Here is a 115,343-nt window from a genome sequence, read left to right as displayed (position 1 = left end):
TGGGCGACTTCGCCGAAACTATCGCGCACATCCTGCCACCACCGACCGAGCGCTCCGACGTTGGCCTCGCCGAGTGGATGGAAGAGCGCATTGGCCCGTTGCGCGGCGCCGATCCGGGCCGCATCCGAGAGGCGCTGTTCGGCTACTGGAATGAGCTCGACTGGCGCGAGCGCTTCCTGCTGGTCAAGCTGATTGGCGGCGGTTTCCGTGTGGGCGTCTCGCGCCTGCTCGTCACGCGCGCGCTCGCTGCGATTGCAGCAGTGGACAGCAAACTCATTGCCCAGCGCCTGATGGGCTGGACCGATGGGCGCGTGAAGCCTACGGCGACGGGTTTTCTGCAACTGATCGCCGAGCAGTCGGCCGAAGAACACAAGCTGCGCGGTGGCCAGCCGTACCCGTTCTTCCTGTCGCACCAGCTGGCGGCCGAACCTGCGACGCTGGGCGAGCCGGCTGACTGGATCGTCGAATGGAAGTACGACGGCATCCGCGCCCAACTCGTGCGACGCGACGGGCAGAGTTTCCTGTGGTCGCGCGGCGAAGACCTGATTACCGAGCGGTTCCCTGAACTGGCGGCAGCGCGCCTGCCGGACGGCATGGTGCTCGATGGCGAAGTGCTGATCTGGCAGCCCGATGCGGCGATGCCGTCGCCGTTCGCCGACCTGCAAAAGCGCATCGGCCGCAAGACTTTGTCCGCCAAACTGCTGGCCGAACTGCCTGCGGTGCTGTGCTGCTATGACCTGCTCGAACTGGACGGTGTTGACCTGCGCGGCTTGCCACAGCATGAGCGGCGCGCGCTGCTCGAAGTCGAAGTGGCCAAGCTCGACCAGCGCCAGTTGCGTCTGTCGCCGGTGGTCGAGGCGGACAGCTGGGAAGCGCTGGCCGAGCTGCGCGCCGGTTCGCGTGCGCGCAGCGTCGAGGGCATGATGCTCAAGGCGCGCACGGCGCAGTATGGCGTCGGGCGTACGAAGGATGTTGGCACCTGGTGGAAGTGGAAAATCGATCCGTATGCTATCGACGCGGTACTGCTGTACGCGCAGCCGGGCAGCGGGCGGCGCGCGTCGCTGTACACCGACTACACGTTCGCCGTCTGGGACGGGGAGGGCGAGGAGCGCAAGCTGGTGCCGTTCGCGAAAGCGTATTCAGGCCTGACCGATGCCGAGATCGGGCAGGTCGACAATGTCATCCGGCGCACGACGATCGAAAAGTTCGGGCCGGTACGGTCGGTGAAGCCGACGATGGTGTTCGAGATCGGCTTCGAGGGCATCGCGCTCTCGCCCCGTCACAAGGCCGGCATCGCGGTGCGCTTTCCCCGCATCCTGCGCCGCCGCACCGACAAACCGGTTGAAGAAGCCGATACACTCGACACGCTCAAGGGTTTGCTGGAGGCGGCAAGGGCATGAGTCGCAACGAGGTGAAGGATCGGGTCGACGCCTGGTTTGCCGGGCGTGGCTGGACGGTATTCCCGTTCCAGCGCAATGTCTGGAAAGCGGCGCTCAAGGGCGAATCGGGCCTGCTGCATGCGAATACCGGCGCCGGCAAGACCTTTGCTGTCTGGTTCGCAGCGCTGCAGCGCGCGGGCCTCGCGTCCGGCCGCAACAAGGCCGGCTTGCGGGTTCTGTGGATCACGCCGATGCGGGCGCTGGCGGCCGATACACAACGCGCGCTCGAAGATTCCGCGGCCGAGCTGATGCCCGAGTGGCGCATCGGCGCGCGCACCGGCGACACGAAAGCCAGCGAGCGGGCGCGCCAGACGCGCAGCATGCCGGCGACCCTGGTGACGACGCCCGAAAGCCTGACGCTCATGATCAGCAATGCGGCGGCGCTCGAACAGTTCCGCAATCTCGACATGATCATCGTCGACGAATGGCACGAGCTGATGGGCAGCAAGCGCGGCGTGCAGGTGCAACTGGCGCTGGCGAGGCTGCGGCGCTGGCGGCCCGAGCTCCTGGTCTGGGGCGTCTCGGCGACGATGGGCAATCTCGATCTGGCACGCCAGGTGCTGCTTGGCGCGGACGCGGGCGTGCTGGTCGAGGGCGACACGCGCAAGAAGATCGTTGTCGATTCCCTGATTCCCGAGAACGTGTCGCGCTTTCCGTGGGGTGGCCATCTGGGCCTGCAGATGCTGCAGCCCGTGATCGACGAGATCGAAAAACACGAGGCGACGCTGGTGTTTACCAACACCCGCTCGCAGTCCGAGATCTGGTACCAGAACATCCTCGAGGCGCGACCCGACTGGGCCGGCGTGATCGCGCTGCACCACGGCTCGCTCGATCGCGAGGTGCGCGAGTGGGTCGAGCTTGGCCTGAAAAGCGGCATCCTCAAGGCCGTCATCTGCACCGCGAGCCTGGATCTGGGCGTGGACTTTTTGCCAGTCGAGCGCGTGCTGCAGATCGGCAGCGCCAAGGGCGTGGCGCGCCTCTTGCAACGTGCGGGGCGCAGCGGCCACGCGCCGGGGCGTGTGTCGCGTGTGACGCTGGTGCCGACCAACAGTCTCGAATTGCTTGAGGCTGCAGGCGCACGCAAGGCGGTGGCGGCGCGCCGCATCGAAGGGCGCTACGTGCCCAACAAGCCGTTCGACGTGCTGGTCCAGCACATCGTGACGGTGGCGCTGGGCGGGGGCTTTCGCTCCGAAGAACTGTACGACGAAGTGCGCCAGGCCTGGTCGTACCGGCACCTGACGCAGGAAGAGTGGCAGTGGGCGCTCGACTTTGTCGCGCGCGGTGGCCAGAGCCTGACCGTGTATCCCGAATACCGGCGCGTGCTGCCTGACGAAGAGGGCGTCTATCGCGTGCCCGATGCCGCCATCGGCCGCCGGCACCGCATGAGCATCGGCACCATCATGTCCGATGCGACGATCCAGGTGAAGTACATGTCGGGCGGGCGCATCGGCAGCGTCGAAGAGTCATTCATCTCGCGCCTGAAACCGGGCGACCGTTTCCTGTTCGGCGGGCGCATCCTCGAATTCGTGCGCGTGCACGAATTGACAGCGTTCGTGCGGCGCGCCACCGGCACGCGCGGGGCCATCGCGCGCTGGCAGGGTGCCAAGATGCCGATGTCGAACGAGCTGGCGCACGCCGCGCTGGAAGAACTCCGGCTGGCTGATGCGGGCGTGTTCGACGGCCCCGAGATGCGCGCGCTGGCGCCGCTGATCGAGATCCAGCAGCGCTGGTCGGCGCTGCCCACCAGCGAAACGCTGGTGCTCGAATCGATGAAGAGCCGCGAAGGGTATCACCTGTTCGTGTACCCGTTCGCGGGGCGCTCGGTGCACATGGGGCTGGCCTCGCTGATGGCGTTTCGCGTCGGGCGCGTGCAGCCGATCACGTTCTCGATTGCGATCAACGACTATGGCTTCGAGCTGATGTCGCCCGAGCCGGTGGACTGGGCAGGCATGTTAGACGCGTCCACCGGGGCGGGTGTGACGCTGTTCGATACCGAGCGCCTGCTCGAAGACGTCATCGACAGCCTGAATGCCACGCAGTTGTCGCAGCAGCGCTTTCGCGAAGTCGCGCGCATCGCGGGGCTCGTGTTCCAGGGCTATCCGGGCCAGCCGAAATCGAACCGGCAACTGCAGGCGTCGTCGTCGCTGTTCTTCGAGGTGTTTCGCAAGCACGATGCTGGCAATCTGCTACTGACGCAGGCCGAGCGCGAAGTGATGGAGCAGGAACTGGAACTGACGCGCCTGCGCGACACGCTGCTCGAGCTGCACGCGCGCCGCGTGGCCTACCGCGAGGTCAAGCGCGCCACGCCCTTCGGCTTCGCGCTGATGGTCGAGCGCTTCCGCGAAAAGGTCAGCACCGAGAAACTGAGCGACCGCGTCGCGCGCATGGTGCGCGAACTCGAAAAGGCGGCCGCATGACCCATGCAGCTATCCAGGTGGCGGGCGAGACGCTGCTGCTGTTGCCCGAGAAGGCCGTGTACTGGCCTGCCCGGCGCATGCTGATCGTGGCCGACATCCACTTTGGCAAAGCGGCGGCGTTTCGTTCGCTCGGCGTGCCGGTGCCGCGCGGGACGACCTCGGAAAACCTGGCAGGCCTGGACGCCCTGGTCGCGCAGCACGACGCGCGCCACGTCGCGTTCCTCGGTGACTTCCTGCATGCGCGGGCGGCCCATGCCAGTTCGACCCAGCTGGCGATGCTGGCCTGGCGCGGGCGCCACCCGGACCTGGCCTTGACGCTCGTGCGCGGCAATCACGACCTGCACGCGGGTGATCCGTCCGATGCGTTGGGCATCGAGCTGGTCGACGAGCCGCATGCGATCGGCCCGTTTGCGTTCTGCCACCATCCCGGTGTGGATGCGGCGGGTTACGGTCTGGCCGGGCACGTGCATCCGGTGTACGTGCTGGCCACGCGCTTCGATGCGCTGCGCCTGCCGTGCTTTGTCGTTGGCACGCAGGGCCTGCTCCTGCCGTCATTCGGCGCATTTACGGGCGGTCACGCGGTCAAACCGGGGCCGGGCGACCGCATCTACGTGACCTCGGGCGACATGGTGCACGGCGTCGGCTAGTGGCTTCGTACGTCAGCGTACCGACCCGGCGCTGCGGTCGCGATAAGGTCGGACACGACTCAGCCGATGCCAGGAGAATGCCAATGAATCTACGCCTCATGATGTGTACCATCGCCGCCGCCATGGCGCCCGCCACGGTGCTGCTGACCGCCAGCGGCACTGCCGTGGCCCAGCCTGCGCCGCAAAGCCGTACTGCCACGCCGGCAATCAATGGTTTCAATGTCGAAGAAGTCGCGCGGCTCGACCAGGGCGTCCGCCTGCAGTTCGATCTGTACGGCACGCCGGGCGGGAACGCCACGCTGAACCTCGATGGTGCGAACCGTGCGCTGCATCTGACCGAAGTCGAGCCCGGCCAGTACACGGGTTCGTATGTGATCGGCACGCGCGACCGCCTGAAGGCCGACAGCCGCGTGACCGCTGAGCTGCGCATGGGGAACGAGGTGGCCACGAGCGTACTGCGTGAGTCGCTCGTGCGCAGCGACGTGGCGCAGCCCGCAGACGACACGCGCCAACTGGCGACCAAGGATGCGCGCATCGTCGCGGCAGCGCCCGGCGCGGCGCCACCACCGGCACCGCGTACGACCGAGCGTCCGCGCGTGGCCCGTTACTGCACCAGCTGCGGCATTATTGAGAAAGTGGAAACCGTGCAGGGCGCCTTGCCCAATCCACGGCCATTGGCCAGCGACGCGACGGAGCGCCAGTACTTCCGCGTGACGGTGCGCATGAATACGACCGACACCACGCAAGTGCTGGAGTTCGCCAACAATCCGGGCTACCGGACGGGTGACCGCGTGCGCGTCAGCGACGGCGTGCTGACACTCGACAAACAAGAGTAAGCAGGACAGTAGGTACCAATGACAACGCCCGCCATCTCTGGCGGGCGTTGGTCGTACTGCGAACCGGGTTCAGGCCGTGGCCAGCACCTGATCGTCGCCTGACTGATCCAGCTCGGCCTTTTGCTTGGCGCTGGCCTTGATGCGTGCACGCGACGGCGGCAGGCGGCGCAGCGTCTTGAGCGATTCGGCATCCTTGATGCCGATCGTGCGCTGGTCGACCGTGATCATGCCGATCTCGTTGAAGGCCGACAGCGTGCGGCTGACGGTTTCCAGCGTGAGACCGAGGTAGCTGCCGATCTCGTGGCGGGTCATGCGCAGGTTGAACAGCTTGCTGGAATAGCCCATTGCAGCAAAGCGGTCGGCCAGCGAGACGAGAAAACGTGCCACCCGCGCCTCGGCCGACAGGGCGCCGAGCATGCCGATCATCGTTTGTTCACGCACCAGCTCACGGCTCATCACGCCGTACATCATGTTCTCGAGCTCGTTGTGCACGCGCCCCAGCGCCGTCAGTTTCTTGAACGGCAGCAGGATCAGGTCGCAGTCGGACAGGGCCACCGCTTCGGACGCATAGTGGCGCGTGTGGATGCCGTCGACGCCGAGCATGTCGCCCTTCATCGGGAAGCTCAGCACCTGCTCGTTGCCGAATTCGTCGATCAGCACGGTCTTGAGAAAGCCCGAGTTGACGATGTACAGGGTGTCGAAGGCTTGCCCGATCGTGTGGACGCGCTGGCCGGTCTTGAACTGGACGTGCTGGAACAACAATTCTTCGGAGCTTACCGAGACACTGGCCTGGATGCGCAGCAGGTCGCAGACTTCCTTGAGATTGGACCAGAGTCGTCCCTGGCGCTGGCGACCGGCCTCCATCGGGGAATGCAGGGTCGGCTGGTTGGCGTTGCGTGGTTCTGACGGTGGCTGAGACTGCATGCTCTTCTCCGGTAAGAAACTCAGGGTTTGAGGCGACCCCGGCGGCAGAGCCGATGGTGACGCACATCTGCCATGCCATTGATTGCTAGCGGCTGACGCCGTGACTTGGATCGCGAGCAAGTCGAAACGGTGAATTCAGTATGCCAACACGAGCCCGGCAAGACTATCAGCGTTGCCTGAATATGTAGGTAGGACAGATGGTAGGTTTGTAGGAATATTCCTACCAGGCAGAGGTGTTGCCCGAATGGCGGAGAGGGTAAACAGGAAGTTCAGAACCTTGTTCCAGGACAAACGTGTCCATTGGTGCAGTTGTTGCGCAACATCGCATGATGGGCATGGCAGGGGGCCTGCATATCCCGTGCTCATGCTTTCATGGGCGAGAGCAGGCGGCGCGCGACAGCATACTGCACCATCTCCGAGAGTGAACTCATCCCCATTTTCTGCATGATGCGGGTTTTGTGGGTGCTGACGGTCTTGACCGAGAGGTGCAGACCATTGGCGATTTCTGTAATCGATTTCCCACCCACGAGATGGGAAAATACTTCAAATTCGCGGTCAGATAACTGCTTGTGGAGCAATTGCTCGCTGGGGGCCATTATGTTGAGGGCCAATTGCTCTGCCACTTCGGTACTGATATAGGGGCGCCCCGAGGCGACCTTGCGGATCGCGCCCACCAACTGCGTGCCTGCGCTCTCCTTGGTGAGGTAGCCTTGGGCGCCAGCCCGGATCGCGCGCACGGCGTACTGCTCTTCTTCGTGCATCGTCAGTATGAGGATAGCCAGTTTGGGCGCCTCGCTGCGCACCTGGCGGATCAGGTCGACACCACTGCGCCCGGGCATCGACAAGTCGAGCAGCAACAGATCGAAGCCGCCCTGGCGCACCAGGGCCAGCACCTCGAACCCGTTGGTTGCTTCGCCGACAATGTCAACTTCTTCGGCGCCTTCCAGGATACGTTTGAGACCTTCGCGCATGATCGTGTGATCATCGGCGATGACAATTCTGACCATTTCGATTCCTCACACATTAAGAGTTTTCCTACCCCGAAAACCGTTGTTCAATTAAACACGGTTTATCGGGGCAAGTCCTGCTATCAACACTGCGGGTTGCCCTGGTGTTCTTTTGTGCGAAGTACAGACCGGTCGCGTCTGGTTCAGACGGCGGGCTCGGCGATCAAGCGGTGTACGAGCACCGGCTTGGCGGTGTGCGACAGCACCTTGTTCGTGACGCTGCCCAGCAACAGCTGGTTCCAGCCGCTGCGACCGTGCGAACCCATGAAAATCAGGTCACAGCCTTGCTCGTCGGCGACCTCGACGATCTTGAGCGCCGCCGTATCGGAAAACGCCGTCAGGCAACGGTGCGCCAGATTGGCGCTGGCGCAAGAGCGCATGATCTTGCCCATGTACTCTTCGCCCATCCGGCGCATCTGGGCCGCGTAGTCTTCTTCGCTGGGGTAAGAGGGCGGGATGATTTCGACGTACACCGGGTACTGGTATTCGGGCGCGACGAACAGGGCCAGCACTTCGGCGCCCAACTGCTGGGCAAACTTGACGCCGGCGCAGGCGGTGTGCTGCGAGACGGCCGACCCGTCAGTTGTGATCAGAATTTTTCGGTACATGATGATTCTCCTCAGGGCCTCTCCATTCTGCCGACTGTATGCCGAATGGCCAGTGTTGAAAACGCAAAGTGTTGAGTTTGCTCAAACGTCGGGTAACCGTCCGGATGCGACACTTTCTCACGGAAAACAACAGCGCGATCACAAAATACAACACCTAGCATATAAAAACGATCAGGAATTGCACGTTTTAATTGTCGCGGAACTAAGTTTTCATGCCCATTTTGTTGCATTGCCTTCTCTTAGATTTACCTACGGCAACCACGCTGATACACTCGCAGGCAACACTAGTCCCATCGATGGACCCGGAGATGACCGGCACGATGGACGCAACACCCCCAGTATTGCAGAGCTGATTGCGAATTTATATTATGGAGAAGCAGGGATTATGACCAACGCCGCTGACGATTTCGACGCACTATTCGAGGAAGTGGCGGCGCAGCGCACCAGCGCTTCGCCAAGTCCTGCTACTTCCCCTGCAGCGCCTGCCCCCGCAGCCGCTGCCAGCAACGACGAGGACGATCTCGACTCGCTGTTCGACCAGGTGTCGGCCACCGCCGTGTCTGCAGCACCCGCCGCTGCACCAGCTGCCGCGCCTGCCGCGCCCGCTGTAGCGGCAAACACCGCCCCGGCCCCGGCCGCCGGCGAAGAGGGCAACGAAAACGGCGGCATGTTCGAGCGCCTCGGCGGCATCGTGCGCCTGCTGCACGACTCGCTGCGCGAACTGGGCTACGACAAGGCGCTCAATGAAGCCTCGTCGCAGATCGTCGATGCCCAGGACCGTCTCGAATACGTCGCCACGCTGACCGAACAGGCTGCCAACAAGGTCCTGAACACGCTGGACGAAGGCATGCCGGCCCAGGACGTGCTGTCGAAGCAATCGAAAGACATGGAACTGCGCTGGGGCGAACTGTTCGAAGGCAAGCTGAGCCTGGACCAATTCAAGGCCCTGGCCGGCGATTCGCGCCAGTTCGCTACCAGCGTGACGGCGGCCACCGAAGCCGAGAAAGCACGCTTGCTCGAAATCATGATGGCCCAGGACTTCCAGGACATCACCGGCCAGCTGATCAAGAAAGTGGTCAAGATCACGCAGGCCGTCGAGGGCGAGCTGGCCCAGCTGCTGCGCGATAATGCACCACCGGACATCAAGGAAAAGCTGGCGCAGAAGCAGGCAGTACCAGAGCCGCTGATGCAAGGCCCGTCAGTGCCGCAAGCGGCGCTGAACCAGGACAACGTTGACGATCTTCTTGCCGATCTGGGATTCTAATGGACGATATGCTGAAGGATTTCGTCGTCGAGGCGATGGATCTGGCGGTCAACGTCGAAGAGCACCTGCTGCGCCTCGAACGCGATCCCGACAACAAGGAAACCCTGAACGCGGTGTTCCGGTCGTTCCACACGATCAAGGGCGGCGCCGGCTTCATGGGCCTGCCTGCGCTCGTCGCAGCCTGCCACCTGACCGAAAACCTGTTCGATGCGCTGCGCACCGGCGCCGCGCCGGTCACGCCGATCGCGATCGAAGCAGCGCTGCAGGCATCGGGCTTCGTGGCCGACCAGCTGGGTGACCTGAACAACGGCACGCCGCCGGAAGGCCTGGCGCAGATGCCGGCCGACCTCGAACGCATCCTGATGGATGCGATCGAAGGTAAGGGCAACGCGGCGCCGGCGCCAGTTGCCGCGCCGGTGGTGCAAGCGCCAGTCGCGGCCGCGCCGGTTGCGGCAGCCGCCGCACCGGTCGTCGGCGACGATGGCCTGGACTGGGTTGGCATGTACAACACCCTGGTCCCGGCCGCCAGCGCCATCGACGGCGCACCAGCCGTTGCTGCGGCTGCCGTCAGCACCTCGACGCCAGCGCCAGCCGCTGCGCAAGCTGCACCCGCAGCCGCCACCCCGTCTACGGCAGTCGCCACCACGGCGGCCCCTGCACCCGGCGGTAAAGGCTGGGACGGCACCGAACGCCGCAACGATGCCAAGCCGGTCGCCAACGCACCGGCCAAGGACGAAAGTATCCGCATCGACGCGGTCAAGCTCGACGCGCTGCTCGAAGTGGCGGGCGAGTCGGTCCAGGCCGCGAACCAGGCTGCCGTGCTGCTCGAACGCCTGCAGCAGTTCAAGTTCGAAGGCCAGGCTGCGACGCTGATCGCCACGCTGGCCGAAACGCTGGAACGCGCATCGCGCTATTCGGCCGAACTGCAGCGCGCCACGCTGGCAACCCGCATGCAGCCGGTGGGCCGCCTGTTCCAGAAATTCCCGCGCCTCGTGCGCGAGCTGGCGAAAGACCTGGGCAAGGACGTCGAACTGACCATCGAAGGCGCCGAGACCGAAGTCGACCGCGTCGTCGTGGACAGCCTGTACGATCCGCTCGTGCACATGCTGCGTAACGCACTGGACCACGGTGTCGAGTCGCCTGCCGACCGCGTCGCCAATGGCAAGCCGGCCAAGGCCTTCATCCTGCTGAAAGCCTGGCAGGAAGCCAACAGCGTCATGATCGTGCTGCAGGATGACGGCAAGGGTATGGACCCGACCCGCCTGCGCAAGATCGCCATGGACAAGGGCCTGATCGGCGAAAACGGCGCGCAGAGCGACGAAGATGCCTACCAGCTGGTGTTCCTGCCGGGCTTCTCGACCAAGGAAGTCGCTTCCTCGGTCTCGGGCCGCGGCGTGGGCATGGACGTGGTCAAGACGGCGGTGGAGAAGAACCGCGGCGCCATCCGCATCGAATCGCAGATGGGCAAGGGCACGCGCTTTGCAATTCGCCTGCCGATCGAACTGTCGATCGTGCCGACGATGCTGGTGTCGACGTCGGGCGCGCAACTGGCGCTGCCGATGGCCGTCGTCGAGCGCGTCGTCGAGCTGCCGGACGAATTCGCCTGTGTCGGCGGCGCTCCGGTGCTGAAAGATCAGGGCCGTCCGCTGCCGGTGCGCTCGCTGGCGCTGGCGCTGGGCTACGAGGCCGGTTCCGAAAAGGTCGGCATCGTCATCAACGCACCACAACCGTACATCCTGGCGATGGAAGCGGTCGATGGCACGGCCGACCTGGTGATCAAGCCGATGACCGCGCTGTCGGTCGAAGGCATCACCGGTACGGCGCGCTCGGCCGAGGGTGAGCTGGTGCTGGTTGTGGGCCTGTCGTTCCTGATGGACGGCTGCCGCAGCAGTGTGCGTCTGGCAGCATAAGGCCGCATTAAGCAGTAGCAGCGTCGCTCGTCGACAAAAGCGCAGGGAAAAGCCCGGGTCACTGATCCGGGCTTTTTTTATTTGTGCATGGCAAACCCCTTGCAAACTTAATTTGCCGCATGTTATGGTCCTTGGCATAAACATGCGCTGCCCCGGCATGGTGCACCACAGCACAACTATGGCATAATCGAAAACCCGGCTGCCGGGTACCTGTCCCGGCGACCGCGCGCACCCCCTGTGCGCCCTCACACCGCATCAATGGACCGACCATGCAAAAAACGCTCTACGACAAACTCTGGGATTCCCATGTCGTGCGTGCCGACGCCGATGGCACCACCGTCCTGTATATCGACCGGCACCTGGTACACGAAGTGACCAGCCCGCAAGCCTTCGATGGTTTGCGCGACGCGGGCCGCGGACTATGGCGCACATCGAGCACGCTGGCCGTGGCCGACCACAACGTGCCGACCACCGACCGCGCGCAAGGGATCGCCGATCCCACCTCGCGCCTGCAGGTTGAAACGCTCGACGCCAATGCCAAGGCATTCGGTCTCACGTACTTCAATATGAACGACCTGCGTCAGGGCATCGTGCACGTGATCGGGCCGGAGCAGGGCGCCACGCTGCCCGGCATGACGGTCGTCTGCGGCGACTCGCACACGTCGACCCATGGCGCCTTCGGTTGCCTGGCGCATGGCATCGGCACCTCGGAAGTCGAGCACGTGCTGGCCACCCAAACGCTGCTGGCCAAGAAATCCAGAGCGATGCTGGTCAAGGTCGAGGGCGACCTGCGCCCCGGCGTGACCGCCAAGGACATCGTGCTGGCCGTGATCGGCCGCATCGGCACGGCCGGCGGTACCGGCTACGCCATTGAGTTCGGTGGCTCCACGATCCGCGCGCTGTCGATGGAAGGCCGCATGACGGTCTGTAATATGGCGATCGAAGCGGGCGCGCGCGCCGGCATGGTGGCGGTTGACGACACCACGATCGCCTACGTCAAGGACCGGCCGCTCTCGCCCACGGCCGACCAGTGGGAGCAGGCCGTGGCCTACTGGCGCACGCTGCACAGCGACGACGGCGCCGCATTCGACACGGTCGTCGAACTCGATGCGCACGACATCCAGCCGCAGGTCACCTGGGGCACCTCGCCCGAGATGGTGATTGCGATCGACGGCCGCGTGCCGGACCCGCTCGACGAACACGATCCGGTGCGACGCGGCGCCATCGAAAAGGCGCTGGTCTATATGGACCTGATGGCCGGCACACCGATCGACGAAGTGGCGATCGACAAGGTGTTCATCGGCTCGTGCACCAACTCGCGCATCGAAGACCTGCGCGCCGCCGCCGATGTCGTGCGCGGCCGCCAGCGCGCGCCCAACGTCAAGCTGGCGATGGTCGTGCCGGGTTCGGGCCTGGTCAAGGAACAGGCCGAGCGCGAAGGCCTCGACCAGATCTTTCTGGCCGCCGGCTTCGAATGGCGCGAGCCGGGCTGCTCGATGTGCCTGGCGATGAACGCCGACCGCCTGGAACCGGGCGAGCGCTGCGCGTCGACGTCGAACCGCAACTTCGAAGGCCGCCAGGGCCAGGGTGGCCGCACACACCTGGTATCGTCGGCCATGGCCGCCGCCGCAGGGATTGCGGGGCACTTTGTCGACGTACGCGCGCTCTGATGCGTTAAGGCGTATTGCGACCAATTCCACGACCATTTTCTCGTTCAGGACATCATGAAAAAAGCTCTCGCACTCTCCCTCGTCGCCATCCTGCTGGCCGGCTGCAACACCGTTTCGGGCATCGGCCGCGATGTCTCGAAAGTCGGCCAGGTCGTGACCGGCGCCGGCGGTAAATAAGGCCGACAAGATGGATAAGTTCACCGTACACGAAGGCCTGGTGGCGCCGCTCGACCGTGCCAACGTCGATACCGACGCCATCATCCCGAAGCAGTTCCTCAAATCGATCCGGCGTACCGGCTTCGGCCCGAACCTGTTCGACGAATGGCGCTATCTGGATCATGGCGAACCGGGGCAGGACAACAGCGCTCGGCCGCTCAATCCCGACTTCGTGCTGAACCAGCCGCAGTTTGCGGGCGCCTCGATCCTCCTGACGCGCAAGAACTTCGGCTGTGGCTCGTCGCGCGAGCACGCGCCGTGGGCGCTGCAGCAATTCGGTTTTCGCGCCGTCGTTGCGCCCAGCTTTGCCGACATCTTCTTCAACAACTGTTTCAAGATCGGCCTCTTGCCCATCGCTTTGACCGAAGACGAAGTCGAGGCACTGTTCCAGGCGGTCGGGCGCCAGCCGGGCTTCCAGCTGACGATCGACCTCGAACAGCAGCGTATCGGCACGCATGACGGCAGTCTGTCGTTCGGCTTTGCCATCGACGACTTCCGCAAGTACTGCCTGCTCAATGGCCTGGACGACATCGGCCTGACGCTGCGCCATGCGGAGGACATCCGCGCCTTCGAACAACGCCATCTCGCGGCCCAGCCGTGGCTGGCCAACGCGATCTGATCGCGGGCCAGGACAAGAAACCAAGACAAGAAACCAAGACGAGAAAGACGAGCATGAAGATTGCGATCCTGCCGGGTGACGGCATCGGCCCGGAGATCACCGCCCAGGCGGTCAAGGTACTCAACGCGCTCGGTGAGCGCTTCGAGATGGACACCGCAGCAGTGGGCGGCGCCGGCTACGCCGCGCACGGCCACCCGCTGCCGGACGGCACGCTCAAGCTGGCCAAGGATGCCGACGCGGTGCTGTTCGGCGCCGTGGGCGATTATAAATACGATGGGCTCGAGCGCGCGCTGCGCCCCGAGCAGGCGATTCTTGGCCTGCGCCGCGAACTGGGCCTGTTCGCCAACCTGCGCCCGGCCATCCTGTACCCTGAACTGGCCGGCGCCTCGACGCTCAAGCCCGAGGTGGTGTCGGGCCTGGATATCCTGATCATCCGCGAACTGACGGGCGATATCTACTTCGGCAAGCCGCGTGGCGTGCGCGAATGCCCGGACGGCCCGTTCAAGGGCCAGCGCGAAGGCTTCGACACGATGCGCTACGCCGAAGGCGAAATCCGCCGCATCGCCCACGTGGCGTTCCAGGCCGCGCTGAAACGCGACAAGCGCGTGACCAGCGTCGACAAGGCCAACGTGCTCGAAACGGGCCAGTTCTGGCGCGATATCGTCACCGACGTGCACAAGGAATACGCCGGCGTCGAACTGGACCACATGTACGTCGACAACGCCGCCATGCAACTGGTGCGGGCGCCGAAAAAATTCGATGTGCTCGTGACCGGCAACATGTTCGGCGATATCCTGTCGGACGCCGCGGCGATGCTGACCGGCTCGATCGGCATGCTGCCATCGGCCTCGCTCGATGCGAACAACAAGGGCCTTTACGAGCCGTCGCATGGTTCGGCGCCGGACATCGCGGGGCAGGGCGTGGCCAATCCGCTGGCGACGATCCTGTCGGCTGCGATGATGCTGCGCTTTACCTTTGGCCTCACCGAGCAGGCCGACCGCATCGACAACGCCGTCAAGCGCGTGCTGGCACAGGGTCTGCGTACACCGGATATTCACGAAGCAGGGTCCACCCGCGTGGGCACCGAAGAGATGGGCAACGCGGTCGTCGCGGCGCTCGGATAACACTGTAATCACACTGAAAGAAGACGATGAAATTAGTTGGTCTGGTAGGTTGGCGCGGCATGGTTGGCTCGGTCCTGATGCAGCGCATGCAGGAAGAGGGCGATTTCGACCACATCGAGCCGGTGTTCTTCACGACGTCGAATCCGGGCGGCGCCGCGCCGGCGATGGCGAAGAATGAACCCACCCTGAAGAGCGCGAGCGACATCGCCGAGCTCTCCAAATGCGAGATCATCATTTCCTGCCAGGGCGGCGACTACACGAGCGAGGTGTTCCCGCAACTGCGCGCGGCCGGCTGGAACGGCTACTGGATCGACGCCGCATCCACGCTGCGCATGAACGACGACGCGGTCATCGTGCTCGACCCGGTCAACCGCGCCGTGATCGACGCGGCGCTGGCGCGCGGCGTCAAGAACTACATCGGCGGCAACTGCACCGTCTCGTGCATGCTGATCGGCCTGGGTGGCCTGTTCGAAGCCGGCCTGGTCGAGTGGATGACGTCGATGACCTACCAGGCGGCATCGGGCGGCGGCGCGCAGCACATGCGCGAACTGCTGACGCAGTTTGGCACGATTAACAGCGCGATCAAGCCGCTGCTGGACAACCCGGCATCGGCCATCCTGGAAATCGACCGCACCGTGCTGGCCACCCAGCATGGTTTGTCGGCCGACGAAACGAAGCAGTTCGGCGTGCCGCTGGCCGGCAACCTGATCCCGTGGATCGACAAGGACCTGGGCAACGGCCAGTCGAAAGAAGAGTGGAAGGCCGGCGCCGAGACCAACAAGATCCTCGGTCGCGGCGCAGGCTTCGACACTAAACCGATTCCCGTCGATGGCCTGTGCGTGCGTATCGGCGCGATGCGCTGCCACTCGCAGGCACTGACGATCAAGCTGACCCGCGACGTGCCGCTGGACGAAATCAGCGACATCATCGCTTCGCACAATGGGTGGACGAAGGTCGTGCCGAACAACCGCGAAGCATCGATGCGCGACCTGTCGCCGGCCGCCGTGACGGGCGGGCTGACCATCCCGGTCGGGCGACTGCGCAAGATGTCGATGGGTGACGATTACCTGTCGGCGTTCACGGTCGGCGACCAGTTGCTGTGGGGCGCGGCCGAGCCGCTGCGCCGCATGCTGCGCATCGTGCTGGAGCGTTAAACGCCTTGCACACCGGGCTGGCTGCCTCGCGGCCAGCCCGTTATTTCCAATCCGTCATCGCCGGTTGCATTCATTGCAACTACCATGTCTGGTGGTTATCGAACCCCGTAAAGGCATGTCTCACAGGCCACAAAACACCCCGTTCCCCCTGCTGTAAACGTGCGCATCGCTTGCGTGCCCTAGAGCATGATGTTATGTTGAGACTCCGGGAAACCGTCTTTCCCTCGGCCAACTAACTCGCTGCTCACTATGCATTTTTCGGAACAATCTCAGCTCATGGCACCTGCGTTGAAAACCCTCACTGCGGCGATTGCCAGCGCAGTGTTCGTCACTTCCGCCGCCAGCGCGGCCGGGCTTGGAAAATTGACCGTGTTGTCGGCACTTGGCCAGCCACTGCGCGCCGAGATCGAACTGACGACCAGCGCCGGCGAAGATCCGGCCAGCATGGCCGTCAAGCTGGCCACGCCCGAGGCGTTCCGCAGCGCGAATATCGACTTCAATCCGGCACTGCTGTCGCTGCGTTTCGCCGTCGAGCAGCGCGGTGGCCGCCAGATCATCCGCGTCAATTCCAGCCAGCCGCTGAACGAACCGTTTGTCGACATGCTGCTCGAGCTGAAATGGAATAACGGGCGCCTGGTGCGCGAGTACACGTTCCTGCTCGATCCGGCCGAACTGCGCACGACGCAGCCGGCGCAGGTGGCCGGCAGCCCGGCGCCGCGCGCCGCGTCGCAGCCTGCGGCCGCAGCGCCTGCTGCTGCTGCTGCTGCTGCTGCACCAGCTGATACAGCCGAACGCGCACGAATTGCTGCCGCACGCGAAGGCGCCCAGCGCCAGGCCGCGCAGCGCGACGCGGCAGCTGCCGAAAGCACCTACCGTGTGCGTCGCGGCGACACGCTCAGTGGCATCGCCACCCGCGTGAAGCCAGCCGAGATTTCGCTCGACATGATGCTCGTGGCGCTGTACCGCGCCAACCCCGAGGCCTTCATCGGTAACAACATGAACCGCCTGAAGTCGGGCCAGATCCTGAGCGTGCCCGATAGCGATGCGCTGCGTGGTGGCGCCAGTCAGGGCGAAGCGCGCGGCGTGGTCGTCGCGCACGCAGCGGACTTTGACGCCTACCGCAACAAGCTCGCCGGCCAGGTTGCTGCCAGTACTCCCGGCAGCGCGCCGCAGGGCGGCCAGAGCGCAACCGGGCGCGTGACGGCGCGTGTCGAAGAACAGCCGACCGCCGCCAACGAAGCGCAGGACAAGCTGCGCCTGTCGAAGGCCACCGCAGGCGCCGCCGGCACGCCGCAGACCGGCACCGCCAGCGTCGAGGACACGCTGGCCAAGCAGCGCGAACTCGAACAGGCCGAGGCACGCGTCAAGGAGCTCGAAAAGAACGTCGGCGAACTCGAGAACCTGATGACGGTGCCAAGCCGCGCGGGCGCGGAAGCCGAGCAGGCTGCAGCGGCCCCCGTCGTGGCGACGCCGGCCAAGCCGGTCACGCATCCACGCCTGAAAAAACCGGTGCCGGCGCCGGAACCAGAAAAAGGCGTGGTCGATACGCTGCTGGACAATATGCTCTACATCGCCGCAGCGCTGCTGGTGCTGCTCTTGATCCTGTTCGGCATCGCGCAGCGTCGCAAACGCAATGCGAAGCCGGTGGTGCCGGTGCCGACCGAACCGTCGGTGCTGGGTGGGCAGGGCGCCAGCGCCCAGTCGCTGTTTGCCGAGAGCGGCGGCCAGAGCGTCGATACCAACAACAGCGTCTTCAATTCGAGCTTCGCGCCATCGGCCAGCCAGCTCGATACGAATGAAGTCGATCCAGTCGCCGAAGCCGACGTGTACATCGCTTACGGCCGCGACGCGCAGGCCGAGGAAATCCTGAAGGAAGCGCTGCGCACGCACCCGGACCGTCATCCCGTGCGTCTGAAGCTGCTCGAGATCTACGCCACGCGCAAGGACGCCCGCGCGTTCGAGGTGCAGGCGCGCGAGCTGCATATGCTCACGCAGGGGCAGGGCGACGAATGGGCGCACGCTGCGGCGCTGGGCCTGGGGATCGATCCGCAAAATCCGCTGTACGCAAACGCCGCGCCGGCACCGGCGCAAACGCCGTCGGCGCAGGAACGCAGCCAGCAGGCGATCCTGTCGCAGCAATACCAGGATGCGCTGCGTGCTGACGAGCCTTCCGCCATGTCGGGTACCAATGCGGGCGTCGTCGCTGGCGCAGCCGCTGCCGGTGCTGTCGACGCTGCGTCGGCGTTCTCGCTGTCGAAGGACGATGCTGATCACACCGCAACGCCGCATGCCGAACCGGTGCCAGCGCCACGCACTGACGACAACACGCTCGACTTCGACCTGGGTGGACTGGCTTTCGAGCCGGTTACGCACGACGAGACCCCGACGCCGGCGGCCACGCCCCGGCCCGACCCGGACGCGACTGCCGTGCCGGACCTCGACTTCGACATGCTGCCGCCGGCAGCGGCGGCCACGCCCGCATCGACACTGTCGACTGACGTCAACGACCTCGAATTCGACATGGACTTCGATGCGCCGCCTGCCGGGCAAGCCGCCGCTGCTACCCCGGCCACCCCGGCCGATCTGCGCGACGATTTCTCGCTCGACCTGACGCCGCAGCCGCAAGTGCAGGCCACGCCGGTCGACATGGCCGGTCTGGCCAAGGACTTCGACGGCTTGCCGTCGCTGCCGGCCAGCCCGGCGCAGCCGGCGGCTGCCGCGGCAGCGCCGAGCGATCCGCTGTTCGATCTGGATTCGATGGATTTCGGCGCACCGGTCACGCCAGCGACACCGGCACCGGTGAATGATCCGCTGCCTGCCGTGCGCGGTTCTTCGAATGCGAATGTGTCCGAAGATCCGCTGTTCGACCTGGACGCGATGGACTTCGGCCTGCCGGCCGAGCCGCGTGCTTCCGGCGGCGCGGAGCCGAAAGATTTTGCGGCGCGCCAGGACGATCCGTTCGACATGTTCGACCTGCCGGACACTCCGGCGCCCGTGCCGGCGCCCGAAGAATTGTCGGCGCGGCCGGTCAGCGATGAACCAACGCTGCAGCGCAACTCGCTCGACACGCTCGACTTCGACCTGGATCTGCCAGCGTCGGCCACGGCCGATGCGCCGCCGCCAGCGGCGTTCGATACCGATCCGGTCGATGATACGGCTGCAGCTCCGACACCGCTGTCGCCCGAGCACATGGAAATGGAAACCAAGCTCGATCTGGCCGTGGCCTACCAGGAAATCGGCGACAAGGAAGGTGCGCGCGAACTGCTCGATGAAGTCATCAAGGGCGGCAGCACCGAGCAGGTTGGCCGTGCCAGCGCGATGCGAGAGCTGCTGGCGTGACGCGGATTGTTCTGGGTGTCCAGTACATCGGCACCGGTTGGAACGGCTACCAAAAACAGCCGGAGCGCAATACGGTTCAGGACCGTCTTGAAATGGCGCTCGAGAAGTTCGCCTGCACGCCGCTGGCCACCACCTGTGCCGGTCGCACCGACACCGGCGTGCACGCGATCGAGCAGGTGGTCCATTTCGATACGGATCTGGTGCGCCCCACGCAAGCCTGGGTGCGCGGTGTGAATACCTTCCTGCCCGATTCCATTGTCGTGCGCTGGGCCAAAGAGGTGCCGCTGGGCGAGGACGGGCTGGAATTCCATGCGCGCTTTTCGGCCCGCTCGCGCACCTACCACTACGTGCTGTACAACCATCCGACGCCATCGGCGCTGCTGTCGAACCGCGCCGGCTGGATGTTCCGGCCGCTCGATGTCGAGCGCATGATCGATGCGGCGCGCCACCTGATCGGCACGCACGACTTCTCGGCGTTTCGCGCGTCGAGCTGCCAGGCCAAGACCCCGGTCAAGGACATGCACGAAGTGCGCATCGAGCGCCATGGCGACATCATCGTCTTCACGCTGCGCGCCAGCGCCTTCCTGCATCACATGGTGCGCAATATCGTTGGCTCGCTCGTGTATGTCGGGCTGGGGCGGCAAGAGCCGGACTGGATGCATGAGGTGCTCGAGAGCCGCTCGCGCGACGTGGCTGCGCCGACCTTCATGCCCGACGGCCTGTATTTCGCCAGGATCGAGTACGATCCGATGTGGAAGCTGCCGCAGGAAGCGGTCGCGCCGCTCCCCTGGTTGTAAGGATTTTCATGCACCGTACCCGTATCAAAATCTGCGGCATCACCCGCGAAGAAGACCTGAGCGCCGCTGTTGCCGTGGGCGCCGATGCGTTGGGCTTCGTGTTCTATCCGAAGAGCCCACGCTACGTGACGCCAGAGCGCGCCGGCGCCCTGTGCGCCGGCCTGCCGCCGTTTGTCAGCGGCGTCGCGCTGTTCGTCAATCCGACGCTGGCCGAGGTGCAGGAAGTCGCTGCTGCAATGCCGCTCGCGCTGATCCAGTTCCATGGCGATGAGACGGTGGAGCAGTGCGCAGCGATTGCAGCGGCCGTCCAGCGCCCGTTCATGCGCGCGTTTCGGGTCAAGCCTGACACGATCCCTGGCACGCTGCTAGAATGTGAGCTTGCATACCGCACCGCCAGTCCATGGTTTTCAAGCCTTCTGCTTGACACCTACGTGGATGCTTATGGCGGCGCAGGAAAGGTCTTCGATTGGTCTCTCATCCCAAAAGAGCTCGCGCCTCGGGTCGTTTTGAGTGGTGGCTTGAACGTACACAACACCACTGACGGTGTCGTACGCGTTCGGCCTTTTGCCGTCGACATCAGCAGTGGTGTCGAAGCCGCAAAGGGTATCAAGGACGCCCGCAAGATGGCCGCGTTTGTCGCAGCCGTGCGGGCAGCCGATGCCACTATTCATAGCGAGACATACCATGCAGAACACCCCATTCAAGGCAGCGCCTAACGCCGCCCCGCTGTTCAAGACCCCTGATTACGCCCTGCCGAACGCGCAGGGGCACTTTGGCCCCTACGGCGGCTCGTTCGTCGCCGAGACGCTGACGCACGCGCTGGCCGAGCTGAGCGAAGCCTATGCGAAGTACGCGCAAGACCAGGAATTCCTTGAAGAGTACCGCTACGAGCTGGCCCACTTCGTCGGCCGGCCGTCGCCCGTGTACCACGCGCGGCGCTGGTCTGAAATGGCCGGCGGCGCGCAGGTCTACCTCAAGCGCGAAGACCTGAACCACACCGGCGCGCACAAGATCAACAACGTGATCGGCCAGGCGCTGCTGGCGCGCCGCATGGGCAAGCCGCGCATCATCGCCGAAACCGGCGCCGGCCAGCACGGCGTGGCCACGGCCACCATCTGCGCGCGCTTCGGCCTCGAATGCGTGATCTACATGGGCAGCGAAGACGTCAAGCGCCAGGCCCAGAACGTGTACCGCATGAAGCTCCTGGGCGCGACCGTGGTGCCGGTGGAATCGGGTTCGAAGACGCTCAAGGATGCGCTCAACGAAGCGATGCGCGACTGGGTCACGAACATCGAAAACACCTTCTACATCATCGGCACCGTGGCCGGCCCGCACCCGTATCCGATGATGGTGCGCGATTTCCAGGCGGTGATCGGCGAAGAGTGCCGCGTGCAGATGCCTGCGATGACGGGGCGCCAGCCCGACTACGTCGTCGCCTGCATCGGCGGCGGCTCGAACGCGATGGGCATCTTCTATCCGTATATCGGCGAGCCGGGCGTCAAGCTGGTGGGCGTCGAGGCGGCGGGGGAGGGCCTGGATTCGGGCAAGCACTCGGCCTCGCTGACCTCCGGCCTGCCGGGCGTGCTGCACGGTAACCGCACCTATCTGCTGCAGGATGAGAACGGGCAGATCATCGAGACGCATTCGGTGTCGGCGGGCCTGGATTATCCGGGTGTCGGGCCAGAGCACGCGTGGCTGAAGGACACGCTGCGCGCCGAGTACGTGTCGATCACGGACGACGAAGCGCTGCAGGCCTTCCACGATTGCTGCCGTATCGAAGGCATCATCCCGGCGCTCGAATCGTCGCACGCGATCGCGTACGCAGTGAAGCTGGCGGCAACGCTGCCAAAGGACCAGATCATCCTGGTCAATCTGTCGGGCCGCGGCGACAAGGACATGCACACGGTGGCGCAGCGGATGGGGCTTGATTTCGGCTGATGCCGGCGTCAACCATTCCATCGTGCCCCGGTCAGCCGGGGCATTCGCCTTTTCCGATTACCAGAGGAACCCAGCATGTCCCGTATCGAACAGACTTTTACCGCGCTCAAAGCGCACAACAAGACCGCGCTCGTCACCTTCATCACCGCGGGTGACCCGGGCCCCGAACTGACCGTCCCGCTGATGCACGCACTGGTGGAGGGCGGCGCCAACGTCCTCGAACTGGGCGTGCCATTCTCGGACCCGATGGCCGAAGGCCCGGTCATTCAGCGCGCCTGCGAGCGCGCCCTGAAATTCAACGTCGGCCTGAAAGACGTGTTCGGCTTCGTGCGCGAATTCCGCAAGAACGACCCTGACACGCCGGTGGTCCTGATGGGTTACGCCAACCCGATCGAACGCATCGGCCAGACCGAATTCATTCGCTGCGCAAAAGAAGCGGGCGCTGACGGCGCCATCGTTGTCGACTACCCGCCCGAAGAATGCGCCGCGTTCGCGACCGAGATGCGCGACAACGGCCTGGACCTGATCTTCCTGCTCGCGCCGACGTCGACCACGGAGCGCGTCAAGCAAGTGGCCCAGTACGGTGGCGGCTTCAGCTATTACGTCTCGCTGAAAGGCGTGACGGGCGCCGGCACCATCGACACCGCCGACGTCGCCCGCCGCGTGGCCGCGATCCGCGAACACGTCAAACTGCCGATCGGCGTGGGCTTCGGCATCCGCGACGGCGCAACGGCTAGAGCCGTCGCCGAAGTGGCCGACGCCGTCGTGATCGGCAGCCGCATCATCCAGGAAATCGAAAACAGCCCGCCAGACCAGGCCGTCGACGCCGTCCGCGCCTTCACCGCCACCATCCGCACCGCCCTCGACGCGCGCTAATCTGCCGGCGTCATGTCAATTAGGGTCAGAGTCGAATTATTGAGCAATTTCTCCGGAAAATGTTGTCACTTAATTCGACTCTGACCCTCATTACGATTGCCTGTGGATTATTGCAATCCAATTAGGGTCAGAGTCGAATTGTTTGACAACTTTTGGCGATTGCCCAATGAATCCTTGGATATCCGGTCAGCGATGCTTATCGCCGATGGGTTTTTCCCCGTCGCATTGGCACATCCATCCTGCCAGTTGAGAAAGCATAAAGCTTTTTCATTTTCCTTCAGTAAATTGATCTCTTCGTAGGTCAACCTGAAGGAGCGTTCGATGAAAAAGCGTGTCAAGCATATTGCAGTGGCTCAATGTGGAAAAATGCTGGCGGCAATTTATTTCGTGATTTCGCTGCCCATCCTGGCGGTTGTTCTCCTCGCCTTCCTGACGGGCTTGGATATGCCGTCCATAGGTGTTGGCATGGTCTTTATGGTGACCGTTGCATATATCGTCATCATGTACCTGTCCGGAATGCTCAGCGCATGGATATACAACGTTGTCGCCGCCCGCCTCGGCGGTATCGAATACACCGTCAACGAAATCGCGTCGCCAGCAAAATAATTGCCCAATATTGCCGCGTAAATAAATTAGGGTCAGAGTCGAATTGTTTGACAACTCTGAGGAATTGCCCAATAAATCTACTCTGACCCTAATTGTTGAGAAATTGATTATCTAGCTGATCCATGTGACTCTGTCCCCGATATTGCAAAGAGGATCTGTTGCGGCATGAATTCAGCCGAGGATCGGTGCTATTTATTGGGAAATTATCGAAAGTTGTCAAACAATTCGACTCTGACCCTCATTGTTTGATGGTGATCGGCATGGGTCCAGCTGCGGGGTGATCGGAGATGTCTTGTTGGCAATATTGGTGGCTTGCTACGATTCGACAAGCTGCCTCCGAGCGGCTACACTACGCCCCACTGTAAGATTTGCCGCAAAGGAGAGAATATGAGTTGGTTGGAAAAACTGCTGCCCCCTCGGATCCAGCGCTCCGATGCCGCTAACCGCAAGACCATGCCCGAGGGCCTCTGGGTCAAGTGCCCGTCGTGCGAGTCGGTGCTGTACCGGGCGGATATCGAGTCCAACCTGCACGTGTGCCCGAAGTGCTCGCATCACATGCGCATCCGTGCCCGCGCGCGTCTGGATTCGCTGCTCGATGAAGGCGGTCGCTACGACATTGGCCAGGAGACCTTGCCAGTCGATACCTTGAAGTTCAAGGACAGCAAGAAGTATCCGGACCGCCTCAAGGCAGCGATGGAAGCCACCGGCGAGACCGATGCGCTGATCGTCCAGGGTGGCTCGATCATGAGCTTGCCGGTCGTTGTGGCCTGCTTCGAATTCGAATTCATGGGTGGCTCGATGGGCTCGGTGGTCGGTGAGCGTTTCGTGCGCGGCGCGCAGATTGCGCTCGAGCAGAAGGTGCCATTCATTTGCATTACCGCCACCGGCGGCGCGCGCATGCAAGAGGGTTTGCTGTCGCTGATGCAGATGGCCAAGACCACCGCGATGCTGACCAAGCTGTCCGAGAAGAAGCTGCCGTTCATCAGCGTGCTGACCGACCCGACGATGGGTGGTGTCTCGGCCTCGTTCGCCTTCATGGGCGACGTCGTCATCGCCGAGCCGAAGGCCCTGATCGGCTTTGCCGGCCCGCGCGTCATCGAGAACACGGTGCGTGAGAAATTGCCAGAAGGCTTCCAGCGCGCCGAGTTCCTGGTCCAGAAGGGCGCTGTCGACATGATCGTCGACCGCCGCAAGATGCGCGAAGAAATTGCGCGCCTGCTGGCCCTGCTGCAAAACCAGGCGACCGAAGTGTTGGCCTGATCGATCCAAAGGCTACCGCGAGGGCAACCCGCGAACATGATCGCCAGGGGCGACCGGCGCGGGCATGCCATACGGCGGCCCCCGCGGTCGCCTTTCACATTTCCTGCACCGCCTGCCCACTCCCTCTTTTCTGAGCACCATGTCCCCACTTCCGACTACCTTGCCCGACTGGCTGGCGCTGCTCGAATCGCGTCATGCCGAAACCCATATCGACATGGGCCTGGACCGCGTTCGCGCCGTCAAGGAACGCCTGCAACTCGCGTTCTCGTGTCCCGTGATCATGGTGGCTGGCACCAACGGCAAGGGCTCGACCTGCGCGATGCTCGAGTCGGTCCTGCTGCAGTCCGGCTACCGCGTTGGTCTCTACATCAAGCCGCACTTTCTTGACTTCAACGAGCGTGCCCGCATCAATGGCGAGATGGCATCCGATGATGTGTTGATCGCCGCCTTCAACGCCGTCGAAGCCGCGCGCGGGGATACTGACCTCACGTACTTCGAATTCACGACGCTGGCCATTGCGCACCTGCTGTCGACGAGCGAGATCGATGTCGCCATCCTCGAAGTCGGCCTGGGCGGGCGACTCGATGCCGTCAACGTGATCGATGCCGACGTGTCGATCGTCACCAGCATCGACATCGACCACACGGCCTATCTGGGCGACACACGCGAAAAAATTGGCTTCGAAAAAGCCGGCATCTTCCGCGCTGGCAAAACCGCCATCTGCAGCGACCCGGTGCCGCCCCAGTCGCTGATCGACCATGCCACCAGCATCCGCGCCGACCTGTGGCTGCTCGGGCGCGATTTCAACTACCAGGGCGACCAGCAGCAGTGGAGCTTTGCCGGCCGCACTGGCCGCCGCAACTCGCTGGCCTATCCGGCCCTGCGCGGCGCCAACCAGTTGCTCAATGCGTCGGCAGCGCTGGCTGCGCTCGAGGCGCTGCGCATGACCTTGCCGTGCGGCGCCCAGGAAACCCGCGCCGGCCTCGCAATGGTCGAGCTGCCGGGGCGCTTCCAGGTGCTGGCCGGCCGCCCGACCCAGGTGCTGGACGTGGCCCACAATCCACACGCCGCCGCGACGCTCGCGCAAAACCTCGGCAATATGGGCTTTCACCGCTTTACGTACGCGGTGTTTGGCATCATGGACGACAAGGACATCGACGCCGTGATTGCGCCGATGGCCTCGGTAATCGATCACTGGTGCGTCACGCGTCTCGATTCGCCGCGCTCGGCCGACCCTGCGGCGCTGGCTGACAAGATTGCTGAATTGAAGCCAGCGGGCGCGAAAGCCGGCGATTTTTCGGTGACTGTCTTCGATTCGCCTGCCGACGCTTATGCGAATGCACTGAGCCGGGTTGAGGAGAATGATAGAATTGTGGTCTTTGGTTCGTTCTACACGGTTGCCGGCGTGATGGCGGCCCGTAAATCCTCACTACACTGATACCTCAATCGCATGGGCTTGTTCTCGTTCGGCAGTAAAAACAAGCAAGAAACTGTTCGCGACAGCGGCCACTTCGTTAAGGACGACGAGGCCGCCTACACCGAGCGCGCACGCTCCAAGCGTGCCAGCTCGGCCGGTGAGGGCGGTCGCCGCTCAAGCCGTGGCGATCCGATCCTGCCCGAGAAAAAACGCGCGCGCCGCCGCCTGGTCGGCGCCATTGCGCTGGTTCTGGCGGCTGTCGTGGCCCTGCCGATGCTGCTCGATTCCGAGCCCAAGCCGCTGGCCACCGACATCGCCATCCACATCCCCGACAAGGACAAGGCTGCGCCGCTGCCGGTGCCGTCCGAGCAGGTCGCGCCAACGGCGAGCGTCGACAGCGACGAAGAGATCATCGAGCCGGTCCCGGCGCCGCCTGCCGGTACGCGCACGCCACCGGTCGCCGTGGCCGCAGCGCCAACCGCCAGCGAGGTGCCACCGATGCGCATGCTCGAGCCAGCCAAGCCAGTCGAGACAGCCAAGCCAGTCGAGACAGCCAAGCCAGTCGAGACCGTGAAGCCGAAGCCTGAAGCCAAGCCGAAGGCAGAACCTGAAGCCAAGCCGGTGACGAAGCCTGAACCCGTCAAGGCCGAGCGCAAGCAAGAGCCCGAGAAAAAGACTGAGCCCGAGAAAAAGCCGGTCAAGGTCGCCGAGAAAGCCGCCGAGTCGCATCCGAAAGCCGAGCACGTCGCCAAGCCTGCCCGTCCGGACGACGCTGCCCGCGCCATCGCGATCCTCGAAGACAAGCCGGCCGACAAGCCCGATCCGAAAACGGTCAAGGCCGAAGGCCCGGCGCCGCGCTTCGTGGTGCAGGTCGCCGCGCTGGCCAGCCAGGAAAAAGTCACCGAGTTGCAAAGCCGCCTGCGCGCTGCCGGCGTTGCCTCGTTCACCCAGAAGTCTGGCGAACTGATCCGCGTGCGGGTCGGCCCGTTCAGCAAGGAAGAAGCAGAGAAAGTGCGCGCCAAACTGAGCGGCATCGGTCTGTCCGGCTCGATGGTGCCACTCTGATCCTCGCTGCCGCGTGACGATTTTCGATTACCTGGTGCTGTTCGTGCTGATCGCCTCCGTCGTGATCAGCACGCTGCGCGGCCTGGTAAAGGAAATCCTGTCGCTGGTGGGCTGGGTCGTCGCCTTCGTGGTGGCCAATGTCTACGGCGCCCAGCTCGCGCCCTTGCTGCCCGAGGTCATTCCGGGCGGGTCCGCGCGCCTGATGGCGGCCTTCATCGTGCTGTTCCTGGGCGTACGAATCCTGATGGGCCTGCTGTCGATGGCAATTGGCGCCGTGGTTGCCGCCACCGGCCTGTCGCTGGCGGACCGGGGCCTGGGCGGCCTGTTCGGCCTGGCGCGGGGCATTGTGATCGTGCTGGCTGGCGTCATATTGTGCGGGATGACGGCAATCCCGCAGCAGGCATTCTGGCGCGATGCGCTGTTGTCACCCATTGCCGAGACCGGCGCGCGCACCGTCAAACCATTCTTGCCCGCTGCCTTCGCGGAGCATATTAATTACTGAATCCGTATTACCAGACCAGTAGTCGCTGTATTCGCAGTTTTCTGTCATTTTGCACCCAAGCTTTTAGGAGCACCTCATGTGTGGCATCGTCGGCGTCGTTTCGCAGTCTCCCGTCAACCAGCTTCTGTACGATGCATTGCTGCTGCTGCAGCACCGCGGCCAGGACGCTGCGGGCATTGCGACCAATCACAGCAGCATGTTCTCGATGTTCAAGGCCAACGGCCTGGTACGTGACGTTTTCCGTACCCGGAACATGCGTTCGCTGCAGGGCAACACCGGAATCGGCCACTGCCGTTACCCGACCGCAGGTTCGTCGAGCGAAGAAGAAGCGCAACCGTTCTACGTCAACGCGCCGTTCGGCATCACCCTCGCGCACAACGGCAACCTGACCAACCAGGCCCAGCTCAGGGATGAGCTGTTCCGCAACGACCGCCGCCACATCAACACCGATTCCGATTCCGAGGTGCTGCTCAACGTGCTGGCCCACGAAATCCAGGAAGCGGCCGATGGCTTCTCGCTCGACGCCGACGCGATCTTCAAGGCGGTCGCTGTCGTGCACCGCCGCGTGCGTGGCGCCTACGCCGTCGTTGCACAGATCGCCGGCCACGGCATGCTGGCCTTCCGCGATCCGTTCGGCATCCGTCCACTGTGCCTGGGCGTGAACGAAACCGAAAACGGCAACGAATACCTGGTGGCCAGCGAGTCGGTTGCCCTCGAGGGCCTGGGCTTCCGGTTCGTGCGCGACATTGCGCCGGGCGAAGCGGTCTTCATCACCAACGACGGCAAGCTGTCCGAGCGCCAGTGCGCCGAAAATCCATCGCTCAATCCGTGCGCGTTCGAATTCGTCTACCTGGCCCGTCCAGACTCGGTGATCGACGGCGCCTCGGTCTACGCCACGCGCCTGCGCATGGGTGAATACCTGGCCGACAAGGTGCTCAGTGAGATCCCGGTCGAAGACATCGACGTCGTCATGCCGATTCCCGATTCGTCGCGTCCGGCCGCCATCCAGCTGGCGTTGAAACTCGGCGTGGAATACCGCGAAGGCTTCATCAAGAACCGCTACATCGGCCGTACCTTCATCATGCCGGGCCAGGGCATGCGCAAGAAGTCGGTACGCCAGAAGCTCAACGCGATCATTTCTGAATTCAAGGACAAGAACGTGCTGCTGGTCGACGACTCGATCGTGCGCGGCACGACCAGCCGTGAGATCGTGCAGATGGCCCGTGAAGCCGGCGCGCGCAAGGTGTACTTCGCCTCGGCCGCGCCACCGGTGCTGTACCCGAACGTGTACGGCATCGACATGCCGACCCGCGACGAGCTGATCGCCTACGGCCGCACGACCGAAGAAGTCTGCCGCGAGATCACGGCCGACCGCGTGATTTATCAGGACATCGATGCCCTCAAGCGTTCGATTTCGGACGTCAATCCGGCACTGAAGAACTTCGAGGCATCGTGCTTCGATGGTATCTACGTGACGGGCGACGTGACCCCGGAATACCTTGATCGCCAGGAAACCGCGCGTCACAATCCTGCCGCCAAGGATGAAGACCAGGTCCGTACCCAACTGAATCTGAACCCTGCCGTTCCAGCCGAGTAAGCATGAGCGAGAAAAAGACCTACGGCTTTACCACGACGATCCTGCACAACGACCGGCACAAGCCGATCGAGCACGGTTCGCTGCACAAGCCGATCCACACGTCGGTCGCGTTCGGCTACACGGATGCGCGTCAGCTGGCGTCCGTGTTCCAGGGCAAGGAGCCGGGCTTCCGTTATGGTCGCCAGGGCAATCCAACGGTCAGCGCGCTCGAGGACAAGGTCAGCAAGATGGAAGATGGCGTCGCCACGCTGTGCTTCGGCACCGGCATGGCGGCCATCGGCGCGCTGTTCCAGGCGCTGCTGAAGGCGGGCGACGCCATCATCTCGTCGAGCTTCCTGTTCGGTAACACCAACAGCCTGTGGCAGACGGTGGCGGGGCAGGGCGTCGATGTCGCCTTTGTCGATGCGACCGACGTGGCGCAGGTCGAAGCAGCCTTGAGCCCGAACACGCGCATGGTGTTTGTCGAGACGATCGCCAATCCGCGCACGCAAGTGGCGGACCTGGCCCGCATCGGCGAGCTGTGCCGTGAGCGGGGCATCCTGTACGTGGTCGACAACACGATGACCTCGCCATGGCTGTTCCGCCCGAAAAGCGTGGGCGCCGGGCTGGTGGTCAATTCGCTGACCAAGTCGATTGGCGGCCACGGCATTGCGCTGGGCGGCGCGCTGACCGATACCGGCCTGTTCGACTGGAGCGCGTATCCGAACATCGCACCGAACTTTCGCAAGCAGCCGGCGCAGGCCCAGGGCATGGCGCAGCTGCGCGCGAAAGCGCTGCGCGACTTTGGCGCGTCGCTCGGGCCGGAAGCGGCACATCACATTGCCGTCGGCGCTGAAACACTGGCGCTGCGCATGACGCGTACCTGCGCCAATGCACTGGCGCTGGCGACGATGCTGGAGGCTGACGAGCGCGTCGCGAAGGTTCACTATCCGGGCCTGGCGTCGCATCCGCAGCACGGTATCGTCACGTCGCTGTTCCGCGCTGGGGGTTCGCTGCTCAGCTTCGAGCTGCACGAGTCCATCGATCCGTTCGATTACCTCAATCGCCTGCAACTGGCGATTCCCGCCTCGAATCTGGGCGACAACCGCACGCTGGTCATTCCGGTGGCGCACACGATTTTCTTCGAGATGGGCGCCGAGCGCCGCGCCAGCATGGGCATTGCCGAGTCGCTGATCCGTGTGTCGGTGGGCATCGAGGATACCGACGACCTGGTCGAGGACTTCCGTCAGGCGCTGGACGTGTAGGCACGGCCCACCGCGCGGCGTATCGCGCGGCGTATCGCGCGGCGTTACCGCGTGGCGTTACCGCGCGGCGTTACCGCGCCGCGTAAAGCCATGCAAAGAAGGCCGGCGCGATGCCGGCCTTGTCATTTTTACGGTTGAGTCGCGCTGTCAAAGGGGGCTATGATGCCTCATCGTCAGCTTGTCATTTTCTTCGGATGCCCATGAAACGTTTTCTGCTCTGCCTTTCTCTGACTATTGCCAGCACCGCCTATGCGGGCGAGCTGGAAGACGCCAATGCGCTGTTCGAAAAGAAGGATTACGCGGGCGCGCTCAAGCTGTATACCAAGCTCGCCAACGCCGGCAATGCGCAAGCACAGCAGCAACTGGGCCAGATGTACTGGTATGGCGAGGCGGGCACCGTCGACGAGGCGGCGGCCAGGGCATTGTTCGAAAAGTCGGCCGCCAAAGGCAACAAGGTCGCGGCCGAATCGCTGGTCGTCATGCAGCAGCGCGTGACCAAACGCGCCGAGATCGATTACTGGATCAAGGGTTATGATGGCGCCGAGCTGCAGTCGGGTGAATACCGCTGCCCGTCGCCGCGCATTCCGGCGGTGTCGAAAGTGAATGACGAGATCGATCGCGTCAACAAGCTGGTAACAGGCTGGCAGGATTGCTACAACAAGATGGTGACGAACCTGAACGCGCAGTCGCCATTGACGAAGAAGATCCCGGCCGATATCGCCAAGCTGATGAACAAGCAGGAAGCGGACGCGTCGGCAGCCTACCTGGAGCAGGTGCGGCAGAACATCGCGGAAGGCGCGAAGGTCAGTTCAAAGATGATCCTGGCAGATTTTGCGGCGTGGCGCAGTGCTACCGAAGCGTTCATAAACCAGCATAATGCGGTGGTGAAGAAGGCGTCGAATTAAGGGGTAGGCAGGACAGGGCGGGGTAAAACAGGCGCCGGCAGGAAAGCCGGCGCCATTACATCAGTTCCAGCTACGCATCAGGCCGACAGCCAGGCCTTCGAGTGCAAACTCTTCGTCCGGCGACACGGCAATGATGTTGAAATCGGGGTTCTCTGGCAGCAGCTCGACCAGGTCGCCCGTCTTGCGATAACGCTTGACCGTGACTTCGTCGCCCAGACGCGCGACGACGATCTGGCCGTTCTTGGCGCTGTCAATTTTCTTGACCGCCAAAAAGTCGCCATCCATGATGCCAGCGTCGCGCATCGACCAGCCTTTGACCTTCAGCAGAAAATCGGGCCGCGCCGCGAACATGGCTGCGTCGACGTTGTAGGTGGCTTCGACGTGTTCCTGCGCCAGGATCGGATTGCCCGCCGCGACGCGCCCGACCAGCGGCAGCGACATGAACGACGGCGGCGGCATCGGGATGGCCTCGACGCTTGCGCCGATCAGGCGAATGCCGCGCGACGTGCCCGGCGAAATTTCGATGGCGCCCTTGCGCGCCAGTGCTTGCAGATGTTCTTCAGCCGCATTGGCCGAGCGGAAACCCAATTCGGAAGCGATTTCAGCCCGGGTCGGAGGGAAACCGGTGTTCTCGATCGCTTCCTTGATCAGGTTCAGGATCTGTTCTTGCCGTGCAGTGAGCTTTAGCATAAATGTGTTACAGCAACCGGTTATGTGTGTAACCTGTATTTTTGTACAGTATTCTGCGGCGCGCAAGGGGAAACGCAAAAAATATCGCGAAAATCGCGATTCAGCATGCAATAAGGCGTCAAAACACTGGAATTGTCGAGTCAGATCTGCCGTAACTAAGACAGATCGCGCCTGCGATGCCGCATTGGGGCTTTCCAAGTCAACGACATCCAGGTTATAATTGCCGGCTTTCCCTTCCCACACTCGTCTTGACGCCGAGGTGGGCATTTGTTAAACGTCCTCAAGGAGTAATGCATGCGTCATTATGAAATCGTGTTTATCGTCCATCCGGACCAGAGCGAACAAGTCCCGGCGATGATCGAGCGTTACAAGACCACGGTGACCAGCCGCGGCGGTAACATCCATCGCGTTGAAGACTGGGGCCGCCGCCAGATGGCATACCAGATCCAGAAGCTGCCAAAAGCACACTACATCTGCCTGAACATCGAATGCGACAACGAGACCCTGGTCGAGCTGGAAACTGCATTCAAGTTCAATGATGCGGTTCTGCGTCACCTGACCGTCAAGCTGAAAAAAGCTGAAACCGCACCGTCGCCGATGATGAAATCGGTACAGCGCGAAGACGCAGCCAAGAGCCACCGTGCCGAAGCCGCTGCGCCAGCAGCCGCTCCAGCCGCTGCGCCAGCGCCTGCTGCTGCTTAAGTTTTCCCCAGTTATTCGTAGTAACCAGTAATACCGGGTGCACAGCGCAAATCACCTCCAGCTCATGGCGACCATCGCCGAGCGCGACGTACTGCGTTACACCCCGGCCGGTGTGCCAATCGTTTCAGCCGTCCTGATGCACGAATCGCAGCAGGAAGAGGCCGGAGTCGAGAGGTCGGTCGCGTTCGAAGTCCCTGCGTTCGCCGCGGGTGAGATTTCGGGCAGGTTTGCCAGCGCCGAATTGGGCGCCAGCTACAGGTTCAACGGATTTCTTGCACGGAAAAATCGCAACAGCAAAGCCCTGGTGTTTCACATCATTGATTTCAGTGCCGCTTAACCCGGCAATTTAGATACAGGAGCCTCAAATGGCATTCGGTAAAAAGTTCGACAAAAACAAAGCGAAACTCAAAGAGAAGCGCAAACAGCAAAACCCGCTGTTCAAGCGCAAGAAATTCTGCCGTTTCACCGCCGCTGGCGTTGAGCAGGTGGACTACAAGGACGTCGACACCCTGAAGGACTTCGTCCAGGAAAACGGCAAGATCATGCCAGCACGTCTGACCGGCACCAAGGCGCACTACCAGCGTCAGGTCGACACCGCGATCAAGCGCGCACGCTACCTTGCGCTGCTGCCGTACACCGACCTGCACCACGGTTAATCGTCGGTCACGACAGTCAGACATCTGGAGATCACTATGCAAATCATTCTGTTGGAAAAAGTAGTCAACGTCGGCAACCTGGGCGACGTCGTCAAGGTCAAGGACGGTTACGCACGTAACTTCCTGATCCCACAAAAGATGGCCCGCCGCGCTACCGCCGGCGCAGTCGCCGAGTTCGAAGCCAAGCGCGCTGAACTGGAAAAAGCAGCAGCTGAAAAGCTGTCGGCTGCCCAGGCTGAAGGCGACAAGCTGAGCGGCATGACCGTCACCATCGGCCAGAAAGCCGGCGTTGATGGCCGTCTGTTCGGTTCGGTCACCAACTTCGACATCGCCGAAGCGCTGACCAAGCAAGGTTTCGCTGTCGAGAAGTCGCAAGTGCGCCTGCCGACCGGCCCGCTGAAAACCACCGGCGAATTCCCGGTTGCAGTCGCTCTGCACACCGACGTCGTGTCGGAAATCACCGTCGCCGTTGTGGGCGAAGCTGCCTAAGCACACGCCGTACATGTGCTGAGCACGCAGTTCTGAAAAAGCCGGGTTCGCCCGGCTTTTTTGCTTTTTGGCTTTCCATTATCGCCAGTCGCAGGACCGGAAAAGGTATAATCCCGCCCATGAATGCAGCACCTCCAGATCCGCAACTCGACGCCCTGCGCATCCCCCCGCACTCCATCGAAGCCGAGCAATCCGTCATTGGCGGCCTGCTGCGCGATAACGCCGCGTGGGACCGTATCGCCGACTTCATGAACGCGGAAGACTTCTACCGCTACGACCACCGCATCATCTTCGAACAGATGGTCCGACTGATCAACGGCGGCAAGCCAGCCGACGTGATCACCGTCTACGAGGCCTGTAACCAGCTCGGCAAGGCCGATGACGTGGGCGGCCTGCAATACCTGAACGCGATGGCGCAGAACACGCCGTCCGCTGCGAATATCCGGCGCTACGCCGAGATCGTGCGCGACCGCGGCATCCTGCGCAAGCTGATAACGGTGGCCGATGAAATCTCGGGCAATGCGTTCAACCCGCAGGGCAAGGAAGTCAAGCAGATGCTCGACGAAGCCGAGTCCAAGATCTTTGCCATCGCCGAATCCGGCTCGCGCGGCCAGCAGGGCTGGAATCCGATCCAGCCGCTGCTCACACAGGTCGTCGAGCGCATCGACGAGCTCTACAGCCGCGAAAACCAGGGTGAAATCACCGGCGTGCCGACCGGCTTCATCGACCTCGACCGCATGACGTCGGGCCTGCAGCCGGGCGACCTCGTCATCGTTGCCGGCCGTCCGTCGATGGGCAAGACCGCGTTCTCGGTCAATATCGGCGAGAACGTCGCAATTGAAGCTGGCTTGCCGGTCGCGATCTTCTCGATGGAGATGGGCGGCACCCAGCTGGCGATGCGTATGCTGGGCTCGGTCGGCCAGCTCGACCAGCACCGCCTGCGTACGGGCCGCCTGAACGACGAGGATTGGCCGCGCCTGACGCACGCCATCCAGAAGATGAATGACGCCCAGTTGTACATCGACGAAACCCCGGCGCTGAACCCGATCGAGATGCGCGCACGCGCGCGGCGCCTGGCGCGCCAGTGCGGCAAGCTCGGCCTGATCATTGTCGACTACCTGCAGCTGATGCAGGGTAGCCAGCCGGGTGACAATCGTACCGCTGAAATCTCGGAAATTTCACGTTCGCTCAAGGGCCTGGCCAAAGAGCTGCAGTGCCCGGTGGTGGCGCTGTCGCAGCTGAACCGCTCGCTGGAGCAACGCCCGAACAAGCGCCCCGTGATGTCCGACTTGCGCGAATCCGGCGCAATCGAGCAGGATGCCGACGTCATCATCTTCCTGTACCGCGACGAGGTCTATAACCCCGATTCGCCCGACAAGGGCACGGCCGAGATCATCATCGGCAAGCAGCGTAACGGTCCGATCGGCGCCATTCGCCTGACCTGGATCGGCCAGTACACCAAGTTCGGCAACTACAGCGGCAACCTGTCTGTGTACCAAGGTGACTAAATAACCATTTGTAGTAACACCGAGGCGGCCATTGATGTTTTAATGGCCGCCTTTACGCGTGGCCGCATTCCCGGCGCGACCGCGTAATCCCAGAGAGTCAATACGGAGAATCTATGTTTGGACGTTTCATGCCCACCGAGGGCAAGTTTTTCGATCTTTTCAATCAGCACGCCGCCCTGTGCGTGACGGGAGCGCAGGAAATGGTCAGCCTGATGACCAACTTCGACGACCTCGAAACCCGTACCCATGCGATCGAGACGATCGAAAAGCAGGCTGACAAGATCACCTATGCCACGGTCGACCTGCTGCACAAGAGCTTCATCACGCCGATCGATCGCGACGACATCCACAAGCTGATCACGCGCATGGATGACATCCTGGACATGATGGAAGACGCAGCCCAGACGATTTCGCTGTACGACCTGCAAGCCGTGACGCCGGAAGCCAAACGTCTGGCCGAGCTGTGCCTGGCCTGCTGCCTGAAGGTGCAGGAAGCCGTCTCGCTGCTGCACAATATGGACAACGCCGCCAAGATCGTCGCACTGTGCGAAGAGATCGACCGCCTGGAATCGGACGCCGACCACGTGATGCGCGCCGCGATGTCCAAGCTGTTCCGCGACGAGCCGGACGTGCGCAACCTGATCAAGATGAAGGCCATCTACGAGATCCTCGAGACCGTCACCGATCGCTGCGAAGACGTGGCCAACATCATCGAAGGCATCATCGTCGAAAACGCGTAAGCGTCGCAGACCTGCATAACCATGGATAATCTCAACATCAGCATCTACGTGCTGGGGATGCTCGTGCTCCTGGCACTGGTATTCGACTTCATGAACGGTTTTCACGATTCGGCAAACTCGATTGCCACCGTGGTCTCGACCGGGGTCCTGAAACCCCAGCACGCCGTCGCAATGGCAGCATTCTTCAACTTCATCGCGATCTTCGTGGTCAACATGAAGGTCGCCCAAACCATCGGCAAGGGCACGATCGACCCGCACGTGGTCGACCATTACGTGATCTTCGGCGCACTGGTCGGGGCGATCTCATGGAACGTCATCACCTGGTATTACGGCATTCCCTCGTCGTCGTCGCACGCACTGATCGGCGGCCTGGTGGGCGCGGCCGTTGCCAAGGCAGGCACCGGCTCGCTGATCTCGGGTGGCCTGATCAAGACCGTGGCCTTCATCGTCGTCGCACCGCTGCTGGGCTTCGTGCTGGGCTCGATCATCATGCTGATGGTGGCCTGGATCTTCGTGAAGTCCACGCCCAGAAAAGTCGATAACCTGTTCCGTAAACTGCAGCTGGTGTCGGCCGCGGCCTATTCGCTGGGCCACGGCGGCAACGACGCGCAAAAGACGATGGGCATCATCTGGATGCTCCTGATCGCCGCCGGTTACACGAGCGCGACGGCCGAGTATCCCCCGGCCTGGGTGATCATTTCGTGCTACGCGGCGATCGCGTTCGGCACGCTGTTCGGCGGCTGGCGCATCGTCAAGACCATGGGCCAGAAGATCACCAAGCTCAAGCCGGTCGGCGGTTTCTGCGCCGAAACCGGCGGCGCGGTCACGCTGCTGCTCTCGAGCGCGTTCGGCATTCCGGTCTCGACGACGCACACGATCACCGGCGCCATCGTCGGCGTGGGCGCCGCGCGCAAGACCTCGGCCGTGCGCTGGGGCGTGGCGGGCAATATTGTGTGGGCATGGATCTTCACGATCCCGGCGTCGGCCCTCATGGCGGCGGCGGCCTGGTGGATCGGCACCAAAATCATGTGATTGTGGCTTGATCACCAAGAACACGGCGCTTTCGGCGCCGTTTTCTTTTGGTCGATGCCGTGTATCAGTACTGCGTCAGTGCTGTGTCATCGCGCCCGTGCCGACGCCGGAATTTTTCATGTTCTCGCGCTCGACCTCGCTGACCGTACCGGCATTGTTGGCCGTCTGGCCTTTCTTGCGGGGCAGGTAGGTGCCGATCGGGGTGGTGCGTTCTTCGCGCACGCTTGCGGTGGTCGTGCCATCAGGCGCAGGACTGGTGCAGGCGGCCAGCAGCAGGGCGGCAGCGCATGATGAGAGGAGTGATGACAGCGGGAGGGTCATGGAGGCAGGCTCGGAAAAATGGCTGTTCCGTATTGACAGCCGCACCCCATTCTACGCCCGCAACGGCGCGCGCCATCCTGACAGAATTGACAGGTGAGCGCCGGCGTAAAGTCCGCTAGCCGAGATCGACTTCCAGGCCTTCGTAGGCCAGCAGCACCTGCAGCGTGCCCAGGTGCCCGGCGTGGCGCGCCATCACTTCGGCAAAGACGGCCTCGAGTTCGTCGTCGGCGCGGGTCGGTTCGTGGTGCGTGCAGTACAGCGTGCGCGCGCCAACGCGCAGCGCCATCGTGATGGCGCCGTCGAAGGTGCCGTGGCCCCAGCCCCGCTTGGAGGGGTATTCGTCGCGCGTGTACGAGCAATCGACGATCAGCGCGTCCACGCCCGCCATCACGGCATCCATGCGGCGTTCGGCATCGCGCACCTGTAGTTCTGCTGCCTCGTACAGCGAGTGTCCGGCCGGATGCGGGTTGTACCAGGGCTCGTGGTCCCCCGTGAAGAACAGCGACTTGCCGTTGCAGTCGATGCGGTAGCCGAGATTGGTCACCGGGTGGTTTGTGACCACGTTCGCTACCTGCGCATCGCCGAGCGCGAGCGGCTCGCCGATGGTGAGCGTGCAGTACTCGATGGTGGCGCTCATGTCTGTTTCGCCGACCGGAAAATAGCTGTTTTGCAGCTGCACGCCCATCACGTGCTCGATGCCGCGGCCCGTGACCGGATCGTGGGCACCATGCAGGCGTACGCGGCTGCCCTTGACGAACAGTGGGGTGAAGAAGGGCAGGCCGTGGATGTGATCCCAGTGGCTGTGCGTGATGAAGATATTCGCGTGCACGGGCGGGCGGGCCAGCAGGTGCTGGGCCAGCGGGAACAGGCCGGTGCCGCCATCGAGCACGATCAGCGTGTCGTCATCGGTGCGCACCTCGATACAGGTCGTGTTGCCGCCGTAGCGCGCCGTGCGCGGCCCCGGGGACGGAATTGACCCGCGGACTCCCCAAAAACGAAATTTCATGATGCGGTTCCTGCCAGTGATCTCGGGAAAATTCTATATAGCTTCGATCATAGCGGGTTTGTCATCATTGGAGCCGTGGTGCCCCGAAAATGCTGCGCCAAAAAAAACGCCCGCCGGTGAGGGCGGGCGTTCGGGACTGCGCCTGCACGAGGCAGGCGGCAAAGCGATTACAGCACGTCGCTGGCGTGATCGGCCAGACGCGAGCGTTCGCCGCGTGCCAGCGTGACATGGCCACCGTGGTTCCAGCCCTTGAAGCGGTCGACCACATAGGTCAGGCCGCTCGAGCCTTCGGTCAGGTACGGCGTGTCGATCTGCGCGATATTGCCCAGGCACAGGATCTTGGTGCCAGGACCGGCGCGCGTGACCAGCGTCTTCATCTGCTTGGGCGTCAGGTTTTGCGCTTCGTCGATGATGAGGAACTTGTTGACGAACGTACGGCCGCGCATGAAGTTGAGCGACTTGATCTTGATGCGCGAGCGGATCAGGTCTTGCGTTGCCGCGCGACCCCAATCACCGGCATCGCCGTCGGACTTCATCAGCACTTCGAGGTTGTCGTCGAATGCACCCATCCATGGCGACATTTTCTCTTCCTCGGTGCCAGGCAGGAAACCGATGTCTTCACCGACCGGCACCGTCACGCGGGTGACGATGATCTCGTTGTAAAGCTTGGTTTCGAGCACTTGCGCCAGGCCGGCGGCCAGGGCCAGCAGGGTCTTGCCGGTACCGGCCTGGCCCAGCAGCGTGACGAAGTCGCACTCCGGATTCATCAACAGGTTCAGTGCGAAGTTCTGCTCGCGGTTGCGCGCCGTGATGCCCCACACATTGTTCTTGTTGTGGCTATAGTCGCGCAGGGTTTGCAGCACGGCGGTCTTGCCGTCGATCTGCTTGACCTGGGCGTACAGCGGCGACTGGCCATCCTTCGGCTCCATGTAGACGAACTGGTTCGCCAGCAGGGTCGGAATCAAGGGACCGGTGACGCGGTAGTAGGTCGCCGAGTTGCCGTTCTTGTTTTCCTGCCACGATTCGACGTCCTTGCCGTGCGTGTCCCAGAAATTGTCCGGCAGCTGGACGATGCCCGAGTACAGCAGGTCGCTGTCTTCCAGCACGTGGTCGTTGAAGTAATCTTCGGCCGGCAAACCGATGGCACGCGCCTTGATGCGCATATTGATGTCTTTCGACACCAGTACGATCGCACGGCCCGCCTGCTGCTGCTCGAGTGCGCGCACGACGCCCAGGATCTGGTTGTCGGCTTTGCCTTCCGGCAGGCCTTCCGGCAGCGGCGCACTGGTCAGGCGGGTCTGGAACAGCAGGCGACCCTTGGCATCCTTGTTGCCCAGCTTGGACAGCGGAATGCCGGACTCGATCGCGTCGTCGTCGACGTTGGCGATCAAGGCGTCGAGCGTGCGCGAGACCTGGCGTGCATTGCGCGCCACTTCGGACATGCCCTTCTTGTGGTTGTCGAGTTCCTCGAGCGTCATCATCGGCAGATAGACGTCGTGTTCCTCGAACCGGAACAGCGAGCTAGGGTCATGCATCAGCACATTGGTGTCGAGCACGAACACCTTGGTCAGGCCCGAACGGTCGGCCTTGCGGCTGGTGGACGACTTGACTGGCGCTTCCACTGGCTTCTGCTTGGTGGAATGGAGTTGCTCGGCATCCTGCTCGCGCAGCTTGGCCGAGATCGGGGCAACGTTCGGTGCCTGAGGTGCAGCTTGGGGTGCGGCTTTTGGTGCAGCTTCAGGCGCAGCCTGCGGCTTCGCTTCCGCAACCGGGGCAGCACGCACGGGCGCTTGCGCGGCGGCGAGGGTGTCTTCGGCTTTACGGCGTGCACGCGACTTCGGCGTTGGCACCGCTTGACCGCTGATCAGGTCATCGACTTCAGGATCTGGCTTGGCCGAGATCGAACGCACCGGCGAACGACCGGGTTCGGCCTTGGGGTAATCTTTGACCAGCAGCATGGTTGCTGGCTCATTCGGTATTTTTGGCAGTGGCATCAGGTTCTCAATCTAAAAAAAGTCTGGAAGACCGTGCGCGCGCGGGCCACATGGCGCTGGCGCACGAGATGACGCGACTAAACAGGGATAAGGGGAATTGCGGTTGAACTGTTGCAGCACGGCCGGGCCGGGAAATGCGCCGGCCCGGCGGGCAACCGGGTGGGGATAGTGCAGATGCAGGACAGGTTGAATTACAGGTCGACTCAAAATAAGTGGCAGCGATCCAGCAGGTTGAACAAACTGGAGCCATCCGTTGTCAGGGCTGGCTCTTCAGAAATTCCAGCACTTCAGTCACATGGTCACTGACCTTCACGCCACGCCATTCTTTCACCAATCGGCCTTGAGCGTCAATCACAAACGTACTGCGCTCGACCCCGCGTACTTTCTTGCCATACATGTTCTTCATCTTCATGACGTCGAACTGCGTGCACACGGCTTCATCGGCGTCCGAGATCAGCTCGAACGGCAGGCCGAGCTTGGATTTGAAGTTCTCGTGCGAGCGCAGCGAATCGCGGGACAAGCCGTAGATGTCGGCGCCCAGTGCCTGGAATTCGGGATAGGCTTCGCGAAAGGCGATGCTCTCGGTGGTGCAGCCAGGGGTGTTGTCCTTGGGATAAAAGTACAGCACCGTGTACTTGGCGGGCCGGCCGAGCAGTTCGAACGGTTTCTCGCCCGTCATCGGGGCGGTGAAGGGGGCAAAGGTTGCAAGTTGGCTCTCGGCCACGGGTTTCTCCTGACGGTCGCAGCGCAGCTGCAGGTGACCCTCCCGGCGCGCCATGGCGGGGAGCGGCACCCCATGATAATCCGTCGGTGCTGTCCGCCGCTAGTACTCTTGTGGGCAGAATCGCAATATTTACCCCGATTGAAACGATTCCCGGCCTGTTGACCCGGTGTTGTATCGATTCAGGCGGTGCGTTCGAGGATCAGAGCCAGCGTGACCTTGCGGCCTTCGCCCATCAGCACGTTGTAGGTGCGGCAGGCGGCGCCGTTGTCCATGCTTTCCACACCGATGTGCCGGCTCGACAGGCTGGTCACCAGGCGCGGGTGCACGAAGCGCTGACGCGGGCCGGTGCCGAGGATGACGACGTCCGGCGCATCCTGCGCCAGTTCATCGAAATGGGCAGCGGTGAGCTGGTCGAAATCGGTCACGTTCCAGGGGCGCGGCGGGACCTCCGGCAGCAGCGTCAGGCTGTAGTCGTAACGCTGGGCATTGATCTCGACGCCACTGGCATCGACGCCGGTGACGGTCTGGTATTGCTGGGTATTGTCGGAATGGAGCTTCATGGCGATAGGCGAAGTGGACGCTGGTAGCGGTGACTGTGCGGATGCCCATTGTAACCGGATCGGCAAGGTTGCCTAAACCGTGCGCTTTGGGCAGAATGGTATTTTTGCGCACTGCAACAGTGCAGGCGTTTTTCCAGGGGATACTGTGCGACCGATTGCCAAATCGAACAAGCTCGACGACGTCTGCTACGAGATCCGCGGACCGGCCCTGGAGCAGGCGCGCCAGATGGAAGAAGACGGCCAGAAGATCATCAAGCTCAATATCGGCAACCTCGCCGTGTTCGGCTTCGATGCGCCGGACGAAATCGTCAGCGACATGATCCGCAACATGCATGGCGCGGCTGGCTATACGGACAGCAAAGGCATGTTCGCGCCGCGCAAGGCGGTCATGCACTACACGCAAGAGAAAAACATCACCGGCGTGACGATCGACGACATCTACCTGGGCAACGGGGCGTCGGAACTGATCGTTATGTCGATGCAGGGTTTGCTCAACAACGGCGACGAGGTGCTGGTGCCGGCGCCCGACTATCCGCTGTGGACCGCTGCCGTCAGCCTGGCCGGCGGCGCGCCGCGCCACTATATTTGCGACGAAGGCGCCGGCTGGATGCCCGACATCGCCGACATGCGCAGCAAGATTACGCCGAACACGCGCGCCATCGTCGTCATCAACCCGAACAACCCGACCGGCGCGTTGTATCCGCGCGAAGTGCTGCTCGAGATCATTGAACTGGCACGCCAGCACCAGCTGATCATCTACGCCGACGAAATCTACGACAAGACGCTGTACGACATGGCCGAACACGTCTCGATGGCGTCGCTGGCCGACGACGTGCTGTTCGTGACCCTGAACGGCCTGTCGAAGAACTACCGCTCGTGCGGCTACCGCGCCGGCTGGATGGTGGTGTCGGGCGAGAAGCGCCATGCCAAGGGCTATATCGATGGCCTGAACATGCTGGCCTCGATGCGCCTGTGCGCCAATGCGCCGGGCCAGTTCGCGATCCAGACCGCGCTGGGCGGCCACCAGAGCATCAACGACCTGGTGGGCCCGGGCGGGCGCCTGCTCCGGCAGCGCGATCTCGCCTACAAACTGCTTACCGATATACCGGGCGTGTCCTGCGTGAAGCCAAAAGCTGCGCTCTACATGTTCCCGCGCCTCGATCCGAAGATGTACCCGATCACGGACGACCAGCAGTTCATTTGTGAACTGCTGACCGAGGAAAAAGTGCTGCTGGTGCAAGGCACCGGCTTCAACTGGATTGCCCCGGACCATTTCCGGCTGGTGTTCCTGCCTAATTCCGACGACCTGACCGACGCTTGCGGACGCATTGCGCGCTTCCTCGACGGTTACCGACGGCGCCACGCCTGATCCAGCGCGTCGCGCCCAGACCTCACGAGAAACAGATTTTATGAAACCGATTCAAGTTGGCCTGCTGGGCATCGGCACCGTTGGTGCCGGCACCTTTAATGTACTTAAGCGTAACCAGGAAGACATCCGCCGCCGTGCCGGCCGCCGCATCGAGGTGACGATGGTTGCCGCGCGCAATACCGAGCGCGCACGCACGGTCACCGGCGAGGGCGTGGAGATTGTCAGCGATCCGTTCGCCGTCGTGAACCATCCCGATATCGACATCGTCGTCGAGCTGATCGGCGGCTACGAGCTGTCGCGCGAACTGGTGCTGCAAGCCATTGCCAACGGCAAGCATGTGGTCACCGCCAACAAGGCGCTGGTGGCGCTGCACGGCAACGAGATTTTCGCCGCCGCACAAGAGAAGGGCGTGATCGTCGCGTTCGAAGCGGCCGTGGCCGGTGGCATCCCGATCATCAAGGCACTGCGCGAAGGCCTGACCGCCAACCGCATCGAATCGGTGGCCGGCATCATCAACGGCACCACCAACTTCATCCTGTCCGAGATGCGCGACAAGGGCCTGGACTTCGCCACCGTGCTGGCCCAGGCGCAGGCGCTGGGTTACGCCGAGGCCGACCCGACCTTCGACATCGAAGGCGTGGACGCCGCGCACAAGCTGACCATCATGTCGGCGATTGCCTTCGGCATCCCGGTCCAGTTCGACAAGGCCTACGTGGAAGGCATCAGCCAGTTACAGGCAGTGGACATCCGCTACGCCGAACAGCTGGGCTACCGCATCAAGCTGCTGGGCATCACCCGCCGCACGACGACTGCGGCCGGCGAAGGCATCGAGCTGCGCGTGCACCCGACCCTGATCCCGGCCGCGCGCCTGATCGCCAATGTCGAGGGCGCGATGAACGCCGTGCTGGTGCACGCCGATGCCCTCGGCGTCACGCTGTACTACGGCAAGGGCGCGGGCGCGGAGCCGACCGCATCGGCCGTGATCGCCGACCTGGTCGACGTGACGCGCCTGGCCACCGTCGACCCGTCCGGCCGCGTGCCGCACCTGGCGTTCCAGCCGAACCAGATGAGCGACGTGGCGATCATGCCGATGGCCGACATCACGACCAGCTACTACCTGCGCGTGCACGTGCAGGATCAGCTGGGCGTGATGGCCGACCTGACCCGCATTCTGGCCGACGGCAACATCTCGATTGACGCCGTGCTGCAGAAAGAGCCGGGCAACCAGACCGATATCGACATCATCATGCTCACGCACCAGACGCAGGAGAAGAGCATCGATGCGGCGATTGCCAGGATCGAGGCAATGCCGGCCGTGATTGGCAAGGTGACGCGGATTCGCCTGGAGTCGCTGGGTTAAGGCAGGGGGCAGGGTGACAGGGTGGCTGTGCGGCCACCCGTGCCATGCAGACCGGGTAGCGCTGCGCGATTCTTCGAGGTTGTTTCGTATCGCCGGTCACGACCTTCGGTATCAGATGCGAATACGCAAGCATGAATATGAGAAACATGCTTTGTTCGGTCGTGCTTGCCGTTGTACATTACGGCATCCTAGTCACCCGAGCCCTCCAGCATGCGCCAACCGAGCCAATTCTCCCTGCTGACCCAGCGCCGTTTCGCCCCATTTTTCTGGACCCAGTTCCTGGGCGCGTTCAACGACAACCTGTTCAAGACAGCACTTCTGGTCGTGATGACCTATGACGCGCTGAACTGGACCACGCTCGACCCGTCGCTCATCAACAACCTGATTCCCGGCCTGTTCATCCTGCCGTACGTGCTGTTCTCGGCCACGGCCGGCCAGCTCGCCGACAAGTTCGACAAGGCCAAACTCGCGCGCATCGTCAAGATCGCCGAGATCGCGATCATGCTGGTGGCCGGTATCGGCTGGATGACGCACAATCTGTGGCTGCTGATCGCGGCCGTCATCGGCATGGGCATGCACTCGACGCTGTTCGGTCCCGTCAAGTACGCCTACCTGCCGCAAAACCTGAAGCCCGATGAACTGGTCGGCGGCAATGGCGTCGTCGAGATGGGGACGTTCGTCGGCATCCTGCTGGGCGAAGTGGCCGGCGCGGTGCTGGTTGGCCGGCCGAGCGGCATCATGCTGGTGGCTGGCGCCACGGTGCTGTTTGCCGTGCTGGGCCTGCTGGCCAGCTGGCGCATCCCGCCATCGCCGGCCCCGGTGCCCGAGCTGCGCATCAGCCGCAACATCATTGCCGAATCGTGGCGCAATCTGGCGTTTTCACGCAAAAACCGCACCGTGTTCCTGTCGATGCTCGGCAACTCGTGGTTCTGGTTCTACGGCGCGCTGCTGCTGGCCCAGTTCCCCGTGTTTTCCAAGGATTACCTGCGCGGTGACCACAGCGTGTTCGTGCTGCTGTTGACCGTGTTCTCGCTCGGCATCGGCGCCGGCTCGCTGCTGTGCGAACGCCTGTCGGGCCACAAGGTCGAGATCGGCTTGGTGCCATTCGGCTCGATCGGCCTGTCGGTCTTCGGCATCGACCTGTATTTCGCCAGCTCGGGCTTCACGGTAGGCACGGCAATCGTCGACTGGCTGGCGCTGCTGGGTCAGCCAGGCGCCTTGCGCATCCTGTTCGACCTGGTGATGATCGGCGTGTTCGGGGGCCTGTTCATCGTGCCGCTGTTTGCGCTGATCCAGACGCGCTGCGATCAGAAGCACGTCTCGCGCACGATCGCCGGCATGAACATCCTCAACGCGATCTTCATGGTGGCCTCGGCCGGCGTGGCGATCCTGCTGCTGGGGCAGGGCTTCTCGATTCCGGAACTGTTCCTGACCACGGCGCTGCTCAATGCGGTGGTGGCAATCTACATCTTCTCGCTGGTGCCGGAATTCCTGATGCGCTTTTTGGCCTGGATCCTGATCCACACCGTGTACCGCGTGCGCATGATCGACACCTCGCACATCCCGGCCGATGGCCCGGCGGTACTGGTCTGCAATCACGTGAGCTACGTCGACGCGATCGTCATCAACGCGGCCAGCCCGCGCCCGATCCGCTTCGTGATGGATCATCGCATCTTCAAGACGCCGTTCCTGCGCTGGATTTTCCGTGCGGTCAATGCGATCCCGATCGCGCCGGCCAAGGAAGACCCGTGGACGATGGAAAAAGCCTTCGTCGACATCGCCCATGCACTGCATGATGGTGAGCTCGTCTGCATCTTCCCGGAAGGGCGCCTGACCAAGACGGGCGAGATGAGCGAGTTCAGGAACGGCATCACCAAGATCGTCGAGCGCAACAAGGTGCCGGTGATCCCAATGGCGCTGCGTGGCCTGTGGGGTAGCTGGTTCACCCGCGACCAGGGCAATCTGTTCGGCCGGCGCGTCGCACGCGGCATGCGCTCGCAGCTGTCGCTGGCGGTGGGCATGCCAGTGGCGCCGGAGCTGGCGACACCGGAATATCTGCAGCAGCAGGTGATGACGTTGCGCGGGGAATGGAAGTAAGCGGAAGTAAGCACACACCTGTACCGCCCCGACAGGTGTGGCAAAAGCGCAAGATTTTTTTTGTGGCTCTGATATAATTATTGACTAGTCGGGGCGTAGCGCAGCCTGGTAGCGTACGTGCATGGGGTGCACGGGGTCGGAGGTTCGAATCCTCTCGCCCCGACCAATCGAATCAAGAAAAGGCCAATCTTCGGATTGGCCTTTTTTCTGCCCAGCCTCCGCATCCACGCTGCGGCCAGCCCACCTTCAAGGCGTCTTCGCGACGCTGTCGCCGAGCCAATGATGATCGATGTCGTGCAAACCCCACTCGGCAGCGCTCTCGCATCCAACAATCGCATCGCGTGCCCCCGGCGCCCCCAGGTCAATCAACTCCGGCCGGATATAAGCCCGTGCCCGCGTCGAGAAAAACACCTTGATCTTCGGCAGCAGCAGCGATTTGCCGCAGGGTTGTTCGGCAACGACGCCGAGGCGGCCCGACTGCAGGCGCACCAGCGTGCCCACGGGATAGATACCGAGGCACTTGACGAAGGCGGCGAACACGGCTTCGTCGAACTGGCCGGCGCGGGCCCATTCGGCCATGCGGCGCAGCGACTCGGCCGGGCACCAGCCGGCCTTGTAGGGCCGGTTCGAGGTGATGGCGTCGTACACATCGCACACTGCGCCCATGCGCGCATACAGTCCCAGAGCGTCACCGGACAGCCGGTGCGGATAGCCCCGTCCGTCGGGTCGTTCATGGTGGTGCAGGCACACTTCCAGCGCCACCGGGCCGACGTCGGGTGAGGCCAGCAGCATTGCGTGGCCCTTTTCCGGGTGGCCGCGTACGACGAAAAATTCGTCCTCGGTCAGGCTGCCCGGTTTGTTGAGCACTTCCGCCGGGACCGCCATCTTGCCGACGTCATGCAACAGACCGGCCAGGCCCAGTTCGCGCGTGAGATGGTCGTCCAGGCCCAGCTGGCGCGCCAGTGCGATCATCAGCGCGCAGACGGCCACCGAATGCATATACGTGTAGTTGTCGGCCGTCTTCAGGCGTGCCAGACCGATCAGCGCGCCGGGATTGCGCAGTACCGAGTTGGCGATGGATTCGACCAGCGGCATGGCGTGGCGCATCTCGACCGCGCAGCCCATGCGCGCCTCGTTGAACATGTCGCACAGTGCACGCTTGGATGCATTGAGCAGCACGGCGGCGCGGCCGAGTTCGTCTTCCATGGTGGAATGCGCAGGGGTACGGAAGCGAAACGTCGGACCCGCTGCCGGGGGCGGGGCGGCTGGCGCCGTGGCGCTATCCTCCGGTGCGGACGCCACATCGAGGCCACGTTCGGTGTCGATCCAGGCATCGGCGGCGCGACTGGCCGCGATGCGCTCGAGCTGCGCTGCCGATTCGATCAGAAACGACGATTGCCAGAACGGCGTATCGATCCACGAGCAGCACAGTTGTTCCACATACATCCCTAACCGCAACTGCTTGATGGCGACTTTCTTCAAGCCGTGACGCGCGACCGGCGCGGCCTGTCGACCGCTCCCGATCATGGCATGGCCAGTTGCAGCGCAGGGGTGCGCTTGGCGCCCAGATGATGGCGGGGCGCCGGCGCTGGCGTTGCGGTGAGTGCTGCGGTGCTGGCCAGCTTGAACACGGCCAGCGCCTGTACCACCTTGCGCGTCTGTTCCTGCAGCGCAGCGGCGGCCGCCGCCGATTGCTCCACCAGTGCGGCGTTCTGCTGGGTCACGCCGTCCATTTGCGTGACGGCGTCGTTGACCTGGCCGATGCCGGCAACCTGCTCGCGCGAGGCGGAGGCGATTTCGTTCATCAGGCCGCTGACCTTGCGCACGGCTGCCTGCACCTGCTGGGTAGTCTCGCCAGCGCGCGCAGCCAGCGTGGCGCCGGCCTCGACCTGCGCGATGGAGGCCGCGATCAGCCGCTTGATTTCCTGTGCCGAAGTGTTGCTGCGCTGGGCCAGGTTGCGCACTTCGCTGGCGACGACGGCAAATCCGCGCCCCTGCTCGCCGGCACGGGCGGCCTCGACGGCCGCGTTCAGGGCCAGGATATTGGTCTGGAACGCGATGCCTTCGATGATGCCGATGATGTCGCCGATCTTGCGCGATGCCTCCGAGATCTGGTTCATGGTTGCGATCACTTCGCTGACGATCTGGCCACCGCTCACGGCGGTGCCGTCGGCTGCCTCGGCCATGGTGCTTGCCTGGCCGACGCTGGCGCTGTTCTGCTGGACGGTCGAGGCCAGCTCTTCCATGCTGGAGGCGGTCTCTTCAAGTGCCGAGGCCTGGGATTCGGTACGCCCCGACAGATCCATATTGCCGGTGGCGATCTCCGCGGTCGCCACGCTGATCTGCTGGAAATTGCTGCGCACGTCGCCCACGATGGACTGCAGGTTGACGCGCACCTGGCGCATGGCGCGCACCAGCTGGCCCATTTCGTCCTGCCGGTCGCTGCTGAAATCCGAGGTCAGGTCGCCACCTGCCATGACCTGGCAAGCCTGGCGCGCAGCTTCCATCGGACGCAGCAAGGTCGCGTGCAGCGCGTACCAGAAGTACAGCAGCGATGTAATGGCAGCGCCGGTCAGCACTGTCAGCGTGGTTTCGAGATTGGCAAACCGGGTCGCGCCGTCGAACAGGTGGAAACCCAGCAGAAGCAGCAGTATCGCGCACTGGCCCGCCAGATTCAGCGCGATGCGGCGCCGCAGCGACATCCTGGTCAGGGCGGCGAGCCGGCCGCGCAGTCCTGTGGCGCGCACTACGCCCTGTTCCAAGCGGATATTGCCGGCGGTCCCGGCTTTCATGTTGCGATAGAGTTCTGCCGCTGCTGTGATCTGGGCGCGCGTGGGCTTGGTGCGCACCGACATGTAGCCGACCGCCTTGCCGTTTTCCATGACCGGTGTCGCATTCGCCATGACCCAATAGGCGTCGCCATTCTTGCAGCGGTTCTTGACCATGCCCGTCCACGACCGTCCCGAGCGGATGGTGGCCCAGAAGTCGGCAAATGCCTCCACCGGCATGTCGGGATGGCGCAGGATATTTTGCGGGGCGCCGATCAGCTCCTCCTCGGTGTAGCCGCTGATGGCGATGAAGTACGGGTTGGCGTACGTGATATTGCCCTGCAAATCGGTGGTCGACACGATGGTGTCCGTGTCGCTCAGTTCGATTTCAACGTTGGTAACTGGAAAATTATTGCGCATGAATGGCTCCTGCTTGACATGAGGCGGGCGTGGTGCGCCACCGATTTGATTCACTCCAGCAACAATTTTAAGTCATAAAAATCGAATGTCGCAAATAAAACGAATAAATTGAATTATTTTTTAGGTTGTGTTGCGATTTTTCACGTTCGGTGTCGCGGCGAGCCGCAGGTGGTGCACCATGCAAGGACGCATGACGACAGCAACGCGTTAGTTGCAATCCAGACATTGTTTTGTTGTGTTCTCGCCAGCCAGGTCCAGCATGAGAAAAATGGTCATTCCACCCCTCGGGCCCGTCAAGCGGCGTCGGTATGTCGAATTCGCCATGCTGGCAGCAGCGCTGATCTTCATCGGCGCCAGCCTTGCTTACCTGCATCTGACCGAGGTCGCGCGCATCGAAAGCAGTGAGCGGGCCCGGCTGCTGTCGCTCACGAAGCTGTTGGCCAGCAATATCAAGACCGATCTCGAGGCCACCAATGTGGCGCTGAAAGGTGTCGTCCGCGATTACCTGAGCGAGCCGGATGGGATCGTTGCCGATGCTGCGCTCTCCCGTCGCCTTGCCGCGCTGGTCGGTGCCATGCCCGGACTGCGCGCGATGATGGTGTTCGACCGCGACGGGCAGGTGCGCGCTGCCAGCCACCAGGATCTGTACGGGCGCGATTTTTCGCGGCGCGACTACTTGGCCGCAGTGCGGCGCGCGCCCAGCAGCCGCACGCTGTACGTGGCCGAGCCGTTCCGCTCGATCCGCGGCGACCAGGTGGTGACGGTTGCGCGCATGGTGCCGGACGCCACCGGCCGGTTTGCGGGCCTGGTGCTCGCCACCCTCGACCCCGAATATTTCACCGGCCAGTTTCGCACCGCGATGTATGCGCCCGACGTCTGGGCGCTGGTGATCCATGGCGGCGGGCGGCAATTACTGAACTATCCGCCGAAGGGCAACATCGACGGCATCAACCTGGCGCGGCCGGGCACATTCTTCCAGCGCCACCGCAGCAGCGGTGCGGTTGCGGGGATACTCGAAGGCAAGGTCTACACTACAGGCGAGCAGCGGGTCATGGCGATGGTCACGATCGCGCCAGCGGCGCTGGCGATGGACTTTCCGCTCGTGATCGGCCTGAGTCGCGACGTGACTACGGTCGCTGCGCCGCTACGGCGCCAGGGACTGACGCTGGCCGTGCTGTTTGCCCTGCTGGCAACCGGCGCCTTCGCTGCGCTGGCCGTCTTGCAGCGCAAGGGGGCGCAATGGGCACGCCAGGATACCGAGCAGGCGCGGGCACGCGTTGCCATGCAGGGCGTGTATGACAGCGAAGCGCGTTTTCGCACGCTGATCGAAGACGCGCCGCTGGCCATTGCCATCCTGCGCCACGGCCGCTTCATCTATTCCAATCCGCGCTACCGGGCCTTGCATGGCTATGCTGCAACGGACGATCTGACCGGACTGCGCTGGCGCGCGATGATTGCTGCGCAGTCGCTGGACGACTTGGCGCGGCAAGAGGCCCTGATCGAGGCCGACACCCCGACCGAGCAGCATTTCGAGGCGATTGGCCTGGGCAAGTGGGGCTGCAACGTGCCGGTCTACAAGACCACCGCCCAGGTGAAGCTGGCGGATGGACCGGCAACGCTGGTCTTCGCGCAGGATATTTCGGCGCAAAAAAGCGCCGAGGCCGAAATGCTGCTGGCCCGCGATGCAGCCGAGGCGGCCAGCCGCAGCAAGGCCGAGTTCCTGGCCAATATGAGCCACGAAATCCGCTCGCCGCTCAATGCCGTGCTGGGCTTCGCCTATCTGCTCGAGCAGCGTGCGATCGATGCCGATGCACGCAGCATGGTGCGTAATATCCGCGTGTCCGGCCAGTCCCTCCTGGCCATCGTCAATGACATCCTCGACGTGTCGAAAATCGAGGCCGGGCACATGCTGATCGAGACCGCGCCGTTCTGCCTGGCCGAGCTGCTGGACAAGGTCGCCACCAGCATGCGCATCGGCGCTGCTGACAAGGATCTGCAACTGATCGTTGACACGCCGCCTGACGGTGTCGGCATTCTGCTGGGGGACGCGTTGCGGCTGGAGCAGGTGCTGCTCAACCTGACCGGCAACGCCGTCAAGTTCACACCAAACGGTGAGGTCGCGCTGCGCTGCACCTTGCTGCGGCGCGACGGCGATGCGCTGGTGCTCGAGTTCAGCGTGCACGACACCGGCATCGGCATCGACCCTGCCGCCCAGGAGGCGATTTTTTCACCGTTCACCCAGGCCGACAGCTCCACCACGCGGCGCTTTGGCGGCACCGGCCTGGGGCTGACCATCTGCCGCCAGCTGGTCGCACTGATGGGCGGCGCGCTGGTCGTCGACAGCGCGCCCGGACGCGGCAGCGTGTTCAGCTTCAGCCTGCCGCTGCAGGCATCCACCGAGCTCGACGCCACGCCCGTCTGCACGACCGATGCGCTCCAGGAGCAGGTCCTGCGCGACATGTGCGTGCTGGTTGTCGACGACAGCGACATCAACCGCGAGGTGGTCCAGCGCATCCTGCGCGACCAGGGCGCCGAGACCGTCGGCGTTGGCGATGGCCGGCAAGCGCTGGACTGGCTGCTGGCGCATCCGGAGCAGGCCGACGTCGTGCTGATGGACGTGCAGATGCCTGTCATGGACGGCATCGAGGCCACCCGGCAGCTGCGCTGCATGCCGCAGTTCGACGACCTGCCCGTGATCGCGCTCACTGCCGGGGCATTCAAGGAACAGCAAGAGGCTGCGCTGGCAGCCGGCATGTGCCATGTGCTGAGCAAGCCATTCGATGCACAGGCGATGCTCGCGTTGATTGCGCGCTTGTGCCATGGCCAAGGCATCACGCCCGGCCAGTCGCCCCCGCAGAACGACGCCGAAGCGCTCGACGTGGCTGCCGGGCTTGCGCTATGGCTGGACGGTGCGGCTTACCGCCAGTATCTGGCCCAGTTTCTCGACCTGCATGGCGACAGCGTGGCGGACATGCGGGCCAGTCTGGCCGCCGGCCGGCCCGCCGAAGCGGCGGCATTGGCGCACAAACTGGCCGGTGTGGCCGCCAGCCTGGCCCTGCCTGCCACGCACGCCGCCGCCCATCAGGCCGAGAGCATGCTGTACGCCGCGATGCGCGACCCGGGTGCTGACGCTGCCGCAGTCGATCTGGCGCCACTGACCGCGGTGCTGGCACAGGCGCGGCGCGCCATCCACCAATACCTCGGACCGGCGCCGGCTGTGGCGACCCCACCCGTGGCAGCGCCACCGGAAGTGCTGCACGCGTATCTGGCCGGTCTGCTGGACGCACTCGAGGCCGATGCACTGGAAGAGGCCGAGGCCTGCCTGGCGGCGCTGGCGCCCATGCTGCCTGCGGCGGTGCTCGATCGTGTCTGGCATCCGCTGCGACGCTTCGATTTCCGCGCCGCCGAGGGCGCTGCGCGTTCGTTGGTGGCAACCGTGCCGGTGGCAGCAGCGCACTGAGCCACCTTGCTGCGGCTGCGGCTACGGCTGTGCTTCAGCGGCCCGGCTGCGTCCAGCGGCGCACGAGGTCGCCAAGCTGCTGCGCCGTGAACGGCTTGCTCAGATAATCGTCCATGCCGGCCGCCAGGCAGCGTTCGCGGTCGCCGTCGATGGCGCTGGCGGTCAATGCCACCACTGCCAGGCGCGGCGCGCCGCTGGCGTCTTCACGCTGGCGCAGCTGGCGGCAGGCCTCGTAGCCGTCGAGCACCGGCATCATGCAATCCATCAGCACCAGGTCATAGGTGCTGGTCGCCAGCGCTGCCAGCGCGACTTCGCCATTGACGGCCTCGTCGACCCGGCAGCCAAGCTTTTCGAGCAGGATCCGCAGCAGCTCGCGGTTGATTTCGGTGTCCTCGACGACGAGCACGCGCGGCGACCCCACGGCAGCGCGCAGGCCGGATGCGGTGACGGCGTCGGGCACCGGCGTCGTCGCCAGGCTGCACGGCACGAGCAGGCGGAAACAGGCGCCGGGCCCGGTACGGGGAACCAGGTCGATACTGCCGCCCATCAGGTCCGCCAGCCGCCGGCAGATGGCCAGGCCCAGGCCGGTGCCGCCGTAGACGCGGCTGATGGTGTTGTCGGCCTGGCTGAATGGCTGGAACAGGCGCGCCTGCGCAGCCGGCTCGATGCCGATGCCATGATCGGTGACCTGGTACAGCAGCACCCAGCCGCCGGCTGCTTCCGGATCGCGCCGCGCCAGCACGGTCAGTTCGATCGGGCCGCCACCGGCCGGTGTGAACTTGATGGCGTTGCTGAGCAGATTGCCCAGCACCTGGCCGATGCGGTCGGCGTCGGCCATGACGGCCGGCGGCAGCACGCCCGGTCGCAGCACGATCGCCAGGCGTTTGCGCTCTGCGCTCATGCGGTACGAATCGACCCGCTGCGTCGCATGGCGCAGCGGGTCGAACGCCTGCGGCACCATCTCCAGGTTGCCGGACTCGACCTTTGAAAAGTCGAGGATGTCGTTGATGGTACGCAGCAGTTCGAGCACGCTCTGGTGGACGGTGCGCGCATACCGGTCCAGTGGGGCCGCCAGGCCGGCGCCCAGCAGCAACTCGGACATGCCGACGATCCCGTTCATCGGCGTGCGGATCTCGTGGCTCATCATTGCCAGGAACCGCGACTTGGCCTGATTGGCGGCCTCGGCCTGGGCCTTCAGCGCCAGCGCCTCGATGGCATCGCGCTCGCGCTGGCGCACGATGCGCAGGACCGTGGCAAACGCGAGGGCCACGCCGATCATGCCGGTCAACGCAATCGCGCCCAGAGGGCGCAGATTGCGCCACCAATGGCTCGTCAACAGCGCTTCGGGCACGGACGCTTCGATGATCAACGGGTAGTTGCGAACCGGCCGCTGCGCCACCATGCGCGGCGCAGCAGGGCTCGAGCCGGTATCGTGCAACTGGCCCAGCATGGCATCACGCTGCGGCCACGACGCCAGCACGATCCGGTCGCTCGACAACAGCGAGATCGCCGCTTCCTGGCCCGGGCTGACAGAATGGAAGAAGTCGTTGAACGATGCGCATGAAATGCCGACCACCGCCACACCGGCAAAGCGGCCATCCGGGGTCTCGCGGCGGCGGCTCAGGTAAAACGTCCAGGCGCCGTTGACCTTGTTGCGCACCGGCCGGCTGACGTGATGGGCGGTGCTGCGGTGCGCGCGGTGGTAAGCGAAGTAATCGCGTTCGGACAGGTTGATGACGGGGGCTGGCCAGGCGCGGGTGGAATTGAGCATCGCACCATCCGCGCCGATGATGCTGGCAACCGCGGCCTGGGGAAGGCCACTGATCTTGTCGGTCATGGTGCGAAAGAGGGCTTCGCCGGCCATGGCCGGATCGTCGTTCTTGGCCGGCAGCGCGGCGATGATGCTGTCGAGCGCGAGGCTGGACGAGGCCATCGATTGCGCCGTACTTTCGGCCAGTACCAGTGTCAGGTTGTCGAGATCGCCGGCCCAGTCGTCGAACTCGCGAGCGCGCAACACCCATGCCGAGCTGACCAGCCCGAGCGTGAGCAGCAGCACGAGGGCCGCGCAGATCATGGCGCTGGTGCTGCGCGTGTCCAGTTGCTGCAAGCGATGCCACCATGGCACGCCGTTCATCGATGTGTCCGCGATCACCCATGCCCCCGTCGATTTTGGTAGGCACGAGAAGTATAGGTTAAAACCTTTAAATCCCTTAATTTAATTTAATAAATTGTATTTAACGAATTTGTTGATTGGGCATAGCGTCTCCGCTACGCGAGCCTCAGGCTGCGGGAGCGTTGCGCGAGATTGGCGCGCAGGTAACCGCGCAGCTCGTCGTAGTTGATCGGTTTGGGGAAAAACACCACGCCCGCCGGTACGCCACCACGCGCTGCCAGCTCGTCAGCAGGCAGCCCGGACAGGATGGCAATACTGACGTCTGCCAGCTCCGGGTCGGTCATGACGGTGCGGACCACTTCGAAGCCATCGATGCCATCCATCACGATGTCCGCCAGCAGGATGTCCGGCGGACGGCGGGCAATCTCCAGCAGCGCCTGGTAGCCGTTTTCACAGAAGATGAACTCTGCCGGCAGATCCCAGCCGCCAAACTGGCGCTGGTACAGGGCGCGCTGGATGGCGTTGTCCTCGATCACGAGAATGGTCGCGCGCCCGCCGCCTTCGCGCGGTGTGCTGCCTGCCAGCTTATGCTTGTAGTCAAGGATAGATTTAAGCGGAATCCGGCGGTGCCCGCCCTGGGTTTTCCAGGCCTCCAGCACACCCGTTTCGGCCAGTTGCTGCACCAGCGATACCGATACGCCGAGCATGTGGGCGGCAACCTGCGTGGTACACACCTCGTCGGACATCACTGCACTTTTCTTCGTTGCCACCAGAACCACTCCCCGCCAATCTCGCCATCAATGAGAATTCATTGAATTCGTTTTAATTGCTCGTATTGTATCGTACGCCTGCATCACAGATCAGCACGCTATTGCGTCGGCCGGCTGGCAGCACTTGTAGAAAAACGTCGTTGCGCACAGCGCGCCATCGGGAAGATGCGCGAAATCCGGTATCACCCCTGCACGTTGCCATCCCGACCGTTCATACAGGCGCTCGGCGACCGCGTCTGCGGTGTCCAGAACGAGCACACTGCGTCCCTGGGCACGTGCTGCTCCCTCGACCGCTTCCATCAGGCACCGGCCCAGGCCTGCACCACGCGCCCGGCGCAGCACCAGCAGCTTGGCCACGTCAGCCCGATGTTGCTGGTTGTCCGGCATCGCCGTGATCAACTGGACGGTGCCGAGAATGCCGGCGCTGTCTTCGGCCACGATGAGCGTTCGTTCTGCGCGTCCCACACCGGCGGCGACGTCGTGCCAGAACTGCAGCGCCGTCGTGCGCGCGAGCGGCAGCATGAAGCTGACCGACGCGCCGCCTTCGACGCAATCGATCAGCACGTCGGCCAGTTGCTCGCTGCAGGCAAGCGCCTCGTGCTGCGAGAGCGTGCGTAGCGTGATGGCGTGGGGCATGAAGGTTCTCCTGGAGATTGTTATGACGTGCCGGCCAGGTCCGGCAGTGGTTCAGTCGACTGTCGTCGCTCCCGGAGCCTGCCCGGCAACCAGTGTACGTGACCCGGCATGGGGGCGCCCGTCAATCGGGATATTGATGAAGAACGTCGTCCCGCGGTCGTGGCTGCTGTCCACGCCAATACTGCCGCCATGGCTTTCGGCCACTGCGCGCACATAGGGCAGGCCGATGCCCCAGCCTTGCGGGTCGCCGCGCTGGGCCAGCTCGGCCCGGCGATACATCTGGAAAATGCATTCCTGCTCATGCGGCGGAATCGGCGGGCCGTCGTTGTGCACCGACACCAGCAGGCGTTCGTGGAGCTGGTCCACCTTGACGCTGATCGGCGTGGCAGGCGCCCCGTATTTCACCGCGTTGGACACCAGATTCTCGATCGCCCGCCTGAACACCTGGCGATCCCACCAGCCATTGACCGGGTGTGCATTGAGCTCGAAACGGGGCCCGTGCGCGGTGCGTGCGTCGGCCAGCACCTCGGCCACGAGTTCGTCCATCGGAAAGCTCGTGATCGTCAGCGGAATGGTCTCGCCACTGTGAAACGCCATCGTATCGAGCAACTCGTCGACCATGCTGCTCATGCGCCGCGTATTGGCCAGCGCCTTGCCGGCCACCTTTTTAATCTGGTCCAGGTCGTTGCTGCGCAGGATGAGTTCAAGCGCAGTGACCGTGGCGCCCAGCGGGCCGCGCATATCGTGCGTCAGCGCTGCAGCGAAGCGTTCCCGGAAACCGCTGTGCACCAGCGAGAACGCTTCCACGGCCTCTTGAATGCCGGAATCGATCGATGAATGGATCGTGTGGATTTCGCTGTGATCGAGCACGACCTGTTCGCGGTGCAGCACATCGAAGATGGCCCAACGGAAGATCTGATACTCCTCCATCAGCGCAGTGTGATCGTACGACGTGATGCGCGCGCGTTCGCCGCCATGCTCGGCAGCAACCGTGGTGCCGTCGACGGCGGACGTGCGCGGGTAGTCCGGGCTGATGCTCTGGACGATGTTGTCGTAGAACACTGGCAGCGTATCGATCAGGATCGGATGCTGCACATTGCGCGCCTGCGCAACGCGTTCACGCACGCGTGCTTCCCATGTCGCGAAAACGGCCCCGCGCAGGCCCAGCATCCGCTGTGCATTGGCCGACAGGTGGTCGGAGCCGGCTTGCTGGTCGGTGGCGAAACTCACTGGAGGCTGCCCTTTCGATGATGAATGTCGTATTGACGAGCGGCTATTTTACGCCGGGCCACGGGCGCATGCCGTCCGATTGTGATCAGGTAGGCAGGCGCCCCGGGTCCGGCGCCAGTTCGTCGAGCAACGCCAGCAGACAGGGAATGTCCACCGGCTTGACCAGGTGCCGCGCAAAGCCGGCGGCCTGCGACGCGGCCACGTCCTGTGGCTGCCCGTAGCCGCTGAGCGCCAGCATGACTGCCCCGGCTGCGCGTGGCGTGGCGCGCAGCCGCTGCGCGAGCTGGTAGCCGTCCATGTCGGGCAGGCCGATGTCGAGCAGGCAGACATCGAACGATTCGGCGTCGGCGCGCAGCAGGGCGCCATGCGGCGACGCCTCGACCTGTACCTTGTGACCCATGGCTGAGAGCACCATGCCCAGCGATTCGGCCGCGTCGCGGTTGTCGTCGACGATCATGATGCGCAGCGCCGTGTGCGCGGCCAGCGCGTGCTCTTCTTGCGTCGTGGTGGCAGGATCGGCCGCATTGGCGTCCAGCGGCAGCGTGACGGCAAAGCAGCTGCCCCGGCCAGGCCCGTCGCTGTATGCCTCGACCTTGCCGCCGTGCAGCGTCACCATGCTGCGCACCAGGGCCAGGCCAAGGCCGAGCCCGCCCTGTGTCCGGTCCGGCGTGCGCCTGGCTTGCGTGAACAGCTCGAAGATGGCGGGCAGCAGGCCGGCATCGATGCCGATCCCGTTGTCCCTGACCGACAAGGTCACGCTGGCCGCATCGGCGGCGGCTTCGGCAAACACCGTGATCTCGCCGCCGTCCGGCGTGTACTTGGCCGCGTTGCCCAGCAGGTTGGTCATGACCTGCACCAGTCGCTTGCGATCGCCCGTGACGGTGACGTTGGCCGCGCCCAGGCGCGTTGCGAGGGTGTGGCCCTTTTTTTCGATGAGCGGACGCGCCTGTTCGATAGCGCTGTAGATCACGGTCCTGAGATCGACCGGCAGGCGCTCGAGTTCGACCAGGCCGCGCGTGACGCGCGAGACGTCGAGCAGATCGTCCACCAGCTCGACCATGTGCCGCACCTGGCGGCCGATGACGTCGGCCGCATGCGCGGTGCGCTTCGGGTCGACGCCCGGGAGCTTGAGCATCTGGGCAGCGGTGCTGATTGGCGCCAGCGGATTGCGCAGTTCATGCGCCAGCATCGCCAGGAATTCGTCCTTGCGGACATTGGCCGCCTTGAGTTCTTCGGCGGCCAGCCGCTGGTCGTGCATGTCGGTGACCGTGCCCATCCAGCGGATGATGGCGCCGGTCTCGTCGTGCACCGGCAGGGCGCGGTTGAGCACCCAGCGATACTCGCCGCTGTGGTGGCGCAGCCGGTGCTCGATCTCGAACAGGACGCCGCTGGCCAGGCTGGCCGTCCACTGGGTGCGTAGCGCCGGCAAGTCGTCGGCGTGGATGGTCCGGGTCCAGCCGCTGCCGGCCAGCGCCTGACTCGACATCCCTGTGAATTCGCACCAGCGCCGGTTCGCGTAATCGTTGGTGCCATCGGGCAGGCCTGACCACACCATCTGCGGCATCGCCTCGGTCATCGTGCGGAACTTGCCTTCGCTCTCGCGCAACGCCCGCTGGACCTGCACCTGCGCCGTCAGGTCCATCGACGCCGCCACGGCGCCGGTGATGTTGCCGGCGTCGTCGCGGATGGGGGCGGCCCGGGTGAGCAGCGTGTGCCGCTCGTGCGGCCGGCCGAACGGTTCGATCTCGACGAAGTCGGCGTCGACCTGCTCGCCACGCAGCGCGCGCACCAGCGACCAGTCGCGGGCCTGGACCGGCTGGCCGTGACGCTGCGAACCGTCGGCCCACCAGCCGCGCCAGTCAGCGTAGCCTTCGGTGCTGGTGGTCATCGGATGCTCGCCCCACAGCACGTGCATCATCGGGTTTGCCGACGAGAGCGCACCCTGGGCGTCGGCATAGACGATCCCCACCGGCGCCGAACTGAGCAGCGCGTCGAGCCGGCGCCGGTCGGCCTCGGCCTGGGCGAGGGCGGCGCGCGCAGCCGCTTCGCTTGCCTGCAGCGCGCGTTCGGCGTTCTTCTGGTTGCTGATATCGGTAAACAGCAGCGCCACGCGGCGCCTGGTCGGGTGCGCGATGCGGCTGGCGTACACCGTGAACCAGCGGCCCATCGCCTCCGAGCCTTCTTCGAAGCGGCGCGCCACGCCGCTGCGGGCGATGCCGTCATAGGTGTCGATCCAGCTCTGCTCGATGCCGGGCACCAGCGCGCGCGCGGTTCTGCCGATGCTGTCGGCCAGGCCCGTGTGACGGGCAAAGGCGGGGTTGGCTTCGACGAACAGGTAGTCGACCGCCTTGCCGTGGGCATCGTCGATCATCTCGATCATGCCGAAGCCTTCGTCCATGGTGTCGAACAGTGCATGGTGGGTTTGCTCGAGGCGCTGGCGCAGCAGATGGCTGTGCGTGACGTCGTTAACGATGGCGAGCACGCCGCGCACGCCGCCTTCGTCCTCGATCGGGCTGTAGCCGTAAGTCCACCAGATGTCTTCGCGCCGGCCGTGGCGCGTGAGCGGGATCAGCCGGTCATCGTGCCAGGCGGCGGGGCCGCCGGCCATGATGCACTCGATCTCGGGTCCGATCAGGTCCCAGGCTTCCGCCCAGCAATCCCGGCCGGGCTGGCCCAGCGCGGAGGGATGGCGTTCCGGACCGAGGGTCTGGCGGTAGCTGTCGTTGTAAAACTGGATCAGTTCGTCGCCCCACCAGATGAACATCGGGTGATTGCTCGACAATACGACCCGGACCATGGTCTTGAGCGCCATGGGCCAGGTGTCCGGCAGCCCCAACGGGGTGGCTTGCCAGTCGTGGGCGCGCATGAGGGCGCCCATTTCGCCGCCGCCGGCCAAAAAACTGAAAGGTGAATGCAAGGGGTTCGATGGTGGGATGGTCGAACGTTCAAGATACGGGCTGGCTGCGCAATCCGCAATCCCAATGGCGTGCGGCAATCATGTGTTGCGTTGAAGGCGCAGCAGCAACCAGGCCGCCACTGTCGTGAAGGTCGCGATCAGTCCGCACACGATCCAGAAGCCGTGGCCGTTGTCGGCCAGCGGGACGCCCCCCACGTTCATGCCGAGCAGGCCCGCAATCAGGTTGATCGGCAGCGCCATGACCGTCACGATCGTGAGCAGGTACAGGCTGCGCGCATTGTCTTCGTTCACGCGTGCGGCGATTTCTTCCTGCAGCAGCTTGATGCGTTCCTGCAGCGCGGCCAGGTCGCTCAGCACCACGGTGAATTCTTCGGTGGCCTGGCGCAGGTCCTGGCGGTCTTCGCCATGCACCCAGACCGGCGGGCGCTGCAACAGCCGGAACAGCGCGGCCGGCTCCGGCGCCAGCAGGCGCTGCAGCCGCACCAGCACACGGCGCAAGGCACCCAGTTCTTCGCGCTGGCGTGTCAGGCGTCCTGCCAGCAGGCGGTCTTCGATGGTGTCGACGCGCGCCACCGCATCGCGCACGATGTTCACCAGCACGTCGGCCTGGTCGCGCAGCAGGTGCACCAGCAACTCGCTCGACGAGCGCAGCGGCGCGCCCTGCAAGACATCCTGGCGCAGGCGCTCGATCGACGCCAGTGGTTTGCGGCGTGCACTGATGACGGCGTGCGGCGTGACGTGGGCCCACAGGGTCGAGATTTCGGCGCTGTCGAGCGAAAAGCCGTGCAGCACGTCGTTGATGACGGCGATCAGAGCATCATCGGCGATTTCGATGCGGGTCGAGCGCGAGCCCTGGTGCAGCGTCGCGTAGAACTCGTCGGCCAGGCCGGCGTGCTGGCGCAGCCAGCGTTCGCTGGCCGTGTTCGACAGGTTGAAGTGCAGCCAGATGAACTGGTTCGGCTGCGGCGCTGCCATCCAGCGCACGGCGTCGGCCACGCCGATGGGCACCGCAGTTGGCACCGCAGTTGGCACCGCAGTGGGCGCGGCGCCAGTCCCGGGGTCGATCAGGAAACCCCACACCAGGCCCGAATTGTCGGAGCCGTAATTGAAGCTGGATGCCGCCATTTCCCGTCCAGGTTGAATCAACGATGGGCAATTGTAGGGCCATCCACGCGCACCATGTGCAGGATCAGGTGCGATGTCGGCACACTAGTGCGATGTCATCAAGCTGAAATGTAGGGCCGCTAAGATCGGTGCTGTGTCTCTCTGTCTGTCTCTCTCTCGCGTGATCCCCGACGGATTTCGCGTTATTCCGTCGGCGGCAATGCCGACGGATTTTTTGTGCTCGCGCCCCACGAAAGAAATCAGATGCAAACATCACAGATCGATCGCCGCTATGTCGGCCTGCCGTACATGCAGTCGAATCCGTACGCGGACGCTACCCACGTCGTGCGCCAGGGTATGCAGATCCAGGCCAGCCTTGGCACCCTCAGCGCCGTTGAATTCCTCAAGCAGCATGGCGTGCATGGCGCCGTGATCCACCGTGTGCTGATGGGTGAACTCGTGCGCATGGACGACCAGGTCCTGATCGAGGATCCACGCATGTAATTGCCCGTGGCCGGCACAGGACCGCCGGCGCAGTCTCAGGCGGGTTCGGTCAGCTCGCGCAGGATCGCGCACTGGCCCGCCGTCTGAACCGAGTCGCAGCGCGCACGCACGCTCGACAGGGCAGTGCGCAATTGCTGCAGTTCAGCGATCTGGCGATCGATTTCGGACAACTGATGGTCGACCAGCGCATTGACGCCGCTGCATGAGCGCTCCGGCTGGTCCTGGTAGCCCAGCAACGTGGCGATTTCCGCCAGCGACATCCCCAATGCCCGGCAACGCCGGATGAAATGCAGCCGCTCGGCGTGGCTCGCATCGTAGACCCGGTAGTTCGCCTGCGAACGCACGGGTGGCGGCAACAGACCCTTCAATTCATAGAACCGCACCGTTTCGGCCTGACAACCCGTCAGCTTCGCCAGTTCTCCAATTCGCATCGACATCCACCTTGACCTTGTAGTAACTACAGGGATTCTAATGCATCCATTGTCTTTGGAGGTGCGTATGTCGTCATGCTGTTCCGGATCGTGCAGTTCCGCCACGCCGCCGCCCGACGGGCGCTACCGCAAAGTGCTGTGGGCGGCCCTTGTCATCAACTTCGCCATGTTCGGCGTCGAGATCGTCAGCAGCCTGGCCGCCGGTTCGGTGTCGCTACTGGCCGACTCGGTCGATTTTCTGGGCGACGCCGCCAACTACGGCGTCTCGCTGTTCGTGCTGGGCCTGGCGGTCGTGTGGCGCTCGCGGGCGGCCTATGCCAAGGGCCTCGTGATGGGCGCCTTCGGGCTGCTCGTGCTGGCGCGGGCGGTGTGGCTTGGCACGGGTGACCACGTGCCACAGGCCCAGACCATGGGCGTGGTTAGCGTGCTGGCGTTTGCCGCCAATGGCGCGGTAGCGGCGTTGCTGTATGCATTCAGGAACGGCGACGCAAACATGCGCTCTGTATGGCTGTGCACGCGCAACGACATGATCGGCAATGTGGCGGTAATGCTCGCCGCGCTGGGTGTGTTCGGCACTGGTGCCGGCTGGCCCGATATCGTGGTGGCGTCGATCATGGCGCTGCTCGGCCTGCACGCGGCGCGCGACATCATCCGGCAGGCGCGGGGCGAGTTGCAGCAAGGGGCGCTCGCCCGTATGCCGGCCCGTTAGGGAAGTGCTTCCTTAGCGCTGGTCGCCATGCCCGGCGATCAGCATGGCCGCGTGGTACAGGTCGGGCGCGATGCGGGTGGGCAGCCGGCGCGGGCCCAGGCGCCACTCGGTTTCGTTGCCGTTGTCGATCAGCAGCGTGCGGCAACCGGCGCGGTTGCCGGCTTCGACGTCGTGCAGGATGTCGCCGATCATCCACGATGCGCGCAGGTCGATGTCGTGCTCGTGCGCGGCGCGCAGCAACATGCCGGGTGACGGCTTGCGGCAGGTGCAGGCATGGGCATAGTTGCTGACCGTGCCCAGCGGGTGGTGCGGGCAATAGTAAAAACCGTCGAGCGTGAGCTGCTCGCGAAACAGCAGGTCGCGCAGGCGGTCGGACATCGGTGTCATTGCGTCTTCGCCGAAGCAGCCGTGCGCGATGCCGAACTGGTTGGCGACGACAAACAAGCGGTAGTCGAGGCCAGAGAGCAGCCGCAGCGCGGGCCCGGCGCCGCTGACCAGACGGATGCGACGCGGCTCGGCAGCAAAGGGCATGTCGTCGACCAGCGTTCCGTCGTTGTCCAGGAAAATGGCTTTCATGCGGGCGCCTTTCACGGTGCGGTCATGGTCACGCGACTGGCATCGCCGTTACCTGCGCGGGGCCGCGCCGGCGCTGCAGACTGGCCAGGTGGGTCGCCAGCGCCTCGGCATCGCGCGGCGGAAGGGCGACGGCGGTAGCCTGCCCGCGCGCCACATCGCGCCCGTCGTCCATCGTGATGCCCGTGTCTGCCATGCGCCACGGCATACTGACCAGCACGTCGGCCGCTGCAAGCCAGTCGCGCGAACTGTGCAGCGACGCAGCGACCAAAAAACGCACATGCGCTGTCATGGCCAGTGCGCGCACCAGTTCGCGCAGTCGCGCCAGTTCTGCGCCGGCATCTGCATCTCCCATGGCATCAGCATCAGCCTCAGCCTCAGCCTCAGCCTCAGCATCAGCGCCCACGGCAACCAGCAGCACCGCATCGACACCATGCCGCTGTCGCAGCCTGGCAACGCCCAGGATCACGGTGGCGATGCCAATGCCTGGCGCGAGGCGACCGGCGTGCAGGTGGCTGGCAAGTATCACGAAGCAGGCCGGACCGATATTCAGCCGACGCCGCGCCAGGATACGCTCCGGTAGGTGTGCGCCGAAAGGCGGCACGGCAGCAGGGCAGGGTGCATCGTGCAGCGCTGGCATGGCAAGTCTCCGCTGATTGGGCGCCACTGCGCATGGGTGGCGATGGCGAGCGGTTCGACTGTCATGGGTGTGCACTGGTTCCGGCGGGGGCGGGCAGCTTGGCGCTGGATCAAGCGCCCTCGCATGCAAACCGGGGCGCCAATGGCGCCCCGGAACGTGTCACTACGGAAAACTCACGCAATTATTTGCGTGAAAAGCCCGTGTCGTCGTCCATCTTGCTGTCGCCGGCGAGCTTGTTGGCGCCGCCCGGGCTGCGCGGATAGCCGCCTGCCGCATCGTTCGATTCGTGTACCGGGTTCGGTTCGGCGTTCATGCTGCCGCCCGTCTGGTAACCCTCGCCCTCGGTGCGCGGGCCGCTGTTGCCGCCGCTGCGCGGCAGGCCACCGGCCAGATCGTTGGATTGGTGGAAGCGGTCGGCGGGCACTTCACGCGGGTTCTCGCCCGTCTGCGAGCCTTGGCGATCAGTGCTTTCCTGGATCTTGCTGGAGCTTGCATCCTGGGTATCGGCGCGATTTTCGCCGTTGGCATTGTCCACGCTCTGGCGGTTGCCATAGATGTCGCCGTGCTGCACGCCCGGCACGCCGGCTTCCGTGCCGCGTGCATTACGATCTTCGGTGCCGGTGCCGGGGACGATGCCGGTATCCACGCCGGTGCCAATCGTCGTGCCGCCGGCATGCGCTGGCTGGACCGACGCAGGCGCATTCGGGTTACCGGCAGTGCGTGTATCACCCTGGCGGTTGCCCACAGGCTCGTTCAACTGACCCCACTCAGCGGAATGCGCTTCCATTGCGCGCTGGTGGCTGTCGGTCGTGCCCTGCTGGGCACCGGTCGTGGCGAGCTGGCCTTGCGCTGCGCCCGGACGATCCGGTTGCGCCATACCGGTGCCGGACGGTGCGCGTTGTTCGGTGGCGCCATCGCGCGTTGCGCCCTTGGCGTCCGGGTTCCATTTTTCGTTGGCACCGTTGTTGGTCTGGTTATTCACTTCGCTACGCTGGTTCGCATCCATGTCGGTCTCCTGTGCATTGGTGAACTGGCAGGTCGATGCCTGCCGCATGGATTCATCATGCGCGCACCCGGCGACGCACAGAATAGGATGACGTAGGGGGTGTGTGTAGGACTGTTCCTGAGCCGAAGAATGAATGGCGGAACTTTAATTTCTTGAATGCACTAATTCTCGCGCGTTGTCCTACAAAGTCATCTGGACTACTCCTATAGCAGCATCCAAAAGGCGTGCCTACTATGGATTTGGGCTCATCGTCGCCGCCGTTCGGCGTCGGCAGGCCTCAAGCCTGCCGCAGGACGCGGCGGTTTCCAATCGTGTATATGGGAGAAACCTCATCATGGCCTCAAGCAACCAGGGTAACAAGCAATCGGGCACGCCGGGCAATAGTCAAAGTGCCGGCGGCACGCGTAATCGCGGCTTCGCATCGATGGATCCTGCACGCCAGCGTGAAATCGCCAGCCAGGGCGGCAAGGCTGCTCATGCGAAGGGAACGGCGCACGAGTTCACGTCCGACGAAGCCCGCCGCGCAGGCAGCCTGAGCCACGGGAACCGGCAGTCCGCGAGCGCCGCCGACATGGTGAGCAGCGCGGTCAAGAGCGGTAACCGCCAGAGCGCAGGAAGCGGCAGCCGCAGCGGTGGCGCCAAGGAGTAGGCGGTCTGCCGCCGGCAGCGTGCCGGCACGGCCATTCACGGGGAGCGGTATGCTCCCCGTTTTGCTGTCCGCTGGTGCAAACTGCCCAAAAGGGCGGGGGGATGCGGTAGAATCGCAGCGCCTTTTTCAACCTTCCCCCAAGGATCAACGTCGTGAAACCAGCGGTCATTCGTCAAGTCAAGAGCCTGTCCATGTCCTGCGACCGGGTTGGTAACCTGTTGCTGACCAAGTTCTCCACCATCGGTGCGAGCGATGTCGCCGTCCACATCCCGGCCAATGTCGTGTTCTGGCTGCTCAAGCACCTGCCGGTCAATCAGGATCCGCAGCTCAAGGCGCCGGCGGCCGGTCCAGTCATCGGCGAGGCCGACTGGCAGAACCCGAATACGCCACGCGTCCAGTACGTCAATTGCAAAGAGTTGCCAGGCATGATCCGCATGACCTTCGCCCTCGAGACCAAGCCGGACCTGACGGTCGTGCTCGATCGCGGCAATGTCGAGCTGATGCGTCAGATCATGGCGATGTACACCAAGGACCTGATCGACCTCGACGCGCAGTAAATACCGTTTCTGCTTGCCTCTCGCCGGGCTGGCGCCCGGCGCTTTGTCACCCTGCGCCGCCTTCCACGGCGGGCCATGAAAGGATCACCATGTCCATCAAGATCAGCACGATGTTCGACGCCGGATCGATCGATGTCGTCAACGCCGGGCATCCGTCCCGGATCGACCTGAACCTGCGCGCCGACTCGCACGCCGACATCCACCAGTGGTTCCATTTTCGGCTGCAGGGTGCGCGCGACCAGGCCGTGACGATGCGCTTTTTGAACGCCGGCCAGGCCACGTACCCGAAGGGGTTCGAGGATTACCAGGCGGTGGCCAGCTATGACCTCGACAACTGGTTCCGCGTGCCGACCACGTTCGATGGCCAGGTGATGACGATCGAGCACACGCCGGAAACGGACAGCGTGTATTACGCCTACTTCGAGCCGTATAGCTGGGAACGCCACCTGCGCCTGCTGGGCGAAGTGGCCGAGAACCCGATCGCGCGTGTGCTCGACATCGGCAGCACGGTCGAGGGCCGCGACATGAACCTGGTCGTGATCGGCAACCCGCAGGCCGAGAAAAAGATCTGGGTCATCGCACGTCAGCACCCGGGCGAATCGATGGCCGAATGGTTCGTCGAAGGCATGATGGACGCGCTGCTCGACAGCGCCAATCCGGTGGCGCGCACGCTGCTGCAGCGCGCCGTGTTCTACATCGTGCCGAACATGAACCCGGACGGCTCGGTGCGCGGTAACCTTCGCACGAACGCCGCCGGTGCCAACCTGAACCGCGAATGGATGAACCCGTCGCTCGAGCGCAGCCCCGAGGTACTGTGCGTGAAGCAGAAGATCGAAGAAACCGGCATCGACATGTTCTTCGATATTCACGGCGACGAAGCGCTGCCGTACAACTTCGTGGCCGGCTGCGAAATGCTGGCCGATTTCACGGCCGAGCGCGCAATGGAGCAAACCGCCTTCATCGACCGCTACATCGCCTGCAGCCCGGACTTCCAGAAAGAGTTCGGCTACGCCGCCAGCAAGTACAACGACGAACTGCTCACGCTGGCGTCGAAGTATGTTGGCCACCACTACAAATGCCTGTCGCTGACGCTGGAAATGCCGTTCAAGGACAACGCCAACCTGCCCGACGCGCACACCGGCTGGAACGGCGCACGCAGCGCAGGCCTGGGCGCGGCCATGCTGCAGCCGATCCTGCAAGGGCTGGGCTGACGCGATGGGCATCGAGATCGAGCGCAAGTTCCTGCTGAAAGGCGACGCCTGGCGCACGCTGGGCACGGCCACGCTGCTGCGCCAGGGCTATCTGTGCGCCGACCCGACGCGCACGGTGCGCGTGCGCATCGAGGGCGAGCAGGGCGTGTTGACCATCAAGAGCAAGAGCGAAGGTGCTTCGCGCGGCGAGTGGGAGTATCCGATCCCGCTGCTTGAAGCCGCCGAACTGCTCGAGCGCCTGTGCGAGCGGCCCCTGGTCGAAAAGACCCGGCGCCGCATCGAGCACGCCGGGTTCACCTGGGAAGTCGATGAATTCCTGGGCGAGAACGCGGGCCTGATCGTGGCCGAGATCGAGCTGCCGGCCGAAGATACCGTGTTCGACAAGCCCGACTGGATCGGCCAGGAAGTCACTGGCGACAAGCGTTATTACAATTCGAGCCTGATCAGGGCGCCGTATTCCACCTGGACCGATACCCCCACATGACCCGTCACGCGCGCCGCAGCCTCATCAAAGTATCCATCGTTACCGCGTTGAGTCTGGCGTTTTCCGGCGCCTCGGCCGCGCCGGCTGCGACAGTCGGCGCCGCTTACTTCCCGCCCGCCGGGGAGTGGACGCGCAAGGACCCGGCGGCGCTCGGGATGGATCCGGTGGCACTTGCCGCTGCGATCGCGTTTGCACAATCGCGCGAGACCGAGCGGCCGCTCGACCTGTCCGACCAGGAAGCGATCTTCGGTACGCGCCTGGGCTCGATGCCGACCCGGCGCGCCGCGACCAACGGCGTGGTGATCTACAAGGGCTATGTCGTGGCCGAGTTCGGTGACACGCGCTTTGTCGATCCGACCTACTCGGTGGCCAAGAGCATGCTGGCCACCGTGGCGGGCGTGGCGGTGCGCGACGGGCGCCTGCAAGTCGATGAGCCGGTGGCGCAGCGCGTCACCGATGGCGGCTACGCGACGCCACACAACGGGGCCGTGACCTGGAAGCAGCATCTGCAGCAAGAGTCCGAATGGGACGGCGAGCTGTGGGGCAAGCACAGCAACTTCATCGGCAAGGCTGCGTTTGGCAAGGGTGAAAAGAAACCGCGCGCCATCAAGACGCCGGGCACGTTCTACGAATACAACGATACGCGTGTGAACCGCCTGGCACTGTCGCTGCTGCGCGTGTTTGGCCAGTCGGTACCGGACGTGTTCCAGCAGCAGGTCATGGACCCGATCGACGCCTCGTCGAGCTGGAAGTGGGTCCCGTACCACAACAGCTACGTTGAACTGAACGGCAAACAGGTGCCCTCGGTCAGCGGCGGCACGCGCTGGGGTGGTGGCATGTGGATCGACAGCTGGGACATGGCGCGCTTCGGCTACCTGTGGCTGCGCCAGGGCAACTGGGCCGGCAAGCAGATCCTGCCGCCGGCCTATGTCACGGCGGCGCTCACACCAAGCGCGAACGGCCCGGATTACGGCTACCTGTGGTGGCTCAATACCAAGGGCAAGAACCTGCCGGGCATGCCAGCCACTGCGTTTGCCGCGCTGGGCGCGGGCAGCAACGATATCGTCGTCTCGCCCGAGCACGACCTGGTCATCGTGTGGCGCTGGCATGCCGGTAACGCCGCTGAATTCGCCACGCGCGTGGTGGGCGCGATCCGCAAATAGACGGCCACTTGGCAGCACATCGGACCTCTTTTCGGCCTCATTCAGACCGCATCCGGGCGGCATTCAGCCGCGAGGCTGCATCCCCCGTTTCGTACAAACCCCGTTGTCCAATTGTGCGGGGCAAAAGGGGGTTTGGGTGATATTCTTTTGCCACTAAATACACTCGCGATGCGGCGACGCGTGCCACGGCCTTGACAGGGGTCTGGCGCAAGCCTCCCCCGGCATTGCCAATATCACCAGGACACAAGAATGAAAAAGAACATCGCCATTGTTGGTGCAGGATTCTCCGGGGCAGTGATCGCCAACCAACTCGCACAAGCAGGCTACACGGTCGACGTCTTCGAGTCGCGTCCGCACGTGGCCGGCAATTGTTATTCCGAGCGCGATGCCGAGACCGGCGTCATGGTCCACGTGTACGGCCCGCACATTTTCCACACCGACAATGAGCGTGCGTGGGAATTCGTCAACCGTTTTGCCGAGTTCAAGCCGTACGTCAACCGCGTCAAGGCCATCACCGACGGTAAAGTCTTCACTCTGCCGATCAACCTGTTGACCATCAACCAGTTCTTCAACAAGACGATGGGGCCGGCCGAAGCGCAGGAGTTCCTGGCAAACCTGGGCGACAAGACCATCGAAAACCCGACCACCTTCGAAGAGCAGGCACTGCGCTTCGTGGGCCGCGACCTGTACGAAGCGTTCTTCAAGACCTACACGATCAAGCAGTGGGGTCTGGAGCCGAGCGAACTGCCGGCCAGCATCCTCAAGCGTCTGCCAGTGCGTTTCAATTACGACGACAACTACTTCAACCACAAATACCAGGGCATGCCAGCCGAAGGCTACACGCAACTGGTGCAGAACATCATCGACACGCCGGGCGTGACGGTGCACCTGAACACCACGTTCGATCCGGCCACCAAGGGCGAATACGAGCATGTGTTCTACAGCGGCCCGATCGACGCCTGGTTCAAGCACACCGAAGGCCGCCTGCCTTACCGCACGCTGGACTTCGAAGTCTTCCGCGCCGACGGCGACTTCCAGGGTAACGCTGTCATCAATTACTGCGACAACGAAAAGAAATACACCCGCATCACCGAGCACAAGCACTTCTCGCCGTGGGAAAAGCACGAAAAGACGATCTGCTACGCGGAGTACAGCCGCCAGTGCGAAGAAAAGGATATCCCTTACTATCCGATCCGCCAGAACCGCGAAAAGGCCATGCTCGAGCTGTACGTGAACAAGGCGCAAAACGAGCCGAACGTCACATTCGTCGGCCGCCTGGGCACCTACCGCTATCTGGACATGGACGTCACGATCGCCGAAGCACTGGCCACATCCGACAAGTTCCTTGAAAGCGCCCGCACCAACGCGCGCATGCCAGCATTCACCATCGACCCGATGGCGTAATGCACTAACGCAGTCGTAAAAAAAGGCCGGCCACGATCAACGTGGCCGGCCTTTTTTGCACGGACCCGCAGTGCCGGTACAACATCCCACCGGATCAAAAAAAGCCGGGGTCAGGTCTGACATTCGAACACGATCTCGACAGTTGGGTATTCGGAATTAGCTGGCACGGGGCCAAGTAGTACCGGGCACATTGCCAGTGGATGTGGCCACTGCTGAGGTCGTGTCCAAATGTCAGACCTGACCCCGGCTGTGGACCCCGGCTGTGACTTGAAAGTGATCTAAAGCTGAGGTCGTGTCCAAATGTCAGACCTGACCCCGGCTTTGGAGATCAGTGGAAGTGCTCGCTGCCGGTCGGCGTGTCGTCCGGCATCTCGGCATGTACCAGTTCGCCGGTTGGGTCGGCGAACAGCGGTGAGCCGCAGTCGTCGCAGTACTCGGCCACGTAGCGTTCGTTGATGCGCTTGATGTGGGCGATGCCTGCTTCGTTCAGGTGCGCGACGATTTCATTGAGCGGGCTGAGCGCATCGTGGGTGATGGCGAGCGGGCCTTCCACCGGCGTACCGGACTCGTCTTCTTGCCCGTACAGCGGCCAGACGATGCCATACACCACATCCGGGCTCTGGCGCATCGTGAACGACACGCGGTACTCGTCGATCTGGATGTCCGGCGCTTCTTCGCCAAAGCCGGCGACGACAGCGCGCAGGTCGGATGGTTCCACGCCCAGCGTGTTCGTCAGGTAGTGGACGGCAGCGCGGATCGAGATCGGACGGATCAGCTTATCGGCTTCGCGGCAGGCGACGTAATACGCTTCCGGCAGCAGCAGCTCGATGCCGCAGCCGGGCATCAGGCGCGCGACGTTGGCAGTGGCTTGCGTGCGCCATTGTTCCAGGCTGCGCTCGCGCTCTTGCACGACGTGCAGCTGATGCTGCGGCTCTTGCCAGCGGAACAGCGGGTCACCCGCCGGCGCGACAATCGTGATCAGCATATAGCGCGTGTCGGCCAGGAACGGGGCGGTTTCCTCTAACTGCGGCGCCGGTTTGATCGTGCCGCCCTTGTGCGCGGCGGCGGCCAGCTTGTGCGTCAGCGCGTAGGTTTCCGCATGCGTGCGCGGCAGCTGGTCGATCGAATACAGGGTCGGGGCGATGGCCATCTTCGTGCCGCCTGCCAGCAGGTGCGCCGAGAAGTGCGCGCCGAGCGTGGCCAGCAGGTCGGCAGGGATCGTGCCGGTGGCGATCGAGAACCGGGTCCAGGCCAGGATCGGTGCAGCGATCAGGAGCGCCTGCCAGGTGACGTCGACGCCATCCTTCTGCTCGACCATCACGGCCGATTCGCTGACCGCTTCGACGGTGTCCATCAGCACGTCGTACGAGGCCAGATCGCTCTTGAACAACGCGTTCAGCGCACTGTCGATGCTGTCCTGGTGGTTGGTCTTGAGCAGTTTTTGCAGTTGCGTGTCGAGCTGGCGTTCCCATGCCCGTTCTTCGGCACGGCTGGCAGCTTGCATGAGGGCTTGCGAGAGGCTGACGAGGCGCTGGCTTTCTGCGGAAAGTTTGGGTGTTGAATCTTTGGAAGGGCGACGCATGGGGCGAGTGAGTCTCTTGTCAGTTAGTGGATCGAATGTCAGTGGAGCAGACCGGAGCCGGATAATGATGATAATCCCTTATCCCGCGTATTGTAGTTGATTCGGCCACATGCCATGAACAATGGGGGCGGGCGCGCCCGGTACGTACGGATTACAGGAAGACACTTGCCAAGTCCGCCTACACCGACCATAATGAGAACAATTCTCATTCAAACATCAATGAGAAGCAGCAGGAATGTTCGACCCTGCCGGCGACCGGGAAAGCGCTGGCAGATGCTCTTCACGGAGTACCACCCCCGCCGGGAGACCGGATTCGCCCCTCCTGGCTCGCCAGGGGGGATTTTTTTGTTGGCCGTACCCACCACAATCTCATCATGATGCTGCATATTCCCGGCGTGCTGACGCCAGAACAGGTCTCCGCGATCCGCGCCCGGCTCGACCAGGCGCCGGAGTGGATCGACGGACGCGAGAGCGTCGGCGCGCAGGGTGCGCAGGTCAAGCGCAATCGCCAGCTGGGCGAGGGCACGCCGCTGGCACTCGAGCTGGGGCAGATCGTCAGCGGCGCGCTGATGGCCAATCCGTTGTTCTTCGCTGCCGTGCTGCCGCTGCGGGTCTTGGCGCCGTACTTCAATGCGTATGCGGGCGGGGAGCATTACGGGTTGCATGTGGATGGTGCGATCCGGGCCCAGCGCGGCGGCTTGCCAGCGGTGCGGGCCGATGTGTCGACAACCGTGTTCCTGAGCGAGCCCGACGAATACGACGGCGGCGAGCTGGAAGTGGTGGACCTGTATGGCACGCACGAGGTCAAGCTGGCGGCCGGCGATGCGATCGTGTATCCGTCCGGCAGCGTGCATCAGGTGCGGCCGGTGACGCGTGGGGAGCGGGTGGCATCGTTCCTGTGGACGCAGAGCATGGTCAGGGATGATGGCAAGCGGGCGATGCTGTTTGATCTGGACACGCATATCCAGGCGCTGCGGGGTGAGCATGGCGATTCAGCCACCACGGTCGGGCTGACGGCGCATTATCACAATCTGCTCAGGATGTGGGCCGAGGTGTGACGAAGACCGTACATGCACCACGCGATCTCGCCGCGTATTCTTGAACGCGTGGACGGCTCCCGCCGTCCACGCGTTGATCGTTGACGCTACCGTTCACCCACGTCGATGCAATGTCGTATGACGATGTAAAAAGGGCTGGAACCCGCGAGGATTCCAGCCCTTTTCGTTGGACGCAGCCCGCTTGCGCGGGCCTGGCCAAACCGCTTACGCCAGCAGCTGACGCAGCACGAACGGCAGAATACCGCCATGCTTGTAGTAGTCGACTTCGATTGGCGTATCGATACGCAGCAGAACGCGCACTTCCTGCGACTCGCCGTTTTCACGGTGGATCACGAGCGTGGCCAGCTGTTGCGGCTTGATCTCGCCTTCCAGGCCCTTCAGGTCGTACGTCTCTTTGCCGGTGATACCCAGGCTGTCGACGCTGTCGTTGCCGATGAATTGCAGTGGCAGCACGCCCATGCCGACCAGGTTCGAGCGGTGGATGCGTTCGAACGAGCGCACGATCACGGCCTTCACGCCCAGCAGCTGGGTGCCCTTGGCGGCCCAGTCACGCGACGAGCCGGTGCCGTACTCTTCGCCGCCGAAGATCATGGTCGGGGTGCCGTCGGCCACGTACTTCATGGCGGCGTCATAGATCGACATCTGTTCGCCGGTTGGCTGGAACTGCGTGATGCCGCCTTCGATCGCCGAGCCATCCGGACCGACCGGGATCATGCGGTTCTTGATCCGCACGTTGGCGAAGGTGCCGCGCATCATGATTTCGTGGTTACCGCGACGCGAGCCGTACGAGTTGAAGTCGGCTTTCAGGACGTTGTGTTCCTTGAGCCACTTGCCCGCTGGGCCGTCTTCCTTGATCGAACCGGCCGGGGAGATGTGGTCGGTGGTGATCGAGTCGCCAAACACGCCCAGTGCGCGTGCGCCGGTGATGCCGGTAGCGACCGCTTTCGGGGTCATCTCGAAATCAGCGAAGAACGGTGGCTCGGCGATGTAGGTCGACTCAGGCCAGTTGTAGACCTGGCCTTCGGTCGTCGTGACGCGTTCCCACAGTTCGCCCGGGTTGCCCTTGACATCGGCGTAGTTCGACTTGAACACTTCCGAGTTCATCGCAAAGCGCATCAGCTCGCCGATCTCTTGCGAGGTCGGCCAGATGTCGCCCAGGTACACGTCCACGCCATTGCTGTCCTGGCCGACTGGCTCGGTCATCAGGTCGCGTGTCATGTTGCCGGCGATCGCGTACGCGACGACCAGCGGTGGCGAGGCCAGGAAGTTCGAACGGATGTTCGGGTGGATCCGTGCTTCGAAGTTACGGTTGCCCGACAGGATGGCCGAAGCGACGATGTCGTTCTGCGTGATCGCGGCGTTTAGTTCCGGGGTCAGGTCACCCGCATTGCCGATGCAGGTCGTGCAGCCGTAGGCGGTCACGCCGAAGCCCAGCTTTTCCAGGTACGGCAGCAGGCCGGCAGCGGTCAGGTAATTGGTGACCACGCGCGAGCCAGGGGCCAGCGACGACTTGATGTGCGGCGCCACGGTCAGGCCGCGCTCGACGGCTTTCTTGGCCAGCAGGCCCGCGGCCAGCAGCACGCTCGGGTTCGACGTGTTGGTGCACGACGTGATGGCGGCGATCAGGATGTCGCCGTTCTTCACGTTCACGCCATTGGTCGTGGTGTATTGCTTGTTGAGGTCGTCCGGGTTCTTGTTGAAGCCGTTCTGCGTCGTTGGCTTGCTGAACAGTTCCGTGAAATTGTTCTTCACGTTGCCCAGTTCGATACGGTCTTGCGGACGCTTCGGGCCTGCCAGCGATGGCGTGACGGTCGACAGATCCAGCTCGACGACGCGCGTGAAGTCGATTTCGCCTTCTTGCGGGATGCCGAACATGCCCTGGGCACGGTAGTAGCCTTCGAACGCAGCCAGCTCTTCTTCGGTACGGCCGGTGCCGCGGAAGTAGTCGACCGTGGCTTCGTCCACCGGGAAGAAGCCCATCGTCGCGCCGTATTCAGGCGCCATGTTGCCGATGGTTGCGCGGTCGGTGGTCGACAGCGAGCGGGTACCGGCGCCGAAGAACTCGACGAACTTGCCGACGACTTTCTCTTTGCGCAGCAGTTCGGTGACGGTCAGCACCAGGTCGGTCGCGGTGCAGCCTTCGCGCAGCTTGCCTTTCAGGTTGACACCGATGACGTCCGGGGTCAGGAAGTACACCGGCTGGCCCAGCATGCCGGCTTCGGCTTCGATGCCGCCCACGCCCCAGCCGACCACGCCAACGCCGTTGATCATGGTGGTGTGCGAGTCGGTGCCGACCAGCGTGTCAGGGTAGTACACGTCGCCTTGCTTCATGACGCCGCGCGCCAGGTATTCCAGGTTGACCTGGTGGACGATGCCGAAGCCCGGTGGCACGACGCCGAAGGTGTCGAAGGCTTGCATGCCCCATTTCATGAACTGATAGCGCTCGTTGTTGCGCGAGAATTCCAGCTTCATGTTCAGGTCGAGTGCGTTTGGCTCGCGGAAGTGGTCGATCGTGACCGAGTGGTCGACAACCAGGTCGACCGGCACCAGTGGCTCGATCTTCTTCGGATCGGCGCCCATTTTGGCGGCGACGTTGCGCATGGCGGCCAGGTCGGCCAGCAGTGGCACGCCGGTGAAGTCTTGCAGCACGACGCGGGCCACGACGAACGGGATCTCGTCGGTGCGCTCGGCGGTGGCTTTCCAGCCGGCGACCTGCTTGACGTGCTCTTCGGTGACCTTCTTGCCGTCGCAGTTACGCAGCACGGATTCCAGGACGATACGAATCGACACCGGCAGGCGCGACAGGTTCACACCGAGGGATTCCGCCAGCGCAGGCAGCGAGTGAAACTGGCCGCTCTGGCCTGCGCCGATCGGGAATTCCTTCAGTGTATTCAGGGTGTTGCGAGACATAATCTCTCCTTCAGTGGAATATTGTTATCAACAACGGTGTTATTTCAACAGTATCAAATAACATCAGGCGACAGGACGGTCTGGATCCGGGAAACCCAGGCCGCGGCTCAAGTCTTGCTCGCCTCCGGCGCCGCGGTCGCCACGATCGCGGACTGGGTGGCGTTCTTGCATTCATTGGCCAGCTGGCGGTTGAGCTTCGAGTCGAGCAGGATGCCCTTGGACGGAATGCCGATCCAGATCAGGCCATAGTGCGGATTTTCGAAGCGCAAGGCGCCGGTGGTGGTGCCGATGCGGGCCAGGCGGTGCAGCCGGGTCTTCCAGCGCAGCGCGATGTGGGCCGCATCGTTGTCGTTCGTGTAGATCGTGATCTTGTTTCCCAGCTCGCAATCGTACTCGGTGGTTTTGGTATCGGTGATGTCCGGCTCGTTGACCTCGAGCGGGTCGGCGGCCACTGCGGCGGCCGTGACGGCAGCAGCAGTGCCAGCAGCAGTAGCGGCTTTCGCTTTCTTGCTCGGCTTTTTGGATGCAGCCTTCGCCGGCTTTTTCGCCGCTTCGGCAGCGAGCACGGCGGAGGCTTTCGGGTGCGCTACCGGTGTGGCGGCGTTGGCCGGCGCACAGGCGACGGCGGCGGCAAGGGCAAGTGCGCAAGCAGCAACGATTGGAGAGAGGAGGGTGGCCATGGTCGGGATTATCGGGAGTCGGAGAGGTTGACGATGGCTGCAGCTGCCTCGGGCAATGCGAGGCCGGCCAGCTTGGCCCGCTGCAACACCGACCAATAGTATCGGTAGCTCGCACGGTCATGCAAGCGCCCGTGTTGCGCAATCGGTCCCCAGCCTGCGGCCATGGCTTCGGTCAGGATATTCGTCGCTTCATTGACTTCGGACAAGCGCGGCGTGAACGCCTTCAGGATCGGCTTGATCTGATCCGGGTGGATGCTCCACATGCGGGTAAAGCCGAACTCGGCGCCAGCGCGCTGGGCGTCATTCGCCACGGTCGCGCTGTCCTTGATGTCGGTCGTCACATTGTGCGACGCCACCTTGCCATGGGCATGGCAGGCCGCCACCATCTCGAGCTTCGCGCGCACCACCAGCGGATGCGTGAACTGGCCGGGCGTGCGCATCGCGCTCGCCGGGATCGCGCCGTAGTGGGCCGACACAAAATCCATGATGCCGAACGACAGGCACTCGACCTGCGGCAGCGCGGCGATCGCGTAGGCGTCACGCAGCGCGCCATGGGTTTCGATCAGCACGTGGACGGGCAGGTCGACACGGCCGGCAGCCAGCGCATATTTATTGATCAGTTCGATGGCGCCGCGCACCTCGTCGACGCTGTCGACTTTCGGCAGCACGACATACGCCAGGCGCGCCGCAGCGCCGCCTACGATGAGGGCGACGTCGTTGGCAAAGTGGATGCTGGCCGGCTCGTGCAGACGCGCGCCGACACGGTTGAAGCGGTTCTCTTCGCTGTTGACCAGGCCCGCCACCAGAACGGCGTGCTCGTGCTCGACGCCGGCCTGGGCGCCGTCTTCGCAGTCGAAGGTGATGTCAAACAAGGGACCAAGCTCTTGTTGCAGGGTCAGCGATTTGCGCATCAGCTTCTCGGCACCGGCGTAGTGATCGCAGGCAGGGAGAAGGAGCGGCTGGCGTTTGCCCTGGAATAAAACCTCGGAAGGATGCATAGATTTCTTGACAACGCTTGGTTGCATAAAACACCGCCGTGCCGGTTGACGGGCACGGCGTGGTTGGCGCATGGCAACTGCCATGCGCCTTGTACTAATTAGCCCAGCAGGTGTGCGACGCCGGCTTTTTCTTCTTCCAGCTCTTTCAGGGTCAGGTTGATGCGCTCTTGCGAGAACGAATCGATGTCCAGACCTTGCACGATCGTGTATTCGCCATTCTCGGTCGTGACCGGGAAGCCGAACATGGTGCCTTCAGGGATGCCGTACGAACCGTCCGACGGGATACCCATCGTGGTCCACTTGCCGTCCGTGCCCAGGACCCAGTCACGGACGTGGTCGATGGCTGCGTTGGCGGCCGAGGCTGCCGACGACAGGCCGCGCGCTTCGATGATCGCAGCGCCGCGCTTGCCGACGGTTGGCAGGAAAGTGTTGGCGTTCCATTCCTGGTCGTTGATCAGGTCCTTGACCTGCTCGCTGCCAGCGGTGGCGAAACGGTAGTCGGCGTACATCGTTGGCGAGTGGTTGCCCCAGACGACCATTTTTTCGATGTCCTTGACCGCTTTACCGGTCTTGGCGGCCACTTGCGACAGCGCACGGTTGTGGTCCAGACGCAGCATCGCGGTGAAGTTTTTCGCTGGCAGGTTCGGTGCCGATTTCATCGCGATGTAGGCGTTGGTGTTGGCTGGATTGCCGACCACCAGGACCTTGACGTTGCGCGAAGCGACGGCGTCGAGTGCCTTGCCCTGCACGGTGAAGATCTGGGCATTGGCTTCGAGCAGGTCCTTGCGTTCCATGCCTGGGCCACGTGGACGGGCGCCGACCAGCAGGGCGACGTCGACATCCTTGAACGCGGTCATCGGGTCCGAATGCGCGGTCATGCCTTCGAGCAGCGGGAATGCGCAGTCATCGATTTCCATCATGACGCCCTTGAGCGCCTTCTGTGCTTTTTCGTTGTCGATTTCGAGCAGCTGAAGGATGACCGGCTGGTCCTTGCCGAGCATGTCGCCGTTGGCGATGCGGAACAGCAGGGAATAGCCGATCTGGCCGGCAGCGCCGGTCACAGCGACGCGCATTGGGGTTTTAGCCATGATGAATCTCCAAAAGTGGGAATGAAAACGGTTTGCACCGAGGTCGACGCCGAGCATACGCTTGTAGGGCTCAGCTGCAATCAGACTTTAATCAGACTGCAATGATAACAAAAAGCGTCGGCCGGGCTATTCAAAAGTCAATCGCGGGTGTCGCGCGCGTACTCTGGCAAGAGTGCCACCGACTCCCGGTCGGGCATGAGTGTATGCCTGCGTCATCAGGGCTGTCAATTCATATCTTATGTCTTATATAAGACAGATATCTGAATGCCTCAAAAGCTGGACGGTATGTCACTTTTGTGGTGAAATCCCGGTCTATGAATTCCACCTCGTCCAATCCGGCTGCCGACCCTGCCGCCAGCGGCTCGCCGTCCTTCCGGCCGCTGTACCAGCAGATCAAGGCCCTGATCACCAAAAGCCTGCAGGCTGGCGAGTGGAAACCGGGCGAGATGATGCCGAGCGAAGTCGAGCTGGCCGGGCGTTTCAAGGTCAGCCAGGGCACCGTGCGCAAGGCTATTGATGAGCTCGCGGCCGAGAACCTGGTCATGCGCCGGCAGGGCAAGGGCACGTTTGTCGCCAGCCACGCCGAAGAGCGTGCGCATTTTCGCTTCCTGCGCCTGCGGCCTGATGAAGGCCTGCCGCACCATCCCGAAAACCGCTTCCTCGAGGTCAAGCGCATCCGGGCGCCGGCCGAGGTGGCGCGCCTGCTCGACCTGAAAGCGGGTGACGCCGTCGTCTACATCAAGCGCGTGCAGTCGTTCGAGGGCAAGCCGACCATCCTGGAAGAGCTGTGGCTTCCGGGCCAGTTGTTCAAGGGCCTGAGCGCCGAGCGCCTGGTGGAATACAAGGGCCCGATGTATGGCCTGTTCGAAACGGAATTTGGCACCCGCATGATCCGCGCGACGGAAAAGATCCGCGCGGTGACGGCCGATGCCGTCACGGCCGAGTATTTGAAAGTGCCCGAGGGCACGCCGTTGCTGTGTGGCGAGCGGGTCTCGTTCACGTATGGCGACAAGGCAGTCGAGTTGCGACGGGGTATGTACTTGACGGAACAGCATCACTATCAGAACGAGCTGTCCTGATAACTAACTCAGCAGTATGGAAATACTTTGCGGCGGTAAATATCGGCCTCAGCGAAAGTCGGCAAGAGCGACTAAAATAGTTTGGTTTTGGGTGTGCGGCGGACATGACCCGGTCCTACGCCCGCTGTCCCGCCCACCTGGCGTCGCGTGATCGGACCAGGACAGGGAAATCAGCGAAAATCCATAGGGTTCACATAAAAATTGTTGTCATAAGGGAGGTGTACCATCATGTCCGAAGCCGTGAGAGAAGCAAAGCAGAAGGGGCGGCCGGAGTTCCGCAATATCGGCATCACCGATATCACTGGCAAATATCGCATGCCGCCATCGGCCATTGTGTCGATTTTGCATCGTATCAGCGGCGCCGGCATGTTCCTGGCACTGCCGTTCCTGTTGTACCTGTTCCAGCAAAGCCTGCTGTCGGAATCGTCGTTCGGCTACTTTGCCGGCATCGTGTCCCACCCGCTCGTCAAGCTGATCCTGCTGGGCCTGTCGTGGGCTTACCTGCACCACTTTATCGCCGGCATCCGTCACCTGTTCATGGACAATCACCTGGCCCTGGACAAGGATGCAGCCCAGTCGACCGCCCGCTGGGTCCTGGTCATCAGCCTGGTGCTGACCGCGTTGGTCGGCCTGAAACTGTTCGGAGTGTTCTAAATCATGGCAACCAAGAATAATATCGGCCCGCGCCGCCTTGTCGTTGGCGCACACTACGGCGTCAAGGACTGGCTGGCGCAGCGCGTCACCGCCATCGTCATGGCGGTCTACACGGTCATCCTGCTTGTCGCTTTTCTGACCGGGCAGAATTTCACGTACGAAGGCTGGGCAGGCCTGTTCTCCCGCCAATGGTTCAAGCTGTTCTCGCTGGTGACCTTCCTCGCGCTGTACTACCACGCCTGGGTCGGCATCCGTGATATCTGGATGGACTATGTTAAATCGGCAGGCCTGCGTCTGTTCCTGATGCTGGCAACGATCTTCTGGCTGCTCGCTTGCGCCGCCTGGACCGTGCAAATTCTCTGGAGTGTGTAATCGTGGCAGCTATCAAAACTGCAATTCCTACCCGTCGTTTTGACGCGGTCATCGTGGGCGCCGGCGGTTCCGGCATGCGCGCGTCCCTGCAACTGGCCGAAGCCGGCCTGAACGTTGCTGTTCTGTCGAAAGTCTTCCCGACCCGCTCGCACACCGTCGCGGCGCAGGGCGGCATCGGCGCTTCGCTCGGCAATATGAGCGAAGACGACTGGTACTGGCACATGTTCGACACCGTCAAGGGTGGCGACTACCTGGGCGACCAGGATGCGATCGAATTCATGTGCCGCGAAGCACCGAAGGTCGTCTACGAGCTGGAACACTTCGGCATGCCGTTCGACCGCAACCCTGACGGCACGATTTACCAGCGTCCGTTCGGCGGCCACACGGCCAACTTCGGCGAAAAGCCGGTCCAGCGCGCCTGCGCGGCAGCCGACCGTACCGGTCACGCGCTGTTGCACACGCTGTATCAGCGTAACGTCCGTGCCCGCACCCACTTCTTCGTCGAATGGATGGCGCTGGACGTGATCCGCGACGCCGAAGGCGACGTGGTCGGCGTGATGGCCCTGGAGATGGAAACCGGCGACGTGATGATCCTGGAAGCGAAGACCACCATCTTCGCTACCGGCGGCGCAGGCCGTATCTTTGCCGCATCGACCAATGCCTTCATCAACACCGGTGACGGCATGGGCATGGCGGCGCGTGCCGGCCTGCCGCTGCAGGACATGGAATTCTGGCAGTTCCACCCGACCGGCGTGGCGGGTGCGGGCGTCCTGATCACCGAAGGCGTGCGCGGCGAGGGCGGTATCCTGATCAACAGTAACGGCGAACGCTTCATGGAGCGCTACGCGCCGACGCTGAAGGATCTGGCGCCACGCGACTTCGTGTCGCGCTCGATGGACCAAGAGATCAAAGAAGGCCGCGGCTGCGGACCGAACAAGGACCACGTGCTGCTGGACCTGCGCCACATTGGCGCCGACACCATCAAGAAGCGTCTGCCTTCGATCCTCGAAATCGGCCACAAGTTCGCCAACGTCGATGCGACCAAGGAACCGATTCCTGTCGTGCCGACGATTCACTACCAGATGGGCGGCATCCCGACCAATATCCATGGTCAGGTCGTGGCACCGGACGGCGCGGGCGGCCAGAAGATCGTCAATGGTCTGTACGCAATCGGCGAATGCGCCTGCGTCTCGGTCCACGGCGCGAACCGCCTGGGCACGAACTCGCTGCTCGACCTGATCGTGTTCGGCCGCGCGGCCGGCAACCACGTCGTCGCATCCGACCTGAAGAAGAAAGTCGCCAAGCCGATGCCGGCTGATGCTGCCGACTTCGCGCTGGACCGCCTGAACCGTCTGGAAACGTCGACCGGCACCGAAAAAGTGCAGCACGTCGCCAACGATATCCGCGCCACGATGCAGAAGTACTGCGGCGTGTTCCGCACCGACCAGCTGCTCACGCAGGGCGTCAAAGAGATCATGGTGCTCGACGAGCGTCGCAAGAACGTGTCGTTCAAGGACAAGTCGAAGGTGTTCAACACGGCACGCGTCGAAGCGCTCGAACTGGACAACCTGATCGAGACCGCGAAAGCGACCATCGTGTCGGCCCAGGCCCGCAAGGAATCGCGCGGCGCCCACGCCCACAGCGATTACGAAACACGTGACGACGCGAACTGGATGAAGCACACGCTGTTCTTCTCCGAGGGCAACCGCCTCGAGTACAAGGGCGTTGTGCAAAAGCCGCTGACGGTCGAGACCTTCAAGCCGAAAGCACGCACTTTCTAAACATTTTGTGGCTCCCGGGCGATTGTCGCCCGGAAGCCGTGATGAGATAGGTAAAAACATGGCACGCACTGTCCAACTGAAGATTTACCGCTACGATCCGGACAAGGATTCGAAGCCTTACATGCAAGACGTTTCGGTCGAGCTGCAAGACACCGACAAGATGCTGCTGGACGTCCTGCAGCGCATCAAGGCGGATGTCGATGACTCGCTGGCGCTGCGCCGCTCATGCCGCGAAGGCGTGTGCGGTTCGGACGCAATGAACATCAACGGCAAGAACGGCCTGGCCTGCACGACCAACCTGAACGAGCTGACCCAGCCAATCGTGCTGCGTCCTCTGCCAGGCCTGCCGGTGGTGCGCGACCTGATCGTCGACATGACCAACTTCTTCAAGCAGTATCACTCGGTCAAGCCGTACCTGATCAACGAGTCGATCCGTCCTGAAAAAGAGCGTCTGCAATCGCCTGAAGAGCGCGAAGAGCTCGACGGTCTGTACGAGTGCATCCTGTGCGCCTGCTGCTCGACCTCGTGCCCGTCGTTCTGGTGGAATCCTGACAAGTTCGTCGGTCCGGCCGGCCTGCTGCAAGCGTACCGCTTCATCGCCGACTCGCGCGACGAAGCGACCAACGATCGCCTGGACAACCTGGAAGATCCGTACCGCCTGTTCCGCTGCCACTCGATCATGAACTGTACGGACGTGTGCCCGAAGGGCCTCAATCCGAACAAGGCGATTGGCAAGATCAAGGAACTGCTGGTGCGTCGCGCGATTTAAGTGATGCAATGCGTGCGGCGCCGCAAACGGCGTCGCACGCGTTCCGGTGTCCAGACGTGCGTCGAGCATTGCGCTCGACGAATGTGTGCATTACCGTAAAAGTACCGTACTGCCGAATCACGGCAGCCGGAGTATGATGTCGAACCAACAACGGATTTTAATGTGATTACACATCAAGCCGATCCTGCCAACCGTTCGCGCCTGCGCTGGCGTGCACGTCGTGGCCTGCTCGAGAACGATCTGATCCTGACGCGCTTTCTCGACGCGCACGAACAGGAACTGACCGACGACGAGGTCGATGCGCTGACGCGCCTGCTTGATCTGGCTGACAACCCGTTGCTGGACCTGCTGCTGGGGCGCAATGAGCCCTCCGGCGAGCTCGACCTGCCGCACGTGCACGCCTTGCTGGCGAAGCTGCGGCTAGCGTAAGCGAACTATGGGCACCCGATTCGCCTACGCGGCACGTCGCGACGCCCCCCGGTTTCGTTTTATTTTGTAGACCCACTCCCACAAGAAGGAAGTGCCATGAACATCTCTGATACCAAAGCCACCCTGTCGTTCTCGGACGGCAGCCCGTCGATCGACATGCCGATCTACAAAGGCACCATCGGCCCGGACGTCGTCGACATCCGCAAGCTGTACGGCGCGACCGGCAAGTTCACGTACGATCCTGGCTTCATGTCGACCGCTGCCTGCAACTCGAGCATCACCTACATCGACGGTGACAAGGGCGAGCTGCTGTACCGCGGTTACCCGATCGAGCAACTGGCCGTCAACTGCGACTTCCTGGAAACCTGCTACCTGCTGCTGAACGGCGAACTGCCAAACGCAGAGCAAAAAGACCTGTTCACCGACACCGTGACCAAGCACACGATGATCCACGAGCAGATGAACTTCTTCTTCCGTGGCTTCCGCCGCGACGCGCACCCGATGTCGGTGCTGGTCGGTACGGTCGGCGCGCTGGCGTCGTTCTACCATGACTCGCTGGACATCAACGATGCCAAGCAGCGCGAAATCTCGGCAATCCGCCTGATCGCCAAGCTGCCAACCCTGGTCGCGATGGCCTACAAGTACAACGTCGGCCAGCCGTTCGTGTACCCACGCAACGACCTGTCGTACAGCGCCAACTTCATGTACATGATGTTCGCCAACCCGTGCGAAGAGTACAAGGTCAACGACGTGCTGGTGCGCGCTCTGGACCGCATCCTGATCCTGCACGCAGACCACGAGCAGAACGCATCGACCTCGACCGTCCGTCTGGCCGGTTCGTCGGGCGCCAACCCGTTCGCCTGTATCGCAGCCGGCATCGCCTGCCTGTGGGGCCCTGCCCACGGCGGCGCGAACGAAGCAGCCCTGAACATGCTGAAAGAAATCGGCAGCGTCGAGAACATTCCGGCCTTCATCGAGAAGGTCAAGGACAAGAACTCCGGCGTCAAGCTGATGGGCTTCGGTCACCGCGTGTACAAGAACTTCGACCCGCGTGCCAAGCTGATGCGCGAAACCTGCCACGAAGTGCTGGAAGAACTGGGCCTGCAGGACGACCCACTGTTCAAGCTGGCAATGGAACTGGAACGCATCGCCCTCGAGGACGAATACTTCGTCTCGCGCAAGCTGTATCCGAACGTCGACTTCTACTCGGGCATCGTGCAATCGGCACTGGGTATCCCGGTCACCATGTTCACCGGTATCTTCGCGATGGCCCGTACCATCGGCTGGATCGCGCAGTGGAACGAAATGATCGCTGACCCAGAGCAGAAGATCGGCCGTCCACGTCAGCTGTTCGTCGGCTCGCCGGCGCGTGACGTGCCGGACATGGACAAGCGTTAATCCGCTTGCGCAGTAATTAAAAAAGCGGGCTGCGGCCCGCTTTTTTCATGGGCGCATGCAGCGAAAATATTTCGGTGGCCGACCCCTGGCGTTGCCGCTGAAGCGGTCTATACTGAGCTCATCAGTATCAATTGCCACTATGAAATATTCCATGTCTTCCCGTTCAGGCGACCCCATTGGTGCACGCACGCTGGCGCGGCTGGGATTACTCCGCGCAGCCCATGGCCGAGCGGCGTACGGCATCAGTTCGTAGCGCCGCAGCCAGGCACCGCCATCGTAGCGGCAAGCCGGCTCTTCCCAAGCTGATCGTGGAGACTGAAATGAGTGATGCAATGGTTGTTTCATGGCTGGACCTCGAGCGCCTCGAGCGCGTACTCGACCGGCTTTCTCCGGCCCAGGCCCGGGCGCGCGACGCGCTGCTGGGTGAACTGGAACATGCGCAACTGGTCGAGCCGTGGGAGATGCCGCTAGATGTCGTGACCATGAATTCGCGCGTGCGCTTTCGCGTGGCCGGCGCCAGCGAAGAAGAAACGATGACGCTGAGTTACCCGAACGATATGCAGGACACCGCCGAACGGCTCTCGGTGCTCACGCCGGCCGGTATGGCGCTCCTGGGCGTGCGTGTCGGCGGGAGGATGGCGTGGCAGCAGCCGGATGGGCCGCATGAGGCCACGGTGCTCGGCATCGAGCATCAACCCGAGCCGGCGAAGCGGTAGTGCCACGGCCTGTCGCGTGCATGTGTAGAATGTTTCCCTCATGACCATCATCGAGGGAACCACCATGCAACGCTTTGTCACCGCCTGCTTCCTGTGCCTTTCCTTGTCGCTGGGCTTGAGCGGCGCTGCGCATGCTGCGACCGATCCCACCCTCACGCGCGAAGTCAACGCCTTCGTCGATGGCTGGCACGATGACGCCGCCAACGCACGCACGGCGTACTTCGACAAGATCGCCAGGGATGGTGTGTATATCGGCACCGACCGCACGGAGCTGTGGACGCGCGACGCCTTCAAGGCGTGGGCCAAGAAATATTTTGATGCCAAGTCGGCTTGGACCTTCAAGGCGACGCGCCGCAATGTCTATGCGTCGGCCGACAAATCCCTGGTCTGGTTCGACGAGCTGCTCGATACCAAGAACATGGGGCCGGCGATGGCCAGTGGCGTGCTGCGCAAGACCAAGTCGGGCTTCGAAATCGTCCACTACCAGCTCTCGCTGGCAGTACCCAATGCCGTCAATGGCCAGGTCGCCGGCATCATCGCCGCCCACGAAAAGCAACCGAAGAAATAAGCAGATCGCAGTGAACAAGCCCTACATCGGCCGCTTTGCGCCATCGCCTTCCGGGCCGCTGCATGCCGGTTCGCTGGTCGCGGCCATGGCCAGCTACCTCGATGCGCGATGGCACGCGGGCACCTGGCTGATCCGCATCGAAGACATCGACGAAGGCCGCAGCGTGCCCGGCGCGGCTGAAGGCATGCTGCAATTGCTGGCCGCGCTGGGGATGGAGCACGATGGCGAGATCGTCTGGCAAAGCCGGCGCAAGCATTTGTATGAAGCCGCTGCCGCGCGCATCGAGCGCGACACGTATCCGTGCGGCTGCAACCGGCGCGAGATCGCCGATTCGCGCATCGGCGTCGCGCCTGACGGCAGCGCCATCTATCCCGGCACCTGCCGCCATGGCCTCGGCCCGGGCCGCACGATGCGCAGCCTGCGCGTGCGCGTGCCGGCGGGGGGCGAGGATGAGATCACCTTTGTTGACCGCTTTGCCGGCCCCATTACGCAGCATCTTGCGCGCGATGCCGGCGACTTCGTGCTGAAACGTGCGGACGGATTCTGGGCCTATCAACTGGCCGTCGTGGTGGACGATATCGAGCAGGGCGTGACAGACATCGTGCGCGGCGCAGACCTGCTCGACTCGACGCCGCGCCAGATCCATCTTCAGCGGCTGCTCGGCGCACGAACGCCGCGCTACCTGCACGTGCCGGTGGTACGCAACAGCAATGGAGAAAAATTGTCGAAGCAGACGGGCGCGCTTGCCATCACGGCAGGCGATGAGGCTGCCGCAATCGGCGTGCTGATGGAGACTGCGGCGGTCCTGGGACTCGCGCTCGACGGCCCAGCGCCAGAATCCATCAAGGCATTCTGGCGCGCCGCGATTCCCGCTTGGGGGCGACTGCTGGCGAAGCGCGCCGCAAGCTGATTCACAGCCCGATCTACTGCGGATTCTGCATGATGCTGATGGAGCCGTTTGCTTCAAGGAACGCGCACTTCATCTTCGGTCGCGGGCAGTCGGCGCCGCGCAGCGCTTCTTCGACATCGTCCTGCGACAGGCGGCAGCGTTTCAACACCTCTTCAAAGAACACGCCATCGCGCCCGATCAGCACGGGGCTGCCCTCGACGAGTGACTCGAATTTGCGGCTGCGCGATGTGAGAAAGGCGATCAGCACGGTCAGCGCCACGAGAGTCGCGGCGATAATGAGCCCGCCGAACAGCGATTCGTCGCCACCCGTCATTGAATTGGAGACGGATTCGGACAACAGCATCACCACCAGCAGGTCGAACGGCGTGAATTGCCCGACTGTACGGCGGCCTGACACGCGCATCATCGCGAGCAGGGCGCAGTAGACGATCGCGCCGCGCGCGATCAGCTCCCACCAGGGTAGATCGAGGTCGAACATGGCGCCTCCGGGGGCATGAAATGTGGGCTGATTGTAATCAATCTGCCAACAACATGACGCCCGTCTGCGCCACACCTAGATTAGTGCCCGGCCAGCATGTCTTCGGCGCCGTCCTTGTCGTGGATGGCAAACCGGCTCATCAAGGTGGCGCTGGCCTCGTTCAGGCCATGCACGACCACCTGCGCACCGGCGCGGCGCAGTTTCAGCACCACCTTGTCGAGCGCGCCGATGGCGGTGATGTCCCAGAAATGCGCATCGCTCAGGTCGATGTGCACGGTCGCGCGCGTCGGGCTGTAGTCGAACGCATGGACGAGCTGGTCGGACGACACGAAGAACACGTGGCCACTGACCAGGTAGTGGCGGACTTCGCCGCCATCCTTGTCAACCTGGACGCGCGAGGTGACGCCGAGCATCCGGCTGACTTTCTGCGCAAAGAACACGCCCGACAGCAGCACGCCGGCCAGCACGCCCTTGGCCAGGTCGTGCGTGGCCACGGTGACGACGACGGTGGCGAGCATGACGATGCTGGAACTGGTCGGATGCGCGCGCAGGTTGCTGATCGAGCCCCAGCTGAACGTGCCGATGGCCACCATGATCATCACGGCGACCAGCGCCGCCATCGGGATCTGGCGCACCCAGTCGCCCAGGAACACGACCATGAGCAGCAGCACGACGCCAGCCATCAGTGTCGACAGGCGGGTGCGTCCGCCAGACTTGATGTTGATCACCGACTGGCCGATCATCGCGCAGCCGGCCATACCGCCGATGAAGCCGGTGGCGACGTTGGCGATGCCCTGGCCGACGCATTCACGATTCTTGTCGCTGCGCGTATCGGTGAGGTCGTCGACGATCGTGGCGGTCATCAGGGATTCCAGCAGGCCGACGAGCATCAGCGTGGCCGAGTACGGCAAGATGATCTGCAGGGTGTCGAGATTGAACGGCACGTTCGGGATCAGGAACGATGGCAGGCTGTCCGGCAGCTCGCCCATGTCGCCGACGGTGCGGATGTCCAGGCCCAGTGCAATGGACGCCCCCGTCATGACGACGATTGCGACCAGCGGCGATGGCACGGCGCGCGTCAGATACGGCAAGCCGTAGATGATGGTCAGCGCGGCGGCGGTGACCGCGTACACGTGCCACGTGACGTTGGTCAGTTCAGGTAACTGGGCGAGGAAAATCAGGATCGCCAGGGCGTTGACGAAGCCCGTGATCACCGAGCGCGAGACGAAGCGCATCAGCCGGCCGAGTTTGATCCAGCCGGCGACGATCTGCAGTACTCCGGTCAGGATGGTCGCAGCCAGCAGGAAATCGAGGCCGTGCTCCTTGACGAGCGACACCATGATCAGCGCCATGGCGCCGGTGGCAGCGGAAATCATGCCCGGCCGCCCGCCGAAAAAGGCGATCAGTGTCGCGATCGAGAACGACGCGTACAGGCCGACCTTCGGGTCGACGCCGGCAATGATGGAAAACGCAATGGCCTCGGGGATGAGGGCGAGAGCGACGACGATACCTGCAAGCAGGTCGCCACGGACGTTGGAGAACCAGTCCTGGCGGATGTGTTGAAATACCATGAGGATACCTTCCCGGGCTGTAACAGCCGAGTGCAAGAAATGGGAGCGCCATGCACGAAGCAGGGCGCAGCAAGACGAACGACAACGCACCGGCGTCGTGATGACGGCGGTGCATGGACGTGCAATGGGGGAAGGGGTATTACGGAGGTGTTACTGAGCAGAAATAACCGCGTGGCAGTCCGCATCCCGGGAAGGATGCCGCGGCCAGCCGCATCACGGCGCGACGCGTGCTGCGAGCACGTTGGGCGCGGCGGAGCTGGGTGGCGGGAAGGGACAATACGGTCATAGCCAGCTATTTTGCACCGCAACATAACATCAGTCAAGTCGCATGCTGCGGTGCGTCCGGTTACCTTGCTACCGGTTTGACGGCAGGTCCATCAGCCGGTGCGGGTGGCGCAACCTCAGGCATCCCGGCTGCTGGCGGTGGTGGCGGCGGCGGTGCGATCCGTTTGGCGTGCGCCGGTGGTGCCGGTGGCGCTGGTGGTACCGGCATGTCCTTCAGGGCGCGAGCACCCCGTGCTGGTGGTGGCGGGGGCGGCGGCGTGCCAACCGGCGGAGCCGGTGGCGCCACTGGTGCCATTGCACCCGCTGGCGGTGCCGGTGGCGCCGGTGGCGGTGGTGGCGGCGCACATTTGCTGCTGGCGCCACGGCAGTCGGGTTGCCCGGCGGCGTGCGCCAGGCTGGCTGACAGTGGCAGGGTGATGGCAAGGCCGATGGCCAGGCTGGATCGGATAATGCGGTTCATGGTGTTCTCCTTGGTGGGCATGAAACACATCCTGCGCCCACAATGTGGAGAAATCATGGAGACGCCCGACAACGTGTACGCGCCATGAAAAATTCCTGGAAGCAAATTGTGCAGTCGTCGTTTACTAAACGGCACTAAACTTCACGCAAACTGCCAAAGTTTGTTGAGGCTTCACACACTACTTGTATAAATTTGCGGTACCGGTTTGCACGACCCCTGCGACATGCAGAAGAGATGCCCGCCGTTTAGTAAATCTGCGACAGGCCGGCAGGCGACACCTTGAGAACGTGTCGCGCTGGCATTGACATCGGGACGCTTCACGTTGCGGTGCGCAAAGGCTGCCGGTTGACGGACGCCCGGACCAGCTGCCGCCATAAAAGATAGCCCATACAGGGCACGACCAGGAGACACACATGCATTCACACACCCACCGCGCTTCACGGCAGCGCTGCAGCGTCACGCCCATCGCCATGGCCGTCAGCCTCGCGCTGCTGTCGCTGTCCACCGTCCACGCCCAGACCATGCCGGCTGACCAGCCGGTCCAGCCGCCGGGCGCCCAGCCAGGCGCCGTGCAAACGGCCCCGGCCGCAACCGCAGTTGCAACTGCTGCCACCGAGGCGCCGTCCGCCGACCAGCCTGCCGGTGCAGGCCCGTCGACGGTCGTCGTGACGGGGTTCCGCTACTCCATCGAGAAAAGCCTCGACCAGAAGCGCGAAGCCAATTCGATCGTCGAGGTGGTGACCGCCGAAGACGTGGGCAAATTCCCGGACAAGAACGTGGCCGATGCGCTCCAGCGCGTGCCGGGCGTGGTCGTCACCCGCAGTGGCGGCGAAGGCAAGAATGTCAGCGTGCGCGGCCTGTCGTCCGACCTGACCCTGACGCAACTGAACGGCAACTACGTCGCCACCGCCGAATCGAATGGCGATCCGTCGCGCTCGTTCAACTACATGCTGATGCCGTCGAACATGCTCGCAAGCGCCGAGCTGTACAAGACGTCCGAAGCGCGCTTCGACGAAGGCGGTATCGGCGGCACGGTGATCCTGCGCACGCGCCGGCCGCTCGACGTCAAGTCGGGCACGGGCTTCGTCAATGCCGAAGGCACCTGGGCCGATACCACCAAGAAGACCGACCCGCAATTCTCGGGCCAGTACGCGTGGCACGACGAGAGCAACCGCTTCGGCGTGCTGGTCGGCTACACCCAGCAAAAACGCACCACGCGCACGATGGGCGCGAGCACCGAAAACTGGCAATGGTATGCCGACGACTACAAGGCGCAGCCGCCAGTGGGCGCCGATGGCCAGCCATCCAACCTGAATTCGTTCTGGTGGGGCCAGTCGGGCTTCTACGACCAGTCGGGCAAGTACTACACCAAGTTCGCGATGCCGACCGCCGTCGCGCTGGATGTGCGTACCACCGAGCGTGAGCGCAAGGGCGGGCAGGTCACGCTGCAGTTCAAGCCGCTGCGCAACCTGAACATGACGGCCAACTACTTCCGCTTCGACCTGCAGCAGAATTCGCAGCTGAACCAGCTGAAGGTCCCGGAATGGAATATCGCGCGCTACGATGGCGACGGCAACTGGCCGGGCGGGCGCCTGCTCGATGGCCTCACGTTCGACCCGAGCGGCACCGTCGTCACCGGCGCGCAGTACAGCGCGCGCCCGGGCAAGGCGTACTACTGCAACAGCGCGCAGGCTGGCGCTGCCGGCTTGACCAACACCGGTGGTTTCGGTCCGGACGATTGCACGATCCCGACCCCGCAGATCGCCGGCGGCTACAGCCGCGAGAAGGCGCTGTCGCAGACGGCCGACTTCGAAGTCGAATGGAAGGGCGAGTCCGTCGACGCCAACTTCAAGGTCGGCCGCACCTGGGCCGAGGGCGGCCCGGAACTGCAATTCGGCATGCCGATCAAGCCGCGCCGGCAGAATGCCGACGGCAGCTGGTCGCTCGGTAACACGGCCACGTCGTGGGACGTGAGCGGCAAGCCAACGATGACGTTCGCACCGGAACTGATGCAGAACCTGCGCAACGGCATCGGCGAGATCGACCTGGGCTCGACCTCGTCATCCTGGACCCGCAACAGCACCGACCAGAACTACGCGCAGGCCGACCTGACCTGGCACGCCGACAGCAGCTGGCTCGACTCGGTCCAGTTCGGCGCCAAGTACCGCGACGGCGGCACCAGCCGCAGCACCGGCAACAACTACTGGGTCTGCAAGGGCGCCAATCCGGGCGACTACGACAGCCGCTACCAGAACGGTTGCGACGCATCGGCCAACCAGTTCCGACCAGAATTTTTGTACGACGAATCGCTGGGCAACCTGACGGGCGGCCTGAAAGCCAGTGCGTTCCCCGGCATCAATTACCCGGCCTACATCTCGTACCTGAACCAGACGTATGGCGAGATGCAGACCCGCAACGAAGAAAACTTCATCTACAACGTGGATGAAAAGATCACGTCGATGTACTTGCAGGGCAACTTCAAGACCGACCGCCTGCGCGGCAACCTGGGTGTGCGCGTCGTGCGCACCCGCCAGCATGCCGATTCGACCGACAAGGTCGACTACTACAACGACTACTTCTTCGACGGTCCCGACGGCACGCCGGCGCCATGCCTGGCCGGTGGCTTGCCAGCCGCCGGTGCGCCAAGCGGCTCGGGTTGCACGAGTGGCTTCACGGTCGTGCCGGACAGCGAAACCAATCCAGCCACCGGCCACGTCTCGACTTATGTGGTCAGCTCGCTCGACCGCACCTACACCGACGTGCTGCCAAGCCTGAACGTTGCGTACGACCTGACCGATACGCTGCTGCTGCGCGGCGCTGCCTCGAAGGTCGTGGCACGCCCGAGCTACAACGATATCGGCGCGCCGGGCGCCCTGAGCAACTACAGCCAGGAATACGTCAACGATCGCCGCCTGATCGGCGGGGGCGACCGCCAGGGCTGGTTCGGCTCGGGCAGCAACAAGGATCTGGAGCCGTACCAGGCCACGCAGTACGACCTGGGCCTGGAGTGGTACTTCCACCGCGGCTCGGTGCTCGGCGCCGGCATCTTCCGCAAGAACGTCCAGAACTTCGCGGTGCCAGTGGTGCGTGACGTCAACCTGAACCTTGGTGGTGAGGCGATCGCGGTGCAGAACTACGCGACCAGTGCCGGCGGGCGCGACGCGGTGTCGAAAGGCATCGAGTTGTATGCCCAGCACACGTTCGACAACGGTATCGGCTTCCAGGTCAACTACACGTACAACAAGACCAATCAGGCCGCGATCACGCTGGCGGACGGCACCGAGATCGGCACCTCGCCGCTCGTGGGCAGCGCCAAGAACCAGGCCAACGTGACGGTGTTCTACTCGACCGACCGGCTCATGCTGCGCGCGTCGTACAACCGCCGCGGCCTGGTGGTCAACGGCCTGATGAACGGCTTGAACGTGTATGAGGCGCCGTACAGCCAGGTCGACCTGAACGCGTCGTACAACTTCACGCCGGAGCTGAGCCTGACCGCATCGGTCCTGAACGCCACCGAGGAAGAGTCGCACTCGTACCTGGGCAACGACACCAAGTCGCGCTTCTACAGCAACAACTACGCCGGCCGTGTGGCGTATATGGGCCTGAACTACAAGTTCTGAGTCCGTATCGACCCTTCCCGCCACTCTGGCGGGGAGGGCGTCTTCTTTCCAGGATCACGCCATGAACGACCGGATCAACACGATCTCGACGGCCGGCGGCGGCTGGCGCGCGCTGTGCGCCGGCCTGCTTCTTTTCTTCTGCGCAGGCCTTGCTCTGGCCAACCCATCCGACAAGCTCGTCATCGACGGGGGCTGGCGCTTCCACCTGTTGCCGGGCGATGCACGCGAAGCGGCGCATCCTGACCTCATGCCATGGCGCGCGGCCACGGTGCCGGGCACCGTGCACACCGACCTGCTGGCCCATGGCCTGATTCCCGATCCGTATGTCGGCGCGCCCGAAGCAGGGCTGCAATGGATCGGCCTGGCCGACTGGGAATACCGCACCGCCTTCGACGTGCCGCGCGCTGTGTTGCAGCGCGTGCGCAGCGAGCTGGTGTTTGCCGGGCTCGACACCTTTGCCGAAGTCTGGCTCAACGGCGTCAAGCTGCTCGGCGCGAACAATGCGTTTCGCACATGGCGCGTGCCGGTGACGGGCCGGCTGCGTGAACACGGCAACATCCTGCGCATCGTATTTCGTTCGCCGATCAACACGATGCTGCCGCAGGTCGCCGCGATGCCGCACAAGATCGCTGGCAACTACGCATCGCCGTATGGCGATGAACCGAAAGACGTAATGAGCGCGAACTTCGTGCGCAAACCCGGCTATCACTATGGCTGGGACTGGGGCCCGCGCTACGTCACCGCAGGCATCGGCAAACCCGTCGTGCTGCACAGCTGGGATGCCGTGCGCATCGACGACCTGCAACTGCGCCAGGACCGCGTCGACGCCGTGCGCGCCGATGTCGCCGCCATCGCCTCGCTGGACGTGGTGCGCGCAGGGCGCTTCACGCTGCGCCTGTGGCAGACGGCGCCCGGCGGCCAGCGCACGCTCGCCGCGACGCAACGCATCGACCTGCGCGCCGGCGCCAACCGCATTGAACTGCCGGTGCGGATCGACGATCCACAGCGCTGGTTCCCGAACGGCTACGGCAAGCAGCCGCTGTACCGCTACCAGCTCGACGTCAGCCATGGCAACAACACGCTTGCCACGCATGCTGCGCGCACGGGGTTGCGCAGCGTCGAACTGCGGCGCGACCGCGACGACGCCGGCCAGGGCTTTTACTTCGTCATCAATGGCATTCCCGTGTTTGCCAAGGGCGCCAACACAATCCCGTTCGACATGTTCCAGCCGCGCGTGCGCCGTGAGGGGTTGCGACGCGTGCTGCAGTCGGCAGCCGACGCCAATATGAACATGCTGAGGAGTTGGGGCGGCGGCTATTACGAGGACGAAGATTTCTATGATCTGGCCGATGAACTTGGCCTGATGGTCTGGCAGGATTTCATGTTCGGCGGCGGGATGCAGCCGGCGTACGATCCGGCGTTTCGCGCGAGTGTCGTCCATGAGGCGCGCGACCAGGTGCGGCGGCTGCGCAACCGCCCGAGCGTCGTGCTCTGGTGCGGCAACAACGAGCAGGAGATCGCCTGGAAAAACTGGGGTCACCGCAAGACGCTCGAGCGTGCCGATCCGGTGTTCGCCAATCAGGTCTGGGACGGGTATGTCGCGCTGTTTGGCGTCGACCTGCGCCGCGTGGTGGCCGAAGAAGCCGGCGGCATTGGCTACTGGTCGAGCTCACCCGGCAACGATTTGCAGGAAGCGGCCAACACGCCCGGCAGCGGTGACATGCACTACTGGGAAGTGTGGGGCAATCCGGCGCATCCGGTATCGAACTACCTGGACATCACGCCGCGCTTCATGTCCGAGTACGGGCTGCAAGCCTGGCCGGTGCAGCGCACGATCGACGCGTTTGCGACGCGCGCCGAGCAGGGCGTGGCCACGCCGGTCATCGAAGCGCACCAGAAATTCATGGCCGGCAAGGGCAACGAGCGCCTGATGAAGTACGTGCAGGAGCAGTTCGGCGAGCCGGTCGACTTCCCGGCGTTTGCCTACCTGAGCCAGGTGATGCAGGCCGACGGCATCGAGCAGGCGGCGCTGCACCATCGCCGCAGCCGGCCCCACACAATGGGCTCGCTGTACTGGCAGCTCAACGATGTGTGGCCGGGCGCGTCGTGGTCGAGCATCGACTGGTTCGGCCGGCCAAAAGCGCTGCAATTTCATGCGCGCCGCTTCTTTGCGCCGGTCGCCGTCGCGGCATTGCGCGACGCCCGCGGCGCCACGCGCGTCAGCCTGCTCAACGACCGCACGCACGCCGTGAAGGGGACGTTGCGCACGCGTGTGATGTCGCTCGATGGCACTGTGCTGCGCGATGCGCGCGAGGCCGTGACGATCGCGCCGCTGTCGGCGCGCGACGTGGGCGCGTATGCTGACACCGACTTGCTCGCCGGCGCCGATCCGGCATCCACCGTCGCCGTATTCACGCTGCAAGTGGAGGGCGAGCCGGCATCGACCGGAATCGTCTACTTCGTGCCGGCAAAAGACGTCGCCTGGCGCGACCCTGGCCTGCGCACGACCGTGCATCGCGATGGCGATGGCTACCGCATCGAGATCACGGCAGCGGCACTGGCGCGCGGCGTCTGGCTCGATGCCGGCGACGTCGATGCGCAGTTCCACGACAATGCGTTGACCCTGCTGCCGGGTGAACCCGTCACCGTGCACGTGACCTCCACCGCCAGCGACAGCGTGCTGCGCGCCGCCCTCCATGTCCGCTCGCTGCATGATGCCATGCGCGCGACCAACCCAATATCCTGGAAGACCACCCCATGAACAAGACCCACACCATCGGCGCCGCCGTGGCCATGCTGCTGGCGAGCGTGGCCACTGCTGCCGAATCCCGTACTGCAAACGGTTTTGCCACGTCGTTCGAAGCGAACGAGCCCCTTCCTGCCACCGCCGCGGGCGAGGGCATCCGGGTCACGCCGGGCAGCGGCCCGGACAAGCCATATGCCGCCAAGGCGAAGGCTGCCTATACGGGCCTGCGCGCGCTGCAATATCGCGCGGACGGCAAGGGCGGGCGCTTGCCGCTGTTTGCGGTCGACCTGGCAATCAAGGCCGACACGGTCCTGTCGTGGAACGTGCTGCCCGAGATCGTCGACGGCGACATCGCCACGTCCACTGGCGTAGCGCTGGACCTGGTGCTGGACGACGGCCGCCGCATCTCCAGCCTGGACCTGCGCGACAACCACGGCGTGCGCATCGACGTGGCGGCGCAGGCCAGGTCGAACACGCTGTATCCGCAGCAGTGGGCGCACAAGTCGGTGCGCCTGGGCAGCCTGGCGGGGCGCCGCATCAAGTCGATAGAGCTGGCGCTGCAGCCCAGCGCGGCTGCCGGCGCCAGCGGCTGGCTCGATGACATCGTCATCGGCGAGCAGGCTCGCGCCGAGGCGAAGCGCCCGACCGACCACGTGCTGACGACGCGCGGCACGCAAGCCAACGGCACCTTCTCGCGCGGGAACAATATTCCAGCCACGGCGATGCCGCATGGCTTCAACTTCTGGACGCCCGCCACCGACGCCAGCACCCTGAGCTGGCTGTACCGCTGGAACGAACAGAACGACGAGAACAACCGCCCGCGCCTGCAGGCGCTGTCGCTGAGCCACCAGCCGAGTCCCTGGATGGGCGACCGCCAGACCTTCCAGATCATGCCGTCGAACGCGACCGGCCAGCCCGATGCCGACCGCAAGCGCCGCGCGCTGTCGTTCTCGCACGAGAACGAAGTGGCGCGCGCACACACCTACCGCGTGGACTTCGACAACGGCATCCGGGCCGAGATTGCGCCAAGCGAGCGGGCGGCGATCTTCCGCTTCCGCTTCCCGCAAGGGGGCGACGCCAACCTGCTGTTCGATAACGTCGACGCGCGCGGCGGCCTGCGCCTGGACGCGGCCACGCAGACGCTGCGCGGCTATACCGACACGCGCAGCGGCCTGTCGAACGGCGCGACGCGCATGTTCGTGTTCGCCCGCTTCGACCAGCGCTGGCAGGCCAGCGGTCCCCTGGAAACGGGCCGTCCGACCGGCTACATCAAGTTCAAGGCCGACGGCGGCGAAGTGCGCATGCGCATCGCGACCTCGCTGATCTCGGTCGAGCAGGCGCAGAAAAACCTCGCGCTGGAAATCGGCGACGCCGGCTTCGACACCGTGCGCGATCGCGCGCAGGCCGCGTGGGACAAGGAACTGGGCCGGGTGAAGGTGGACGGCGCCAGCGACGACCAGCTGACGACGGTCTACTCGAACCTGTACCGCCTGTTCCTGTACCCGAACGTCGGCCACGAAAACGTCGGCAGCGCGCAGCAGCCCGACTGGCGCCACGCCGACCAGAGCGGCTGGTCGCAGGCCAAGACCGGTGGCGACGACGACAAGACCTCGGCGCCCGTCGTCGCTGGCAAGGTGTATGTCAATAACGGCTTCTGGGATACCTTCCGCACCACCTGGCCTGCTTATGCGCTGCTGGCGCCGACCCGCGCCGGCGAAATGGTCGATGGCTTCCTGCAGCAGTACCGCGATGGCGGCTGGGTGGCGCGCTGGTCGTCGCCGGGCTACGCCGACCTGATGGTCGGGACCAGTTCCGACGTCGCTTTCGCCGATGCCTGGCTCAAGGGCGTGCGCGGCTTCGATGCGCACCAGGCGTATGAGGCGGCGCTGAAGAACGCGACCGTCGTGCCGCCCGTGTCGAACGTCGGGCGCAAGGGCCTGGGCAAGTCGATGTATCGCGGCTATGCCGATGCGTCGGTCCATGAAGGCATGTCGTGGACGCTCGAAGGCGCGCTCAATGACTTCGGGCTGGCGCAGATGGCCACCGCGCTGGCCGGCGGGGAAGGGGACACCGCGCGCGGTCGCCGCTACCGCGAGGAAGCCGCGTACTTCGGCGCGCGCGCCACCGATTACGTCAACCTGTACGACCCGGCCACGGGGTTCTTCCGTGGCCGCGACGCCAAGGGTACATGGCGCGAACCAGCCAACGCTTTCGACCCGCGCCGCTGGGGTGGCGACTATACGGAAGCCAATGCCTGGAACTTCGCGTTCACCGTGCCGCACGACGCCGAAGGACTGGCCGGCCTGATGGGCGGGCGCGCGGCGCTGGGCAAGCGGCTCGACACGTTCTTCGCCACACCGGAAACGGCGCAGGCGAAGTTCTCGGGCAGCTACGGCCAGGTGATCCACGAAATGACGGAAGCGCGCGACGTGCGCATGGGGATGTACGCGCACAGCAACCAGCCGTCGCACCACATCCCATGGATGTACGCAGCCGCCGGCCAGCCGGCCAAGACGCAGAAGATCACGCGCGACATTCTGGCCCGCCTGTACCTTGGTAGCGAGATCGGGCAGGGCTATGCGGGCGACGAAGACAATGGCGAGATGTCGGCCTGGTACACGTTCGCGATGATGGGCCTGTATCCGCTGCGGATGGGGTCCCCTGAATACGTGATCGGCTCGCCGGCATTCGCGCGCACCGATGTGCGTCTGGAAAACGGCCGCACGCTGTCCGTTATCGCTCATGGCAACAGCCCGGAGAACGTCTACGTGCAGTCGCTCACCGTCAATGGCAAGCCGTGGACCAAACCATGGATCCGCCACGACGACATTGCATCCGGCGCGACGCTCGAATTCACGATGGGCAGCACGCCATCGACCTGGGGCACCGGGGCAGGTGACTTGCCGGCATCGCTGACGCCTGTTGGCAAACGCCCTGCAGGCCTGGCCGACCGCAGCAAGGGCGCGACACTCACGCTGGACGGCAAGCGCGCCCCCGCGCCGCTGACCGACGACGACGCGGCCACCGCCGTGGAAGTGCCGGCGGCAGCGAACATCGGTATCACGCTGACCAAGAGCGCCCGCATCAGCCACTACACGATCACCGGCGGCAAGGCGCCGCTGGGCAAGGTGTCGTGGACGCTGGAAGGCCGCGACGCGAAGGGCGGCTGGGTTGCGCTGGACACGCGCGAGAACGAAGTCTTTGCCTGGGAACGCCAGCTGCGGCCATTCGGCATCGCCAAGCCCGGCGTGTACAAGGTGTACCGCTTGCGCTTTGCACAAGAAGCGGCGTTTGAGCTGGCCGAAGTGGAGCTGCTCGAAGCGCGGTAAACACACCGCACTCTGGGGCGCCCCTTGTTTACTAAAACGCGCTAAAACACGGGCAGTTTAGTCTGCCCGCGTTGACGCTCCGGAGGCGCGGCTGTTATAAAACGCACTGGAACAACGCGCGCCGGATCCCATCCGGACGACGCAAAAAACGCCCACAGAGGCGTTTATTAAACCAACGATTGGAGACCGATCATGTCCATGATCACGATGCCCGGCATGCCGGAGGCGCGGCCGTGAGCCAGGTCACGCTGCGTCACATCGCCAGCGCTACCGGGCTGTCCATTGGCACCGTCTCGCGCGCGCTGAAGAACCAGGGTGGGATGACGGAGGCGACGCGCACGGCCGTGCGCGATGCGGCGCTGCGGCTGGGCTACGACTTTTCGCTGCTCAAGAAAGGCCGGATCCGCCGCATTGCGTTCCTGCTGCACAGCCAGCACAACACCCTCACGTCCAGCCCCTTCTTTACGCCCGTGCTGCACGGGGCGGAAGAAGCGTGCCGGCGCGAGGGCATCGCGCTGTCGCTGATCGTCGTCGGGCCGGCCGAGCCGGTGCTGGAGCAGATCCGCCTGCACCAGCCCGACGCGATCCTGTGCGCCGGCTTTTTTGAGCCGGAAATCCTCACAGCCCTGCAGCAGACCGGCAAACCGATGGTGCTGGTTGACATGCACCGGCGCGGTTTCACGTCGATCAATCCGGACAATATCAGCGGCGGCTACCTCGCCACGCAGCACCTGCTGCGCGTCGGGCGCAAGCGCATCGCGATGCTGTCGGGGTCCCTGGCCCACTACAGCATCGGGCAGCGCAACCGCGGTTTCCGCCAGGCGCTGTTCGACGCGAAGATGCATGCCGATCCGAACCTCGAAGTGAGCGTGCCCACCATGGGCGAGGGCGACGACGGCGTCATCGAGGCGATGCGCAGCCTGCTGGCGCTGCCGAAGCGGCCCGACGCGCTGTTCTGCTACAACGACAGCACGGCGCTGGTCGCCATGAAGTACTGCCTGGGCGAGGGGCTCAAGATTCCCTACGACCTAGCCATCGTCGGCTTCGACGACATCGCCGCGGCGGCTGCCGCCATCCCGCCACTGAGCACCGTGCGCGTGGACAAGGAAGCATTGGGCCGCGCCGGCGTCGATGCGCTGCTCGCCAAGCCCGAGCTTCAACAGACCAACTCTCAACAGCCCGGCCTCCAGCAGAGCGACGTGGACGCCACCCAGATAACCCTGCCAGTCGAGATGATCGTGCGCGAGAGCAGCTACGACGACTAGCGTACAACCACCAGCCCCCACCATGACCACGTTCCCGAACTTTCGCAGCCCGGACCTGCTGCTCGACCACGCGCGCCACACGATGCGTTTCTACCACCCGCGCGCGATCGATCCCGCCGGCGGCATGTTCCACTATTTCAAGGATGACGGCGCCGTCTACGACCCGCGCCACCGGCACCTGGTAAGCAGCACGCGCTTCGTGTTCACGTATGCGATGGCGTACCGCCAGTTCGGCGACGCGGCTTACCTGGACGGCCTGCAGCACGCGATGGGCTTCCTGCGCGAAGCACACCGCGCACCAGATGGCAGCGGCTATGCCTGGATGCTCGACGGACGCGATGTCGAAGACGGCACCCAGCATGCCTATGGCCAGGCCTTCGTGCTGCTGGCGTATTCGCATGCGACGATGGCAGGGCTGGAAGAGACGCGCCCCTGGATCGGCGAGACGTTCGACCTGATGGAAGCGCGCTTCTGGAACGCGGCCGATGGCCTGTACGCCGACGAGGCGAGCCAGGACTGGAGCACGCTGTCGACGTACCGCGGCCAGAACGCGAACATGCACGCGGTCGAAGCGCTGCTGGCAGCGCATCAGGCCACCGGCGAAGCGCGCTACCTCGAGCGCGCCTATCTGGTGGCCAGCAACATCACGCAGCGCCAGGCCGCGCGCTGCGGTGGCCTGATCTGGGAACACTACGACGAACAGTGGCAGCCGGACTGGAAGTTCAACATCGACGACCCGGAAAACCTGTTCCGCCCGTGGGGCTTTCAGCCAGGCCACTTCACCGAATGGGCCAAGCTGCTGGTGCAGCTCGAAGCGCGCGCCCCGGGCGTTCTGACGGGTGATCTGAGCTGGCTGTTGCCAACCGCCGAGCGCCTGTTCAAGGTCGCGGTGGAGAAGGGCTGGGACAACGAGTTCGGCGGCGTGGCGTATTCGCTCGCGCCCGACCTGACCGTCTGCGACAGCCACAAGTACTTCTGGGTGCAGGCCGAAAGCGCCGCCGCGGCGGCGCTCCTGGCCACGCGCACCGGCAACGACGCCTACTGGACCTGGTACGAACGACTGTGGCAATACAGCTGGAGCCACTTCGTCGACCACGAGCACGGCGCCTGGTACCGCATCCTGGACCGCGAAAACCGCAAGCTCAGTGACGAGAAAAGCCCGGCCGGCAAGGTCGATTACCACACGATGGGCGCGGTCTACGACATCGTCGCCGCGATGAAAGGACCCCGCCATGGTTGATGCGCCGTTCATGCTGTGCGCCGGCGAGGCGCTGACCGACATGATCCATCAGGGCGACGAACGCTGGGTCAGCCGCGTGGGCGGCTCGACCTGGAACGTGGCGCGCGCGCTGGCGGTGCTGGGCGAGCCAACGGCGTTTGCCGGCGCGATCAGCCGCGACCGTTTTGGCGACGCGCTGTGGACCGCCAGCGAAGCGGCTGGCCTGGACCTGCGCCTGCTGCAGCGCGTGGACCGCGCGCCGCTGCTGGCCGTGGTCGAGGGCGGCGAGCCGCCACGCTACTTCTTCATCGGCGACGACAGCGCCGACCTGCATTTCGATCCATCGGCACTGCCGGCCGGCGCCTTCGACGGTCTGCGCTGGGCCCACTTCGGCGGCATCAGCCTGGCGCGCGAGCCGCTGGCCGCCACGCTGGTGGCGCTGGCGCGCACGCTGAAGGAGCGCGGTGTGTCGATCAGTTTTGATCCGAACTACCGCAACCTGATGGATGCACGCTACACGCCGACGCTCGAAGCGATGGCCTCGCTGGCCGACCTGATCAAGGTGTCGGACGACGACCTGCGCGGCCTGTTCCCCGGCCTGAGCCTGGACGACGCCCTGGCGCGCCTGCGCGCGTTCAACCCCGCCGCCTATTGCCTGCTCACTCGCGGCGGCCAGGGCGCGAGCCTGTTCCATGGCGACGAGCGCTGCCACGCGCTGGCGCCGAAAGTGGCGGTCGTGGATACAGTCGGCGCGGGCGACGCCAGCGCCGCTGGCCTCTTGCACAGCCTTGCACGCCATCCGCAGCGCCCCTTGCAGGCGCACCTGCACGCCGCACTGGCGGCCGGCTCCGCCGCCTGCCTGCAGGCCGGCGCCACCCCACCGCCACCGGCGGCCATGCACCAACTGTTCGAACTGCTCGAAGGAGAAGCATCGTGATGCCGCATTTCCGTACCCGTTTCAGTGTCCCCACGCTGGTGCTGGCCTGCCTGCTGCCCCTGGGCGCACAGGTCGCGCTGGCGGCCGACAGCATGCCGGTCAACACCTTCATCGGCACCCAGGATGAAGGCAATACCTTCCCTGGCGCCTCCGCGCCGTTCGGCATGATCCAGGTCAGCCCGATTGCCGACCACTACGCCGGCTACCGCTACAGCGACAAGCGGATCCGGGGTTTTGGCCACTCGTTCCTGTCCGGCGCCGGCTGCTGGGAGCAGGGCGGGCAGCTGTCGGTGCTGCCGGTCACCGGCACCATCGGCCCGGGCGGAGATTTCGACACCGCCAAGAAAGGCACGTTCGACCACAAGCGCTACGCCGCCGACTACACGCATGACGGCGAAGTGGGCCAGGCCGGCTACTACAAGGTCAAGCTGACCAGCTACGGCGGCATCACGGCCGAAGCGACCGCGCTGACCCGCGCCGCCGCCGAACGCTATACCTATGCGCCGGGCACCAAGACGGGCCATGTGCTGCTCAACGTTGCCCAGGCCAACGAGCGCCATGGCGTCATCGGCAGCGAAGTGCAGGTCGTCGGCGAGCGCGCCGTCGAAGGCAAGATCGTCACCCGCAGTTTCTGCGGCGGCGCCAAGTACACGACCTGGTTCCGCATGGAGTTCGACCAGCCGATCGCCGCCAAGGGCGTCTGGGACGACCGCGGCGGCTGGCCCGGCGCTGCCGGCCCGAGCCAGCAGGGCGAAGCCAAGCCGCATGGCGTGTGGCTGACCTTTGACCTGAAGAACGGCCAGGCGGTGACCGCCGTCAGCGCGATCTCGCACGTCGATGCCGAAGGCGCGCGTGTCAACCTCGCCGCCGACGGCAAGACGGGCGACAAGGCCTTGACGTTTGACGCGATGAAAACCAAGGCGCAGGCCACCTGGCAGCGTGAACTCAAGAGCGTGCGCATCAAGGGCGGTAGCAAGGATGACCGCACCGTGTTCTACACGGCGCTGTACCACGCGCTGCTGCAGCCGCTGACGGGCAACGACGCCGATGGCCGCTATCGCGGCTACGACGATGCAGTCCATACCGCCAAGGACTGGACCTACTATGAATTCTTCTCGCTGTGGGATACCTACCGCGCGCAGAACCAGTTGCTGGCACTGATCCGCCCCGAACGCGCGCGCGATATCGCGACCTCGGTGCTGGCGATCCGCGACCAGGGCGGCTGGCTGCCACGCTGGGGCTACGCCAACTTCGAAACCAATATCATGACGGGTGACCCGGTCACGCCGTTCCTGGTCGATCTGTGGCGCTTCGGCGCGCTGAAGGGCCGCGAAGCCCAGGCCTACACCGCACTGCGCGAAAACGCATTCGGCGTGCCGGCCCACGGCATCCGTCCGCAAGGCCGCTCAGGCAATCCGAACTACATGAAGCAGGGCTTCGTGCAGTACGACCGCAGTTTTGTGTCGAAAGGCATGGACACCGACCCGCACCACGGCGCCTCGGCGACGCTCGAATACGCGCTGGCCGATGGCGCGCTGGCCGAGATGGCCAAGGCCCTCGGCCACGAGGACGATGCCCGTGTGCTGGCCCAGCGCGCGCAGAACTGGAAGACCGTCTGGGATGCGAATGCGGTCGATGAACCGACCGGCCAGCGCGGCTTCCCGCGGCCGCGCCTGATCGACGGCAGCTGGTTCGCCGACGTTGGCAGCGGGTTCGACCCGCGCGGCGACCATGGCTTCCATGAAGGCACGGCGTGGCAGTACCAGTGGCTGGCGCCGCAGGACGTGCCGGGCCTGGCCGCAGCGATGGGCGGGCAGGCACCGGCCCTCGGCCGCCTCGACCAGTTCTTCGATTACGAGGCCGTGCTGGCTGACCCGAACGCCGTGCGCAAGTCGTGGGTGGTGGGGCCGTACAGCTACTACGCCCAGTTCCGCTACAACCCGAACAACGAGCCGGACCTGCACGCACCGTGGATGTACACGCTGATGGGCCAGCCGTGGAAGACGACCACCGTGCTGCGTGCTGCCGAAACGCTGTTCACCAATGGGCCGGGCGGCGTGACGGGCAACGATGATCTGGGCACGATGTCGGCCTGGTACCTGTTCAGCGCACTGGGCATCTATCCGGACATGCCGGGCAGCGGCCGCTTCCTGCTGCACGCGCCGCGCTTTGCCGGCGCCGAGATCGACCTGGCCCAGGGCCGCACGCTGCGCATCGACGCTGCGGGCGCCAAGCCGGGCCAGCGCGGCTTCGTCAAGTCAGTCAACTACGGCGGCCGCGCGGTGGAACGCGTCTGGCTCGACTGGGAGCAACTGCAGTCGGGCGGCGCGCTGAAGTACCAGCTGGCGCCGCAGCCGGATGCGCAGGGCTGGGGCACACGTGCCCGCGACCTGCCACGTCCGCCCGCCGGCATGGCCCGCTAAGCACCCGACCACAATAACAATCATCAGGAGACAGCATGGCCAATATGGCAACGGGCGCGGCACCAGTCGCGCGGCAGGACGGTCCCCCCGGGACGCAACAAGGCAGTAACACGGGGGCGCTCGTCATCGTCACCATCCTGTTCTTCATGTGGGGCCTGATCACGTCGCTCAACGACGTGCTCATTCCGCACCTGAAGGCGGTGTACACGCTGACGTATGTGCAGGCGATGCTGGTGCAGTTCTGCTTCTTCGGCGCGTATGCGATCGTGTCGCTGCCGGCCGGCGTGCTGATTCGCCGCATCGGCTACCAGAAGGGCGCCGTGACGGGCCTGCTGGTGGCCGCTGGCGGCTGCACGCTGTTCTATCCGGCCGCTTCCGGTGGCTACGGCATGTTCCTGCTGGCGCTGTTCGTGCTGGCCTCGGGCATCACGGTGCTCCAGGTCGCGGCCAATCCGTATGTGGCCGTGCTGGGGCCGGCGCGCACGGCGTCAAGCCGGTTGACGCTGACGCAGGCGTTCAATTCGCTGGGCACGACGATCGGTCCGGCCGTCGGTGGGGTGCTGATCCTGTCGGCAGCGGGCGCCGCGGCCGTAGCGGGTGCCGATCCGGCCGCCGAAGCAGCCAGCGTGCGCGGGCCGTACCTGATGCTGGCCGGCTTGCTGGTCGTACTGGCCGTGATGTTCCTGATGGCGAAGCTGCCGAAGATTGTCGCCGCCGATGACGATGGCACGCCGGTGGCGGGTGCCGCCGGCTCGGTGCTGGGGCATCGCCATCTGGTGCTGGGCGCCATCGGTATCTTCCTTTACGTGGGCGCCGAAGTGAGCATCGGCAGCTTCCTGATCAATTTCATTGGCGAGCCGCAGATTGCCGGTCTGGCACACGCTGACGCCGCCCATTACGTCAGCATCTACTGGGGTGGCGCGATGGTGGGGCGCTTCATTGGCTTTGCCGTGATGCGCGTGGTCAGCCCTGGCAAGACGCTGGCGTTCAACTCGGTGGCGGCAATCGTGCTGGTTTTGGTCGGCACGTTCGCGCAGGGCGACATCGCGATGTGGGCGATCCTGGCGGTTGGCCTGTGCAACTCGATCATGTTCCCGACGATCTTCAGCATGGCGCTGCACGGCCTGGGCAAGCGCACGGGCCAGGGTTCCGGCATCCTGTGCATGGCCATCGTCGGCGGCGCGCTGGTGCCGTTCGCGCAGGGCGCGCTGGCTGATAGCTTGGGCGTGCAGATTTCGTTCCTGCTGCCGGCCGCCTGCTATGCGTTCATCCTGTACTTCGGTGCGCGCTACGCGTCGATGTACGCGCCGAAGTAAGCTTCACATGTCGTAGCGGTAGCCGAGGCCGTAGATCGAGCGGATCGGCTCCAGCCCCGGCGCCGCCCCGTCGATCTTGCGCCGCAGGTTCTTGACGTGGCTGTCGATCGCGCGGTCGGTGGCGTCGAGATTGTCGGCGCGGGCCGCGTCGAGCAGCTGGGCGCGCGACAGCACCTGGCCCGGCCGGCGCGTCAGCGCAGCCAGGATTGCGTACTCGCTTGGCGTCAGGTCGAGCGCGTGGCCGTGGATCCTGACGCTGCGCGCGCCTTCGTCGAGCAGCAGCGCCGCTGGCGCGATGTCGCCGCTTCCGGCGCGGCGCAGGATCGCCTTGATGCGCGCCATCAGTTCGCGCGGGCTGAACGGCTTGCACAGGTAGTCATCGGCGCCTAGTTCTAATCCCAACAAGCGGTCGATTTCTTCGACCCGCGCCGTTACCATCACGATCGGCACTTCCGAAAACGCGCGCACCGCGCGGCACAGCGCCAGGCCATCCAGGCCAGGCAGCATCAGGTCGAGCACGATCAGATCCGGTGTCGCCGTGCGGATCGCGGCCAGGGCTTGCGCGCCGTCGCCATGCACGGTCGGGACATAACCGGCTGCGCGTGCGTAGTCGGCAACCACGGCGGCCAGTTCGGGCTCGTCCTCGACGATCATGATCGTGCTGCTCATGGCGTCTCCTTTTCAGGCAGCGGCAGCGAGACGGTCACGCGCAGGCCGCCCATTGGTGAATGGTCAAACGCCAGCGTGCCGCTCTGCGCGTCGAGCAGACGCCGGCTCAAGGCCAGCCCCAGGCCGGCACCGCCATGCGCGCGGCTGCGCGATGCATCGACGCGGTAGAAGCGCTCGGCCAGCCGCGCCAACGCCGCATCCGGCACGCCGGGCGCGCTGTCGTCGAGCGTCAGGTGCAACTGGCCATCATGCACCTGCGCGCTTAGCCGCACCGCGCCGCCGGGCGCCGTGTAGCGCAGGCTGTTCTCGAACAGGTTGGCCAGTACCTGGCGCAGGCGGTCCGGGTCGCCCAGCACCTGTGATCGTGCCGGCGCCGCGTCGGTCTCGAACGTCAGGTTGGCCGCCTGGAAGCGCGCGCTGAAGGCCTGCGCTTCGGCGGTCGCCAGTTGCCACAGATCGAGCGGCACGCGCTGGCATGCCAGTTCGCCGACGTCGGCCCGCGCCAGCGCATACAGTTCGTCGATCAGCTTCGTTAGCGCATGCACCTGTAGCACCATCGCATCGACAGTTGCTGGTGTGGCCTGGCGCACGCCATCCTGGATCGCTTCGAGCTGCGCGCGCAGCACGGCCAGCGGCGTACGCAGTTCGTGCGACGTGTCGGCCACCCACTGGCGGCGCGCCGCTTCGGCCTGATCGAGCCGCTCGGCCAGCGCATTGAAGTGCCGCGCGAGGTCGCCCAGTTCGTCGCTGCGCTGGACCGGTAGACGCACGGCGTAGTCGCCGGCCGCCAGCGCGCCGGCGCCGCGCGCGAGGCGGTCGATCGGGCGCCGGAAGTGGCGCGCCAGGCCAATTGCCGCCAGCGCGCTGAGTACGAGAGCGAGCCCGCCGATCAGCCACAGGCTGCGCTCTAACTGGTCGAGAAAGGCGAACGCCATCGCGTCGCTGGGGCGCGCGCTGAGCGCAACGCCGAGATAACCGATCGTGCGGTCATCCACGGTGATCGCGCGCCGGGCCAGTGGCAGGTTGCCGGGCGGGCGGCCGGCTAGATACGCGCCATTCGCATCGAGCAGCGTGATCCGCGTGTGCAGGTCGGCGATCACGCCGGGTGGGGCGGGTGGGGGCGGTGGTAGCGGTGGCAGGGGCGGGCCCGCTCGCTTGTGCAGGGGAGCGGCGGGCGACGCCGGCGCGGCAGGGGCGACAGGGTCCACTGGCCTGACTGGCGGCACCGGCTTCCCGCGCACGGACTGCAGGCGCGTCAGCTCGCCGCCGATCCAGTCGCGCCGATCGTCACCGGACGGCAGGAACGTCCAGTCACCATGCTGGCTGTACTGGCGCGCGACGGCGCCGGAGAGTTCATCGAGGCGATCCAGTTCGATCGCCACCGCGTAGTCGCCGAAACTGCCCAGTACATTCTGGCGCAGCAGCAGCACGGCAGCAGCCGCCACCGTCAGCATGGCAAGGAGCACGGAGGCAAAGAGGCGGTGGCCGATGGCGATTTTCACGGGGCGCGCAAGGAAGTGGTGATAGTGCATGGTAAGCCATGAGCGTCGCGACGCGGCATGTTGAGTGCGCACGATGTTTGGCGGCTACCGTTCAGCCTTTTTGGACTAGCCCCTTATCGAATGACCGGCGGGCATCGCCGCGCCTGTGTGATGCGTCGTTGATGTGCCAGCCGGATACCAGCGCGCCCGCAGTTGCATGAACGGCGTCTCGATCACGCGGTACAGCACCCAGCCGCCCAGGATGCCGGCCGCCATGACCGCTGCAATGGTCAAGGGTGCGCCGGGATCGATGCCCCTGCTGACCAATTCCGGCCGCAAGGCCATGAACACCGGCTTGTGCACCAGGTAGATGGCGTAGGACCACAGGGCCAGGCTGGCCGCGCCGGGAATGCGCGCCCGGTTCAGGATCGAACCGAGGCTGAGCGCCGAACAGGTCAGCAGCGCGAAGCTGGCGGCAACCAGTGAAAATCCGAAGGTGGATGCCGCAAAAGCGGTCGGCACGTCGTTCATTATTCCGTACAGCACAGCTGCCGACATCGCCAGGCCCGCTACCAGCAGCGCATTCCCATGGCGCAGGATGCGTGCAAAGGCCGCCGGATGGAAATTCTTCAGCATCGCGATGGCGACACCGGGCAGCAATTCGTCGAAGCGGGAAAAGCTCGAGTAGTACACCGGCGCCGCAAAGACATCCATGCCGCCCATGAAGGCCATGGCGCGCACCGTCATGCCGGCGCCGATGGCGGCAAAGAGGGCGCACCAGAGCAGGCGCGGCGAGCGCTTGCTGCCGACCAGTACCAGCACCGCCAGCGGGAACACCAGGTAGAACTGCTCTTCGATGCACAGTGACCACGAGTGCGTGAAGGTCTCCCCGTAGTTCAAACCGAAGTTCTGGGTGAAGGTGAGGAACTGCCAGACCGGCGCCATGCTCTTGCCGGCGATGGGACTATCCGGCAGCAGCAGGTACACGGCCAGCACCGCGTAGTAATTCGGCAGCGTGCGCAGCAAGCGGCGTGCGAAGAAGGTTTTCAGATCCAGGTGATCGCCACGCGCGGCCGGCGCCAGCAGCTGATTGCCGATCAGGTAACCGCTCAGCACGAAAAACAGGTCGACGCCGGCCCAGCCGATTTTTCCCATGAAGCCGAAGGTCGGGGCGTGGCTGACGAAGCCTTGGTAGTGCGACATCAGGACCAGCGCGATGGCAAGCGCGCGCAGGGTGTCCAGCCCGGCGAGCCGGGCGGATGTGGATTGAAGCTGCGTCATGCGGATGTATTGTCGAGGTGTTGGAGTGCTTCCGCCAGGGCGGGCATATAGGTGCGGCTGGCGCGCAGCACGCTGCCGTCATGCAGACGCAGCAGGGCGTCGCGATTGGTCAGCGAGCGCAGCTCGGCGATCATGTCCAGCCGCACGATGGTCGAGCGGTGCACACGGTGGAACTGGCGCGCATCGAGCTGCATGGCCAGGTTGTGCAGGCGCTCGCGAACCAGCCAGGTCTTGCCGTTCGCATGCAGCGTGGCGTAGTCGCCGTCGGCCTCGATGCGCTCGACCTGCGCAACCGGCACCAGCACCGTGCGCGCGCCGACACGCACGCTGAAGCTGCGCAGCGCCGGCGCGGCTGGTGGCAACGTACGGCCGTGGGCGCGGTAAGGAAAGGCCTGCTGCGCGCGGTCCAGGGCTTCGTCCAGGCGTTCGTCATCGACCGGCTTGAGCAGGTAATCCAGGGCGGCCAGATCGAACGCCTGCAGGGCGAAGCTGTCGTAGGCGGTCAGCAGGATCGCCATCGGCCGCTGCGCTGGCGGCAGCGCGGCCAGCACCTCGAGCCCGGTCTTGCCCGGCATCTCGACATCGATAAATACCAGGTCGGGCCGCAGCGCCAGGATGCCGGCATGGGCGCTGTCGCCGTCACCGAACTCGCCGACGAGCGCGAAGCCGCTGCGCCGCGCCAGCCTGAGCTTGACCGCCAGCCTGGCCAGCGGTTCGTCGTCGACAATGACGACCCGTATGTTCATGCCGCCGCCGCCATGCTGCGTAGCGGCAGGGCGATACGCACGCCGAAGCGGCCGTCCGGCCCCCATCCCGCCTCGACTTCCTGCTCGTCGCCGTACAGGTGGCGCAAGCGTTCCCTCACGTTGGCCAGGCCGATACCGCATCCCGGCTGCGCCGGCTGCTGACCGTCGTTGCGCACCTCGACCAGCAGGCTCCCGCCCACATGCTCAAGACGGATGTCGAGCCGCCCGGGAACCGACAGCGGCGCGATGCCGTGACGGATCGCGTTTTCGACCAGGGGCTGCAGCATCAGGTAGGGCATGACGTTGTCGAGCAGGTCCGGACCGGCTTTCATGCTCAAGCACAGGCGTTCGCCCAGACGTGCCTGTTCGATCTTGAGGTAGGCGTCGAGCAGGGCCAGCTCTTCCGCGAGCGAATGCTCGTGGCGGCCGTCGTGCGCAAGCGTGGCGCGCAGGAAGTCGGCCACGCAGCCGAGCATGCGGTTGGCCTCGCGGTTGGACTGGGCCGACACGAGCGCGGAAATCGCGTTCAGGGAGTTGAAAAGAAAGTGCGGGTTGACCTGCAGGCGCAGCGCGCGCAGCTGGGCGTCGCGCGCTGCGGCCTGCGCCTCTGCCAGATGCAGGCGCACCTGCTGCAGCGACAGGTAGTAGGCCGCCACTGCATGCACGGCGCAGAACGCGATCAGGGCCAGCCAGCAGCCGTCCAGACCCTCGGCCAGTTCATTCCAGCGGTAGTGCTTTTGCAGCCCGAGCCAGATGCCCAGGCCCTGTCCCAGCACGGCGTTCAGGATGGACATGGCGTAGCTGGCGGCCAGCAGTACCAGCGCCATGCGCAGCCAGGGCCAGTCACGGCGCCACATGGCGCGCTGCAGCAGCGCCAGCGGAATCAACCACACCAGGCAGGCAACGAAGTACAAGCTGCGAAAGGCCGCAGCATACTCGTAGCCGAAGACAGGCAGCCCGAGGATGGCCATGCAGGCAGCGACCGGCAGGGCGGCCAGCACGGGAACGAACAGGGGCGTTTCGACTTTCATGCCGGCTTTTCGAATTGTAAGGTTGCTATTCTATCGTCTCAGTCGCCGATGGAAAACAGCATCGAGCTGATCTTCCAGCCGTCTTCCGCGCGCACCATTTGCCAGCTCTCGCTGCCGCGGTTGGTCACCTTGCCGTCGTCGAGAAAATCGAAATCGAACCATACCGAGGCGACGGCTCCATTGGTATCGACCCGCACGTTGTAGAAACGTTCTTCGATCGGCTTGTCGGCCGTCTGGATGAGTTCGGCGAACTTCTTCCAGCTCGAAGGAACCACCTTGCGTGCCTTCGGATTGCGCGCCTTGACTTTGGCCCAGACCGCCTCGTCGGCCACCGACAGCCAGCTGTCATGGTCTTGCAGGAACAGGCTGCCGAGGGTCTTGCCGTCACGGGCGATGATCGCCGCCTTGAATTGATCGACGACCGCGTGGATCGCCGCCACGTCGGCTGCCCGGGCGCCTGGGGCGGTGCCTTCGGCGGCATGTGCGGCACTCGCCAGGCAAAGTGCGAAAAGAAGGGAAGACAGTAGAACGCGCATGGAAACTCCCGGGGTTTGGAAAGTTTCCACCTTAGGCAGCAGCCGCACAGCGGTCCAGTCGAATGCGCCGACCCGTGCATACCCTGCGACGAAAGGGTTGAGCCTGAATCAAGGGAATTTCAAAGAAGCCACTGGCGTTTCAAGATGCGCTCGAAAAATGAACGAGTTAGATCATCGCAGAGCCTGTGTCTGAATGTCAGACCTGACCCCGCTTTGCGCGCACTCGTCGCACAAATATCCGCATCAACTCTCTCGCGCAACCGGTGTAGACTGGTCCGCGCTTCAGATCCGAAGCGCTACTGGAGTACATATGAAAGCAATATGGAATGGTGAGGTGCTGGCGCGTTCGAACGATACGGTCGTCGTCGAAGGGAACCATTATTTCCCCCCCCGCCTCTTTAAACCGTCAATTTTTCAGCGCTCAAGTACAACAAGCAACTTTCCCTGGAAGGGGACAGCGAGCTGCTGCCACATTGAGGTGAACGGCAAGGTTAACAAGGATGCGGCGTGGGTGTATGCCACACCAAAATCCGCCGCGTCAAATATTACTGGCCACGTCGCGTTCTGGAATGGTGTACATGTGACGGCCTGACACGATTCATCCGTTGCATCGTTCTGCAAGTTGTTTTGGGTACGGGGTGCCGGGTGATAAGTCGCAGACTGTTTCGATAGGCAACTGTCGACCCGCAACAGACGTCGGTAAACAGTTCGGTTGTCCAATCGGCAAACGCACGCATCGCCGGAGAGAGAAAGCGGCGGCGGGGGTAAGGCAGTGATACAGGAACAGGTGCTGGCCGCCAGTCGGCCAGCACCTCGACTAATTCTCCGCTCCGCAATTGTTCCGCCACCAGGATCTCCGCCAACTGAATCAGGCCGCGTCCGTCGATTCCAAGCTTGATGTAAAGCCCAGTCTCGTTGACTGCAACTTTGCCGGACACCGGAACGGTGACGCAATTCCCGTCTTCGACGAAATGCAGCTCACTTCCCCGCCGCGTCGTGCTGGAAAAGTAATGGACAGCCTGGTGTGCTTGCACATCCAGCAGCCTCTTGGGAATCCCCTTTTCTTCCACATAGGACGGCGCTGCGCATGTGACCCAGCGTAACGCCCCCAAACGGCGCGAGACCAGCGTCGAGTCATTGACGTTGCCGGTACGGATCACACAATCGACGCCATCCTGGATCAGGTCCACATGACGATCATTTATACCAATCATGAGATAGATATCGGGGTAGCGCTGCTGAAATTGCTCCAAACGCGGCAGGATCAATGCATGCGCAATGCCCCCGGCATATCCAACCGCAACCTCCCTTGAGGGCGCTCAGCAGAGCCGTTCAGGATGGCTTCTGTGTCGTCAATCAGGTCGAGTATCTCGCGGCAACGGTAGAAGTACTGCTCGCCTTCTGGTGTCAAGCTGAGGTTTCACGGATGATGGCGGTAAGCCGAGAGTCTGATAGCTAGACAGAAATCCTGTTTGTCCTCAAGACTGGGGTGCCCCAGGAATTTCTGCCGCGTGAACCAGGCCTGCTGATGCCGATACGGCTTTGGCCATCAGTTTTTCGACAGGGAATAGCGTTCGACG

General features: G+C 64.0%; 100 protein-coding genes and 1 tRNA gene (2 of these 101 only partly in view). 64 read left to right on the top strand and 37 right to left on the bottom strand.

The genetic code is table 11. The features are described from left to right. From AC56LY_RS13735 to AC56LY_RS13720, 4 genes are all read left to right on the top strand, one after another. Nucleotides 1-1,400, top strand: partial view of an ATP-dependent DNA ligase gene (locus AC56LY_RS13735; protein WP_499580375.1) — the 3' portion only. The gene continues 235 nt to the left of window position 1, outside the view; only the last 1,400 of its 1,635 coding nucleotides appear in the window; its start codon lies off the left edge, out of view; it ends in the stop codon at nt 1,398-1,400. After that, nucleotides 1,397-3,856, top strand: coding sequence for a ligase-associated DNA damage response DEXH box helicase (locus AC56LY_RS13730; protein WP_499580373.1), 2,460 nt, complete (start codon nt 1,397-1,399; stop codon nt 3,854-3,856). Before AC56LY_RS13735 ends, AC56LY_RS13730 begins: the two co-directional genes overlap by 4 nt. Next, nucleotides 3,853-4,503, top strand: coding sequence for a ligase-associated DNA damage response endonuclease PdeM (pdeM, locus tag AC56LY_RS13725; protein WP_499580371.1), 651 nt, complete (start codon nt 3,853-3,855; stop codon nt 4,501-4,503). Before AC56LY_RS13730 ends, pdeM begins: the two co-directional genes overlap by 4 nt. 83 nt (nt 4,504-4,586) lie before the next feature. After that, nucleotides 4,587-5,339, top strand: a complete 753-nt coding sequence (locus tag AC56LY_RS13720) for a hypothetical protein (protein WP_499580369.1) — start codon at nt 4,587-4,589, stop codon at nt 5,337-5,339. Between the two features lie 69 nt (nt 5,340-5,408). Here AC56LY_RS13720 and AC56LY_RS13715 read toward each other — a convergent pair whose 3' ends face one another. The 3 genes from AC56LY_RS13715 to AC56LY_RS13705 form a co-directional block, all read right to left on the bottom strand. Next, complete coding sequence (locus AC56LY_RS13715; protein ID WP_499582047.1) at nt 5,409-6,203, bottom strand: Crp/Fnr family transcriptional regulator; 795 nt, start codon at nt 6,201-6,203, stop codon at nt 5,409-5,411. Between the two features lie 422 nt (nt 6,204-6,625). Further along, nucleotides 6,626-7,270 (bottom strand): response regulator, encoded by a 645-nt coding sequence (locus tag AC56LY_RS13710; RefSeq protein WP_499580367.1) that lies wholly within the window; start codon nt 7,268-7,270, stop codon nt 6,626-6,628. Between the two features lie 143 nt (nt 7,271-7,413). After that, nucleotides 7,414-7,878: a universal stress protein gene (locus tag AC56LY_RS13705; RefSeq protein ID WP_499580365.1), complete on the bottom strand. Its 465-nt coding sequence runs from the start codon at nt 7,876-7,878 to the stop codon at nt 7,414-7,416. Nucleotides 7,879-8,263: 385 nt separating this feature from the next. On the opposite strand from AC56LY_RS13705, the gene AC56LY_RS13700 reads away from it, so the two are divergent. The 20 genes from AC56LY_RS13700 (at nt 8,264) to AC56LY_RS13605 (ending at nt 31,381) form a co-directional block, all read left to right on the top strand. Beyond that, on the top strand, nt 8,264-9,142 hold the full coding sequence (locus AC56LY_RS13700; RefSeq protein WP_499580363.1) for a protein phosphatase CheZ: 879 nt from the start codon (nt 8,264-8,266) through the stop codon (nt 9,140-9,142). Further along, the gene (locus tag AC56LY_RS13695) at nt 9,142-11,052 is read left to right on the top strand and encodes a chemotaxis protein CheA (protein ID WP_499580361.1); all 1,911 of its coding nucleotides are present in this window, start codon (nt 9,142-9,144) and stop codon (nt 11,050-11,052) included. The genes AC56LY_RS13700 and AC56LY_RS13695 overlap by 1 nt, the downstream gene beginning before the upstream one ends. 269 nt (nt 11,053-11,321) lie before the next feature. Next, nucleotides 11,322-12,722 carry a 3-isopropylmalate dehydratase large subunit gene (gene leuC / locus AC56LY_RS13690; RefSeq protein WP_499580359.1) on the top strand — a complete coding sequence of 467 codons (1,401 nt, stop codon included), beginning with the start codon at nt 11,322-11,324 and terminating at the stop codon, nt 12,720-12,722. 54 nt (nt 12,723-12,776) lie between these two features. Next, a complete protein-coding gene (locus AC56LY_RS13685) occupies nt 12,777-12,899 on the top strand; it encodes a hypothetical protein (RefSeq protein ID WP_258835162.1) in 123 nt (40 codons plus the stop codon). Between the two features lie 10 nt (nt 12,900-12,909). Beyond that, nucleotides 12,910-13,557, top strand: a complete 648-nt coding sequence (gene leuD / locus AC56LY_RS13680; RefSeq protein ID WP_499580357.1) for a 3-isopropylmalate dehydratase small subunit — start codon at nt 12,910-12,912, stop codon at nt 13,555-13,557. Between the two features lie 53 nt (nt 13,558-13,610). Next, nucleotides 13,611-14,681, top strand: coding sequence for a 3-isopropylmalate dehydrogenase (gene leuB / locus AC56LY_RS13675; protein ID WP_499580355.1), 1,071 nt, complete (start codon nt 13,611-13,613; stop codon nt 14,679-14,681). A gap of 26 nt (nt 14,682-14,707) precedes the next feature. Continuing rightward, nucleotides 14,708-15,835, top strand: coding sequence for an aspartate-semialdehyde dehydrogenase (asd, locus tag AC56LY_RS13670; RefSeq protein ID WP_499580353.1), 1,128 nt, complete (start codon nt 14,708-14,710; stop codon nt 15,833-15,835). 288 nt (nt 15,836-16,123) lie between these two features. Further along, the gene (locus AC56LY_RS13665; protein ID WP_499580351.1) at nt 16,124-19,174 is read left to right on the top strand and encodes a motility hub landmark protein FimV; all 3,051 of its coding nucleotides are present in this window, start codon (nt 16,124-16,126) and stop codon (nt 19,172-19,174) included. Then, nucleotides 19,171-19,971, top strand: coding sequence for a tRNA pseudouridine(38-40) synthase TruA (gene truA, locus AC56LY_RS13660; protein WP_499580349.1), 801 nt, complete (start codon nt 19,171-19,173; stop codon nt 19,969-19,971). The genes AC56LY_RS13665 and truA overlap by 4 nt, the downstream gene beginning before the upstream one ends. Nucleotides 19,972-19,979: 8 nt before the next feature. Beyond that, nucleotides 19,980-20,687 carry a phosphoribosylanthranilate isomerase gene (locus AC56LY_RS13655; protein ID WP_499580347.1) on the top strand — a complete coding sequence of 236 codons (708 nt, stop codon included), beginning with the start codon at nt 19,980-19,982 and terminating at the stop codon, nt 20,685-20,687. After that, nucleotides 20,656-21,909 carry a tryptophan synthase subunit beta gene (gene trpB, locus AC56LY_RS13650; protein ID WP_499580345.1) on the top strand — a complete coding sequence of 418 codons (1,254 nt, stop codon included), beginning with the start codon at nt 20,656-20,658 and terminating at the stop codon, nt 21,907-21,909. The genes AC56LY_RS13655 and trpB overlap by 32 nt, the downstream gene beginning before the upstream one ends. Nucleotides 21,910-21,984: 75 nt before the next feature. Beyond that, nucleotides 21,985-22,785 (top strand): tryptophan synthase subunit alpha, encoded by an 801-nt coding sequence (gene trpA / locus AC56LY_RS13645; protein ID WP_499580343.1) that lies wholly within the window; start codon nt 21,985-21,987, stop codon nt 22,783-22,785. 321 nt (nt 22,786-23,106) lie between these two features. After that, the gene (locus AC56LY_RS13640; protein ID WP_499580341.1) at nt 23,107-23,391 is read left to right on the top strand and encodes a hypothetical protein; all 285 of its coding nucleotides are present in this window, start codon (nt 23,107-23,109) and stop codon (nt 23,389-23,391) included. Between the two features lie 387 nt (nt 23,392-23,778). After that, a complete protein-coding gene (gene accD / locus AC56LY_RS13635; protein WP_499580339.1) occupies nt 23,779-24,651 on the top strand; it encodes an acetyl-CoA carboxylase, carboxyltransferase subunit beta in 873 nt (290 codons plus the stop codon). Between the two features lie 139 nt (nt 24,652-24,790). Next, a complete protein-coding gene (gene folC / locus AC56LY_RS13630; RefSeq protein ID WP_499580337.1) occupies nt 24,791-26,089 on the top strand; it encodes a bifunctional tetrahydrofolate synthase/dihydrofolate synthase in 1,299 nt (432 codons plus the stop codon). Nucleotides 26,090-26,101: 12 nt separating this feature from the next. Then, on the top strand, nt 26,102-27,133 hold the full coding sequence (locus AC56LY_RS13625; RefSeq protein ID WP_499580335.1) for an SPOR domain-containing protein: 1,032 nt from the start codon (nt 26,102-26,104) through the stop codon (nt 27,131-27,133). A 13-nt stretch (nt 27,134-27,146) separates the two neighbouring features. After that, entirely contained in the window at nt 27,147-27,635 is a 489-nt protein-coding gene (locus AC56LY_RS13620; protein ID WP_258835152.1) for a CvpA family protein, read from the top strand. Between the two features lie 76 nt (nt 27,636-27,711). Further along, the gene (purF, locus tag AC56LY_RS13615) at nt 27,712-29,232 is read left to right on the top strand and encodes an amidophosphoribosyltransferase (RefSeq protein WP_499580333.1); all 1,521 of its coding nucleotides are present in this window, start codon (nt 27,712-27,714) and stop codon (nt 29,230-29,232) included. Between the two features lie 2 nt (nt 29,233-29,234). Beyond that, nucleotides 29,235-30,476, top strand: coding sequence for a cystathionine gamma-synthase family protein (locus AC56LY_RS13610; RefSeq protein WP_499580331.1), 1,242 nt, complete (start codon nt 29,235-29,237; stop codon nt 30,474-30,476). A 200-nt stretch (nt 30,477-30,676) separates the two neighbouring features. Continuing rightward, on the top strand, nt 30,677-31,381 hold the full coding sequence (locus AC56LY_RS13605) for a tetratricopeptide repeat protein (protein ID WP_499580329.1): 705 nt from the start codon (nt 30,677-30,679) through the stop codon (nt 31,379-31,381). A 60-nt stretch (nt 31,382-31,441) separates the two neighbouring features. Here the strand turns inward: AC56LY_RS13605 and lexA are convergent, their stop codons facing one another. Further along, entirely contained in the window at nt 31,442-32,071 is a 630-nt protein-coding gene (gene lexA / locus AC56LY_RS13600; protein WP_332531557.1) for a transcriptional repressor LexA, read from the bottom strand. 294 nt (nt 32,072-32,365) lie between these two features. Here lexA and rpsF point away from each other — a divergent pair, with 294 nt between their 5' ends. The 7 genes from rpsF (at nt 32,366) to AC56LY_RS13565 (ending at nt 37,198) form a co-directional block, all read left to right on the top strand. Beyond that, nucleotides 32,366-32,773: a 30S ribosomal protein S6 gene (rpsF, locus tag AC56LY_RS13595; protein WP_183555516.1), complete on the top strand. Its 408-nt coding sequence runs from the start codon at nt 32,366-32,368 to the stop codon at nt 32,771-32,773. Nucleotides 32,774-32,810: 37 nt separating this feature from the next. After that, on the top strand, nt 32,811-33,110 hold the full coding sequence (gene priB / locus AC56LY_RS13590; protein WP_343025176.1) for a primosomal replication protein N: 300 nt from the start codon (nt 32,811-32,813) through the stop codon (nt 33,108-33,110). Between the two features lie 28 nt (nt 33,111-33,138). Then, nucleotides 33,139-33,429: a 30S ribosomal protein S18 gene (gene rpsR / locus AC56LY_RS13585; RefSeq protein ID WP_183555514.1), complete on the top strand. Its 291-nt coding sequence runs from the start codon at nt 33,139-33,141 to the stop codon at nt 33,427-33,429. A gap of 36 nt (nt 33,430-33,465) precedes the next feature. Continuing rightward, nucleotides 33,466-33,918 carry a 50S ribosomal protein L9 gene (gene rplI, locus AC56LY_RS13580; protein WP_183555513.1) on the top strand — a complete coding sequence of 151 codons (453 nt, stop codon included), beginning with the start codon at nt 33,466-33,468 and terminating at the stop codon, nt 33,916-33,918. Between the two features lie 119 nt (nt 33,919-34,037). Next, nucleotides 34,038-35,426 carry a replicative DNA helicase gene (locus tag AC56LY_RS13575; protein ID WP_343025177.1) on the top strand — a complete coding sequence of 463 codons (1,389 nt, stop codon included), beginning with the start codon at nt 34,038-34,040 and terminating at the stop codon, nt 35,424-35,426. Nucleotides 35,427-35,539: 113 nt separating this feature from the next. Beyond that, nucleotides 35,540-36,166, top strand: a complete 627-nt coding sequence (locus AC56LY_RS13570) for a DUF47 domain-containing protein (protein WP_499580327.1) — start codon at nt 35,540-35,542, stop codon at nt 36,164-36,166. Between the two features lie 21 nt (nt 36,167-36,187). Then, the gene (locus AC56LY_RS13565; protein ID WP_499580325.1) at nt 36,188-37,198 is read left to right on the top strand and encodes an inorganic phosphate transporter; all 1,011 of its coding nucleotides are present in this window, start codon (nt 36,188-36,190) and stop codon (nt 37,196-37,198) included. A gap of 75 nt (nt 37,199-37,273) precedes the next feature. Here the strand turns inward: AC56LY_RS13565 and AC56LY_RS13560 are convergent, their stop codons facing one another. The 5 genes from AC56LY_RS13560 to AC56LY_RS13540 all read right to left on the bottom strand — a co-directional run bounded on the left by AC56LY_RS13560 (nt 37,274) and on the right by AC56LY_RS13540 (nt 41,803). After that, the gene (locus AC56LY_RS13560) at nt 37,274-37,519 is read right to left on the bottom strand and encodes a hypothetical protein (protein WP_499580323.1); all 246 of its coding nucleotides are present in this window, start codon (nt 37,517-37,519) and stop codon (nt 37,274-37,276) included. 115 nt (nt 37,520-37,634) lie between these two features. After that, on the bottom strand, nt 37,635-38,525 hold the full coding sequence (locus tag AC56LY_RS13555; RefSeq protein WP_499580322.1) for an MBL fold metallo-hydrolase: 891 nt from the start codon (nt 38,523-38,525) through the stop codon (nt 37,635-37,637). 167 nt (nt 38,526-38,692) lie between these two features. Further along, nucleotides 38,693-40,519 carry a PhoH family protein gene (locus AC56LY_RS13550; protein WP_499580320.1) on the bottom strand — a complete coding sequence of 609 codons (1,827 nt, stop codon included), beginning with the start codon at nt 40,517-40,519 and terminating at the stop codon, nt 38,693-38,695. Between the two features lie 256 nt (nt 40,520-40,775). After that, a complete protein-coding gene (locus AC56LY_RS13545) occupies nt 40,776-41,243 on the bottom strand; it encodes a redoxin domain-containing protein (RefSeq protein ID WP_258835144.1) in 468 nt (155 codons plus the stop codon). Between the two features lie 179 nt (nt 41,244-41,422). Further along, nucleotides 41,423-41,803: an Mth938-like domain-containing protein gene (locus AC56LY_RS13540; protein ID WP_499455028.1), complete on the bottom strand. Its 381-nt coding sequence runs from the start codon at nt 41,801-41,803 to the stop codon at nt 41,423-41,425. 145 nt (nt 41,804-41,948) lie between these two features. Between AC56LY_RS13540 and AC56LY_RS13535 the strand changes: the two genes are divergently transcribed. From AC56LY_RS13535 to AC56LY_RS13520, 4 genes are all read left to right on the top strand, one after another. Further along, nucleotides 41,949-43,172 (top strand): aminotransferase class I/II-fold pyridoxal phosphate-dependent enzyme, encoded by a 1,224-nt coding sequence (locus AC56LY_RS13535; RefSeq protein WP_258835142.1) that lies wholly within the window; start codon nt 41,949-41,951, stop codon nt 43,170-43,172. Between the two features lie 40 nt (nt 43,173-43,212). Further along, nucleotides 43,213-44,532, top strand: coding sequence for a homoserine dehydrogenase (locus AC56LY_RS13530; protein ID WP_499580317.1), 1,320 nt, complete (start codon nt 43,213-43,215; stop codon nt 44,530-44,532). Between the two features lie 210 nt (nt 44,533-44,742). After that, a complete protein-coding gene (locus AC56LY_RS13525; protein ID WP_499580315.1) occupies nt 44,743-46,629 on the top strand; it encodes an MFS transporter in 1,887 nt (628 codons plus the stop codon). 89 nt (nt 46,630-46,718) lie between these two features. Then, a tRNA-Pro gene (locus AC56LY_RS13520) sits at nt 46,719-46,795 on the top strand. 80 nt (nt 46,796-46,875) lie between these two features. Here AC56LY_RS13520 and AC56LY_RS13515 read toward each other — a convergent pair. Both AC56LY_RS13515 and AC56LY_RS13510 read right to left on the bottom strand, forming a co-directional pair. Next, nucleotides 46,876-48,156 (bottom strand): cyclic di-GMP phosphodiesterase, encoded by a 1,281-nt coding sequence (locus tag AC56LY_RS13515; RefSeq protein ID WP_499580313.1) that lies wholly within the window; start codon nt 48,154-48,156, stop codon nt 46,876-46,878. After that, a complete protein-coding gene (locus AC56LY_RS13510; RefSeq protein ID WP_499580311.1) occupies nt 48,153-49,817 on the bottom strand; it encodes a methyl-accepting chemotaxis protein in 1,665 nt (554 codons plus the stop codon). The genes AC56LY_RS13515 and AC56LY_RS13510 overlap by 4 nt, the downstream gene beginning before the upstream one ends. 268 nt (nt 49,818-50,085) lie before the next feature. On the opposite strand from AC56LY_RS13510, the gene AC56LY_RS13505 reads away from it, so the two are divergent. Further along, entirely contained in the window at nt 50,086-53,277 is a 3,192-nt protein-coding gene (locus AC56LY_RS13505; protein ID WP_499580309.1) for an ATP-binding protein, read from the top strand. Between the two features lie 34 nt (nt 53,278-53,311). Here AC56LY_RS13505 and AC56LY_RS13500 read toward each other — a convergent pair whose 3' ends face one another. The 6 genes from AC56LY_RS13500 to AC56LY_RS13475 all read right to left on the bottom strand — a co-directional run bounded on the left by AC56LY_RS13500 (nt 53,312) and on the right by AC56LY_RS13475 (nt 62,068). After that, nucleotides 53,312-55,411, bottom strand: coding sequence for a hybrid sensor histidine kinase/response regulator (locus AC56LY_RS13500; RefSeq protein ID WP_499580307.1), 2,100 nt, complete (start codon nt 55,409-55,411; stop codon nt 53,312-53,314). Nucleotides 55,412-55,545: 134 nt separating this feature from the next. Next, nucleotides 55,546-56,136 carry a response regulator gene (locus AC56LY_RS13495; protein ID WP_499582045.1) on the bottom strand — a complete coding sequence of 197 codons (591 nt, stop codon included), beginning with the start codon at nt 56,134-56,136 and terminating at the stop codon, nt 55,546-55,548. Nucleotides 56,137-56,250: 114 nt separating this feature from the next. Beyond that, entirely contained in the window at nt 56,251-56,796 is a 546-nt protein-coding gene (locus tag AC56LY_RS13490; RefSeq protein WP_499580305.1) for a GNAT family N-acetyltransferase, read from the bottom strand. Nucleotides 56,797-56,847: 51 nt separating this feature from the next. After that, nucleotides 56,848-58,026 carry a sensor histidine kinase gene (locus AC56LY_RS13485; protein WP_499580303.1) on the bottom strand — a complete coding sequence of 393 codons (1,179 nt, stop codon included), beginning with the start codon at nt 58,024-58,026 and terminating at the stop codon, nt 56,848-56,850. An 85-nt stretch (nt 58,027-58,111) separates the two neighbouring features. Continuing rightward, the gene (locus tag AC56LY_RS13480) at nt 58,112-60,943 is read right to left on the bottom strand and encodes a hybrid sensor histidine kinase/response regulator (protein ID WP_499580301.1); all 2,832 of its coding nucleotides are present in this window, start codon (nt 60,941-60,943) and stop codon (nt 58,112-58,114) included. Between the two features lie 78 nt (nt 60,944-61,021). After that, on the bottom strand, nt 61,022-62,068 hold the full coding sequence (locus AC56LY_RS13475; protein ID WP_499580299.1) for a transporter: 1,047 nt from the start codon (nt 62,066-62,068) through the stop codon (nt 61,022-61,024). 243 nt (nt 62,069-62,311) lie between these two features. On the opposite strand from AC56LY_RS13475, the gene AC56LY_RS13470 reads away from it, so the two are divergent. Then, nucleotides 62,312-62,551 carry a hypothetical protein gene (locus tag AC56LY_RS13470; protein WP_499580297.1) on the top strand — a complete coding sequence of 80 codons (240 nt, stop codon included), beginning with the start codon at nt 62,312-62,314 and terminating at the stop codon, nt 62,549-62,551. Nucleotides 62,552-62,586: 35 nt separating this feature from the next. Here AC56LY_RS13470 and cadR read toward each other — a convergent pair whose 3' ends face one another. Continuing rightward, complete coding sequence (cadR, locus tag AC56LY_RS13465) at nt 62,587-62,988, bottom strand: Cd(II)/Pb(II)-responsive transcriptional regulator (RefSeq protein WP_482899622.1); 402 nt, start codon at nt 62,986-62,988, stop codon at nt 62,587-62,589. A 61-nt stretch (nt 62,989-63,049) separates the two neighbouring features. Here cadR and AC56LY_RS13460 point away from each other — a divergent pair, with 61 nt between their 5' ends. Then, nucleotides 63,050-63,691: a cation efflux transmembrane domain-containing protein gene (locus AC56LY_RS13460; RefSeq protein WP_499580295.1), complete on the top strand. Its 642-nt coding sequence runs from the start codon at nt 63,050-63,052 to the stop codon at nt 63,689-63,691. 12 nt (nt 63,692-63,703) lie between these two features. Here the strand turns inward: AC56LY_RS13460 and AC56LY_RS13455 are convergent, their stop codons facing one another. The 3 genes from AC56LY_RS13455 to AC56LY_RS13445 form a co-directional block, all read right to left on the bottom strand. Beyond that, nucleotides 63,704-64,267 (bottom strand): D-glycero-alpha-D-manno-heptose-1,7-bisphosphate 7-phosphatase, encoded by a 564-nt coding sequence (locus AC56LY_RS13455; RefSeq protein ID WP_499580293.1) that lies wholly within the window; start codon nt 64,265-64,267, stop codon nt 63,704-63,706. Between the two features lie 28 nt (nt 64,268-64,295). Further along, nucleotides 64,296-64,904, bottom strand: a complete 609-nt coding sequence (locus AC56LY_RS13450) for a hypothetical protein (protein ID WP_499580291.1) — start codon at nt 64,902-64,904, stop codon at nt 64,296-64,298. Between the two features lie 181 nt (nt 64,905-65,085). After that, nucleotides 65,086-65,958 (bottom strand): hypothetical protein, encoded by an 873-nt coding sequence (locus tag AC56LY_RS13445; protein WP_499580289.1) that lies wholly within the window; start codon nt 65,956-65,958, stop codon nt 65,086-65,088. Between the two features lie 286 nt (nt 65,959-66,244). Here AC56LY_RS13445 and AC56LY_RS13440 point away from each other — a divergent pair, with 286 nt between their 5' ends. The 6 genes from AC56LY_RS13440 (at nt 66,245) to glf (ending at nt 71,378) form a co-directional block, all read left to right on the top strand. Next, nucleotides 66,245-66,559 carry a KGG domain-containing protein gene (locus AC56LY_RS13440; RefSeq protein WP_499580287.1) on the top strand — a complete coding sequence of 105 codons (315 nt, stop codon included), beginning with the start codon at nt 66,245-66,247 and terminating at the stop codon, nt 66,557-66,559. A gap of 191 nt (nt 66,560-66,750) precedes the next feature. After that, nucleotides 66,751-67,116: a hypothetical protein gene (locus AC56LY_RS13435; RefSeq protein ID WP_499580284.1), complete on the top strand. Its 366-nt coding sequence runs from the start codon at nt 66,751-66,753 to the stop codon at nt 67,114-67,116. Between the two features lie 89 nt (nt 67,117-67,205). Then, nucleotides 67,206-68,327, top strand: coding sequence for a M14 family metallopeptidase (locus AC56LY_RS13430; protein ID WP_499580282.1), 1,122 nt, complete (start codon nt 67,206-67,208; stop codon nt 68,325-68,327). 4 nt (nt 68,328-68,331) lie between these two features. Further along, nucleotides 68,332-68,811, top strand: coding sequence for a CYTH domain-containing protein (locus AC56LY_RS13425; RefSeq protein WP_499580280.1), 480 nt, complete (start codon nt 68,332-68,334; stop codon nt 68,809-68,811). Beyond that, nucleotides 68,808-69,974, top strand: coding sequence for a serine hydrolase domain-containing protein (locus tag AC56LY_RS13420; RefSeq protein WP_499580278.1), 1,167 nt, complete (start codon nt 68,808-68,810; stop codon nt 69,972-69,974). The genes AC56LY_RS13425 and AC56LY_RS13420 overlap by 4 nt, the downstream gene beginning before the upstream one ends. Before the next feature lie 249 nt (nt 69,975-70,223). Further along, the gene (gene glf / locus AC56LY_RS13415) at nt 70,224-71,378 is read left to right on the top strand and encodes a UDP-galactopyranose mutase (protein WP_183555481.1); all 1,155 of its coding nucleotides are present in this window, start codon (nt 70,224-70,226) and stop codon (nt 71,376-71,378) included. 328 nt (nt 71,379-71,706) lie between these two features. On the opposite strand, the gene AC56LY_RS13410 is transcribed toward glf, so the two are convergent. Then, the gene (locus AC56LY_RS13410) at nt 71,707-72,960 is read right to left on the bottom strand and encodes a DUF2863 family protein (protein WP_499580276.1); all 1,254 of its coding nucleotides are present in this window, start codon (nt 72,958-72,960) and stop codon (nt 71,707-71,709) included. A 374-nt stretch (nt 72,961-73,334) separates the two neighbouring features. On the opposite strand from AC56LY_RS13410, the gene AC56LY_RS13405 reads away from it, so the two are divergent. Next, on the top strand, nt 73,335-74,018 hold the full coding sequence (locus AC56LY_RS13405) for a Fe2+-dependent dioxygenase (RefSeq protein ID WP_499580273.1): 684 nt from the start codon (nt 73,335-73,337) through the stop codon (nt 74,016-74,018). A 204-nt stretch (nt 74,019-74,222) separates the two neighbouring features. On the opposite strand, the gene acnA is transcribed toward AC56LY_RS13405, so the two are convergent. The 4 genes from acnA to AC56LY_RS13385 all read right to left on the bottom strand — a co-directional run bounded on the left by acnA (nt 74,223) and on the right by AC56LY_RS13385 (nt 79,694). Beyond that, the gene (acnA, locus tag AC56LY_RS13400) at nt 74,223-76,928 is read right to left on the bottom strand and encodes an aconitate hydratase AcnA (protein WP_183555478.1); all 2,706 of its coding nucleotides are present in this window, start codon (nt 76,926-76,928) and stop codon (nt 74,223-74,225) included. 107 nt (nt 76,929-77,035) lie between these two features. After that, entirely contained in the window at nt 77,036-77,608 is a 573-nt protein-coding gene (locus AC56LY_RS13395; RefSeq protein ID WP_499580271.1) for a hypothetical protein, read from the bottom strand. Nucleotides 77,609-77,616: 8 nt separating this feature from the next. Continuing rightward, nucleotides 77,617-78,606 (bottom strand): HpcH/HpaI aldolase/citrate lyase family protein, encoded by a 990-nt coding sequence (locus tag AC56LY_RS13390; protein ID WP_499580269.1) that lies wholly within the window; start codon nt 78,604-78,606, stop codon nt 77,617-77,619. Between the two features lie 98 nt (nt 78,607-78,704). After that, entirely contained in the window at nt 78,705-79,694 is a 990-nt protein-coding gene (locus AC56LY_RS13385) for a malate dehydrogenase (RefSeq protein WP_499580268.1), read from the bottom strand. A 314-nt stretch (nt 79,695-80,008) separates the two neighbouring features. On the opposite strand from AC56LY_RS13385, the gene AC56LY_RS13380 reads away from it, so the two are divergent. From AC56LY_RS13380 to gluQRS, 10 genes are all read left to right on the top strand, one after another. Beyond that, a complete protein-coding gene (locus tag AC56LY_RS13380) occupies nt 80,009-80,773 on the top strand; it encodes a GntR family transcriptional regulator (RefSeq protein ID WP_499580267.1) in 765 nt (254 codons plus the stop codon). Nucleotides 80,774-81,001: 228 nt separating this feature from the next. Continuing rightward, complete coding sequence (gene sdhC, locus AC56LY_RS13375; RefSeq protein WP_499580265.1) at nt 81,002-81,427, top strand: succinate dehydrogenase, cytochrome b556 subunit; 426 nt, start codon at nt 81,002-81,004, stop codon at nt 81,425-81,427. Nucleotides 81,428-81,430: 3 nt separating this feature from the next. Further along, the gene (gene sdhD, locus AC56LY_RS13370) at nt 81,431-81,799 is read left to right on the top strand and encodes a succinate dehydrogenase, hydrophobic membrane anchor protein (protein WP_258835073.1); all 369 of its coding nucleotides are present in this window, start codon (nt 81,431-81,433) and stop codon (nt 81,797-81,799) included. A gap of 2 nt (nt 81,800-81,801) precedes the next feature. Then, a complete protein-coding gene (sdhA, locus tag AC56LY_RS13365) occupies nt 81,802-83,580 on the top strand; it encodes a succinate dehydrogenase flavoprotein subunit (RefSeq protein WP_499570208.1) in 1,779 nt (592 codons plus the stop codon). Between the two features lie 58 nt (nt 83,581-83,638). Beyond that, nucleotides 83,639-84,349, top strand: a complete 711-nt coding sequence (locus AC56LY_RS13360) for a succinate dehydrogenase iron-sulfur subunit (RefSeq protein ID WP_183555470.1) — start codon at nt 83,639-83,641, stop codon at nt 84,347-84,349. 162 nt (nt 84,350-84,511) lie between these two features. Continuing rightward, nucleotides 84,512-84,778: an FAD assembly factor SdhE gene (locus AC56LY_RS13355; protein WP_183555469.1), complete on the top strand. Its 267-nt coding sequence runs from the start codon at nt 84,512-84,514 to the stop codon at nt 84,776-84,778. A gap of 96 nt (nt 84,779-84,874) precedes the next feature. Beyond that, nucleotides 84,875-86,176, top strand: a complete 1,302-nt coding sequence (gltA, locus tag AC56LY_RS13350) for a citrate synthase (RefSeq protein WP_499580263.1) — start codon at nt 84,875-84,877, stop codon at nt 86,174-86,176. A gap of 320 nt (nt 86,177-86,496) precedes the next feature. Beyond that, the gene (gene rnk, locus AC56LY_RS13345) at nt 86,497-86,892 is read left to right on the top strand and encodes a nucleoside diphosphate kinase regulator (protein WP_499580261.1); all 396 of its coding nucleotides are present in this window, start codon (nt 86,497-86,499) and stop codon (nt 86,890-86,892) included. Between the two features lie 64 nt (nt 86,893-86,956). Further along, nucleotides 86,957-87,460, top strand: coding sequence for a nuclear transport factor 2 family protein (locus AC56LY_RS13340; protein ID WP_499580259.1), 504 nt, complete (start codon nt 86,957-86,959; stop codon nt 87,458-87,460). Nucleotides 87,461-87,470: 10 nt separating this feature from the next. After that, nucleotides 87,471-88,370 carry a tRNA glutamyl-Q(34) synthetase GluQRS gene (gluQRS, locus tag AC56LY_RS13335; RefSeq protein WP_499580257.1) on the top strand — a complete coding sequence of 300 codons (900 nt, stop codon included), beginning with the start codon at nt 87,471-87,473 and terminating at the stop codon, nt 88,368-88,370. 13 nt (nt 88,371-88,383) lie between these two features. Here the strand turns inward: gluQRS and AC56LY_RS13330 are convergent, their stop codons facing one another. The 3 genes from AC56LY_RS13330 to AC56LY_RS13320 form a co-directional block, all read right to left on the bottom strand. Further along, on the bottom strand, nt 88,384-88,848 hold the full coding sequence (locus AC56LY_RS13330; protein WP_499580255.1) for a DUF421 domain-containing protein: 465 nt from the start codon (nt 88,846-88,848) through the stop codon (nt 88,384-88,386). A gap of 80 nt (nt 88,849-88,928) precedes the next feature. Beyond that, on the bottom strand, nt 88,929-90,419 hold the full coding sequence (locus AC56LY_RS13325; protein ID WP_499580252.1) for a SulP family inorganic anion transporter: 1,491 nt from the start codon (nt 90,417-90,419) through the stop codon (nt 88,929-88,931). A gap of 401 nt (nt 90,420-90,820) precedes the next feature. Next, nucleotides 90,821-91,051 (bottom strand): hypothetical protein, encoded by a 231-nt coding sequence (locus AC56LY_RS13320; RefSeq protein WP_499580250.1) that lies wholly within the window; start codon nt 91,049-91,051, stop codon nt 90,821-90,823. 526 nt (nt 91,052-91,577) lie between these two features. Between AC56LY_RS13320 and AC56LY_RS13315 the strand changes: the two genes are divergently transcribed. The 8 genes from AC56LY_RS13315 to AC56LY_RS13280 all read left to right on the top strand — a co-directional run bounded on the left by AC56LY_RS13315 (nt 91,578) and on the right by AC56LY_RS13280 (nt 108,019). Next, the gene (locus AC56LY_RS13315; RefSeq protein WP_499580248.1) at nt 91,578-94,784 is read left to right on the top strand and encodes a TonB-dependent receptor; all 3,207 of its coding nucleotides are present in this window, start codon (nt 91,578-91,580) and stop codon (nt 94,782-94,784) included. Between the two features lie 61 nt (nt 94,785-94,845). After that, nucleotides 94,846-97,545: a beta-mannosidase gene (locus tag AC56LY_RS13310; protein WP_499580246.1), complete on the top strand. Its 2,700-nt coding sequence runs from the start codon at nt 94,846-94,848 to the stop codon at nt 97,543-97,545. Then, nucleotides 97,542-100,859 (top strand): GH92 family glycosyl hydrolase, encoded by a 3,318-nt coding sequence (locus AC56LY_RS13305; protein ID WP_499580244.1) that lies wholly within the window; start codon nt 97,542-97,544, stop codon nt 100,857-100,859. Before AC56LY_RS13310 ends, AC56LY_RS13305 begins: the two co-directional genes overlap by 4 nt. 233 nt (nt 100,860-101,092) lie before the next feature. Further along, nucleotides 101,093-102,124 carry a LacI family DNA-binding transcriptional regulator gene (locus AC56LY_RS13300; protein ID WP_183555460.1) on the top strand — a complete coding sequence of 344 codons (1,032 nt, stop codon included), beginning with the start codon at nt 101,093-101,095 and terminating at the stop codon, nt 102,122-102,124. 22 nt (nt 102,125-102,146) lie between these two features. Then, on the top strand, nt 102,147-103,364 hold the full coding sequence (locus AC56LY_RS13295) for an AGE family epimerase/isomerase (protein WP_499580242.1): 1,218 nt from the start codon (nt 102,147-102,149) through the stop codon (nt 103,362-103,364). Beyond that, a complete protein-coding gene (locus AC56LY_RS13290) occupies nt 103,357-104,280 on the top strand; it encodes a carbohydrate kinase family protein (protein WP_499580240.1) in 924 nt (307 codons plus the stop codon). Before AC56LY_RS13295 ends, AC56LY_RS13290 begins: the two co-directional genes overlap by 8 nt. Next, the gene (locus AC56LY_RS13285) at nt 104,280-106,703 is read left to right on the top strand and encodes a GH92 family glycosyl hydrolase (protein WP_499582043.1); all 2,424 of its coding nucleotides are present in this window, start codon (nt 104,280-104,282) and stop codon (nt 106,701-106,703) included. The genes AC56LY_RS13290 and AC56LY_RS13285 overlap by 1 nt, the downstream gene beginning before the upstream one ends. Before the next feature lie 35 nt (nt 106,704-106,738). Then, nucleotides 106,739-108,019 (top strand): sugar MFS transporter, encoded by a 1,281-nt coding sequence (locus tag AC56LY_RS13280; RefSeq protein ID WP_499580238.1) that lies wholly within the window; start codon nt 106,739-106,741, stop codon nt 108,017-108,019. A gap of 3 nt (nt 108,020-108,022) precedes the next feature. Here AC56LY_RS13280 and AC56LY_RS13275 read toward each other — a convergent pair whose 3' ends face one another. From AC56LY_RS13275 to AC56LY_RS13250, 6 genes are all read right to left on the bottom strand, one after another. After that, nucleotides 108,023-108,688, bottom strand: coding sequence for a response regulator (locus AC56LY_RS13275; RefSeq protein WP_499580236.1), 666 nt, complete (start codon nt 108,686-108,688; stop codon nt 108,023-108,025). Then, a complete protein-coding gene (locus AC56LY_RS13270; RefSeq protein WP_499580234.1) occupies nt 108,685-110,220 on the bottom strand; it encodes an ATP-binding protein in 1,536 nt (511 codons plus the stop codon). The genes AC56LY_RS13275 and AC56LY_RS13270 overlap by 4 nt, the downstream gene beginning before the upstream one ends. Nucleotides 110,221-110,295: 75 nt before the next feature. Then, complete coding sequence (locus AC56LY_RS13265; RefSeq protein WP_499580232.1) at nt 110,296-111,450, bottom strand: acyltransferase family protein; 1,155 nt, start codon at nt 111,448-111,450, stop codon at nt 110,296-110,298. After that, on the bottom strand, nt 111,447-112,196 hold the full coding sequence (locus AC56LY_RS13260) for a LytR/AlgR family response regulator transcription factor (protein ID WP_499580230.1): 750 nt from the start codon (nt 112,194-112,196) through the stop codon (nt 111,447-111,449). The genes AC56LY_RS13265 and AC56LY_RS13260 overlap by 4 nt, the downstream gene beginning before the upstream one ends. Then, nucleotides 112,193-113,227, bottom strand: a complete 1,035-nt coding sequence (locus tag AC56LY_RS13255; protein WP_499580228.1) for a sensor histidine kinase — start codon at nt 113,225-113,227, stop codon at nt 112,193-112,195. The genes AC56LY_RS13260 and AC56LY_RS13255 overlap by 4 nt, the downstream gene beginning before the upstream one ends. 38 nt (nt 113,228-113,265) lie before the next feature. Next, the gene (locus AC56LY_RS13250; RefSeq protein ID WP_499580225.1) at nt 113,266-113,763 is read right to left on the bottom strand and encodes a nuclear transport factor 2 family protein; all 498 of its coding nucleotides are present in this window, start codon (nt 113,761-113,763) and stop codon (nt 113,266-113,268) included. A gap of 193 nt (nt 113,764-113,956) precedes the next feature. On the opposite strand from AC56LY_RS13250, the gene AC56LY_RS13245 reads away from it, so the two are divergent. Continuing rightward, entirely contained in the window at nt 113,957-114,355 is a 399-nt protein-coding gene (locus AC56LY_RS13245) for a DUF427 domain-containing protein (RefSeq protein ID WP_499580222.1), read from the top strand. Here the strand turns inward: AC56LY_RS13245 and AC56LY_RS13240 are convergent. Next, nucleotides 114,309-115,031: a LysR substrate-binding domain-containing protein gene (locus AC56LY_RS13240; protein WP_499580219.1), complete on the bottom strand. Its 723-nt coding sequence runs from the start codon at nt 115,029-115,031 to the stop codon at nt 114,309-114,311. The genes AC56LY_RS13245 and AC56LY_RS13240 overlap by 47 nt on opposite strands. 281 nt (nt 115,032-115,312) lie before the next feature. Next, nucleotides 115,313-115,343: the 3' portion of a hypothetical protein gene (locus tag AC56LY_RS13235; protein WP_499580216.1), read on the bottom strand. It continues 1,556 nt past the right edge of the window; 31 of the gene's 1,587 nt are visible here — the last part of the coding sequence; its start codon lies off the right edge, out of view; it ends in the stop codon at nt 115,313-115,315.

The organism is Telluria sp. ZT3P25 (genome assembly GCF_059685895.1).
Note: the sequence above shows the minus strand (reverse complement) of the source record. Positions and strands in the feature narration are given on the sequence as shown.

Bases quoted from the DNA above. Each gene is read 5' to 3' on its own strand.
- AC56LY_RS13730 (WP_499580373.1), top strand. From the start codon at position 1,397: ATGAGTCGCAACGAGGTGAAGGATCGGGTCGACGCCTGGTTTGCCGGG.
- pdeM (WP_499580371.1), top strand. From the start codon at position 3,853: ATGACCCATGCAGCTATCCAGGTGGCGGGCGAGACGCTGCTGCTGTTG.
- AC56LY_RS13720 (WP_499580369.1), top strand. From the start codon at position 4,587: ATGAATCTACGCCTCATGATGTGTACCATCGCCGCCGCCATGGCGCCC.
- AC56LY_RS13715 (WP_499582047.1), bottom strand. From the start codon at position 6,203: ATGGAGGCCGGTCGCCAGCGCCAGGGACGACTCTGGTCCAATCTCAAG.
- AC56LY_RS13710 (WP_499580367.1), bottom strand. From the start codon at position 7,270: ATGGTCAGAATTGTCATCGCCGATGATCACACGATCATGCGCGAAGGT.
- AC56LY_RS13705 (WP_499580365.1), bottom strand. From the start codon at position 7,878: ATGTACCGAAAAATTCTGATCACAACTGACGGGTCGGCCGTCTCGCAG.
- AC56LY_RS13700 (WP_499580363.1), top strand. From the start codon at position 8,264: ATGACCAACGCCGCTGACGATTTCGACGCACTATTCGAGGAAGTGGCG.
- AC56LY_RS13695 (WP_499580361.1), top strand. From the start codon at position 9,142: ATGGACGATATGCTGAAGGATTTCGTCGTCGAGGCGATGGATCTGGCG.
- leuC (WP_499580359.1), top strand. From the start codon at position 11,322: ATGCAAAAAACGCTCTACGACAAACTCTGGGATTCCCATGTCGTGCGT.
- AC56LY_RS13685 (WP_258835162.1), top strand. From the start codon at position 12,777: ATGAAAAAAGCTCTCGCACTCTCCCTCGTCGCCATCCTGCTGGCCGGC.
- leuD (WP_499580357.1), top strand. From the start codon at position 12,910: ATGGATAAGTTCACCGTACACGAAGGCCTGGTGGCGCCGCTCGACCGT.
- leuB (WP_499580355.1), top strand. From the start codon at position 13,611: ATGAAGATTGCGATCCTGCCGGGTGACGGCATCGGCCCGGAGATCACC.
- asd (WP_499580353.1), top strand. From the start codon at position 14,708: ATGAAATTAGTTGGTCTGGTAGGTTGGCGCGGCATGGTTGGCTCGGTC.
- AC56LY_RS13655 (WP_499580347.1), top strand. From the start codon at position 19,980: ATGCACCGTACCCGTATCAAAATCTGCGGCATCACCCGCGAAGAAGAC.
- trpB (WP_499580345.1), top strand. From the start codon at position 20,656: ATGCAGAACACCCCATTCAAGGCAGCGCCTAACGCCGCCCCGCTGTTC.
- trpA (WP_499580343.1), top strand. From the start codon at position 21,985: ATGTCCCGTATCGAACAGACTTTTACCGCGCTCAAAGCGCACAACAAG.
- AC56LY_RS13640 (WP_499580341.1), top strand. From the start codon at position 23,107: ATGAAAAAGCGTGTCAAGCATATTGCAGTGGCTCAATGTGGAAAAATG.
- accD (WP_499580339.1), top strand. From the start codon at position 23,779: ATGAGTTGGTTGGAAAAACTGCTGCCCCCTCGGATCCAGCGCTCCGAT.
- folC (WP_499580337.1), top strand. From the start codon at position 24,791: ATGTCCCCACTTCCGACTACCTTGCCCGACTGGCTGGCGCTGCTCGAA.
- AC56LY_RS13625 (WP_499580335.1), top strand. From the start codon at position 26,102: ATGGGCTTGTTCTCGTTCGGCAGTAAAAACAAGCAAGAAACTGTTCGC.
- purF (WP_499580333.1), top strand. From the start codon at position 27,712: ATGTGTGGCATCGTCGGCGTCGTTTCGCAGTCTCCCGTCAACCAGCTT.
- AC56LY_RS13610 (WP_499580331.1), top strand. From the start codon at position 29,235: ATGAGCGAGAAAAAGACCTACGGCTTTACCACGACGATCCTGCACAAC.
- AC56LY_RS13605 (WP_499580329.1), top strand. From the start codon at position 30,677: ATGAAACGTTTTCTGCTCTGCCTTTCTCTGACTATTGCCAGCACCGCC.
- lexA (WP_332531557.1), bottom strand. From the start codon at position 32,071: ATGCTAAAGCTCACTGCACGGCAAGAACAGATCCTGAACCTGATCAAG.
- rpsF (WP_183555516.1), top strand. From the start codon at position 32,366: ATGCGTCATTATGAAATCGTGTTTATCGTCCATCCGGACCAGAGCGAA.
- rpsR (WP_183555514.1), top strand. From the start codon at position 33,139: ATGGCATTCGGTAAAAAGTTCGACAAAAACAAAGCGAAACTCAAAGAG.
- rplI (WP_183555513.1), top strand. From the start codon at position 33,466: ATGCAAATCATTCTGTTGGAAAAAGTAGTCAACGTCGGCAACCTGGGC.
- AC56LY_RS13575 (WP_343025177.1), top strand. From the start codon at position 34,038: ATGAATGCAGCACCTCCAGATCCGCAACTCGACGCCCTGCGCATCCCC.
- AC56LY_RS13570 (WP_499580327.1), top strand. From the start codon at position 35,540: ATGTTTGGACGTTTCATGCCCACCGAGGGCAAGTTTTTCGATCTTTTC.
- AC56LY_RS13565 (WP_499580325.1), top strand. From the start codon at position 36,188: ATGGATAATCTCAACATCAGCATCTACGTGCTGGGGATGCTCGTGCTC.
- AC56LY_RS13560 (WP_499580323.1), bottom strand. From the start codon at position 37,519: ATGACCCTCCCGCTGTCATCACTCCTCTCATCATGCGCTGCCGCCCTG.
- AC56LY_RS13555 (WP_499580322.1), bottom strand. From the start codon at position 38,525: ATGAAATTTCGTTTTTGGGGAGTCCGCGGGTCAATTCCGTCCCCGGGG.
- AC56LY_RS13550 (WP_499580320.1), bottom strand. From the start codon at position 40,519: ATGCCACTGCCAAAAATACCGAATGAGCCAGCAACCATGCTGCTGGTC.
- AC56LY_RS13540 (WP_499455028.1), bottom strand. From the start codon at position 41,803: ATGAAGCTCCATTCCGACAATACCCAGCAATACCAGACCGTCACCGGC.
- AC56LY_RS13530 (WP_499580317.1), top strand. From the start codon at position 43,213: ATGAAACCGATTCAAGTTGGCCTGCTGGGCATCGGCACCGTTGGTGCC.
- AC56LY_RS13525 (WP_499580315.1), top strand. From the start codon at position 44,743: ATGCGCCAACCGAGCCAATTCTCCCTGCTGACCCAGCGCCGTTTCGCC.
- AC56LY_RS13515 (WP_499580313.1), bottom strand. From the start codon at position 48,156: ATGATCGGGAGCGGTCGACAGGCCGCGCCGGTCGCGCGTCACGGCTTG.
- AC56LY_RS13510 (WP_499580311.1), bottom strand. From the start codon at position 49,817: ATGCGCAATAATTTTCCAGTTACCAACGTTGAAATCGAACTGAGCGAC.
- AC56LY_RS13505 (WP_499580309.1), top strand. From the start codon at position 50,086: ATGGTCATTCCACCCCTCGGGCCCGTCAAGCGGCGTCGGTATGTCGAA.
- AC56LY_RS13500 (WP_499580307.1), bottom strand. From the start codon at position 55,411: ATGAACGGCGTGCCATGGTGGCATCGCTTGCAGCAACTGGACACGCGC.
- AC56LY_RS13495 (WP_499582045.1), bottom strand. From the start codon at position 56,136: ATGTCCGACGAGGTGTGTACCACGCAGGTTGCCGCCCACATGCTCGGC.
- AC56LY_RS13490 (WP_499580305.1), bottom strand. From the start codon at position 56,796: ATGCCCCACGCCATCACGCTACGCACGCTCTCGCAGCACGAGGCGCTT.
- AC56LY_RS13475 (WP_499580299.1), bottom strand. From the start codon at position 62,068: ATGGCGGCATCCAGCTTCAATTACGGCTCCGACAATTCGGGCCTGGTG.
- AC56LY_RS13470 (WP_499580297.1), top strand. From the start codon at position 62,312: ATGCAAACATCACAGATCGATCGCCGCTATGTCGGCCTGCCGTACATG.
- cadR (WP_482899622.1), bottom strand. From the start codon at position 62,988: ATGTCGATGCGAATTGGAGAACTGGCGAAGCTGACGGGTTGTCAGGCC.
- AC56LY_RS13460 (WP_499580295.1), top strand. From the start codon at position 63,050: ATGTCGTCATGCTGTTCCGGATCGTGCAGTTCCGCCACGCCGCCGCCC.
- AC56LY_RS13455 (WP_499580293.1), bottom strand. From the start codon at position 64,267: ATGAAAGCCATTTTCCTGGACAACGACGGAACGCTGGTCGACGACATG.
- AC56LY_RS13450 (WP_499580291.1), bottom strand. From the start codon at position 64,904: ATGCCAGCGCTGCACGATGCACCCTGCCCTGCTGCCGTGCCGCCTTTC.
- AC56LY_RS13445 (WP_499580289.1), bottom strand. From the start codon at position 65,958: ATGCGGCAGGCATCGACCTGCCAGTTCACCAATGCACAGGAGACCGAC.
- AC56LY_RS13440 (WP_499580287.1), top strand. From the start codon at position 66,245: ATGGCCTCAAGCAACCAGGGTAACAAGCAATCGGGCACGCCGGGCAAT.
- AC56LY_RS13435 (WP_499580284.1), top strand. From the start codon at position 66,751: ATGTCCTGCGACCGGGTTGGTAACCTGTTGCTGACCAAGTTCTCCACC.
- AC56LY_RS13430 (WP_499580282.1), top strand. From the start codon at position 67,206: ATGTCCATCAAGATCAGCACGATGTTCGACGCCGGATCGATCGATGTC.
- AC56LY_RS13425 (WP_499580280.1), top strand. From the start codon at position 68,332: ATGGGCATCGAGATCGAGCGCAAGTTCCTGCTGAAAGGCGACGCCTGG.
- AC56LY_RS13420 (WP_499580278.1), top strand. From the start codon at position 68,808: ATGACCCGTCACGCGCGCCGCAGCCTCATCAAAGTATCCATCGTTACC.
- glf (WP_183555481.1), top strand. From the start codon at position 70,224: ATGAAAAAGAACATCGCCATTGTTGGTGCAGGATTCTCCGGGGCAGTG.
- AC56LY_RS13410 (WP_499580276.1), bottom strand. From the start codon at position 72,960: ATGCGTCGCCCTTCCAAAGATTCAACACCCAAACTTTCCGCAGAAAGC.
- AC56LY_RS13405 (WP_499580273.1), top strand. From the start codon at position 73,335: ATGATGCTGCATATTCCCGGCGTGCTGACGCCAGAACAGGTCTCCGCG.
- acnA (WP_183555478.1), bottom strand. From the start codon at position 76,928: ATGTCTCGCAACACCCTGAATACACTGAAGGAATTCCCGATCGGCGCA.
- AC56LY_RS13395 (WP_499580271.1), bottom strand. From the start codon at position 77,608: ATGGCCACCCTCCTCTCTCCAATCGTTGCTGCTTGCGCACTTGCCCTT.
- AC56LY_RS13390 (WP_499580269.1), bottom strand. From the start codon at position 78,606: ATGCATCCTTCCGAGGTTTTATTCCAGGGCAAACGCCAGCCGCTCCTT.
- AC56LY_RS13385 (WP_499580268.1), bottom strand. From the start codon at position 79,694: ATGGCTAAAACCCCAATGCGCGTCGCTGTGACCGGCGCTGCCGGCCAG.
- AC56LY_RS13380 (WP_499580267.1), top strand. From the start codon at position 80,009: ATGAATTCCACCTCGTCCAATCCGGCTGCCGACCCTGCCGCCAGCGGC.
- sdhC (WP_499580265.1), top strand. From the start codon at position 81,002: ATGTCCGAAGCCGTGAGAGAAGCAAAGCAGAAGGGGCGGCCGGAGTTC.
- sdhD (WP_258835073.1), top strand. From the start codon at position 81,431: ATGGCAACCAAGAATAATATCGGCCCGCGCCGCCTTGTCGTTGGCGCA.
- AC56LY_RS13360 (WP_183555470.1), top strand. From the start codon at position 83,639: ATGGCACGCACTGTCCAACTGAAGATTTACCGCTACGATCCGGACAAG.
- gltA (WP_499580263.1), top strand. From the start codon at position 84,875: ATGAACATCTCTGATACCAAAGCCACCCTGTCGTTCTCGGACGGCAGC.
- rnk (WP_499580261.1), top strand. From the start codon at position 86,497: ATGAGTGATGCAATGGTTGTTTCATGGCTGGACCTCGAGCGCCTCGAG.
- AC56LY_RS13340 (WP_499580259.1), top strand. From the start codon at position 86,957: ATGCAACGCTTTGTCACCGCCTGCTTCCTGTGCCTTTCCTTGTCGCTG.
- AC56LY_RS13330 (WP_499580255.1), bottom strand. From the start codon at position 88,848: ATGTTCGACCTCGATCTACCCTGGTGGGAGCTGATCGCGCGCGGCGCG.
- AC56LY_RS13325 (WP_499580252.1), bottom strand. From the start codon at position 90,419: ATGGTATTTCAACACATCCGCCAGGACTGGTTCTCCAACGTCCGTGGC.
- AC56LY_RS13320 (WP_499580250.1), bottom strand. From the start codon at position 91,051: ATGTGCGCCGCCACCACCGCCACCGGCGCCACCGGCACCGCCAGCGGG.
- AC56LY_RS13315 (WP_499580248.1), top strand. From the start codon at position 91,578: ATGCATTCACACACCCACCGCGCTTCACGGCAGCGCTGCAGCGTCACG.
- AC56LY_RS13310 (WP_499580246.1), top strand. From the start codon at position 94,846: ATGAACGACCGGATCAACACGATCTCGACGGCCGGCGGCGGCTGGCGC.
- AC56LY_RS13305 (WP_499580244.1), top strand. From the start codon at position 97,542: ATGAACAAGACCCACACCATCGGCGCCGCCGTGGCCATGCTGCTGGCG.
- AC56LY_RS13295 (WP_499580242.1), top strand. From the start codon at position 102,147: ATGACCACGTTCCCGAACTTTCGCAGCCCGGACCTGCTGCTCGACCAC.
- AC56LY_RS13290 (WP_499580240.1), top strand. From the start codon at position 103,357: ATGGTTGATGCGCCGTTCATGCTGTGCGCCGGCGAGGCGCTGACCGAC.
- AC56LY_RS13285 (WP_499582043.1), top strand. From the start codon at position 104,280: ATGCCGCATTTCCGTACCCGTTTCAGTGTCCCCACGCTGGTGCTGGCC.
- AC56LY_RS13280 (WP_499580238.1), top strand. From the start codon at position 106,739: ATGGCCAATATGGCAACGGGCGCGGCACCAGTCGCGCGGCAGGACGGT.
- AC56LY_RS13275 (WP_499580236.1), bottom strand. From the start codon at position 108,688: ATGAGCAGCACGATCATGATCGTCGAGGACGAGCCCGAACTGGCCGCC.
- AC56LY_RS13270 (WP_499580234.1), bottom strand. From the start codon at position 110,220: ATGCACTATCACCACTTCCTTGCGCGCCCCGTGAAAATCGCCATCGGC.
- AC56LY_RS13265 (WP_499580232.1), bottom strand. From the start codon at position 111,450: ATGACGCAGCTTCAATCCACATCCGCCCGGCTCGCCGGGCTGGACACC.
- AC56LY_RS13260 (WP_499580230.1), bottom strand. From the start codon at position 112,196: ATGAACATACGGGTCGTCATTGTCGACGACGAACCGCTGGCCAGGCTG.
- AC56LY_RS13255 (WP_499580228.1), bottom strand. From the start codon at position 113,227: ATGAAAGTCGAAACGCCCCTGTTCGTTCCCGTGCTGGCCGCCCTGCCG.
- AC56LY_RS13250 (WP_499580225.1), bottom strand. From the start codon at position 113,763: ATGCGCGTTCTACTGTCTTCCCTTCTTTTCGCACTTTGCCTGGCGAGT.
- AC56LY_RS13245 (WP_499580222.1), top strand. From the start codon at position 113,957: ATGTCAGACCTGACCCCGCTTTGCGCGCACTCGTCGCACAAATATCCG.